105 protein-coding genes, 2 tRNA genes and 1 pseudogene (1 of these 108 cut by a window edge) are annotated in these 113,662 nt (G+C 70.5%); 59 read left to right on the forward strand and 49 right to left on the reverse strand.

Annotation, left to right across the window (positions count from 1 at the left end):
- Positions 1 to 117: 117 nt before the first annotated feature.
- The 4 genes from HHX40_RS29610 to HHX40_RS29625 all read right to left on the reverse strand — a co-directional run bounded on the left by HHX40_RS29610 (position 118) and on the right by HHX40_RS29625 (position 6,855).
- Complete coding sequence (locus HHX40_RS29610) at positions 118 to 2,454, reverse strand: PQQ-binding-like beta-propeller repeat protein (protein WP_182883217.1); 2,337 nt, start codon at positions 2,452 to 2,454, stop codon at positions 118 to 120.
- On the reverse strand, positions 2,448 to 3,248 hold the full coding sequence (locus HHX40_RS29615) for a hypothetical protein (RefSeq protein WP_182883218.1): 801 nt from the start codon (positions 3,246 to 3,248) through the stop codon (positions 2,448 to 2,450). Before HHX40_RS29615 ends, HHX40_RS29610 begins: the two co-directional genes overlap by 7 nt.
- A 5-nt stretch (positions 3,249 to 3,253) precedes the next feature.
- Positions 3,254 to 4,903: a PQQ-binding-like beta-propeller repeat protein gene (locus HHX40_RS29620; protein WP_182883219.1), complete on the reverse strand. Its 1,650-nt coding sequence runs from the start codon at positions 4,901 to 4,903 to the stop codon at positions 3,254 to 3,256.
- A gap of 197 nt (positions 4,904 to 5,100) precedes the next feature.
- On the reverse strand, positions 5,101 to 6,855 hold the full coding sequence (locus tag HHX40_RS29625) for a glycoside hydrolase family 15 protein (protein ID WP_182883220.1): 1,755 nt from the start codon (positions 6,853 to 6,855) through the stop codon (positions 5,101 to 5,103).
- A 184-nt stretch (positions 6,856 to 7,039) separates the two neighbouring features.
- Between HHX40_RS29625 and HHX40_RS29630 the strand changes: the two genes are divergently transcribed.
- The 11 genes from HHX40_RS29630 (at position 7,040) to HHX40_RS29680 (ending at position 18,419) form a co-directional block, all read left to right on the forward strand.
- A complete protein-coding gene (locus HHX40_RS29630; RefSeq protein WP_182883221.1) occupies positions 7,040 to 7,414 on the forward strand; it encodes a DUF488 domain-containing protein in 375 nt (124 codons plus the stop codon).
- Positions 7,415 to 7,853: 439 nt separating this feature from the next.
- The gene (locus tag HHX40_RS29635; protein ID WP_182875537.1) at positions 7,854 to 8,912 is read left to right on the forward strand and encodes a ketoacyl-ACP synthase III family protein; all 1,059 of its coding nucleotides are present in this window, start codon (positions 7,854 to 7,856) and stop codon (positions 8,910 to 8,912) included.
- A complete protein-coding gene (locus HHX40_RS29640) occupies positions 8,912 to 9,904 on the forward strand; it encodes a 3-oxoacyl-ACP synthase III family protein (protein ID WP_182883222.1) in 993 nt (330 codons plus the stop codon). The genes HHX40_RS29635 and HHX40_RS29640 overlap by 1 nt, the downstream gene beginning before the upstream one ends.
- A gap of 53 nt (positions 9,905 to 9,957) precedes the next feature.
- Positions 9,958 to 10,845, forward strand: coding sequence for a Phenylacetic acid catabolic protein (locus HHX40_RS29645; RefSeq protein ID WP_182883223.1), 888 nt, complete (start codon positions 9,958 to 9,960; stop codon positions 10,843 to 10,845).
- Positions 10,846 to 11,949 carry a Phenylacetic acid catabolic protein gene (locus HHX40_RS29650; protein WP_182883224.1) on the forward strand — a complete coding sequence of 368 codons (1,104 nt, stop codon included), beginning with the start codon at positions 10,846 to 10,848 and terminating at the stop codon, positions 11,947 to 11,949.
- Positions 11,946 to 12,431, forward strand: a complete 486-nt coding sequence (locus HHX40_RS29655) for an iron-sulfur cluster assembly protein (RefSeq protein WP_182883225.1) — start codon at positions 11,946 to 11,948, stop codon at positions 12,429 to 12,431. Before HHX40_RS29650 ends, HHX40_RS29655 begins: the two co-directional genes overlap by 4 nt.
- Positions 12,428 to 13,168, forward strand: coding sequence for an SDR family NAD(P)-dependent oxidoreductase (locus tag HHX40_RS29660; RefSeq protein WP_111701112.1), 741 nt, complete (start codon positions 12,428 to 12,430; stop codon positions 13,166 to 13,168). Before HHX40_RS29655 ends, HHX40_RS29660 begins: the two co-directional genes overlap by 4 nt.
- On the forward strand, positions 13,165 to 13,965 hold the full coding sequence (locus HHX40_RS29665; protein WP_182883226.1) for an enoyl-CoA hydratase/isomerase family protein: 801 nt from the start codon (positions 13,165 to 13,167) through the stop codon (positions 13,963 to 13,965). The genes HHX40_RS29660 and HHX40_RS29665 overlap by 4 nt, the downstream gene beginning before the upstream one ends.
- Positions 13,966 to 13,970: 5 nt before the next feature.
- Positions 13,971 to 15,674 (forward strand): AMP-binding protein, encoded by a 1,704-nt coding sequence (locus HHX40_RS29670; protein ID WP_182883227.1) that lies wholly within the window; start codon positions 13,971 to 13,973, stop codon positions 15,672 to 15,674.
- A gap of 152 nt (positions 15,675 to 15,826) precedes the next feature.
- The gene (locus HHX40_RS29675) at positions 15,827 to 17,125 is read left to right on the forward strand and encodes an MFS transporter (RefSeq protein ID WP_182883228.1); all 1,299 of its coding nucleotides are present in this window, start codon (positions 15,827 to 15,829) and stop codon (positions 17,123 to 17,125) included.
- Positions 17,126 to 17,186: 61 nt separating this feature from the next.
- Positions 17,187 to 18,419: a cytochrome P450 family protein gene (locus HHX40_RS29680; protein ID WP_111701115.1), complete on the forward strand. Its 1,233-nt coding sequence runs from the start codon at positions 17,187 to 17,189 to the stop codon at positions 18,417 to 18,419.
- 468 nt (positions 18,420 to 18,887) lie between these two features.
- Here HHX40_RS29680 and HHX40_RS29685 read toward each other — a convergent pair whose 3' ends face one another.
- From HHX40_RS29685 to HHX40_RS29730, 10 genes are all read right to left on the reverse strand, one after another.
- On the reverse strand, positions 18,888 to 20,192 hold the full coding sequence (locus HHX40_RS29685; protein WP_182883229.1) for a flavin-containing monooxygenase: 1,305 nt from the start codon (positions 20,190 to 20,192) through the stop codon (positions 18,888 to 18,890).
- A gap of 25 nt (positions 20,193 to 20,217) precedes the next feature.
- Positions 20,218 to 21,207 (reverse strand): zinc-binding dehydrogenase, encoded by a 990-nt coding sequence (locus HHX40_RS29690; RefSeq protein WP_220499743.1) that lies wholly within the window; start codon positions 21,205 to 21,207, stop codon positions 20,218 to 20,220.
- 18 nt (positions 21,208 to 21,225) lie between these two features.
- Entirely contained in the window at positions 21,226 to 22,719 is a 1,494-nt protein-coding gene (locus HHX40_RS29695) for an aldehyde dehydrogenase family protein (protein WP_220499744.1), read from the reverse strand.
- On the reverse strand, positions 22,716 to 24,248 hold the full coding sequence (locus HHX40_RS29700) for a GMC family oxidoreductase (RefSeq protein ID WP_182883231.1): 1,533 nt from the start codon (positions 24,246 to 24,248) through the stop codon (positions 22,716 to 22,718). Before HHX40_RS29700 ends, HHX40_RS29695 begins: the two co-directional genes overlap by 4 nt.
- Before the next feature lie 24 nt (positions 24,249 to 24,272).
- Positions 24,273 to 25,481, reverse strand: a complete 1,209-nt coding sequence (locus HHX40_RS29705) for an MFS transporter (protein WP_208868463.1) — start codon at positions 25,479 to 25,481, stop codon at positions 24,273 to 24,275.
- The gene (locus HHX40_RS29710) at positions 25,478 to 26,716 is read right to left on the reverse strand and encodes a cytochrome P450 (RefSeq protein ID WP_182883232.1); all 1,239 of its coding nucleotides are present in this window, start codon (positions 26,714 to 26,716) and stop codon (positions 25,478 to 25,480) included. The genes HHX40_RS29705 and HHX40_RS29710 overlap by 4 nt, the downstream gene beginning before the upstream one ends.
- Positions 26,717 to 26,834: 118 nt before the next feature.
- A complete protein-coding gene (locus HHX40_RS29715) occupies positions 26,835 to 28,184 on the reverse strand; it encodes an aspartate kinase (protein WP_182883233.1) in 1,350 nt (449 codons plus the stop codon).
- Between the two features lie 41 nt (positions 28,185 to 28,225).
- Positions 28,226 to 29,338, reverse strand: coding sequence for a 3-dehydroquinate synthase II family protein (locus tag HHX40_RS29720; protein WP_182883234.1), 1,113 nt, complete (start codon positions 29,336 to 29,338; stop codon positions 28,226 to 28,228).
- Between the two features lie 45 nt (positions 29,339 to 29,383).
- Entirely contained in the window at positions 29,384 to 30,235 is an 852-nt protein-coding gene (locus HHX40_RS29725; RefSeq protein WP_310738343.1) for a 2-amino-3,7-dideoxy-D-threo-hept-6-ulosonate synthase, read from the reverse strand.
- Positions 30,236 to 30,250: 15 nt separating this feature from the next.
- Entirely contained in the window at positions 30,251 to 31,264 is a 1,014-nt protein-coding gene (locus tag HHX40_RS29730) for a ParB and winged helix-turn-helix domain-containing protein (protein ID WP_167521553.1), read from the reverse strand.
- A 257-nt stretch (positions 31,265 to 31,521) separates the two neighbouring features.
- Here HHX40_RS29730 and car point away from each other — a divergent pair, with 257 nt between their 5' ends.
- The gene (car, locus tag HHX40_RS29735; protein ID WP_220499745.1) at positions 31,522 to 34,983 is read left to right on the forward strand and encodes a carboxylic acid reductase; all 3,462 of its coding nucleotides are present in this window, start codon (positions 31,522 to 31,524) and stop codon (positions 34,981 to 34,983) included.
- Here the strand turns inward: car and HHX40_RS29740 are convergent.
- A complete protein-coding gene (locus tag HHX40_RS29740) occupies positions 34,980 to 35,642 on the reverse strand; it encodes an HAD family hydrolase (protein ID WP_220499746.1) in 663 nt (220 codons plus the stop codon). The two genes, car and HHX40_RS29740, sit on opposite strands and share 4 nt — an antisense overlap.
- 65 nt (positions 35,643 to 35,707) lie before the next feature.
- Here HHX40_RS29740 and HHX40_RS29745 point away from each other — a divergent pair, with 65 nt between their 5' ends.
- Entirely contained in the window at positions 35,708 to 36,295 is a 588-nt protein-coding gene (locus tag HHX40_RS29745) for a TetR/AcrR family transcriptional regulator (protein ID WP_182875551.1), read from the forward strand.
- Here the strand turns inward: HHX40_RS29745 and HHX40_RS29750 are convergent, their stop codons facing one another.
- Entirely contained in the window at positions 36,296 to 37,402 is a 1,107-nt protein-coding gene (locus HHX40_RS29750; protein WP_182883235.1) for an acyl-CoA dehydrogenase family protein, read from the reverse strand.
- Positions 37,399 to 38,448 carry a ScbA/BarX family gamma-butyrolactone biosynthesis protein gene (locus tag HHX40_RS29755; protein ID WP_182883236.1) on the reverse strand — a complete coding sequence of 350 codons (1,050 nt, stop codon included), beginning with the start codon at positions 38,446 to 38,448 and terminating at the stop codon, positions 37,399 to 37,401. Before HHX40_RS29755 ends, HHX40_RS29750 begins: the two co-directional genes overlap by 4 nt.
- 205 nt (positions 38,449 to 38,653) lie before the next feature.
- On the opposite strand from HHX40_RS29755, the gene HHX40_RS29760 reads away from it, so the two are divergent.
- Together HHX40_RS29760 and HHX40_RS29765 are read left to right on the forward strand one after the other, a co-directional pair.
- Positions 38,654 to 39,304: a ScbR family autoregulator-binding transcription factor gene (locus HHX40_RS29760; protein WP_165900710.1), complete on the forward strand. Its 651-nt coding sequence runs from the start codon at positions 38,654 to 38,656 to the stop codon at positions 39,302 to 39,304.
- A 36-nt stretch (positions 39,305 to 39,340) separates the two neighbouring features.
- Complete coding sequence (locus HHX40_RS29765; protein ID WP_182883237.1) at positions 39,341 to 40,354, forward strand: aldo/keto reductase; 1,014 nt, start codon at positions 39,341 to 39,343, stop codon at positions 40,352 to 40,354.
- Positions 40,355 to 40,395: 41 nt separating this feature from the next.
- Here HHX40_RS29765 and HHX40_RS29770 read toward each other — a convergent pair whose 3' ends face one another.
- Positions 40,396 to 43,197, reverse strand: a complete 2,802-nt coding sequence (locus HHX40_RS29770) for a helix-turn-helix transcriptional regulator (RefSeq protein WP_182883238.1) — start codon at positions 43,195 to 43,197, stop codon at positions 40,396 to 40,398.
- Positions 43,198 to 43,532: 335 nt separating this feature from the next.
- On the opposite strand from HHX40_RS29770, the pseudogene HHX40_RS37280 reads away from it, so the two are divergent.
- A pseudogene (locus tag HHX40_RS37280) lies at positions 43,533 to 43,697 on the forward strand (GntR family transcriptional regulator); the annotation flags it as partial.
- Between the two features lie 1,287 nt (positions 43,698 to 44,984).
- On the opposite strand, the gene HHX40_RS29775 reads toward HHX40_RS37280, so the two are convergent.
- Positions 44,985 to 47,837 carry an ATP-binding protein gene (locus HHX40_RS29775; RefSeq protein WP_182883239.1) on the reverse strand — a complete coding sequence of 951 codons (2,853 nt, stop codon included), beginning with the start codon at positions 47,835 to 47,837 and terminating at the stop codon, positions 44,985 to 44,987.
- Between the two features lie 265 nt (positions 47,838 to 48,102).
- Here HHX40_RS29775 and HHX40_RS29780 point away from each other — a divergent pair, with 265 nt between their 5' ends.
- Positions 48,103 to 48,930, forward strand: a complete 828-nt coding sequence (locus tag HHX40_RS29780) for a hypothetical protein (RefSeq protein WP_182883240.1) — start codon at positions 48,103 to 48,105, stop codon at positions 48,928 to 48,930.
- Positions 48,931 to 48,988: 58 nt separating this feature from the next.
- Here HHX40_RS29780 and HHX40_RS29785 read toward each other — a convergent pair whose 3' ends face one another.
- The 11 genes from HHX40_RS29785 to HHX40_RS29835 all read right to left on the reverse strand — a co-directional run bounded on the left by HHX40_RS29785 (position 48,989) and on the right by HHX40_RS29835 (position 59,613).
- Positions 48,989 to 49,594, reverse strand: a complete 606-nt coding sequence (locus HHX40_RS29785; protein ID WP_111701440.1) for a response regulator transcription factor — start codon at positions 49,592 to 49,594, stop codon at positions 48,989 to 48,991.
- Entirely contained in the window at positions 49,591 to 50,694 is a 1,104-nt protein-coding gene (locus tag HHX40_RS29790; RefSeq protein WP_182883241.1) for a sensor histidine kinase, read from the reverse strand. The genes HHX40_RS29785 and HHX40_RS29790 overlap by 4 nt, the downstream gene beginning before the upstream one ends.
- Positions 50,695 to 50,704: 10 nt before the next feature.
- The gene (locus HHX40_RS29795) at positions 50,705 to 51,463 is read right to left on the reverse strand and encodes an ABC transporter permease (RefSeq protein WP_182875560.1); all 759 of its coding nucleotides are present in this window, start codon (positions 51,461 to 51,463) and stop codon (positions 50,705 to 50,707) included.
- Complete coding sequence (locus tag HHX40_RS29800; RefSeq protein ID WP_182883242.1) at positions 51,460 to 52,221, reverse strand: ABC transporter permease; 762 nt, start codon at positions 52,219 to 52,221, stop codon at positions 51,460 to 51,462. Before HHX40_RS29800 ends, HHX40_RS29795 begins: the two co-directional genes overlap by 4 nt.
- On the reverse strand, positions 52,205 to 53,131 hold the full coding sequence (locus tag HHX40_RS29805; RefSeq protein ID WP_182883243.1) for an ABC transporter ATP-binding protein: 927 nt from the start codon (positions 53,129 to 53,131) through the stop codon (positions 52,205 to 52,207). The genes HHX40_RS29800 and HHX40_RS29805 overlap by 17 nt, the downstream gene beginning before the upstream one ends.
- A 167-nt stretch (positions 53,132 to 53,298) precedes the next feature.
- Positions 53,299 to 54,774, reverse strand: coding sequence for an aldehyde dehydrogenase (locus tag HHX40_RS29810; protein ID WP_182883244.1), 1,476 nt, complete (start codon positions 54,772 to 54,774; stop codon positions 53,299 to 53,301).
- A gap of 105 nt (positions 54,775 to 54,879) precedes the next feature.
- Positions 54,880 to 56,370, reverse strand: coding sequence for a xylulokinase (locus HHX40_RS29815; RefSeq protein ID WP_182883245.1), 1,491 nt, complete (start codon positions 56,368 to 56,370; stop codon positions 54,880 to 54,882).
- Positions 56,367 to 57,077 carry a class II aldolase/adducin family protein gene (locus HHX40_RS29820; RefSeq protein ID WP_182883246.1) on the reverse strand — a complete coding sequence of 237 codons (711 nt, stop codon included), beginning with the start codon at positions 57,075 to 57,077 and terminating at the stop codon, positions 56,367 to 56,369. The genes HHX40_RS29815 and HHX40_RS29820 overlap by 4 nt, the downstream gene beginning before the upstream one ends.
- Positions 57,078 to 57,185: 108 nt before the next feature.
- Positions 57,186 to 57,416 (reverse strand): hypothetical protein, encoded by a 231-nt coding sequence (locus HHX40_RS29825; protein ID WP_182883247.1) that lies wholly within the window; start codon positions 57,414 to 57,416, stop codon positions 57,186 to 57,188.
- A complete protein-coding gene (locus tag HHX40_RS29830) occupies positions 57,413 to 58,204 on the reverse strand; it encodes an FAD-dependent oxidoreductase (RefSeq protein WP_182883248.1) in 792 nt (263 codons plus the stop codon). Before HHX40_RS29830 ends, HHX40_RS29825 begins: the two co-directional genes overlap by 4 nt.
- Complete coding sequence (locus HHX40_RS29835) at positions 58,201 to 59,613, reverse strand: NAD(P)/FAD-dependent oxidoreductase (protein ID WP_182883249.1); 1,413 nt, start codon at positions 59,611 to 59,613, stop codon at positions 58,201 to 58,203. The genes HHX40_RS29830 and HHX40_RS29835 overlap by 4 nt, the downstream gene beginning before the upstream one ends.
- Before the next feature lie 320 nt (positions 59,614 to 59,933).
- Between HHX40_RS29835 and HHX40_RS29840 the strand changes: the two genes are divergently transcribed.
- From HHX40_RS29840 to HHX40_RS29850, 3 genes are all read left to right on the forward strand, one after another.
- A complete protein-coding gene (locus HHX40_RS29840; RefSeq protein WP_182883250.1) occupies positions 59,934 to 61,493 on the forward strand; it encodes an APC family permease in 1,560 nt (519 codons plus the stop codon).
- 125 nt (positions 61,494 to 61,618) lie between these two features.
- Entirely contained in the window at positions 61,619 to 62,218 is a 600-nt protein-coding gene (locus HHX40_RS29845; protein WP_182883251.1) for a sugar O-acetyltransferase, read from the forward strand.
- Positions 62,219 to 62,312: 94 nt separating this feature from the next.
- Positions 62,313 to 63,140, forward strand: a complete 828-nt coding sequence (locus HHX40_RS29850) for a DeoR/GlpR family DNA-binding transcription regulator (protein ID WP_259404039.1) — start codon at positions 62,313 to 62,315, stop codon at positions 63,138 to 63,140.
- Positions 63,141 to 63,361: 221 nt separating this feature from the next.
- Here HHX40_RS29850 and HHX40_RS29855 read toward each other — a convergent pair whose 3' ends face one another.
- Together HHX40_RS29855 and HHX40_RS29860 are read right to left on the reverse strand one after the other, a co-directional pair.
- Positions 63,362 to 63,925, reverse strand: coding sequence for a dihydrofolate reductase family protein (locus HHX40_RS29855; RefSeq protein ID WP_182883253.1), 564 nt, complete (start codon positions 63,923 to 63,925; stop codon positions 63,362 to 63,364).
- Between the two features lie 88 nt (positions 63,926 to 64,013).
- Positions 64,014 to 64,532 (reverse strand): cysteine dioxygenase family protein, encoded by a 519-nt coding sequence (locus tag HHX40_RS29860; protein ID WP_182883254.1) that lies wholly within the window; start codon positions 64,530 to 64,532, stop codon positions 64,014 to 64,016.
- 137 nt (positions 64,533 to 64,669) lie between these two features.
- On the opposite strand from HHX40_RS29860, the gene HHX40_RS29865 reads away from it, so the two are divergent.
- Both HHX40_RS29865 and HHX40_RS29870 read left to right on the forward strand, forming a co-directional pair.
- Positions 64,670 to 66,073, forward strand: coding sequence for a PLP-dependent aminotransferase family protein (locus tag HHX40_RS29865; protein ID WP_182883255.1), 1,404 nt, complete (start codon positions 64,670 to 64,672; stop codon positions 66,071 to 66,073).
- A 21-nt stretch (positions 66,074 to 66,094) separates the two neighbouring features.
- Complete coding sequence (locus HHX40_RS29870) at positions 66,095 to 66,394, forward strand: DUF2637 domain-containing protein (RefSeq protein WP_182883256.1); 300 nt, start codon at positions 66,095 to 66,097, stop codon at positions 66,392 to 66,394.
- Positions 66,395 to 66,402: 8 nt separating this feature from the next.
- Here the strand turns inward: HHX40_RS29870 and HHX40_RS29875 are convergent, their stop codons facing one another.
- Positions 66,403 to 67,470, reverse strand: a complete 1,068-nt coding sequence (locus tag HHX40_RS29875) for a hypothetical protein (RefSeq protein ID WP_182883257.1) — start codon at positions 67,468 to 67,470, stop codon at positions 66,403 to 66,405.
- A 173-nt stretch (positions 67,471 to 67,643) separates the two neighbouring features.
- On the opposite strand from HHX40_RS29875, the gene HHX40_RS29880 reads away from it, so the two are divergent.
- Complete coding sequence (locus HHX40_RS29880; protein WP_182883258.1) at positions 67,644 to 68,597, forward strand: hypothetical protein; 954 nt, start codon at positions 67,644 to 67,646, stop codon at positions 68,595 to 68,597.
- Positions 68,598 to 68,770: 173 nt separating this feature from the next.
- Positions 68,771 to 68,929 (forward strand): hypothetical protein, encoded by a 159-nt coding sequence (locus HHX40_RS29885; protein WP_182883259.1) that lies wholly within the window; start codon positions 68,771 to 68,773, stop codon positions 68,927 to 68,929.
- A gap of 48 nt (positions 68,930 to 68,977) precedes the next feature.
- On the opposite strand, the gene HHX40_RS29890 is transcribed toward HHX40_RS29885, so the two are convergent.
- From HHX40_RS29890 to HHX40_RS29905, 4 genes are all read right to left on the reverse strand, one after another.
- Entirely contained in the window at positions 68,978 to 69,595 is a 618-nt protein-coding gene (locus HHX40_RS29890; protein WP_182883260.1) for a hypothetical protein, read from the reverse strand.
- A gap of 871 nt (positions 69,596 to 70,466) precedes the next feature.
- On the reverse strand, positions 70,467 to 71,042 hold the full coding sequence (locus tag HHX40_RS29895; RefSeq protein ID WP_182883261.1) for an isochorismatase family cysteine hydrolase: 576 nt from the start codon (positions 71,040 to 71,042) through the stop codon (positions 70,467 to 70,469).
- A gap of 5 nt (positions 71,043 to 71,047) precedes the next feature.
- Positions 71,048 to 72,217: a hypothetical protein gene (locus HHX40_RS29900; protein WP_182883262.1), complete on the reverse strand. Its 1,170-nt coding sequence runs from the start codon at positions 72,215 to 72,217 to the stop codon at positions 71,048 to 71,050.
- Between the two features lie 92 nt (positions 72,218 to 72,309).
- Complete coding sequence (locus tag HHX40_RS29905; RefSeq protein ID WP_182883263.1) at positions 72,310 to 72,651, reverse strand: helix-turn-helix domain-containing protein; 342 nt, start codon at positions 72,649 to 72,651, stop codon at positions 72,310 to 72,312.
- Between the two features lie 153 nt (positions 72,652 to 72,804).
- On the opposite strand from HHX40_RS29905, the gene HHX40_RS29910 reads away from it, so the two are divergent.
- From HHX40_RS29910 to HHX40_RS29975, 14 genes are all read left to right on the forward strand, one after another.
- Positions 72,805 to 72,972 (forward strand): hypothetical protein, encoded by a 168-nt coding sequence (locus tag HHX40_RS29910; protein WP_182883264.1) that lies wholly within the window; start codon positions 72,805 to 72,807, stop codon positions 72,970 to 72,972.
- Between the two features lie 239 nt (positions 72,973 to 73,211).
- The gene (locus HHX40_RS29915) at positions 73,212 to 73,538 is read left to right on the forward strand and encodes a WhiB family transcriptional regulator (RefSeq protein ID WP_310738344.1); all 327 of its coding nucleotides are present in this window, start codon (positions 73,212 to 73,214) and stop codon (positions 73,536 to 73,538) included.
- Positions 73,538 to 74,224 carry an NUDIX domain-containing protein gene (locus HHX40_RS29920; protein ID WP_182883265.1) on the forward strand — a complete coding sequence of 229 codons (687 nt, stop codon included), beginning with the start codon at positions 73,538 to 73,540 and terminating at the stop codon, positions 74,222 to 74,224. The genes HHX40_RS29915 and HHX40_RS29920 overlap by 1 nt, the downstream gene beginning before the upstream one ends.
- Positions 74,225 to 74,405: 181 nt before the next feature.
- Positions 74,406 to 74,867 carry a transcriptional regulator gene (locus HHX40_RS29925; RefSeq protein ID WP_182883266.1) on the forward strand — a complete coding sequence of 154 codons (462 nt, stop codon included), beginning with the start codon at positions 74,406 to 74,408 and terminating at the stop codon, positions 74,865 to 74,867.
- 21 nt (positions 74,868 to 74,888) lie between these two features.
- Entirely contained in the window at positions 74,889 to 75,398 is a 510-nt protein-coding gene (locus HHX40_RS29930; protein ID WP_182883267.1) for a hypothetical protein, read from the forward strand.
- Positions 75,395 to 75,790, forward strand: coding sequence for an RRQRL motif-containing zinc-binding protein (locus tag HHX40_RS29935; protein ID WP_182883268.1), 396 nt, complete (start codon positions 75,395 to 75,397; stop codon positions 75,788 to 75,790). The genes HHX40_RS29930 and HHX40_RS29935 overlap by 4 nt, the downstream gene beginning before the upstream one ends.
- The gene (locus HHX40_RS29940) at positions 75,790 to 76,773 is read left to right on the forward strand and encodes a hypothetical protein (RefSeq protein ID WP_182883269.1); all 984 of its coding nucleotides are present in this window, start codon (positions 75,790 to 75,792) and stop codon (positions 76,771 to 76,773) included. The genes HHX40_RS29935 and HHX40_RS29940 overlap by 1 nt, the downstream gene beginning before the upstream one ends.
- Positions 76,774 to 76,894: 121 nt before the next feature.
- Positions 76,895 to 79,105 (forward strand): FtsK/SpoIIIE domain-containing protein, encoded by a 2,211-nt coding sequence (locus HHX40_RS29945; RefSeq protein WP_182883270.1) that lies wholly within the window; start codon positions 76,895 to 76,897, stop codon positions 79,103 to 79,105.
- Between the two features lie 142 nt (positions 79,106 to 79,247).
- Positions 79,248 to 79,466 (forward strand): hypothetical protein, encoded by a 219-nt coding sequence (locus HHX40_RS29950; protein WP_182883271.1) that lies wholly within the window; start codon positions 79,248 to 79,250, stop codon positions 79,464 to 79,466.
- Entirely contained in the window at positions 79,463 to 80,377 is a 915-nt protein-coding gene (locus HHX40_RS29955; protein WP_182883272.1) for a bifunctional DNA primase/polymerase, read from the forward strand. The genes HHX40_RS29950 and HHX40_RS29955 overlap by 4 nt, the downstream gene beginning before the upstream one ends.
- A 20-nt stretch (positions 80,378 to 80,397) precedes the next feature.
- Positions 80,398 to 81,576 carry a DUF3631 domain-containing protein gene (locus HHX40_RS29960; RefSeq protein WP_182883273.1) on the forward strand — a complete coding sequence of 393 codons (1,179 nt, stop codon included), beginning with the start codon at positions 80,398 to 80,400 and terminating at the stop codon, positions 81,574 to 81,576.
- Positions 81,577 to 81,703: 127 nt separating this feature from the next.
- Positions 81,704 to 81,898 (forward strand): helix-turn-helix transcriptional regulator, encoded by a 195-nt coding sequence (locus HHX40_RS29965; RefSeq protein ID WP_182883274.1) that lies wholly within the window; start codon positions 81,704 to 81,706, stop codon positions 81,896 to 81,898.
- Positions 81,898 to 83,304, forward strand: coding sequence for a tyrosine-type recombinase/integrase (locus HHX40_RS29970; protein ID WP_182883275.1), 1,407 nt, complete (start codon positions 81,898 to 81,900; stop codon positions 83,302 to 83,304). Before HHX40_RS29965 ends, HHX40_RS29970 begins: the two co-directional genes overlap by 1 nt.
- Positions 83,305 to 83,377: 73 nt before the next feature.
- Entirely contained in the window at positions 83,378 to 84,127 is a 750-nt protein-coding gene (locus HHX40_RS29975; RefSeq protein ID WP_182883276.1) for a hypothetical protein, read from the forward strand.
- Positions 84,128 to 84,289: 162 nt separating this feature from the next.
- Here HHX40_RS29975 and HHX40_RS29980 read toward each other — a convergent pair.
- Positions 84,290 to 84,362 (reverse strand) — tRNA-Arg (locus HHX40_RS29980).
- A 157-nt stretch (positions 84,363 to 84,519) separates the two neighbouring features.
- On the opposite strand from HHX40_RS29980, the gene HHX40_RS29985 reads away from it, so the two are divergent.
- A complete protein-coding gene (locus HHX40_RS29985) occupies positions 84,520 to 85,023 on the forward strand; it encodes a hypothetical protein (protein ID WP_182883277.1) in 504 nt (167 codons plus the stop codon).
- Positions 85,024 to 85,160: 137 nt separating this feature from the next.
- Positions 85,161 to 86,273 (forward strand): D-alanyl-D-alanine carboxypeptidase family protein, encoded by a 1,113-nt coding sequence (locus tag HHX40_RS29990; RefSeq protein WP_182883278.1) that lies wholly within the window; start codon positions 85,161 to 85,163, stop codon positions 86,271 to 86,273.
- Positions 86,274 to 86,286: 13 nt separating this feature from the next.
- Here HHX40_RS29990 and cpaB read toward each other — a convergent pair whose 3' ends face one another.
- From cpaB to HHX40_RS30015, 5 genes are all read right to left on the reverse strand, one after another.
- Positions 86,287 to 86,880 (reverse strand): Flp pilus assembly protein CpaB, encoded by a 594-nt coding sequence (gene cpaB / locus HHX40_RS29995; protein WP_310738345.1) that lies wholly within the window; start codon positions 86,878 to 86,880, stop codon positions 86,287 to 86,289.
- Positions 86,881 to 86,893: 13 nt separating this feature from the next.
- The gene (locus HHX40_RS30000) at positions 86,894 to 87,697 is read right to left on the reverse strand and encodes an S-methyl-5'-thioadenosine phosphorylase (RefSeq protein ID WP_182875567.1); all 804 of its coding nucleotides are present in this window, start codon (positions 87,695 to 87,697) and stop codon (positions 86,894 to 86,896) included.
- A gap of 92 nt (positions 87,698 to 87,789) precedes the next feature.
- On the reverse strand, positions 87,790 to 88,131 hold the full coding sequence (locus HHX40_RS30005; RefSeq protein ID WP_138461836.1) for an FmdB family zinc ribbon protein: 342 nt from the start codon (positions 88,129 to 88,131) through the stop codon (positions 87,790 to 87,792).
- 128 nt (positions 88,132 to 88,259) lie between these two features.
- Positions 88,260 to 89,765, reverse strand: a complete 1,506-nt coding sequence (locus HHX40_RS30010; RefSeq protein WP_310738346.1) for a potassium/proton antiporter — start codon at positions 89,763 to 89,765, stop codon at positions 88,260 to 88,262.
- Positions 89,766 to 89,796: 31 nt separating this feature from the next.
- Positions 89,797 to 90,372 (reverse strand): 5-formyltetrahydrofolate cyclo-ligase, encoded by a 576-nt coding sequence (locus HHX40_RS30015; RefSeq protein WP_111701426.1) that lies wholly within the window; start codon positions 90,370 to 90,372, stop codon positions 89,797 to 89,799.
- Between the two features lie 24 nt (positions 90,373 to 90,396).
- On the opposite strand from HHX40_RS30015, the gene galU reads away from it, so the two are divergent.
- The 10 genes from galU to HHX40_RS30065 all read left to right on the forward strand — a co-directional run bounded on the left by galU (position 90,397) and on the right by HHX40_RS30065 (position 98,424).
- On the forward strand, positions 90,397 to 91,302 hold the full coding sequence (galU, locus tag HHX40_RS30020; RefSeq protein WP_111701425.1) for a UTP--glucose-1-phosphate uridylyltransferase GalU: 906 nt from the start codon (positions 90,397 to 90,399) through the stop codon (positions 91,300 to 91,302).
- A gap of 5 nt (positions 91,303 to 91,307) precedes the next feature.
- Positions 91,308 to 92,492, forward strand: a complete 1,185-nt coding sequence (glp, locus tag HHX40_RS30025; RefSeq protein WP_182883280.1) for a gephyrin-like molybdotransferase Glp — start codon at positions 91,308 to 91,310, stop codon at positions 92,490 to 92,492.
- Positions 92,489 to 93,016 carry a cyclic pyranopterin monophosphate synthase MoaC gene (moaC, locus tag HHX40_RS30030; RefSeq protein WP_310738347.1) on the forward strand — a complete coding sequence of 176 codons (528 nt, stop codon included), beginning with the start codon at positions 92,489 to 92,491 and terminating at the stop codon, positions 93,014 to 93,016. The genes glp and moaC overlap by 4 nt, the downstream gene beginning before the upstream one ends.
- Positions 92,979 to 93,500 (forward strand): MogA/MoaB family molybdenum cofactor biosynthesis protein, encoded by a 522-nt coding sequence (locus tag HHX40_RS30035; RefSeq protein WP_182883373.1) that lies wholly within the window; start codon positions 92,979 to 92,981, stop codon positions 93,498 to 93,500. The genes moaC and HHX40_RS30035 overlap by 38 nt, the downstream gene beginning before the upstream one ends.
- Positions 93,501 to 93,561: 61 nt before the next feature.
- Positions 93,562 to 94,203, forward strand: coding sequence for a GNAT family N-acetyltransferase (locus HHX40_RS30040; protein ID WP_111701422.1), 642 nt, complete (start codon positions 93,562 to 93,564; stop codon positions 94,201 to 94,203).
- A 112-nt stretch (positions 94,204 to 94,315) separates the two neighbouring features.
- On the forward strand, positions 94,316 to 94,894 hold the full coding sequence (locus HHX40_RS30045) for a hypothetical protein (RefSeq protein ID WP_182883281.1): 579 nt from the start codon (positions 94,316 to 94,318) through the stop codon (positions 94,892 to 94,894).
- Between the two features lie 20 nt (positions 94,895 to 94,914).
- Entirely contained in the window at positions 94,915 to 95,481 is a 567-nt protein-coding gene (locus tag HHX40_RS30050; RefSeq protein ID WP_182883282.1) for a hypothetical protein, read from the forward strand.
- 350 nt (positions 95,482 to 95,831) lie between these two features.
- On the forward strand, positions 95,832 to 96,539 hold the full coding sequence (locus HHX40_RS30055) for a hypothetical protein (RefSeq protein ID WP_182883283.1): 708 nt from the start codon (positions 95,832 to 95,834) through the stop codon (positions 96,537 to 96,539).
- A 50-nt stretch (positions 96,540 to 96,589) separates the two neighbouring features.
- Positions 96,590 to 96,663, forward strand: a tRNA-Ala gene (locus HHX40_RS30060).
- 309 nt (positions 96,664 to 96,972) lie between these two features.
- Positions 96,973 to 98,424 (forward strand): alpha/beta hydrolase family protein, encoded by a 1,452-nt coding sequence (locus tag HHX40_RS30065; protein ID WP_220499747.1) that lies wholly within the window; start codon positions 96,973 to 96,975, stop codon positions 98,422 to 98,424.
- Between the two features lie 176 nt (positions 98,425 to 98,600).
- Here the strand turns inward: HHX40_RS30065 and HHX40_RS30070 are convergent, their stop codons facing one another.
- The 3 genes from HHX40_RS30070 to HHX40_RS30080 all read right to left on the reverse strand — a co-directional run bounded on the left by HHX40_RS30070 (position 98,601) and on the right by HHX40_RS30080 (position 100,582).
- Positions 98,601 to 99,170: a ferritin-like domain-containing protein gene (locus HHX40_RS30070; protein ID WP_182883284.1), complete on the reverse strand. Its 570-nt coding sequence runs from the start codon at positions 99,168 to 99,170 to the stop codon at positions 98,601 to 98,603.
- A gap of 15 nt (positions 99,171 to 99,185) precedes the next feature.
- Complete coding sequence (locus tag HHX40_RS30075; RefSeq protein WP_182883285.1) at positions 99,186 to 99,839, reverse strand: MIP/aquaporin family protein; 654 nt, start codon at positions 99,837 to 99,839, stop codon at positions 99,186 to 99,188.
- Between the two features lie 200 nt (positions 99,840 to 100,039).
- A complete protein-coding gene (locus HHX40_RS30080) occupies positions 100,040 to 100,582 on the reverse strand; it encodes a hypothetical protein (protein ID WP_182883286.1) in 543 nt (180 codons plus the stop codon).
- Positions 100,583 to 100,749: 167 nt separating this feature from the next.
- On the opposite strand from HHX40_RS30080, the gene HHX40_RS30085 reads away from it, so the two are divergent.
- The 3 genes from HHX40_RS30085 to HHX40_RS30095 all read left to right on the forward strand — a co-directional run bounded on the left by HHX40_RS30085 (position 100,750) and on the right by HHX40_RS30095 (position 102,717).
- Entirely contained in the window at positions 100,750 to 101,334 is a 585-nt protein-coding gene (locus HHX40_RS30085; protein WP_220499748.1) for a TetR/AcrR family transcriptional regulator, read from the forward strand.
- The gene (locus HHX40_RS30090) at positions 101,331 to 101,705 is read left to right on the forward strand and encodes a VOC family protein (RefSeq protein WP_182883287.1); all 375 of its coding nucleotides are present in this window, start codon (positions 101,331 to 101,333) and stop codon (positions 101,703 to 101,705) included. The genes HHX40_RS30085 and HHX40_RS30090 overlap by 4 nt, the downstream gene beginning before the upstream one ends.
- A 160-nt stretch (positions 101,706 to 101,865) precedes the next feature.
- Positions 101,866 to 102,717, forward strand: a complete 852-nt coding sequence (locus HHX40_RS30095) for a cellulose-binding domain-containing protein (RefSeq protein ID WP_182883288.1) — start codon at positions 101,866 to 101,868, stop codon at positions 102,715 to 102,717.
- Positions 102,718 to 102,773: 56 nt separating this feature from the next.
- Here the strand turns inward: HHX40_RS30095 and HHX40_RS30100 are convergent, their stop codons facing one another.
- The gene (locus tag HHX40_RS30100) at positions 102,774 to 104,135 is read right to left on the reverse strand and encodes a hypothetical protein (protein ID WP_182883289.1); all 1,362 of its coding nucleotides are present in this window, start codon (positions 104,133 to 104,135) and stop codon (positions 102,774 to 102,776) included.
- Between the two features lie 102 nt (positions 104,136 to 104,237).
- Positions 104,238 to 105,743 (reverse strand): dolichyl-phosphate-mannose--protein mannosyltransferase, encoded by a 1,506-nt coding sequence (locus tag HHX40_RS30105; protein WP_259404057.1) that lies wholly within the window; start codon positions 105,741 to 105,743, stop codon positions 104,238 to 104,240.
- Positions 105,744 to 105,989: 246 nt separating this feature from the next.
- Here HHX40_RS30105 and rsmI point away from each other — a divergent pair, with 246 nt between their 5' ends.
- Entirely contained in the window at positions 105,990 to 106,817 is an 828-nt protein-coding gene (gene rsmI, locus HHX40_RS30110; protein WP_111701407.1) for a 16S rRNA (cytidine(1402)-2'-O)-methyltransferase, read from the forward strand.
- On the opposite strand, the gene HHX40_RS30115 is transcribed toward rsmI, so the two are convergent.
- Entirely contained in the window at positions 106,787 to 108,283 is a 1,497-nt protein-coding gene (locus tag HHX40_RS30115) for a hypothetical protein (protein WP_182883291.1), read from the reverse strand. The genes rsmI and HHX40_RS30115 overlap by 31 nt on opposite strands.
- A gap of 293 nt (positions 108,284 to 108,576) precedes the next feature.
- Here HHX40_RS30115 and HHX40_RS30120 point away from each other — a divergent pair, with 293 nt between their 5' ends.
- The 5 genes from HHX40_RS30120 to HHX40_RS30140 all read left to right on the forward strand — a co-directional run.
- Positions 108,577 to 109,806 carry a glycosyltransferase family 2 protein gene (locus HHX40_RS30120; protein WP_310738349.1) on the forward strand — a complete coding sequence of 410 codons (1,230 nt, stop codon included), beginning with the start codon at positions 108,577 to 108,579 and terminating at the stop codon, positions 109,804 to 109,806.
- A 112-nt stretch (positions 109,807 to 109,918) separates the two neighbouring features.
- Positions 109,919 to 111,505, forward strand: coding sequence for a methionine--tRNA ligase (gene metG, locus HHX40_RS30125; RefSeq protein ID WP_111701405.1), 1,587 nt, complete (start codon positions 109,919 to 109,921; stop codon positions 111,503 to 111,505).
- 2 nt (positions 111,506 to 111,507) lie between these two features.
- Positions 111,508 to 112,365, forward strand: coding sequence for a TatD family hydrolase (locus tag HHX40_RS30130; protein WP_182883292.1), 858 nt, complete (start codon positions 111,508 to 111,510; stop codon positions 112,363 to 112,365).
- A 50-nt stretch (positions 112,366 to 112,415) separates the two neighbouring features.
- Positions 112,416 to 113,288 (forward strand): 16S rRNA (adenine(1518)-N(6)/adenine(1519)-N(6))-dimethyltransferase RsmA, encoded by an 873-nt coding sequence (gene rsmA / locus HHX40_RS30135; protein WP_182883293.1) that lies wholly within the window; start codon positions 112,416 to 112,418, stop codon positions 113,286 to 113,288.
- Between the two features lie 183 nt (positions 113,289 to 113,471).
- Positions 113,472 to 113,662: the 5' portion of a M36 family metallopeptidase gene (locus HHX40_RS30140; RefSeq protein ID WP_182883294.1), read on the forward strand. 853 nt of this gene lie beyond the right edge of the window; the window shows 191 of its 1,044 coding nt (coding positions 1-191); the start codon lies at positions 113,472 to 113,474; its stop codon lies beyond the right edge, outside the window.

The following is a 113,662-nucleotide window of genomic DNA, read 5'->3' on the forward strand; positions in this document are numbered from 1 at the left end:
CCGACGCTTCATCCTCTTTCCGCGCCACCGCGGCGTCCTCCAGGTCCAACGCTTCGGATGCCTGGATCACCGTACTCGTCACAGGTGTCTCCTTGATCAGGAGTTACACCGTTGTTCTTACAGTCCCCACCAGCCGACCACGTGTGGCGCGTCGTACGGGATGCGGGCGACCGACGCGCCGTCGGAGACATTCCAGATACAGATCTCGGCTTCGTTCCCGGGGCACCATGTGCTGAACCTGCGTCCGGAGGGGGAGTCGGCTCCCATTCCGTCGACGTTGGGTGTTCCCTTGCCGAGCAACCTTCTGATCGGGCGGCCGTCGGGGGAGTAGAGGTCGATCCTCTTGTCCGTCGAAGACGCCACCATCGTGCCCTTCCCCAGCCAGGTGTAGTGGGCGTCGGGATCGTCGATGGTGACGCTATGGGCCTTCAGACTCGCCACGTCGATGACCGTGAACCCAAGACTGCGCTCCTGGGATCCGTGTGACTCCCGGATCGTCATGAGGATCTTGCGTCCATCGGGCGACCAACTCGGCCACGACAGGCCGCGTGGGGCACGGACGGTCGAGACGAGACTCCCGGCGCCGGAGGCCAGATCGGTGATCCTCGTGGTGTCGCGACCGCTTGAGGGGAAAGACGCGCTCGCCGTGACCGCTGAACGTCCGTCAGGGGAGATGGCGCTGTCGCCGGAGATCTCTTTGGTCGAGGTCCCGTCCGGCGCGGTGCGCATCCGGATGAGCCCATCTTGGGGCACGTAGCCGATCAGGCGTACTGGATCATCTTGGTCCTCGTACACGACGATGCCCGACTTCGAAAGCCAGGCCGGCCGCAGACCTGGACTGGACGGCACCTGCTGCGCAGCGTTCTCCCGGTCTCCGTGGGAGCGGAGGTGGTCCGCGGCTCGACGCGCCAAGGCGAGCAGATCCACTGCGCCGGGGGCACCAGCCTGCTCCATGCTGAAAACGACGTTCCCGGCACGCACGACAACGGCCTTCGGATAGCCGGGAAAGACGATCGCCTGATCGCCCACCCCTCGCACCTGATAGTCGCTGTCGTCGACCTGCACGCTCGTCATGTACGCCTGCGCCTGTCGCTGGTCCGGAGCCACACGGGCGACGCGCGTGCGCACGATCTCGCCCTGATGCCCGGCATAGTCACAGGCATGGGGTGATGGCACAGTGACGTCGCCGATGTGCCTGTTCCTGGGAATCGCGGTGAGGTGCGCCTCAGGAAGCAGGGCGCAGGCGTCCGGCCATGCGGCCGGGCTCACCCCGGACAGTTCCGGCGGACCATCGCCCCCGGGGCTCCTCCTCAGCAGCGTCAGACGCCTGACCGGAGCCTGACCGGGGCGGGAGCGAGTCTGCGCGAGATAGAAGTCGCCACCGGCACCGGCGATCGTCCTGCCCCAGACCGGCACGGCGAGGGTCTCTCCCCGTCCGGTCTTCGGATCCACTTCATGCAGGAGATAGGTGATCTCGTCACGCATCAGCATGCCGTAGACGGAGCGGCCGTCGGTGAGCAGGCCTTGGTACCAGGACGGAAAGGATGGGGAATGACGCGCCAACCGCCAGTAGGAACGCGCCGTACGAACATCGACGGCCTCCAGCACAGCGTCGGGCCCCGCCTGATATGCCACCACCGCGCGGTCACCGACCCGCACGACGGGACAGGCCGGCCAGCACCCGCTCCGTGCGGCGATCTTGTGCCCTGCGGTGTCCAGCAGCACGACGGCGTGGTCGACGACGAGACCGATCAGGTCGTCGGCCAAGGACACATCCACATTCGATGCTCTCGTGACGAGGAGTGACCACACGTCCCGCCCCGTCGCTCCGTCCAGCATGCTGAGGCGATCGCGTCCAGGGCAGCTCCCGCTCAGAACGGGCTGTCCGTTCTCCATGCCGACGGAGTCGGTCTGGCAGTCCCTCACGCCGCGTCTCCAGACGGTATGGCCGTCGCGCAGGTCGAGGCCCACGAGCTCCTTACCGGACTCAGTGGCGGCGACGGCCACCCGATCCCGCTTGACGTCCCCTCGGTCTCCCTTCCACGCGCCTGCCATCCGCAGTCCGTCGCGCCGCCAGAGCTCGCGGCCCGTGTACACGCCGATCGCGATCAACGATGTGATGTCCTCGGTGGCTCCCGGACGGCTGTACTCGGCGACGAGGACGTCCCCGAGGCTCATCCAGTTGCCGACGACCAGGTCGTCGCGCGCGTAGCGCCATACCTGCGCACCGCTGAGCATGTCGACCGCGGTGAACCCGAGCCGGGTCGACAGGGCGAGACGCCCGCGCCACCTCGCTCCGACGGAGTCCGAGTCGGAGGGAAGCGGGATATCCACATGCCACACCTCGGCCAACCGGTTCCCGGTGGGAGCGCTCGCCGGTGAGGTGCTACCCGTCGGAAGCAGCAGCACGCTCAGGGCGGCCAGAAGGGCCAGCCGCGATGCGCGAATCAGCACGATTTGTTCCTTGAAGCCCGGTAGCTGTTGGTCAACCCCGGTTCGGTATAGCTGACCTTGTACTTCTTCGCCGGGCCGGTCACGCGGAAGGCATCGCCATTCGACTGCTTGGCGTAGCTCTCCTGCAGTTCGGAATTGTCGCCGTAGTCGTAAATGATTTCGACGTCGTACTCATAGGAGTGGTTGTGCGCCAGAGTGGACAACTGCACGGTCACCCGGTCGTTCGCGGCCAGCTCGATGCTCTTTCCGAGGAACGTTCCAGACCGGTTCTTCGTGCCGTACCCGGGGCGCAGGTGATCGAGATCGGCCTTGATGTCGTACGTTCCGGCGTCGCCCGCGGTCGGCACCTGAATGCAGGTGCCCTTGAAGACAGGCCCGGCGCTCAGAATGCGCGGCCGGACGTCGATGATCCGTACGCTTCGGTTGCGCAGGCCCTGAATCACCACGGTGATGTACTGATAACCGACCTGTGCGCCCTTGTGCCGTCGCACCAGATCATCCCATTGTTCCCGGGTCGCGCCCCGGAGCAGTAGAAACCGGTCCGAGCCCTTCAGTAAGGCGTCCTCGAACGCGCCGACATCGCCCTCCCAGGGGCGTGACGACGCGACCGCTCGTATGGGCTCTTCCTCTCTCCAGTCCTTCACTCCGTCTTCCGCCTGCAGATAGATATTGTTGACCACCACCGCGACCACTCCGGCGACCGCCGCCCCAAAAGTGGTGAGTGCCCAGATCAACGGCTTGGCGAACCATCGTGGCTTTTTCTCCGCCGGTGCGTCCGGCTCCTGCGTGGCCATGCCGGTCACCCCATCTCCCGCAACTTCTTCGCCAACCGGCGCCCAAGCCCGGAGACGTACTCCGCATGGCCTGGAACGTCGAGTCGCACTAGGACCGCACCGACCCTGAGATAGAGACGGTCGCTCGTCTGACTGTCCCTCACCGCTTCATCTCCGATTTTCTCCAGTGGAGGGCCCTCATCGTCGTGGAATGCCAGCAGGTCCCGGTGGGCCGCGTGCTTCGACGGAAAAATCCACAACACCGTGACGGCGATGAGCGGGTCGCTGCTCCGTGCCGGCTCCAGGTCACAGGCGGCAGGCGTTGTCAGTCCAAGCTCCGCGGGAGCGGCGACCGGTCGCGGGATGTAGCGGGCCCCGGGAATCACGGCTCCAATCTCCTCGGGCCCCAGCAGCGCGCAGGCGTCGGGCCACTGTGAGGCGGCCACGCCATCTCTGTAGAGCAGACCCGGGTCGGTGGAACTGACAGCATCGGTTCGATAAGCGCCCAGGGTGTAAGAGTCGTTTCTGTAGTCGGCACTGACGATCAGGAGCACGCCGCCGCCGCCCGTCACCAGCCAGGGCGTGTCGCCAGGGGCGGGACCGACGGTCAGCAGGCCGGCGTCGGGGCGAGCCCATCGGATGATCTCGACGGGTGTATCGGAGAACGTCTCCCGCACATAGATCTGCCCTTCCACCTCCACCAACTGACTGTCGGCACTGATCTTCATCGACCGTCGTGCCAGCGACTGCCTGCTGATCAAGTCAAGGCGTAGTTCATCGTCCAGAGCGCCTGGCCGGGTCACCGCGACGGCGTCGGCGCCAATCGTCACACCGCAGCCACATTCATCGTCCTGAGGATCCGGTGGATAGGCCAGGAGTTGGTGACCGGTGGCGTCGTACACGCTGATCCCGGCGGTTCCGTGGAGCGCGACCAGGCCGTCATGCACCTCGATTCCAATTCTTTTCGCCGGTGGCTGTGCTCTCTCCCAGAGTTGCCTGCCATCGGTCGTGGCGACGGCCCGCAGTCGTACTTCGCGGCCGCAGCGGACGACTACAGCGGCGATGCCGCCTTCCGCCGCACCCGAACCGAAGGAACAGTTCGGCGGTGACGAGATCCGCCACGCCGGCGCCCCATCGGCATCGCCAAGAGCCCACAACTCGCGGTGTCTCTGTCCGGCTACGACGATGCGCCCGTGTCCGGCGCCGAGAACCGTGGCATGAACCTGCTCGACAGAGCCGAGACGCATGGTCCACAGAAGCGCCCCGGTCTGAGGATTGACAATGACGGCCCTTCCTCCCGTCTTCTTTCCATCGGGCTCCGGGGCCACGAGCAAGAGATTTCTCGTCGGCAGAAGACGATAGGACCAGTCGACAAGCAGATCGGTCTGCGTGCGCCACCTGAGCCGTCCGCTGTACCAATCCCAGCCTTCGAGTACATTACCGGTTACTGTTACCACCGTATGGCCCGCGAGATGCGCTTCCGAGACCTCGCTCTCCGATGTCGTCTGCCAGACCGGACGGAGGAGGCCGGGGCGGATCGGTGTGAAGGCCGACTGATGTTCGGGCGTGAGATTAGGCTCGGACGCCGACACGAGACCGCAAAGAAGAACAACGAGAAGCGTCATAATGCCGACTCGTATGGCCATGCCCACCCTGCCTGATTGCTGTACGGCCATTGTTCACGATTCGAATATTCCCGCCACCGTTGTTACCGAAGTGGGATGCGAGCAGGGATGGCCGGTCGTGCGATCGGTATTCTCTTGCGAGGACATGGCCTTATACGGCTTATCTGCACGACCAAATCCGGTACCGGCGTCGCCGATTGTTCTGTAGACGTCTGCCGAGCACTGGCTGGTCAACGTTCCGGGCGGTGTCAGCAGAGCGCGAGGGCCGTGTGGATCAGGTGGAGGTGGGTGAACGCCTGAGGGAAGTTGCCGAGATGGCGCCCCTGGACGGGGTCGTACTCCTCGGGGAGCAGGCCCACGTCGTTGGTGAGGGCCAGCAACCGCTCGAACAGGTCCACGGCCTCGTCCTTGCGGCCGACGAGGTCGAGCGCTTCGGCCAGCCAGAAGCTGCAGGCGAGGAAGGCGCCCTCGGCTCCGGGCAGGCCGTCGATCTCGTTGCCCTCGGAGACCGGATAACGCAGCACGAAGCAGTCGGTCATCAGCTCACGTTCGATCGCGTCGATCGTGCCGACGACCCGGGGGTCCTCGGCGGGCAGGAAGCCGACGATCGGGATGAGGAGCAGCGCCGCGTCGAGTTCGCGAGACCCGTACGACTGGGTGAACGTGCCGCGTCCGGGATCGAAGCCCCTATCGCAGACCTCGGCGTGGATCCGGTCTCGCATGGCCCGCCAGCGCCTGAGGGGACCGGTGTGGCCCAGCTCCTCGATCGCCCGGACCTGCCGGTCGGCCGCCACCCACGCCATGACCTTGGAATGGACGAAGTGCCGCCGCGGGCCGCGGACCTCCCACAGGCCCTCGTCGGGCTGGGTCCAGCAGCGCTCCAGGAAGTCCATCAACCGGCAGACGATGGTCCAGGCGTAGTCGTGCGGCGGCATCCCCAGCTTGCGGGCCCGGTAGAAGCAGTTGAGGACCTCGCCGTAGACGTCGAGCTGAAGCTGGCCGGCCGCGCCGTTGCCGATCCGCACCGGCCGGGAGCCCTCGAACCCGGGAAGCCAGTCGAGCGTCTGCTCCGGCAGGCGCCGTTCGCCCGCCACGCCGTACATGATCTGGAGGTCCTCCGGGCGGCCCGCGATGGCGCGGAGCAGCCAGTCGAGCCAGGCGCCGGCCTCGGTGACGTATCCGGACTCGGTCAGGGCGTCGAGTGTCATCGCGGCGTCGCGCAGCCAGCAGAATCGGTAGTCCCAGTTGCGCACCCCGCCGAGATGCTCGGGCAGTGACGTGGTGGGAGCCGCCACGACGCCGCCGGTCGGGCTGTAGGTGAGCGCCTTGAGCGTGATGAGGGAGCGGATCACGGTGGCGCGGCAGCGGCCCGGGAGCCAGCAGCGGGAGGCCCACTCCTTCCAGAACCGGCTGGTCTCGACGAACTGCTCGCCGGGATCGATGATGCCGGGTTCCGGCTGGTGCGAGGGGTGCCACGTGAACACGAACGACCGGCGTTGCCCCGCGGCGATCGTGAAGACGCCGGTGTGCCGGCCGCCGCTGCCCTTCAGGTGGACGGGAGTGTCGATCCAGACGGAGTCGGGCCCGCCGATGGCGTGGAGGCGGCCGCCCAGGCGGCGGGCCCAGGGGACGATGCTGCCGTAGTCGAACCGGATGCTGATCTCCGTGGTCATGTGCACCGTCCCGGACACGCCCTCCACGATCCGGACCAGGGCGGGGTTGGCGTGCCGGGGAGGCATGAAGTCGATGACCTTGACGGTCCCCGTGGAGGTCTCCCACACGGTCTCGAGGATCAGCGTGTCGCCGGCGTACGCGCGCCGCGTCGCCATCTCGTGCCCGGTGGGGGCCAGCCGCCAGAACCCGTTGGACTCGTCACCGAGGAGCTTGGCGAAGCATGCGGGGGAGTCGAACCGGGGAAGGCAGAGCCAGTCGATCGATCCGTCGCGACCGACGAGAGCGGCCGACTGCGTGTCCCCGATGAGGGCGTAGTCCTCGATCCGCATGTGGACCACGCTACTCGCCGGGTGGCGCGTCACCCTCCGGGCGTGTCCTCGTCCTCGTGCGAGGGCCTGTGCCACCGGACGTCATGTCTTCGTGAACAGTGCGGGTCCGCGGCCCGGTTGCACGACGATCCCGTCGCGACGTCAACTGACTCATATGGGTGCCGGCCGGCCGGGGAGCACTGCCATGACCAAGGACATCACCTACCGCAGGATCTACGAGGAGTCCTCACCCGAGGACGGCAGAAGGGTGCTCGTCGACCGCGTCTGGCCTCGGGGGATGCGCAAGGCGGACGCGCATCTCGACGAGTGGCTGCGTGACGTCGCCCCCTCCGCCGAACTGCGCCGCTGGTACGGCCACGAGCCCGGCCGCTTCGCCGAGTTCCGCCGGCGCTACCTCGCCGAGCTGCGCGAGCCCGAACGGCGGCAGGCCGTGGACCATCTGCGGGACCTCGCCGGCCACGACAGGCTGACGCTGCTGACCGCCACCCGCGACGTCGAACACAGCCAGGCCGCCGTGCTCGCCGAGTGGCTGACCGACCCCGGGAGCTCCAGGGCCTGACGCGATCGCCCGGGAGCACGGCGTACCGGACCGGTGCCCGTGCCCTGTTAACCGCCACGACGCAAAAAATACCATCCGACAGGTATTTCGTGGCTGAGACGGCATGGCTCCTCCTTGTGCAAGTGAGGATGTCCCCCAGTTACACACTTCCGAGGCCAGTGGGGCATGTCAGGCCAGCGTAGGCCGCCTGCCGCTCCCGGGTGACGCCGTTCGCAAAGTTACATACCTACGCGAAGGTATGCGATAGTGAGCGAGAAACCACCGGTGACTCAGGGCACCAGTGTCAGCTCCCAAGTGGTGAACGACCGCGCACACCGCGCTCCGTCAGGCACGGCGCGCCCACATCCCCCGGCCAGACGAACCGCCGGCCAGCCCCCGGCGTCCGCCTGCCCGAAAACCCCCGATCACCCCACGGATCCCGAGCTTTCGAAGGAACCTGATGAAATTCGGAAACAATCTGCGGATCAAGACCGCCACCTCGTGGCTCCCGCCGGACCACGAGACCGTCGAGGACGCCGTCACGGCGGGCAAGCTGGCCGCCTCGGACGTCGAGCGGCTCGGACTCACCCAGCTGCCGGTCTCGGCCCAGTGGTCCGGCCCCGAGATGGCGGTGGCCGCCGCCCGCGACGCGATCAGCCGGGCGGGCTGGAGCCCGTCCAAGGTGGGCCTCGTGCTGCACACCTGGATCTACCACCAGGGACACGACATGTGGTCGCCACCGCACTATGTGGCGAACGAGCTGGGCACTCCCGACGCTCTGTCGTACGCCGTCCAGCAGGGCTGCAACGGCGGCGCGATGGCCCTCCAGGTGGCCGCGATGCACCTGGCCGCCGACCCCGGGCTCGGCGCCGCGCTCATCACCACCGGAGACCGCTTCCTGCCGCCCGGTTTCGACCGCTGGGCCTGCGACTACGGCTTGGGCTTCGGTGACGCGGGGTCCGCGGTGCTGCTGCACCACGGCGACGCGGGACCCGACGACTACGCGCTCGTGTCCATGGCCACCGAGACCGCCGCCGAACTCGAGCTGATGCTCCGGCACGGCGACGACTTCAGCCCCACGCCCTTGTGGCACAACGAGTACATCGACCTGCGCCGTCCGAAGAAGTCCTATATGGCGGTGCACGGCAAGGAGAAGTTCACCGAGATCGCCAGCCGGTCGATCCGCAAGGTGATCGTGGACAGCGTGCACGACGCGGGGCTGCGGCTCGACGATCCCCGGATCAAGTACATCGCGCTGCCGAGGCTCGGAACGGGCCTGCTGGACGGCATCTACATGCCGGTGCTGGACGAGGTGCTGAAGGCCGAGGCGCTGTGGTTCGGCGCGGTGACCGGCCACATGGGCTGCGGGGACTTCCTCGCGAACCTGGCCGACCTGCGGGACCAGATGCCGCTCGAGCCGGGCGACTTCGCGCTGGTGATCAGCGGCGGGGCGGCCTGGACCTGGGCCTGCGCCGTGGTGCAGGTGCCGGAGGAGCGGATACCGGAAGGGGACGTCTGATGGCTCTGGGGCTCCTCGGCCTGGGCGGTCATGTTCCGCCGGTGGTCGTCGCCAACGCGCAGGTCGCCGAGTGGGCCGGCGTGGACGAGAACTGGATCGTCGAGCGGACCGGCATTCTGGAACGCAGGTACCGCGAGCCGGGCACCGCCACCTCCGACCTCGCGTTGAACGCCGCCCGTGAGGCGCTGGCCGTACGGCCCGGGGCGGCGGATCGGCTCGGGCTGATCATCGTGGGCACTTCGACGCCCGACCAGCCGCAGCCCTCCACCGGAGCGATTCTGCAGGACAAGCTCGGGCTGTCCGGTTTCCCGGCGTTCGACGTCAACGCGGTGTGCTCCGGCTTCCTCTACGCACTGGCGGTCGCCGACTCGATGATGTCGGCGCGGCTGTCCGGGCAGGGCGGCGAGTACGCCCTGGTGGTCGGCGCGGACGTCTACTCCTCGCTGATGGACCCCGCCGACCGGCGCACCGTCAGCCTGTTCGGCGACGGGGCCGGGGCGGTGCTGCTCGGTTCCGTGCCCGAGGGGTACGGCGTCCTGGACTGGCGGCTGGTCACCCACGGCGAGTACCGCGATCTGGTCGAGGTGGCCGCCGGCGGCACCCGCCGGCCGCTGGACGCTCAGGCCCGGGAGGCGGGGGAGCACCTGTTCCGGATGAAGGGCCGTCCTGTACGCGAGTACGCGATGCGCACCCTTCCCAAGGTGATCGGCGAGGCGCTCGACTCGGCCGGGCTGCGGCTGGAGGACGTGGACCGACTCATCCTGCACCAGGCCAACACCCGCATGGTCGAGGAGTGCTACCGCGAGCTGGGCGTCGACCCCTCCCGGGTACCGCTCACCGCACCGCGGTTCGGCAACACCGCCGCGGCCTCCATCCCGCTCACCCTCCGCACGGAGCACGAACGCCGTCCCTTCCGGCGCGGCGAGCTCCTGGTGCTGGCCGGTGTGGGCGGCGGCATGACCGCTGGAGCCGTCGTCGTCCGCTGGTACTGAGCCCGCCGGACCTCCGCCGGAAACCGGGCAAGCGCTGCGAAAAGGAGAGAGATATGCCGATGGCGACCGCGGCGGGGCACCGCTGCTACGAGCTGTGGGATCCGATGCCCGACGAGGTGCGGGAGGGCGCCAGGCGGTTCGCCGCCGTACAGGCGCTCAACGAGCTGGTGGGCGTGCTGCAGTACGTCGAGTGGCTGGACCGCGCCCCCAGCCACACCAGGCGGCAGATGCTCATGGCCAAGATCCAGGACGAGGTCGGTCACGGGCACGTGGTCGCACGCGTCGCCGAGGACCTGGGCATGCCGCGTGAGCGGATCCTCCTCGACTACCTGGAGGGTCGTACGCGGATCCACAACATCTTCCATTACTCCTTCGCGACCTGGGAGGAGGTCGGCCCCGGGCTGCTCCTGACGAACTCGGCCGCGATCACGCAGTTCCAGTCCCTGGCGAAGGGCGTGTACCTGCCGTACGCCCGGGCGCTGCGCAAGGTCGAGCGCGAGGAGTCCTTCCACTACCAGCACGCCCTGGACCTGACCCACGAGATCCTGACGCACGGTGACGCCGAGCAGCGCCGCCGGGTGCAGGAGGGGTTCGAGCTGTGGCTGCCGCGGATCCTGGCCTACCTCGGGCCGCCCGACACCGACACCCTGCACACCAACCGGATGTGGCAGGTCGGCCTCAAGCCGGACGGCAACGACGAGGTACGCCAGGCCTGGCTTAACAAGATCATCCCGGTGGTCCGGAAGCTCGGTCTGCACGTGGACCCATCGTTGGTCCGTCAGGCGCCCTCGGGCCAGTGGGAGTTCGAGATGCCCGACTGGGCCCAGGTGAAGAAGGTCATCGCGAACGGCGGGCCGTCGTCGCAGCGGCGGCTGGACTGGGTGCGCAGCGCCCTGGAGCGCAACGCGCCGTACCGGCGCGCGCTGCAGGGGGTGGCGTGAATGCCGCACATCCCGACCGACTCCGACGTCTACGAGGTGTTCGCGCAGAGCGGCCACGGCACGGCTCTCAACCATGTCGGCTCCATCGTCTCGCCGCGCCCGGACGCCGCCTGGCACCTGGCCAAGGAGACCTACGGGCGCCGCGACGACCTCGTCAAACTCTGGGTGGTCCGCCGCACCGACATGATCGTCTCCAGCGCGGGCGACCGCGACCTGCTCGCCGCCAAAACCCGGATGCCGTACCGCCAGCCCGGCTTCCCCACCGCACGCCGCCGCGACCGCTCCGCCGCCCCACCTGCCGCCGCCGCCCCGCCGGAACGCCGCGACAGCGGTCTGACCGAGCGCCGCGACGACGCACGCGAGCCCGGGCTCACCGACCTGTGGCTGGCGCTCGCCGACGACCTGTTCGTCCTGGGCAACCGGCTGGGCGAACGCATCGTCGACTACATCGACCTGGAGGAGGCGCTGGCGGTCGGCTCCATCGGGCAGGAGGCGCTGGCGCACGCCGGGACGATCCTGGTGCTGTGCGGCTTCGACCAGCCTGCTGTGGATGCCCGGTTCTTCGACCGGGCGCAGGCGCAGTGGCAGGTGTCGCGCGTCGTCGAGCGGCTCACCGACTGGCCGTCCCTGGTGGCCGGCGGCCTTGTGATCGCCGCGGCCGTCACCGTACTCGCCGAGCAGACCGCGGAGGCCGAGCCCGGCGCGGAGTGGCTGCCCGCGATCAGCGCCATTCGCGATGAGCAACTGGTCCACCTGGACCACTGGCGGCGGTGGGCGCGGGCGCTGGCCGCCTGGCCCGAGACCCGGACGGAGTTCGCGCGTGCCTACGCCGAAGTGACCGAGCGCGCCGGCGACATGTTCGGTGCCCGGCCGCAGTCGCAGGGACAGGGAGCTCCGGCGGCCGCGCCGCCCGCCGGTCCGGCTCTGGCCGTGACACTGCACGAGCGTCTCGCCGCGCTGGTCGGCGACAACGGCGGACCCGGATCGCGCCTGCCGGACGGCCCGCGGACGCGGACCTGGGGCGTGGGCGGGAGCGCACTGGCCGACTCCCTTTCCCGTGGTCGCGCGATCCGTGACCACTACGCCCCGGGGGTGTTCAGTTGAACGCCGACCAGCTCGCCGACGTGGTCGCCGGCGTGAGCGATCCGGAGATCGACGTGGGCCTGCGCGACCTCGGAGTGCTGCGCTCGGTGTCGCTGACCGACGGCCGGATCCGCGTCCACCTGACCCCCACCCGGCTCAGCTGTCCCGCCGTCGGTGAGATCGCCCGGCGGGTGCGGGCCGCGCTCGCCGAGGCGGCACCGGGGCACGGGATCGAGGTCGTGTGGGAGCGCGGCGCGTGGCAGCCCGCGGCGGTGACCGTCGCCGGCCGGGACGCGCTGCGCAGGGGCGGCTATCGCGTGGCGGGCACCGCTCCCAGGTGCCCCTACTGCGACAGCGAGGACGTCGAGCAGGCCGGCCGCTTCGGCGGAGCGGTGTGCAAGGTCCCCTACGACTGCCGCGGCTGCGGCTCGACCTTCGATGTGATCGGCACGGCCGGCTGCAACGCCATGCTCCCCACCCCCGTGAGAGGAGGGTCACGATGAGACTCAGCGGAAAGACCGCCGTGATAACCGGGGGCTCCCGGGGCCTCGGCCGGGCGATCGCGGAACGCTACCTGCAGGAGGGCGCGCGGGTGGTCTGCGCCGCCCGCAACCCCTATGACATCAAGGAGGTCCTCGACCTCGCACCCGGCCGCTGCGCCTACGTCCCCGTGGACGTCACCAGCGACGAGTCTGTCGCCGCGCTGATGGACGAGACCGTCGAACGCTTCGGCGGCATCGACATCCTGGTGGCCAACGCCGGCGTGAGCCGGGACGGGCGGGTGGACCGGCTGCCGGTGGCCGACTGGCAGGACATGGTGACCACCAACCTGACCGGGGTCTTCCTCTGCACCAGGGCCGCCGTCCCCCACCTGGAGCGCAGCGGCGCCGGCCGGATCGTCAACGTCTCGTCCAGCATGGCGACCCGGGTCGCGATCGGCGCCGCCGGATACTGCGCCACCAAAGCCGCGGTGGAGATGTTCACCAGGGTCAGCGCGATCGAGCTCGCCCCACGCGGCATCCTCGTCAACTCCCTGGCCCCGGGAATCCTCGACGAGGGGATGGGCCAGCAGCTCACCGGCAACGACCGGATCTGGTCGCGCTACAAGACCAGGCTGGCGCTCGGCCGGCCCGGCCACGCGGACGAAGCCGCCGACGCGGCGGTCTTCCTGGCCGGACCCGAGTCCTGCTACGTCAACGGCCACGTGCTGGAAGTGAACGGAGGCCTGCTGTGGTCATGACGTTGACTCCCGAGGTCGAGCACCCCGCCGTGCGGCTGGACGTCGACGGCGCGGTGGGCGTCATCCGTCTCGACCGGCCGCCGCTCAACGTGCTCGACCGTGCGGCGCAGGCCGCGTTGCGCCTCGCCGCCGAGCGGGCCGCGACCGACGAGCGGGTCCGCGCGGTGGTCGTGTACGGCGGGCCCACGGTCTTCTCGGCGGGCGCCGACATCAAGGAGATGGCCGCGATGACGCACGCCGAGATGGTCGGGCACGCGGCGGTGCTCCAGGCGGCCTTCGACGCGGTCGCCGCCATCCCCAAACCGGTGGTGGCCGCGATCAACGGGCCCGCTCTCGGCGGCGGCTGCGAGCTGGCCCTGACCGCCGACGCGCGCATCTGCGGCAGCGAGGCGCGGCTCGGGCTCCCCGAAGTCCTGCTCGGCGTCATCCCTGGAGCGGGCGGCACCCAGCGGCTGCCCCGGCTGATCGGTCCGGCGAGGGCCAAGGAGCTGATCTTCAGCGGGCGCCAGGTGGGCGCGAAGGAGGCGCTGGAGATCGGCCTGGTGGACCAGGTCGTGCCGACCGACCAGGTACTGGACAGCGCACTGCGCTGGGCGCGGCGCTTCGAGACGGGCCCGGCGCTGGCCCTCCACGCGGCGAAGACCGCCATAGACGCGGGCCTGGCGACCGATCTGGCCGCCGGGCTCGCCATCGAACGGTCGGTGTTCGCCGGACTGTTCGGCACCCAGGACCGTACGAGCGGCATGCAGGGGTTCATCACCGAAGGCCCTGGCCGCGCACGCTTCACCGGGAGGTAGTCACCATGAATCCAGCGACCGTCGAGTTCCAACGCGCCCGCGACCACCTGCTGTCCTCCTACGGGGACCTGCCGCGCGCCCGGGCCTTCCCCAGGCCCGAGGTGGGACAGGATTTCAGCTGGGTCGCGGACTGGTTCGATGTGATCGCCCAGGGGAACGACGCCATCGCGCTGCGCGTGGTCGACCTCGACCAGCGGGGAGAGGTCGTCGCCGACACCGCGCTGAGTTTCGCCGAGCTGGCCGAGCGCTCCCAGCGGGTCGCCCGGTGGCTGCGGGCGGCCGGCGTACGGCGGGGTGACCGCATGCTGCTGATGCTCCCCAACCGGGTGGAACTGTGGGAGTGCCTGCTGGCCGCGTTCCGTCTGGGCTGCGCCGTGATCCCCGCGTCCGTCCAGCTCACGCCCGACGACCTGGCCGACCGGCTGGAACGCGGTGGCGTGGGGCACGTCGTCGCCGAGGCCGGTCTCACCCCCAAGCTGGCACGTCTGAGCGGCGGACGCACGTGCATCGCCGTCGGCGGGCCGGTGCCGGGCTGGCTGGGCTACCAGGGGGCCTATGCCGCCGAGCCGCTCCGGGAGGCGGTGCGGACCCGGCCCGAGGAGCCGTCGCTCATCTACTTCACCTCGGGTTCGACCAACCGTCCCAAGCTGGTCGGGCACACGAGCGTGAGCTATCCGATCGGCCACCTGTCCACCATGTACTGGATCGGCATCCGGCCGGGCGACGTGCACCTCAACATCTCCTCGCCCGGGTGGGGAAAGCACGCCTGGAGCAACCTGTTCGCCCCCTGGAACGCGCAGGCGACGGTCATGGTCGTGAACCAGCCGAGGTTCGCCGCGCGTCCGCTGCTCGAAATGATGTCGCGCTACGCCGTGACCACCTTCTGCGCGCCGCCCACCGTCTGGCGAAGCCTGCTCCAGGAGGACCTCACGCAGTGGCCGATCTCGCTGCGCGAGGCGGTGGCCGCCGGGGAACCGCTGAACGGGGAGGTGGTGCGCCGCGTCCGCGAGGCGTGGGGGGTGACGGTACGGGACGGCTACGGGCAGACCGAGACCACCGCCCAGATCGGGACTCCGCCGGGCATGGAGAGCGTCGACGGGGCGCTGGGCTGGGCGCTGCCGGGCTACGAGGTGGCGCTGCTGGACCCGACCACCGGCGTTCCCATCCCGGACGGCCCCGGAGAGGGCGAGATCTGCCTGCCGCTGGCCAGCCGCCCGCTCGGCCTGATGAGCGGATATCTGGGCAACTCCGAGGCGACCGCATACTGCACGCGCGGCGGCTACTACCACACCGGCGACATCGCCACCCGGGACGCCGACGGCCTCTTCCGCTACACCGGGCGGGGCGACGACCTCTTCAAGGCGTCCGACTACCGGATCTCCCCCTTCGAGCTGGAGAGCGTGCTGCTGCGGCATCCGGCCGTCGCCGACGCCGCCGTGGTGCCCTCACCCGAACCGCTGCGACTGGCCGTGCCCAAGGCGTACGTGGCGCTCGCCGCCGGCTACCGGCCGGAGGCCGAGACCGCACAGCTCATCCTCGCCCACGCCCGCGACCAGCTCGCGCCCTACAAGCGGATCCGCCGCATCGAGTTCGCCGAACTGCCCAAGACCGTCACCGGCAAGATCCAGCGCACCGAGCTGCGGCGGCGGGAGGAACAGCGGAGTTCGCGGTCGGCGCAGGAGTGGTGGGAGGAGGACTTCCAGAACTAGGTCGTGTCTGACGCTCCCAGCCCCCCGCGACGTGAGCGGGCTGTGCGACGGGCGCGCGTTCCCCCGCACAGCTCGCCCGCCCGGGCCGACTACTCCCCGGAGACGAAATGAATGCCGTCATCATAAGCAGGGGTCAACGCAGACGAGCCGTGTTGAGCAGCCTCATCGGGAACAGCATCGAATGCTATGAGTTCCTCGTCTACGGCACGTTCTCGACGCTCTACTTCAACAAACTGTTCTTCCCTTCGTTCGACCCCGCCACCGGCACCCTGCTGTCCCTGTCGACGTTCGCGGTCGCCTTCGCGGGACGGCCGCTCGGTGCCTTCGTGTTCGGGCACTTCGGAGATCGGATCGGACGCAAGGCGACGCTGGTCACCACGCTTGTCATGATGGGCGGCGCGACGGTCCTGATCGGCCTGCTGCCCACCTACGCCACCATCGGCGTCGCCGCCCCGATATTGCTGAGCGTCCTCCGGTTCATCCAGGGATGCTCCCTCGGCGGAGAGTCGAGCGGCGGGTTCCTGATGGCGCTGGAGAGCGCTCAGCCGAACAGGCGGGGCTTCCTCACCGCCGTCGTCGGCACCGGCAACGCCTGGGGACTGCTGCTGGCCAACGGCGCGCTCCTCCTCGTCACCGCGTTGCCGGACCGGCAGGTGCTGTCATGGGGATGGCGACTGCCGTTCATCTTCAGCGCCGTGCTCGTGGGTGTCGCCCTTCACGTCCGGACGCGGCTCGCGGAAACCCCCGAGTTCGAGCGGTCGAAGGCCGAGGGCGCCGTCAGGAACCGGCCGGCGATCGACGTTCTGTCACGGTACGGTCTGATCACTCTGGGCGCGTCGCTGTCGATGCTTCCCATGTTCCTGGTGTTCTACCTCGGGTCGGTGTTCTCGCTCAAATACGGCGCGGCCATCGGTGCGGGCCGGCCCGTCATGCTGGTGCTGCTCGTCGCGTCGTGCGTCTTCCTGATCGTCGCCATGCCGTTCTTCGGCTGGCTCAGTGATCTCTTCAACCGCAAGGCGGTCTTCGTCGGCGGCGTCGTCGCCATGACGGTGGCGCCGTTCGCCTGGTTCCCCTTGCTGGACACCAGGTCCTTCCCTCTGATGGCTCTCGGTTTCCTGCTGCTGTTCACCGGGTTCGCCGCGAGCTACGGCGTGCAGGGGGCGTTCTGCGCCCGGCTGTTCCCCACGGTCGTGCGGTATTCCGGCATGTCCATCAGCTACAACGTGGGCGGGCTGCTCGGCGGCGCCGTCAGCCCGATCATCGCCGCGGCGCTGCTCGACAGGTTCCACAGCTGGACGCCGATCGCCGTCTACATGGCAGCCGCCGGCGTGATCGCTCTGGCCGCTTCGGCGTTCCTGCGGGAACGCTCCGGCAGCACGGCCGTACGGCGTGCCGCCGTACCACCACCTGCGACCGCCACGTCCCCCGGCCTCACGACCGCCAGAAGCTGATTCCACGCCTCAGGCGGAACCGGTGGAGGTCTCCGTGCAATCTCCAGCGAGGGAGTACCGCATGTCGTCCTTGTCCGCTCCCAGATGTCCCGTTCTCGATCCCACAGGCGCTTCGGTGCACGCCGAGGCCGCCGCGTTACGCGCCGAAGGGCCGGCGGTGCTGGTGGAGCTTCCCGGCCCCGTCCGCGCCTGGGCGATCACCCGGCACAGCGTCATCCAGGCGCTCACGAACGACCCGCGCGTCTCGCGCGACTCCCGCCGGCACTGGCCCGGCTTGGCCGACGTGCCCGAGGGCTGGTCGCTCGCCGCGCTCACCATGCAGGAGAGCTTCTTCAACTTCTACGGAGAGGAGCACCGCAGGTCCCGGCGCCGCGTCGCCCCCTCGTTCTCGCCGCGGCAGGTCGAACGGATGCGCCCGCGGGTCCAGGCGACCGCGGACCGCCTGGTCAAGGCGCTGGCCGCGCTGCCCCCCGGGGCCACCGCCGACGTGCGCCACGCCCTGGCGCTGCCGCTGACCATCACCGTCATCTGCGACCTGTTCGGCGTCCCCGAACACATGCGCGCGGGGATCGGCAGCGGAATCGACGGGGCGCTGAACTCCTCGCTCGACGCGGAAGAGGCGGTGGCCGCCCACACCGCGCTGTACGACCGGCTCGGCGAGCTGCTGCGGTACAAGAGGGAGCATCCAGCCGACGATCTGACCAGCGACCTGCTCCTGCCGGCCGAGCCCGGCGCGGAGCCGATGTCCGAGGCCGAGCTGCTCGGCACCCTCTTCCTCATGATCGGCGCGGGTCACGAGACCACCGTCAACCTCATCACCAGCGCCGTCCAGGCACTGCTCACCCATCCCGAGTACCTCACCCGGATCCACGAGGGCGCCATCGGCTGGCAGGACGTCATCGAGGAGACGCTGCGCATCGAGGGGCCGGTCATGCACATGCCCATGCGCTCCGCGCTGGAGGACATCGACCTCGGTGAGGGCGTCGTCATCCGCAAGGGCGACGCGATCACCATCGGCTTCGCCGCCGCCGGCCGCGACCCGGAGCTTCACCCGCACTGCCCGGAACGCTTCGACCCCACACGGGACGGCAAGGAACACCTCGCGTTCGGCCACGGCCCCCACTTCTGCCTCGGCGCGCACCTCGCCCGCCTGGAAGCGGAGGTCGCCCTGACCACGCTGTTCAACGAGCTGCCCGATCTCACCCTCGCCCACCCCGGAGAGCAGCCCGCCCGCCTGACCTCGTTCATGATCAACGGCCCCGTGGGCCTGGAGGTCGTCCCCCACCCCGCGTGACCGCACGGACTCCGGCCGCCGGAGGCGCACCGCGCCTCCGGCGGCACAGTCATGCCGTCGGCCGGCCGGTCCGAGGACGTCCCCGGCCTCACCGCCGGCCCACCGCCTGGGAAGCCCGGCCTCGTGCCCGGCAGTGCGCCGAAGCCGTGGGGAAGCGGGGCCGGCGCAGTGGCACCCGCGCAGTGGCAGAGGCACGCGACCCGGTCCCGGATGGGGAGACCTGTCGGCGTCGGCGCGGTCCGTACGGAGAGCTCGGCGGACCAGCGCTGGGAGGCCGGGGGTTTCCTGCCGGGGACGAGAGGCGTCAGCGGGAGCGTGGGGCGTCGGTGGGAACGCGAGGCTTCGGGCAGGGAGCGCGGGGTGTCGGCGGGAGCATGGGGCGGGAACGCGAGGCTTGGGCGGGAACGCGAACGAGGCGGCGATCTGGTCGATCGCCGCCTCGTTCACCCTCGTCGCTCTGCCGATACGTCAGGTCCACAGCCCGCCGATCGCCATGGGCGAGCGGTGGCGCAGGGTGTTGTCCATCTGGATGTGCCGGGCGACGCGCTCGGCCTGGTTGCGTGTGGCGGCGATGAGAAGCGGCATCACCGACCCGGCCTCGGGCAGGCCCGCGTAGTACAGGCCCGGCAGGGTGCCCATCCCCCTGCGGTGCACCGGCAGGCCGTCCTGGTCGAGCGCCTCGGCGGGCAGGATTCCGTAGTCGGGCACGAAGCCCGTCGCCCAGATGATCGTCGTGATGCCGCCCGCGACCAGGTCCAGCGTGCCGCCGTAGTCCTTGATGAGCGAGGGGTCGTACTCGGGGGAGGGATCCGCCGCGGGAACGACCAGCCCGCGCTGCTCGATCGCCGCGTCGATGGCCTTCAGCAGCTCGCTCTCCTTGTGGGCGGCCGCCTGCGCCACGGCGCGGACGTTGTCCTCCAGCACCAGCACACCGCCCTGCGCGCCGCGGACGGAGCCGACGAGCGTGACGCCCTTCGCCGCCAGGATCGGCAGGCTCAGGTCCTGGCCGCCGTCCTTCCCGCTGAGCACCGACACGCCGGGCAGTACGGGGGAGTCACCGCGTCCACCCGACGCGGTCTCGAGGTTGCCCTCGGGCAGCAGCAGCTGCAGCCAGTCGAGGATCTGCGCGCCACGGTAACGCCGGGGCGCGGTCTTGTGTCCTCCGACCGCGAGGTACACGTCCCGGCCGGCGTCGCGGAGGTCGTCCGCGATCTGCTGGCCGCTGTTCCCCGCGCCCACGACGAGAACCGCGCCGCTCGGCAGGGACTCCGGGTTGCGGTAGTAACGCGCGTGCAGCTGGGTGACCGAGAGGTCCACGCCCGCGGCCACCTCCGGCACACGTGGCGAGGAGTACCCGCCCAGCGCCGCGACGACGTTGCGGGCCTCGACGACGTCGCCGTCGTCCAGGCGGACGCGGAAGCGCGCGCCCTCGTGGAGCGCCTCGTCGATCGGGAACTCGACCATCCGGACACTTGTGTGCTCGCGGACCTGAATGCCCATCGCGGCCACGTAGCTCCGGAGACGTCCGGCCACCTCGCGGGCCGGCATGTACCCTTCGGGATCGTCCCCGTCGTACGGCCAGTCGGGAAAGGCGACCGTCCTGTTCGGCGTGTTGACGCGCAGGCTGTCCCAGCGCTCGTTGGCCCACGCCTGGCCGATCTCGCCGCGCTCGATCACCAACGCCTGGTAGCCCAGCCGGGAGAGCGCGCCCGCGACCGAGCATCCCTGCTGACCGCCGCCTATCACTACTGTCTCGGCGAACTCCGTTCCCATCCGTCCATTCCTCTCCGCAGCGAAATCAGAACTTGGTCCCGGGCAGCACGACGACCTTCCCGGTCGCCTGGTCGTTCTCCATGTGCCGGTGCGCCTCGACGATGTCGTCGAGGGCGAAGACCCGGTCGACGTTGGGCCGGTAGACGCCGGCCTCGACCTCGCCGACGACCCGTTGCAACACCGGCGCACCGGCGGCGCCCTTGAGGCTGTCGCTGTGGAAGGCCGTGAGTCTGGTACCCGGCGGGATCATCGCGATCGGTTCGAACTCCCTGATCAGCCAGCCGCTGAGCGAGCCGGCCACGCACACCGTCCCGCCGCGGCGCACCAGTTTCAGTGAGTCCGGCACCGTGGCCGTTCCGATCAGGTCCAGGACGTAGTCCGGGCCCTCGGGCCAGACCCTGTGCACGACGTCCGCCAGTGATCCTCCGTCGTCCAGGAGCACGTGGTCGACGCCGACCGCTCTCAAGGCGTCCATCTTCTCCGTACGCCGGGTCGTGGCCGCGGTGCGGAGACCGTGGGCGGAGGCGATCGAGGCCGCCGCCATGCCGACCGACGAGGTCCCGCCGCGGATCAGCAGGCGGCCGGGCGCGCCGGGCACGACGCCCAGCGCGTCCAGCGAGCCCTGCGCGGTCAGGTACGTCTCCGGCAGCGCGGCCAGCACGTCCCAGGGCAACGTGGTGGAGATCGGCATGAGCAGCGAGTTCGGCAGCAGCGCGTACTCCGCGTATCCGCCGTCGAACTCACGGCCCATCTCGCCCATCACGGCCGCGACGGTCTGGCCGACCGGCAGCGCGTCGTCGGTCGAGTCGGCCACCGTTCCCACACACTCGATCCCGAGCACCCGCGGGAACTTCACGTTCGGCGAATGCCCCTGACGGGTCCTCAGCTCGGATCGGTTGAGACCCGCGCCCTCCACGCGGACCAGGCTCCAGCCGTCGCGGACCGGAGGCATCGGCAGTTCGCGGATCTCGAGTACCTCCGGGCCACCCGCCCGGACACAGACCGCTGCGCGCATCGTCGTGCTCATTTCGGTTCAGCCTTCGGTGAGGACCTCGAGCGACGGCGCCCAGCGCGGGATCTCACCGCGGCCGGAGGGCAGTCGCAGACTGCGAGCGTAGCTGTACTCCTGCAGCGTCTCGATGGCGTGCTCGCGGCCGTATCCGCTGGCGCCCACGCCGCCGAACGGGGTGCCGGTGAACGAGCGGTTGTAGTGGTTGACGAACACGATGCCCACGCGCAGCTCCCGGCTGAACCGCATGGCGCGCTCGGTTTCGCGGGTGAACACGCCGGCGACCAGGCCGAACTCGGTGCCGTTGGCGATGCGGACCGCCTCGGCCTCGTCCCGGAACGGGATCACGCAGACGACGGGGCCGAAGATCTCCTCCGTGGCGATGCGCATGTCCGGGGTGACGCCGGTGAACAACGTGGGCGGGACGTAGTAGCCGTCCGCCAGCTCCGGGTCGGCGGGCAGCGCCGCCTGGGCGGCGATCGTGGCGCCTTCGCGGACGCCGAGGTCGATGTAGTCCAGCACGCGCTGCCGCTGCTCCGGGGTCACGAGCGGTCCGACGTGCGTGCCGGCGTCCGCGCCGTCGCCGACCTTCAGCCGGTTCACGGCGGCCGCGAGCCGGCGGACGACCTCCTCGTAGCGGTCGACGTGGACCAGCACGCGCGAGGCGGCGGTGCAGGCCTCGCCCTGGTTGAAGTAACCGCCTTCCACCGCCCACGGCACGGCCGAGTCGAGGTCCGCGTCTTCGAAGATCACCAGGGCGTTCTTGCCGCCGAGCTCCAGCAGAGTCGGCGTCAGGTTCTCCGCGGCGGTCCGGATCACGGCCTGGCCCGTGGTGGGCGCGCCGGTGAAGGAGACCTTGCCCACGAGCTTGTGTCCGGCGAGCCGCGCCCCGACCGCACCGGTGCCGGGCACGATGTGCACGATGTCGTCCGGGAGGATGGACTGGGCGATCTCGGCGACCCGCATCACCGACAGCGGCGCCTGCTCCGGCGGCTTGATGACCACGGCGTTGCCGGCCGCGAGCGCGGGGGCGATCTTGCCGGCGGTGTGCAGCGGGGGCCAGTTGAACGGGATGATGGCGCCGATGACGCCGAAGGGCTCGCGCAGCGTGATGTCGATCATGCTGCCCGAGTCGCGCGCCTGGCTCGGGATCGCCTCGCAGAGGCCGGCGAACATCTCGAAGATGGTGGGCGCGCCTTCGAGGTCGAAGTTCCGCGCCTGGGTGAAGGGCTTGCCGTTGTCGCTGGACTCCAGCGCGGCGATCTCGTCGGCGTTCTCGCGGATCGCCTGGGCGACCTTCCACAGCCACTTGCCGCGCTCGCGCGGGGTGCGGGCCTTCCACGCGAAGTGCGCCTCGTACGCGGCGCGGACCGCCTGGTCCACCTGCTCCGCGCCCGCGCCCTGGATGACGGCCAGCGGCCTGCCGGTCGCCGGATTGTGCACCGTGAAGCGGTCCGCCTCGTCCTGCGAGGACCAGCGCGTTCGCACGATCTGAGCGGTTTCGAACGTCGTAGTCACGACAGCCTCTCTTTCAGCACCGAGGCGATCCGCTCGGCGATCACGATGGTCGGAACGTTGGTGGCCACGCGCGGCATCGCCGGGAACACCGAGGCGTCCGCGACGGTGAGTCCCTCGACGCCGTAGACGGCGCCGTCGGTGTCGACGACGGCGTCCGGATCACGGTGCGGACCCATCCGCATCGTGGAACTTCCGTGGTTGTAGTGCGCCGGCGCGCGCCGGACCGCGTCCGCGAGCTCCTCGTCGCTCACGCCCGGACCCGGCACCCGCTCGTCCACCAGCAGGTCGGCGAGCGGCTGGGTGCGCGCGATCCTGCGGGCGATGCGCACGGCGTCGGCGACCCGTTCGGCGTCGTCGGCGACCGTGTAGAGCCCGAGATCGATGATCGGCGCGTCCTCCGGGTCGCGTGAGGCGAGCCGCACGGTGCCCCGCGAACGGGGCTGGACGCAGGAGACGAAGAAGACCATGTCCCAGCCGGTCGGGTGGTTCTCGACCGGAGGAACGATCATGGCGGGCAGGCTCCGGGTCGGCACCGCCGCCGAAGGCAGGATCTGCACGTCGTAGTCCGGCTCGCCCGGTCCCGCGGCGACGCTGAGCACGCTGCCGAACATCTGCCGCGCGCCGTCCCGCGGCGGCTTCGCGACGTGGATGTTCCAGAAGGCGGGGTGTTCGGTGAGGTTGCGCCCCACACCTGGGAGGTCGGCCAGCACGTCGATGCCGTGCGCCGCGAGCTCGGCGCGGTCTCCGACGCCGGAACGCATGGCGATGAGCGGGGTGCTGTAGGCGCCGGCGCTGAGCACGACGTGCCTGGCGTCGATCTCCTCTCCGGAGGCGAGCCGGACCCCGCAGGCCCGGTCGCCCCGGAAGAGCACCCGGTCGACCGGCGCGTCGCCGCGCACCCGCAGGTTCGGCCGCTGGCGGACCGGGTTGAGGTAACCGACGGCCGTGCTCAGCCGCAGGCCGTCGGCCGCGCTGAGCGGAGTGTGCGCGAAGCCCGGCGCGCCCGGCGCGTTGAAGTCGCCGACCGTCGGATATCCGAGCCGTGCGCTCGCCTCTCCCATCGCCGCGACGTGCGGGCCCAGGTCCGCCGCCGTGCTCAGTGTGATGCGGTACGGCCCGCCGAGGCCGTGGAACTTCTCCTCGCCGTACGGGTAGTGCTCCATCTTCTTGTAGAAGGGGAGCATCTCCGGGTAGCCCCATTCGGGCCCGGCCAGGTCCGCCCACGCGTCGTGATCGGACGGCCGGGCGCGCATCGCCACGCAGACGTTGACGGAGGAGGATCCGCCGATGATCCGGCCGCGGGGGACCGGCACCTCGTTGCCGAACTCGTCCGGGACCGATCGATAACCCCAGTCGTAGGAGTACGGCGCGTAGTGGGCGTCGGCGACCTCCGCCGGCAGTTCCTCGACGGTCGCGAAATCGGGTCCGGCCTCCAGGAGCAGGACGGACAGCCGTGGATCCGCGCTCAGCCGGTTGGCGAGGACGCAGCCGGCGGATCCGCCGCCGATGACGATGACGTCGTAGGTCATGATCACTCCTCCGTCGACGCGGTCCTACACGTACCGGGGGCGGCCGACGACGAACCCGAGGACCAGGTCGACGGCGAAGACCACGGTGAGCATGACCATCGGGACGGCCCAGCCGCCCGTGGAGCCGTGCAGCACGCCGAACAGGAACGGGCCGCCGATGGCGATCAGGTAGCCGAAGCCCTGCGACATGGCCGAGATCCCGGCGGTCTCGGCCGCGGTGCGGGTGCGCAGCGCGAACAGGCCCAGCGCGATCGGGAACACGCCCATGCCCGCCCCCCACAGGAGCGACCACAGCCACGGCACCGACGTCGGCGAGACGAGCATGCCGATCGTGCCAACGATCTCCAGGCCCACGAGCCCGGCGATCCACCAGGACTGGCTGCGGCTGCGCATCGCGGCCGGCACGACCACCATCGTGACGGGCAGGGCGGCCGCGACCAGCAGGGCGAGCAGCAGACCCGACTCCTGCTTGCTGATGCCCGCGCCGGTGAACACGTTCGCGGCCCAGCCCATCAGGACGTAGGAGCCCGCCGCCTGCAGCCCGAAGAACCCGGTGATCAGCCACGCGAGCGGGCTGCGCAGCAGCAGCGTGCGCTCCGCCGGCGCGGCCGGGCTCGCGCCGAGCAGGCCGGTGCGGCGCGTTCCGGCGATCCAGACCAGCAGCGCGCCGATGGACAGCAGCGACCACGCGGCCAGGGTGACCCGCCACCCGCCGATCTGTTCCTGCAGCCAGGGGGTCGCCGCGGCGCCCACCCCGCCGCCGACCATCAGGGCCACGGTGTAGACCGTGGTCATCAGCGGGATCCGCTGGGGGAACGCCTGCTTGACCACGACCGGGATGAGCACGTTGCCGATGGCGATGCCGGACGCCGCGACGAACGTGCCGGCCAGCATCACCCACGGGCCGCCCACGACCCGCAGCAGCAGTCCGGCGGTGAGCACGACCAGACCGGCGCCGACCGCCCGGGCCAGGCCGAGCTTGCGGGCCGCCAGCGGTGCCGCCGCGGCGGCGATGCCGAAGCAGAGGGTGGGTACGGCGGTCAGCACGCTCGCCCAGAGCAGGGAGGCGCCGAGCGACCGGCGTACCTCGTCGAGCAGCGGGCCGACGGTGGTGATGGCGGGACGCAGGTTCGCCGCCGCCAGGGCGACGCCCACCATCAGTAGCGGCGTCCCGACCATGGCGGCGTTCCTCTCGACCGCCACCGGCGCGACTTCTTGTTCCTGCGTAGTCACAGTGTTGCCTCCTTCACTCGCGATACGTCCCATTGCAGGTGGAGCTCGTCGAATCCACGCGCGATGACCAGCCGTTCCCGGCTGCGCGAGTTCGCGGGCCCCAGACGCAGTCCGGGCAGGCGGTCGAACAGCAGTGGAATGGCGATCTGCAGCTGGAGCCGGGCCAGCCCGGCGCCGAGGCAGGTGTGGATGCCGCGGCCGAAGGCCAGCATGTTGCGGCCGGCCCTCGGCCTGATGTCGAACATGTCCGGGTCGGCGAGCACACGCTCGTCCCGGTTCGCGGCGCCGAAGTGCACCATCACGCGGTCGCCGGGCCGCAGCCGGCGGCCGGCGAGCTCGGTCTCCGCCGTGACGGTGCGGAAGAGGCCCTGGACCGGAGACTCGAACCGCAGGATCTCCTCGACCATCGCCGCGGGTGTCACCTCGCCCTCGCGCAACGCCGCGAGCTGAGCCGGATTCTCCAGCAGGCTCACCAGGCCGTTGCCGATGGAGCGGGTGACCGTGACGTGCCCCGCGATGATCAGGTTCATCACGATGCGCATGAGCTCGACGTTGTCGAGGCCGTTCTCGCCGTGGTCGGCCGCGAGCGACGCGATGAGCCCGTCGCCGGCCCGCCCCGGGTCCAGCAGCATCCCCATCACGTAGTTCTGCATGGCGATGACGTCGCGGGCGCAGGCGGCCCGCTCCGCCACGTCGCCGCCGCCGACGGACAGCTTCAGCCAGCTGTGGCTCCACTGCCGCAGCAGCGGCACGTCGCCGGCCGGGACGCCGAGGATCCGCGCCATGACGGACAGCGGCAGCGGCCACGCGTAGTTCTCGATGATGTCGGTGGAACCGGCGGCGGCGAACCGTCCGATCAGCTCCTCGCCGGTCGCCCTGATGAAGGGTTCGAGCTCGGCCACCCGCCGCGGCGTGAAGACCCGGTTCACCGCCACGCGCAGCCGGGTGTGCTCCTCACCGTCGCTCTCGGTGAGATTGGGCGTCAGCGACCAGCCTTCGGCCAGGATCTGCTTGACCTCGTCGGCCTCCGGCCCCGCGGTCGCCTTCACCGCGCTCTCGGATGAGTACGTCTCCGGATCGTGGGCCACGCGTACGACGTCTTCATGCCGCGTGACGACGAAGACATCCAGATTCTCGTCATGGAATACAGGGCATCGATCGCGCATCTGCGTGTACGTCGGATACGGGTCGGCCAGTTGGCTGTCAGATGTGGGGTCGAATGTCGGCATAGTCATCGGGGTCGCTCCGCTTGGTGGCTTCTCGTCCGGCGGGCACTGCTCGTCCGGGCACTGCTCGTCCGGGGTGCTGGGCCGGCCGGTGGGGGGACCGGCCGGCCCAGTCGCGGGGTGCGGTTCAGTCGGCCGCGGCCAGCGCGGGCACGTGGGCACTCAGCTGTCTGCGATCGGTGGCCCACAGGGGGGTGCTGTGCATCTCGGGCACCGCGGGTTCGTGGACAAAGGTGTCGTGCACGCTCTGGGTCGCCTCGGCCAGGCCGCTCTCCCCGGTCAGCACGCTGAGCCTGTTGGACGTGACGAGCAGATCGGTGCGCGCGGCGCCGACCGACCGCAGTGCTTCGAGCAGTCGCAGCGGCGAGCCGGGCAGCTGGCCTATTCCGAGGCCGACGACCGAGAGCCGGGCCAGGTTGGAGGTCCAGTGCACCTCGTCCAGGCGGCTGCCCCGGTAGGCCTCGGCCAGCAGCCCGCGCGCCTCCTCCACGCTCTCCGCGGGCAGGGTGATCGCGAGGTCGCCGGCGTCCTCCGTTCCGAGACTGCCGTAGCGGCGCAGTTCGACCTCGATCTCGCGTTCGGCGAGTCCGCGCAGGATCCGCACCGCGTGGTCCGCGGTGATCTGGCGCAGCACGCAGCGCACGAGACCGGTCTTGGTGGCCACCCCCGCGATCGCGGGGACCTCGCCGAGCGCGGCCGGCGTCCAGGAGTCGCCGGACACCGCCATCGCGGCGGTGCGGCGGCGATATCCGACCCAGGTCTCCGGGCCGCAGGCGGTGTGGTTGGACCGCACCTTCAGGTCGACGCCGTGGGTCCGCGCGTAGTCCACGGAGTCCGCGGCGAGCACCTTGGCTCCGCTCACCGCGAGCTCGGCCATCTCCTCGTAGAGCAGGGCGGTGTGGCGCCGGGCGCCGTCGACCTTCCTGGGGTCGGCGGTGTAGACCCCCGCGACATCGGTGACGATCTCGCAGTGGTCCGCGCCGAGCGCCGCCGCCAGCGCCACGCCGGTGGTGTCCGAGCCGCCGCGGCCCAGGGTGGTGCAGGGCCCTCCGGCACCCGCCTCACCCTGGAAGCCCGCGACGACGGGGATCGCTCCCTTGCGGAGATCCTCCTTGAGCCTCCGCGGATCCACCTGCTGGATCGTCGCCCGGCCGTGGCGGTCGTCCGTACGGATTCCCGCCTGGGCGCCGCTGAACGACCTGCTGGGTGCGCCCTGGCGGTTCAGCGCCATCGACAGCAGCGCGGCGGACACGGCCTCGCCCGTGCTGAGCAGGGCGTCGAGCTGGGCGGGATCCGGCCGGTCGGACACCGAGGAGGCCAGTTGCAGCAGCCTGTCGGTGGTGCCGCCCATGGCGGACACGACCGCGACGACCTCGTGCCCGTCCGCCCGCGCCGCGAGGATCTGCCGTGCCGCCTCGAAGACCTTCTCGGGCGTGGCGACCGAGGTTCCGCCGTACTTTTGCACAATGAGCGCCATCTCACGCACTCTCTTCCTTCGGAGCGGAGCCGGCTCGGGCCTTACTGCTCGTGCAGGAACTCACGGATCGCGTATCCGACGTGCCGCTGGTCGGTCATGGTGTGCCCGAGGATGTGGTCGCCGGGGCGCAGCTCGGTGAAGTTGTGGACGCTGCCGCCGGCGCCGAGGGCGCGCACGTGCCAGTCGTCCTGGCCGACCATGTTCACGACGTCGCCGGACGCGGTGCGGGCCTCGATCTGCAGCATCGGGCGGGTCTCCATCTTGATCCGGCACACGATCACCCGGCGCACGCCGCCGTTGGTGTTGACGGCCAGGATCTCCGAGCCGCAGCGCAGCTCGGACAGGTAGCGGGTGCGGTTGCCGGGCGTCAGGGTGTAGGAGCTGAGGGCGGCCGCGTTCACCCGGAAGGGGCGGGTCGGCATGTACGGCAGCGGGTGGGTCTCGCTGCTGACCAGCATCAGGCCGGTCGAGTACGAGCCGACCAGGATGCCCTCGTTGGGCTGCATGTGGGAGCAGGTGTCCACGCACACCCGGTCACCGAGCCCCAGGTGCGTGAGCTTGACGATCTCCAGCGGCTCCAGCTCCAGCGTCTCGGCCTCGCCCTGGCACACGCGCACCAGCTCGGAGGCGTCGCCGACCCGCCGCGGGGCGAGCAGCACCGCGTCGGAGCCGCGCTCCAGGACGCCGATGGTGACCATCGCGTCCTCGACGTCCTCGACCACGGTGACGATCGAGCCCTTGGCCTTGTCGGCGGCCGCCAGCAGGATCTCCAGCGGGATCTTGCTCGGGTCCTGGCGGAACTCGACCAGGGTCAGCTCCGCCTCGTTCGCGATCCTGCAGGCGAGCTGCAGCGTCTCCTCACCCAGCACCTTGACCAGGACGCCGGTGCGCAGGCCGGGCCGGACGCCCTCGAACTTCTCGGCGATGCTGTGGTCGGCGATCAGGATGTCGACCACGCCGACGAGCTGGTCGATCAGGGTCGTGGGGGTCTCGCCGGTGACGACGGCGGCCTTCTCCAGGGTCGGCGGGACCTTCGCGGCGAGCTCGGGGTCGTCCAGCACGACGGCGCCGATGCCGAGATGTGTGCTCTCTTCGATGACGGCGGTGGCGAGTTCGGAGGAGAGGCCGCGGAGGTCGATCCACGCTGTTTTCATGTTCGCACCTTCGGTCGTTAGTCGGTCGTGAGCGGGTGGTGCCTGTCAGGCCACTGTCGCGCCGGCCAGGGCCAGGTCCAGGGGAGTCAGGGTCTTGCGGGAGCCGAGTCCGGCGTGGACTCGCTGGGCGACCGACCGGGCCAGCTTCCCGGGGTCGGTGGCGCGGAATATGTTGCGGCCGACCGCGACTCCGAGCACGCCGGACTCCATCACGCGGTCGATCAGGGTGAGGAAGGCGTCGGTGTCGCCGACCACGCCGCCGCCGGCGGTCACCACCGGGATCGGGCTCGCCTCCACGACCTCGCGCATCGTGACGGGCGAGCCGGTGAACGGGAGCTTCACGATGTCGGCGCCGAGGTCCGCCGCGACGTTAGCCGCGTGCGCCAGCAACGTGGGATCGGCCGGGTCCGCGATGCGGGGGCCGCGCGGGTAGATCATCGCGAGCAGCGGGACGCCCCAGCGTGCGCACTGGTCGGCGACCAGGCCGAAGTCGGCCAGCTGCTCGGCCTCGTTGCTCGACCCGAGGTTGATGTGCACGCTGACACCGTCCGCGCCCAGCGCCACGGCCTCGGCCACGGCGCCCACCAGGGTCTTCGCGTCAGCGTCCGGCGCGTGCCTGGTGCTGCCGCTCAGGTGCACGATCAGGGCCAGCCGCCCGAGCAGCTCGGTGGGAAGGAAACGGACCCGGCCCTTGTGGACGACGATCCCGTCCACGCCGTTCGCGGCCATCGCCGTGACCAGCCCGGTGAAATCGGCGGCGGACGACACCGGCCCGTCCGCCAGTGAATGATCGAGCGGAACCAGGAACGCCGTCCCGGAAGCCGAGTGCAGAATCCGCTGGGTCCGTAGGTTCTTTCCAGACCAACCGTACGCTTCTGCCATCTCTTGACACCCCATTTCCAGTTCGGGAATTCATTTGGAGCCGGCGGCCGCGCACCGTCGCTCTGCCAGGCGTTTCGCGAGTTCCTGCCAGGCCTGCCCGCTCGCCTCCGCGAGTTCCGCGACGAATTCGACGCAGTGGTCCGGCAGGTCGCCGACGAGGCGTTCCCGCGTCCGCGCGTCCATCTCGGCCACCGCCAGAACGCTCAGCAGCAGCCGGCCGGACTCGTTGAACCGCAGCGACGGGTCGGAGCGGAGCGCGCGCAGCATCGCGCCCGTCCGGTCCGGCCCGGCGGGCCGCGGAGTGGCGCCCCGAGCGCGTCGTGGATCGGGGTTCTGCTTGGGCGACGCGGCTCGCTGCTCCGCGGCCCGCTGTTCCGGGATCAGCGCCGTGGCCTGCTCGTTCAGTTGCATCCGCACGGCCCGTACGGTGCCCGGGGACACCCCGGCCGCCGCGCTCACGGTGCGCAGCGAGGAGGTGGGATCGCGCAGCAGGATCTCCCTGGCGCGCTCGCGCCCGGAGGCCGCGCTGACCGGGCGCACCCGGCCGTCCCGGCCGATCCTGACCTCGGCCACCGGCGCTCCGCACTGGCCGCGCAGCGCGCCGACGGTCTTGGGCGAGAGCCCCACGACCTCGGCCACCGCCCGGTTCGACCAGCCCGGGTGCTCGCGGAGGATGCGCAGCACGGCCGATTTCCGGTCGGCCAGCGAGAGCGGCAGCCCGTGCCGCACGTTCAGCCGCACCGCCAGCACGAAGGCGCCGGCGTCGTCGCCGTCGAAGTAGCGGGCTCGGATCGCCCGCTCTCCGCGCAACTGCGCGGCGCGCACCCGGTGCATCCCGTCGATCACCCGGTTGGTGCCCCGCTGCACGACGATCGGCGGCAACTCGGCCTCCGGCTCCAGCTCCGCGAGAGCCAGCGCGTGATCGGCGTCCTCTCCCGCGGATCGGGGTGAGCCCCTCAGGACGAGCTCGGCGATCGAGATCCACTCGACGTCGGAGCCGATGTCCGTCTCCCGCTCGCAATTGATCGCATCCCCGCTTACCACGTGACTCACCCCTCGTCATCAGCGGGCCTGGCGTGTCCTTGAGAGCACTCTGTCGCAAAATCATACCTTACACAAGGTATTTTTTTATAAATGGCCTTTCACCTGCGATTACACGCAATGACTGCTCATGATCATACCTTTACTACGGTATGTTTCTGACTGTGCAAGCGAGGATCGTCCCCGGTTGCACAAGGCCGCCAGGAGCTGCGCCGGCCGCCCGCACGTACAAGAGGTCTCGGTCGTCTGAAGGGGTAACCATGGGGAACGACCTGCGAGCTGACACCACCCGCGCCCGACTCGAGGCGAACCGGAACCGGCGCGTCGAGATGCTGCGGGCCGAGCCGGAGCTCGCGGACCGGATGCCGCTGCGCGAAGTCTTCGAGAGCGCCGCGGAGCCCGGACTGCGGCTTGCCGAGATCGTCAAGCGCACCTTGACGGGATACGGCGACCGGCCCGCGCTCGCCGAACGCGCCAAGGAGTTCGTCTCCGTGGCCGGACGCACCGAGCTGCGGCGACTGCCCAGGTTCGACACCGTCTCCTACGGCGAGCTGTGGTCCCGGCTGAGCGCCGTCGCCGCCGACTGGTACCACCACGGCGAGCACCCGCTGCGCGCCGGGGACTTCGTGGCGATCCTGGGCTTCGCCGGCGTCGACTACACCACCGTGGACCTGGCGTGCGGTCAGGTCGGCGCGGTCGCCGTGCCGCTGCACAACACCGCCACGGTCGCCCACATCCGCCACCTGGTCGGCGAGGCCGCTCCGCGCGTCTTCGCCACGAGCGCGGAGCGGCTGGGCACCGTGCTCGAAGCGCTGGCCGGGGAGACGTCCGTCGTCCGGCTGATCGTGTTCGACCACTGTCCCCAGCTCGCCGAGCACCGGGAGAGCGTGGCGGACGCGCGCCGGCTGCTGGCCGAGACCGGCTCGCCGATTTCGCTGGAGCTGCTGTCGCGCGTCATCGAGCGCGGGAGTGCGCTGCCGCCCGCGCCGGACCTGCCGCCGGTCGACGACGCGGGAGAGGTGCTGTCCTCACTGATCTACACCTCCGGCAGCACGGGCACTCCGAAGGGCGTCATCTTCCCGGAGTCGACCGTCTCTCTGATGTGGCGGCCGCCCGAGCAGCGTCACCCGATGATCACAGCCAACTTCCTGCCGCAGAGCCATCTCGTCGCCAGGCGGCTCGTGATCAAGACGCTCGCACTGGGCGGCACCGCGTACTTCGTGGCCGACAGCAATCTCTCGACGCTGCTGGAGGACCTCGCGCTGATCCGGCCGACGGAGTTCGCCATGGTGCCGCGCGTCTGCGAGCTGCTCCACCAGAGCTATCTGAGCCTGCTGGACCAGTGGAACGCCGAGGAGCTGCGGCGGCATTTCCGGGACGTTGTTCTCGGCGGCCGTGTCATCCACACCCCCTGCGGCTCCGCCCCGCTCGCGCCGGAGCTGGCCGCTTTCGTCGAGTCCTGCCTGGACGTTCCGTTCTTCGACAGCTACGGCACCACCGAGACCGGGCTCGTCATGCTGGACCACCGCGTGCAGCGGGCGTTCGTGCTCGACTACAAGCTCGTCGACGTGCCCGAACTCGGGTACTACACCACCGACACGCCGTATCCGCGGGGCGAGCTGCTGGTCAGGACCAAGCTGATCACCCCCGGCTACTACCGGCGCCCGGACGTCACCGCGGAGGCCTTCGACGACGACGGCTACTACCGCACCGGCGACATCATGGCCGAGGTCGAGCCCGACCGGCTGTACTACCTCGACCGGCGCAAGAACGTGCTCAAGCTGTCCCAGGGAGAGTTCGTGGCGCTGGCGAAACTGGAGGCGGTCTATGTCGCCAGTCCGCTGCTGCAGCAGATCTTCCTGTACGGCAACAGCTCCCGCCCGTACCTGCTCGCCGTGGTGGTGCCGACCGCCGAGGCGCTCGACCAGGCGTCCGACGAGGCGGCGCTGAAGGCGGCGATCCACGAGTCGCTGCAGCACATCGCGAAGCGTGCCGACCTCAAGCCGTACGAGATCCCGCGCGATCTGCTCGTCGAGACGGTGCCGTTCAGCCAGGAGAACGGACTGCTGTCCGACTCGACCAAGCAACTGCGTCCGCGGTTGAAGGAGCACTACGGCGAACGGCTGGAGCGGCGTTACGCCGAGCTGGCCGAGGAGCAGATCGACGGCCTGCGCGGTCTGCGGCACGACGAGAACCGCCCGGTCGTGGAGACGGTCGGCCGTGCCGTGCGGGCGCTGCTCGGGGCGTCCGCCGGCGAGCCGGGCCCGGGGACGCGCTTCACCGACATGGGTGGAGACTCACTGACCGCGCTGTCGCTCTCGAACCTGCTCAAGGAGATCTTCGGCACCGAGGTCCCGGTCGGGACGCTGCTCGGCCCGGCCAACAGCCTTGGCGAGATCGCCGGCCAGATCGAGCGGCTACGTGATCCGTCGGCGCAGCGGGCCACGTTCGCCGGTGTGCACGGCGACCAGGCCACCGCGGCGCGGGCCGGGGACCTCGTGCTCGCCAGGTTCATCGACGAGGCGACGCTGACCGCGGCCACGGCCCTTCCCCAGCCGACCGGCGCTCCGACCACGGTGCTGCTCACCGGAGCCAACGGCTATCTCGGCCGTTTCCTGTGCCTGGAGCTGCTGCAGTCGCTGGCCAGCGGCGGCGGCACACTGATCTGTCTCGTGCGCGGCGCCGACGACGCGGCCGCTCGCACGCGGCTGGAGGACTCGCTGGACAGCGGGGACGTCGAGCTCAAGCGCCGGTTCGCCGAGCTGGCCGGCGCCGGCGCGTTGCAGGTGCTGGCCGGCGACGTCGGCGCGCCGAACCTGGGCCTGTCCGAGCGGACCTGGCAGCGCCTGGCCGCGACGGTGGACGCCGTCGTGCACGCGGCCGCGCTGGTGAACCACGTGCTGCCGTACCGCCAGCTGTTCGGCCCCAACGTCGCCGGCACGGCCGAGGTCGTCCGGCTGGCCGTCACCACCCGGCTGAAGCCGGTCGGCTTCCTGTCCTCCGTGGCAGTCGCGTCGCACGGAACCGGCATGGACGAGGGCGCCGACATCCGCGTGGCCAGTCCCGTGCGGCCGATCGACGAGAGCCACGCCAACGGCTACGCCACCAGCAAGTGGGCGGGCGAGGTGCTGCTCCGCGAGGCGCACGACCTGTGCGGGCTGCCGGTGACCGTGTTCCGTTCGGGCATGATCCTGGCGCACGGCCGTCACACCGGGCAGCTGAACGTGCCGGACGCGTTCACCCGTCTGGTGCTGAGCCTGATCGCCACCGGAATCGCGCCCGGGTCGTTCTATCGCGGCGGTGACGCGAGCCGGGCCCACTACGACGGCCTGCCCGGGGACTTCGTCGCCGCCTCGGTGGCCGCCCTGGGAAGCGGCGCGGCCGGATATCGCACGTTCAACGTGGTCAACCCGCACGACGACGGAATCTCACTGGACACCGTCGTCGACTGGCTGGCCGATTCCGGGATCGCGATCCGCCGCGTCGGGGACTACCAGGAGTGGCGCGAGCGGTTCGAGGCCGCGCTGCGAGAGCTGCCGGACAAGCAGCGACAGCACTCGCTCCTCCCGCTGATGCGCGCCTGGCGGGAGCCCGCGACGCCCCGGGCCGGGTCGGCGTTTCCCGCCGAACGGTTCCAGGAAGCCGTGGGGGACATTCCGCACCTGTCCCGGGCGCTGATCGAGAAGTACGTGTCGGATCTACGGCACCTGAGCCTCCTCTAGGCGGGCAGCACGGGCCAGCCGTGGCGTCTCGCCCACGAGGCCAGCACCGGGTCGTCGCCGACGACCCTCGGACTGCCGACGAACGTCAGCAGGTCCAGGTCGCTGGAGTGGTCGCCGTACGCGAAGCAGACGGCGGGGCTGACTCCGAGACTCCGGAGCAGCTCCGCGGCGGCCTCGGACTTGGCGGGGCCGATCATCGATCTGGCCACCTCGCCGGTCAGCAGTCCGTCGCCACCGACGACGAGCTCCGTGCACAGCACCTCGTCGCCACCCACGTCCGCGGCCAGCGGTTCGAGCACCGCCCGGCACGAGCCGGAGACCAGCACCACCAGGTCTCCGGCCGCTCGATGTCCGGCCAGCGCCGCCGCGGTGGAGCCCACGAAGGCGTCAGGCCGCTGACGATGCCGCGCGTACCAGCGACTGCCCGCCTCCGCCAGCGTCGCGCTGGGGACGCCGGCGAAGAGCCGGTAGTAGGCGCGGTTCGCGGCCGCCCTGCCCTCCCGCTCAGCCACCGCCCCCAGCTCGGCCACGGCGCCGCGGAAGGCCGCGTCATCGCGGCCCAGCCAGTGCCGCAGGAACTCGACCATGCTCTTCCCGGCCAGCAGCGTCTCGTCCACATCGAAGAAGGCCACCCGAAGGGGAACGCTCAGGCTTTTCACAGCAAGATCCCAGTAACATACCTTCGCAAAGGTTTTTTCCTAGGATTCCCCCAAGCGAGGGCAGAGTGGCTCAGGAGCGCGCGGTTCAGACTCGGGCACTGGTGCTCGCCGCGGCGGCGGAGGAGTTCGCCGCGAACGGCTACGAGGGCACAAAGCTGCTCAACGTGGTGGAACGCACCAGTATGACGAAAGGTGCGCTGTACGGACATTTCTCCTCCAAAGAAGAGCTGGCGGCCACCCTGATCGAGGAGGCCGGGGACGAGCTGATCGCACGTGTGGAACGGCGCGCCGAGGGCACGACGGCGCTGCTGGCACTGCGGGAGACGATGCTCGATCTCACCCGGCACCTGCGCCGGGACGCGCTCGCCAGGTCCGCGTTGCGGCTCGCCGTGGAGGCCCCGCACCTGGACCGGCACGCTCACGGGCTGGTCGGGCGGATCTCCCTGTCACTGGCCCGCGCCGTGGCCCGGGCGCACGCGGAGAGCCGGGTGATGGGCAGGCATCCCCCCGACACCGTCGCCCGGCTCCTGATGTCGCTGTTCTTCGAGATCCCGCATCCCGCACCCCGTGACGACGCGGATGCCGCGCGCCGGTTCGACGACCTGTGGAAGGCCGTGTCCGGACCTCGGGACGGTGGTTCGGACACGGTCTAGTCAGCCGAGGCCGAGGAAGGCCTTCGCGTACGCGTCCGCCGCCGGGGCGAACCGCAGCGCGCCGTGGCCGGCGCCGGTGTGGACGTCCCGCCACCGCCGTTGCACCGGATCGTCCTCGGCCAGCCCGTGGCCGCCGCACGCGGCGAACAGCCGGTCGACGGCGCTGACGCAGAGCTCCGCGGCGGCCGCCGCGTCGCACCGGTTCTGCGCGACGGTCCGCGTGTCCACCATGCCCCGGTCGGCGCGGTCGGCGGCCTCCCGGAGCAGCAGGCGGGCGGCGGACGCCTCCGGCGAGGACCGGGCGAGCGCCTGCCGGGCGTCCGGATCCGGCGACAGACGCGCGGCTCGCGTGGAAACACAGTCCGCCACCGCGCCCAGGGCGGCTCCGACCAGGGGGGCGGCGAACATCACCGCCGCGACCAGCGTGTAGGGCACGTTGTGGCACCGTGCCTGCCGGGCGCTCCGGGTGCCGAGCAGTTCCGGCAGCGCGACCGTGCGGTGCTCGGGGACGAGCGTGTCGCACAGAACCACCGTGTTGGTCCCCGTCCCCCGCATACCGGCGGCCTGCCAGGTGTCCTCGACCACGAAGTCCCCGGCCGGGACGGCGAAGATCCGCACCGTCTCCCCGTCGCCGTCCGGCACCGTGCTGGCGAGCAGCACCCAGTCGGCGAAGTCCACCCCGCTGGCCCGGCCCCACTCGCCCCGAAGCAGCCAGCCACCCGGCACGGGCGTGGCCCGGCCCGACGGCGGCATGACGGACGCGGAGATCAGGGTGTCCGGGCCGGAGCCCCAGATCTCCTCCCGCGCCTGCTCGGGCAGGTAGGCGGCGATCCGTCCGTGCGCGGCGAACAGAGTCGCGCACCACGCGGTCGAGGGGCAGCTCTCGCCCACGGTGATCGCCGCCTCCACCAGTGGTGCGAAGCCTCCGGCCGCCCCACCCCACCGGCTGGGGACGAAGTGCCGGGGGAATCCCGCCTCCACCAGCGCGGCCACCGACTCCCGCCGAAGCCGGCGCGAACCGTCCACCTCGGCGGCGTACCGGGCCGCGCGGTCCACGAGTTCGGTCACGTCCAGACGGTGGTCCGGAGACACCGAGGTCAGCGTCATCGGCGGTCCTGCCCGCTGCTCGTGTCAGGGCCCAGCCTGAGCTCGACCGTGCCGGCGGCGACCTCGTCGCCGTCCTGCTCGGCGACGACGCGGACCACCATCCGGTCAGCGTCGCCACCGCCGGGCCGCGGCCTGGCGGTGATCCGGACCGGGGTGTCGAGTTCGCAGAAACTCGCGAACTCGCTCCGCAGACCGGTGACCGTGGCCCGGTGACCGGCCGGCGGGTGGGTCACGGCGAGCGCGGCCTGCCGGAACGCCTCCAGCACCACCATGCCCGGCACGTGGTCCACATGGTGGTCGACCATCTCGGCGTTGCTGTCGTCGAGCCGCAGCAGCCAGCTGTTGGCGTTTCCGTCGTCGGCCAGCAGCACGTCCTCCTTGCGCTGGCGCCCGACCTCGCCGGGCGAGAGCGGGCAACCGATGAAGGGCACGGACTCGTGCAGCGGGGGCGCCGCCTTCCGGCCGCGTATCGCCTGGTACACGCGCGGATCCACCGCCTGCGAAAGAAGGCTGCCGTGCCCGCAGACCACCCCGGCCACGCTGACCTCGACCTCCAGGCGCATGCACAGCCGGCGGCAGGTCCACTTGGCGGTGGGAGCGCAGGTGACCCGCAGGTTGACCGGGAGCCACGGCGTACGGGAGGGAGGCGTGGTGCCGTCGATTTCGAGCGTGACCGCGCCGAGGATGAACTTGTGCGTCTCGGGCACCCCGTAGAAGCGGTGCTGAATGTAGTAGCCGGCCTGCCGGAGTGCTTCTGTCGGCAGCATCGGGTCGGTCCAGCCGGAGTCGTCCTGCTGGTAGAGGCAGTGGTCGCGCGGCAGCATGGCCGCGATGATGAAACTGTCCGGCGCCTGCCGGACTCCGTCGGTGAGCAGCACGCGCTCGGCCGCGGACTTGTGGACCAGTTCGCGGGACACGAAACGCGGGCCGGGTAAGTGCGCGCCGCCGGCGGGCTCTGGCATTGCATCCCAGTCCCAGGTGAACGGGGACGACGACTGCCAGGTAGTCGGCAGGGTGACGTCTTCTGCCGATAGTTGAGCACTCATCTCTGATCCCTTCTGATCTGGACCTTGCGCGATCGCGTGCGATGGTGTCCTAGGTCACACGGAGAAAAATATACGTCCGTGAAGGTATATTTTGGAATGACTCGGAGGATTGCCGCGCGAGTTGACGAGGTGATCAGTGAACAGAGGTGAAACATACCTGGAAGGCGGTACGCTGAACGGGAGCCCCACAGAACGGATCACGCGTGTGAGTAAGATCGGCACTCCCAGAACCACCATCACGCACCGAGCGCAGCCGCGCAACGCGCCGCAGCAGGCACGGGCCGCGCAGACCCGGGCCCAGGTGCTCGCCTCGGCGGCCGAGCTGTTCGCCGACCGCGGATACCCGCACACCTCCATCGACCACATCGCCAAGCAGGTCGGCATGACCAAGGGCGCGGTGTACTTCCACTTCCGCGACAAGAAGGACATCGCCGCCGAGATCGTGCGCGAGCTGTACAACCGGTGGCGCGTTCGCATCGACGAGGCGCAGGCCATGGGCCTGCCGCCGATGGAGACGGTCGAGGCGCTGCTGAAGAACGCCGCCGACAAGTTCTTCGAGGACGACATCGTCAAGGCCGGAGCCAGGATCCAGGCCGAGCGTTCGCTGTCCGACACGACCCTGCCCGAGCCCTACGTCGAGTGGATCGCCACGCTCTCGACGCTGCTGGCGAAGGCGAGCGGCGCCGGTCAGCTCCGCGAGGGCATGGACCCCGAGTCCGCCGCGTACATGCTCGTGTCGGCGTTCTTCGGCCTGCAGCACGTCTGTGACGTCCTCAACCAGCGCGCCGATCTGCCCCGCCGCTGGGAGGAGATGAGCCGCCTGCTCTTCGCCTCCATCGCCGCCTCCCCGCAGTAGGACGACCGCCGGGAGCCCACCCAAGGAGACCTTCGCATGTCTGCTTCGATCCTCCCGGCAGTTCCCCTCGGCGCCGGCGGTCCGCCGGTCGGCGCCCAGGGCCTCGGCTGCATGGGCTTCAGCGAGTTCTACGGACCCACGGCGCCGGCCGAGGCCCGGGAGACCCTGCGGATCGCCCTCGCCCTGGGCGTCACCATGTTCGACACCGCGGACCTGTACGGAGACGGCGACAACGAGAGGTTCCTCGGTCCCTTCGTCCGCGCGCACCGCGACCGGGTCTTCCTCGCCACCAAGTTCGGCATCGTCCGGCGGGCGGGCGAGAAGTCCTGGAGCGAGGTCCGCGGCGACCGCGCGTACGTACGCCAGAGCGTCGACGCGAGCCTGAAGCGCCTCGGCATCGACGAGATCGACCTCTACTACGCGCATCGCCGCGACACGTCCGTCCCCATCGAGGAGACGGTCGGCGCCATGGCCGAGCTGGTGCGGGAGGGCAAGGTGCGCCACCTCGGCCTCTCCGAGGTGACCGGGGCCGAACTGCGCGCGGCGCACAGCGTGCACCCGATCGCGGCACTGCAGTCCGAGTGGTCGCTGTTCACCCGCGACATCGAGGCGTCCGTGGTTCCGGCGGCAGCGGAGCTCGGCGTGGCACTCGTCGCCTACTCGCCCCTCGGCCGGGGCTTCCTCACCGGAGCGTTCACCGGCGCTCAGGGGCTGAGCACCGGCGACGTCCGGCTGAAGATGCCCCGGTTCACCGGCGACCACGCCGACGCGAACGCCGCGCTCCTCGAACCGGTCCGCGACATCGCCGCGCGCCGCGAGGTCACCCCCGCGCAGGTCGCGCTCGCCTGGGTTCACCAGCGTTCCCGGGTCCACGGCCTTACGGTTCTACCCATTCCCGGCACGCGTTCTCCCGCCCGGCTCCGGCAGAACGTCGCGGCCGCGACGATGACCTTGTCGGACGGCGAGCTCGCCGCGCTGGAACCGCTGGCGGCGAAGGTGGCCGGTGCGCGTTACCCGGACATGAGCTCCACGGCCACCGCCCGCGAGTGACATCGGGCCTCTCGCTGGACTCGGGGCGGCGGCGGCGCGGTTCAGTCCGGGCGGTCGAGGTCGGTGGCGGCCAGCGCCCGGGCCATCGCGGTGCGGTTGCGGACGCCGAGCTTGCGGTAGACGCTTCCGAGGTGCGTCTCGACCGTCTTGGGCGTGACGTTCAGCTCCTGGGCGATCTGGCGGTTGGTCCGGCCTCGGGCCGCCAACCGGGCCACCCGCCACTCTCCGGGCGTCAGCCCGGCCCCGTGCGGCTCCGGCGGCCGCGTACCGGCCTCGCTCAGTGCGGTCCGCGCCCGCCGCGCGAGTTCCGCGGCTCCGCACTCCTCCGCCAGCCGGAGAGCCTCGGCCAAAGCGGCCCGGCCGGCCTGGGGGTGACGCTGCCACGTGCGGCGGCCGAAGGCGTGCAGGGCCGTGGCGAGCTCCAGCCTGGCCGGGCCCGTTCGCAGTACCCTTACCGCCTCCTCCAGCAACTCCGGCTCGGCCCGGCCTCCGGTCACCGTCGCCGCCACACGAAGCGCTCGGCCGAGGGTGCGTGGGGCGCCCCACCGGCGGGCCAGGTCGAGATCCTCGGCGGCCAGCGCCAAGGCCGCGTCGCGGGTCCCCAGGACGTGCTTGCCCAGTGCGGCGACCATCCGCCACGGATGCGAGGCCGGGTTCAACCAGCCGTCCGCGAGCAACCGGCGGCCCACCTGCTCCGCCTGCCGGACCGCCTGCTCGGCCCGCCCATGGGCGAGATCCACCCGGGCGGCCAGCAGGTCCAGCCGGCAACGCAGGGCCTTGTAGGGCGGGACTTCGGCGGACGCTCGGGCAAGCGCCTCGGCCGCGGCGGCCGGCCGCCCCTGTGCGAGGTGCGCCTCCGCCAGGATCTCTCCGCCGTAGACCGGGGCCAGCGGGACCGGCACCCTGCCGATCAGTCGTACCGCCTGCCGGATGCCGGCCTCGGCCTCGGCGAGGTGACCGCGCGACAGCAGCGCGTGCACCCTGAGGTAGCCGATCGGCGCGGCCAGGTACGACGAGCCCGCTTCCCGCGCCGCGGACCAGTCGTGGTCGAGATGCCGCAGCGCGTCGTCATGGTCGGCGTCGATCAGGACCAGGTAGGGAAGCGACGACGACGCGTCCTGGTAGGCCATGCCGGACGAGCGCAGCCGCAGCACCCGCAGTGCCGCGGAGACGGCCGCGTCCCGGTCGAGATCGATGACGGCGGTTCGGAACGCGGTGAACGCGTCGAGCTTGCACCGCACCTCGTCGCCGAGCCTCGGCGCGGCCGAAAGCACCGCCAGGTGCTGCGCACCGGTGTGCCGCAGGTCCAGCTCGGCCACCGCCGCCGCGATGATCTGCGTCCGCAGCCGGTGCTCCAGCTCCGCATGCCCGTCGCCCAGCTCGGTGAGGGCGTTCTCCAGAAGGGCGATCGCGTCGGCGTTGCGGCCGTTGAGGATCACCGCACGAGCGAGCAGCTCGGTGATCTCGGCGCGCCCGGCCGCGTCCGGGGCCAGCGCGGCCGCGCGTCGCAGATAGCCGATCGCGGCCGGCCAGTCGAGCCAGTACGCGATGCGGCCGGCCATCCGTACCAGCTCGGCGGTCGCCTGCGGGGTGGGCGGCTCCTGCAGGGCCCGCTCCAGGAACGCCAGCGCGGACCGTGACGCCCCCCGGCTGGACGCGTGGTTCGCGGCGGCCACCAGCGTGTCCACCACCCACGCGTCGCCTGAGGGCAGGGTTTCGAGCAGGTGGGTGGCGACCAGCGGTGCGGGCTGCCCGGCGGCGAGCAGCTCGGCCGCTCGCCGATGCAGGCGGCTGCGCTCCACCACGGCGATGCCGGAGTACACGGCGTGCCTGGTCAGGGCGTGCACGAACTCGGGCCGCCCGCCGCCGCGCAGGACGCCCGCGGCCACCAGTTCGTCCTGGCCCCGGGTGAGTGTCTCCGGGCCGCCCGCGAGTTCGGCGACGAGCTGCGGGTCGGCCTCCTCGCCCAGGACGGCGCATGTCTGCGCGACCCGCACGGCGTCGGGGGTGAGGTGCGCGAGCACGGCGCCCATCCACTGGCTCAGCGCCGGCCCGCCGAGCGCACGCAACGCCTCCTCGTCACCCTCGGCCGCCGTGCCGCCCGCGGCAGCGGCGGCTGCCGCCAGCTCCCGTACGAACAGCGGGTTGCCGCCGGTCAGGCGGTGGCAGGCCGCGCACAGCCGGGTGTCCGCCGCCTCGCCGTTGACGGCGCGCACCAGGCGGGCCGTGGCGGCCGGCGTCAGCGGAGCCGGCCGCAGCACCGTCACGGCCGGATCGGCGGCGAGCTCCGAGCACGGCCCCGGCGCGGCGGCCGGCCGGCCGGCCAGCACCATCGCCAGCGGCAACTCGGCCATGCCGGGGAGCATGTGCAGGAACACGCGCAGCGAGGGGTCGTCGGCCCAGTGCACGTCGTCGACGACCAGCGCCACCGGGCCGGCCTTGGCGACGTTCACCAGCAGCCGGTACAGCACGTGGAACGCCCCCGGGTCACCGGGCGCGGGCCCGTCGAGGTGCGAGTCGAGCAGCGCGAGCGCCCGGTGGGCGGGACCCCGCAGCAGCCGCACCCGCTGGGCGGTGTCGGCGCCGAGCAGCACCGGTTCGACCAGCTGACGCAGCACGCCGTAGCCGGACCGCTGCTCCAGCCGGCTGCCGCGGGCACCGAGCACCCGGCAGCCCGCCGTCCTGCCGAGGCGGCGGGCGGCGCCGGCCAGCGCGCTCTTGCCGATGCCGGCCGGGCCCTCGATCAGCACCACGCCGCCCTGTCCGCGCGCCGCCGCGGAGAACAGCTCCCGCATCCGCCCCACCTCGGCGTCGCGCTCCAGCAAGGACGGTCCGTAGTCCACCCCGGCAAGTCTGCCAGCCGGGGATGATAAGGCGATATCGGATGGATCGCCTCGGGGATTTCCCTAGGAAATGGCGTTGAATCCGCCGGCGTCCGGCGCCGAAGGCGCCCGGCCGGCATCTCTGAGCTGCGGTAACGCGCCGCCGGCGGAGACAGGGGGTGACACTGGGGGGGACCCCGATGCCCCGGGGCCGCCGGTTGGCCGATCTTCTGATGGCGGCGCCCACACGGGGCGGGCGTCCGCCGGCAGAAGGAGGGCGCATGGTCACGGCAGAGGGGCTCGCCGCTTACCTCGATATTCGTCGCGATTCGCGTGGACACCTGCCGCAGCGGCTCATGGAGCAACTGGCCGAGGCGATCCGCGCCGGCCTCCTGCCCGCCGGGACGCGGCTCCCGTCCACCCGGGCGATGGCCCTGCTGCTCGGGGTGTCCCGCGGGGTGGTGGTGTCGGCCTACGAGCTGCTGCTCGCCCGTGGCTTCGTCGAGGGACGGCCCCGCTCGGGCACGTACGTCATGGGCGAGCCCTCACCGTATCGCCGGAGCATCCCCTCGCCGCCCGTCCGGCCGGTCGTGGCGGACTTCACTCCCCGAGCCGCCGCGCCCGGCGCCTTCCCGCTGGCCGCCTGGAGGTCCGCCTGGCGCCAGGCCAGCTACCTGCCGCCGAACGGAGAGGCGGCTCCGCTGGGGTCGGCCGCCCTCCGCGAGGCCGTCGCCGAGCACCTGCACCGGACCCGCGGGCTCGGTGTCGAGGCCCGTGACGTGGTGGTGGCCGTCGGGCTGCGGCAGGCCTGCTGGTTCCTGTTCGAGGCGATCGGACAGCTGATCGGGCAGCGGGAGGCCGGAGCGGCGGCGGTGGCCGTCGAGCAGCCGGCGCCGGAGTATCCCGTGCGGGCCGCCCGGCAGGCCGGATGGACGACCCACGCGCTGCCGGTCGACACGGAGGGCGCACGGGTGGACCTGCTGGACGGGTCGGACGGGGTACGCGCCGCCGTCGTGTTCGCCGAGGGCAACCATCCGTTCGGCGCGGTGCTGTCGCAGCCCCGCCGGCGGATGCTCGCCGCGTGGGCGCGGCGGACGGGCGGATATCTGGTGGACATCTGCACGGAGCAGACCGGAGCAGGGGACAGGCCGCTTCCGTCGCTGCTCGACCTGGCGAGCGGGCGGGTGGTCCTCGCGGGGACGCTGGGCGACGGCCTCGCCCCACCGGGGTTGGCGTACCTGGTGCTGCCGCGTCCACTGGTGCCTCTGGTCGCACGGGTCGCGGGCGGTGACGACGGGCGGCTCGGCGGGACGGCGCAGGCGGCGTTCGCCCGGCTGCTCGGTGACAGGACGATCGCCCAGCACGTCAGGCGCGCGTCGCGGCTCCACGTCCGGCGGCGCGAGGAGGTACGTGCCGCGCTGGCACCCGTCGGACGACCCGCGCGGCTGGTTCTCGGCCCCCGCGGTGCCAGTGCGGCACTGCTGTTGCCCCGCCAGACCGTCGATCCCGTGGTGACCGAACTCGCGGGCCGCGGTGTGACCGTGGGCCGTCTGTCGGACCTGTACCAGGTCCGGGCCGGGGACGATCCCGACGGAATCGTCCTCGGTTTCGGCCACCTGACCGACGAGGAACTGCACCACGGCCTGCTGGCCGTCCGCACGGTGCTGGCCGGCCTGACCCGGGCACGGGCCGGCCGGGGCGCCGACGGCGTGCCCGCGCACCCGCGTCCGGCACGGCCCGCGTCCGGACGCCGCCCGCACGGCGGCGGCGGCGACACCGAGCTCACTCCCGGCGCGCCGAGGCCTCGGTCATCGGCGGGTCCGCGGCGGTCTGGCGGTCCCCGCCGCAACGCGGTCCAGCGCGTGGACCAGCTCGACCCGGCCGCCGATGCGCAGCTTGCGATAGGTGTTGGTCAGATGCAGCTCGACGGTCTTGGGAGTGACGAACAGAGTCTCGGCGATTTCGCGGTTGGACAAGCCTGTGGCTGCCAGCTCGGCGACCCGGCGCTCTGTTGAGGTCAGCGCGGTGGCGCCGGGCCCGGCCGAGGCGGTCCGGGACCCGGCCGCCCCCGACATGGCGTCCACGCGCTCGCGCAACGGGGGACAGTCGCACTGGGCCGCGAGCTCGGCGGCGTCGTCGAGCAGTTCGCGCGCCCAGCCGCGCTGACCTCGCCCGCCCGCCGCCGCGGCCAGGTCCACCAGCGCCTTGGCGTACTCCAGCCGGGCAGGCGATCCGGCGAGCACGTCGACCGCCTCGGCCAGCAGCGGGAAGCCGTCCCGTGCGCCGAGCACGACGCCGGCGACCCGCAACGCGCGGCCCAGCGGCCGGGGCGCGCCCCAGCGGCGGGCCAGGGCCACCTCGGCCAGCGCGAGCTCCGCCGCCCGGTCGCCGTGACCCAGCCGGTGCAGGGTGCGGGCCGCCTCGGTGCGCCAGGGCATGAACGCGGGGTTGTCGCCGCCGAAGCGGGCGAAGAGGCGGCCGGCGTCCAGCGCCGCGGCCACCGCCCGCTCACCGCCCACCGTAAGGCGCAGCAGCCGCGCCCGCGTGTCGGCGTAGAAGTACATGGGACCGGCAGGCGGCGGCTCCTCCGGCAGACCGGCCCAGGCCAGTGCGGACCGCGCGCCGGCCAGGTCGCCGCGCTCGGCCAGAATGTCGGCCAGGAACGGGGCGACGAAGGGCCGGCCGAGCCGTACTCCAGAACGCTCGACGGCCTCCACCGCCGTACGCGCCTCCCGCTCCGCCTCGGCGAGATTGCCGCGCCACAGTTCGTGGAGCGCCGCCAAGGCGTGCACCGGCCCGTACGCCCGGACGCTGCCGCGGCGGTACGCCTCCCGCCGGGCGTGGTCGATGCTCGTGCCGACCAGGTCGTCCTCGGCGGCCAGGAGTGCCAGCCAGCCGCACACGAGTGGGCTGTCCCCGGTGCCGAGGCGCACCAGCAGCCCGTCGGAAAGGCCGCGGCGGGCGGCCGGCGCCGCCTGTGGACGGGCCTCGAACGCGGCCCGCAGGGCGAGCACGCAGTCCAGCGCCCGCCCGCCGGCGCTCGGCGGTTCGTCGTCGCCCGCGGCCTGCCCCACCTCGTCGATCAGGTGGAGCTGACCGGGTTCCAGCACGGTCACATTGACCAGGTACGCGTCCAGATGCCGGCGCAGCCCGGCGTCGTGGGGAGGGGACGCCTCGCCCAGCGCCTGCCGCGCGTCACGCCAGGCCCGTATCGCCGCCTCCGTGTCGCCGCCGAGCAGCAACGCCTCCCCGAGCCGTAGACCGGCCACCGCCCGGGCGGCGGGCTCGACGGCCGACGCCAGGGCCTGTTCGCCGTAGCGCGCGGCGGCCTCGACGTCGCTGTGCAGCGCGACATCGGCGAGCTGGTCGACCAGGACCTGACGGTCCTCGTCGCCGGTCGCCTCGGGCAGCGCCCGCCGCAGATAGGTGTACGCGCTGTCGGGGGAGCCGCGGAACAGCGCCGTCTCCGCGGCCCGCCGCAGGTATCCGGCCGCGCCCGGCACCACGCCCGGAGGCACCTGCAGGATCTGGGCGGCGATCCGCTCCGGCTCCGCGCCCGTGGCGGCCAGGTGCAGCGCCGCCGCCCGGTGTCCCCGTATCCGGCGGGAGGTGTCCAGGTACTCGTAGGCCGACCGCTGCAACAGCTGGTGCGGGTAGCCGAACCGGCCGGCGGGCGCGCGGACCAGTACGTGGCTCCGGATCAGCCGATCGACGGCGGTCGCGGTGGCCTCGACGCCGAGGCCGGAGACGGCCGAGATCGCGGGCAGATCCGCTTCGTTGCCCAGAAGCGCGACGGCATGCGCCACATCGACGACGTCCTGCGGCATGTTTCCCAGGTGGGGCCGTATCCGGCACGGCAGGAGCACCGTGTCCAGCAGGGTGGCGTTGCCGCTCGTGGGTGCGATGCCCTGTTCGACGCAGCCTCGGGCCAGCTCGGTCAGCAGGAGCGGGTTGCCACCGCTGGAGTCGTGACAGGCGGCGACGAAGGCGTCGTCGGGCCGGGTGCCGAACATCGTCGCGAGGACGGCGGCGGTGCCGGTCGGTCCGAGCGGGCGCAGCCGTACGAACTCGGTGCTGGGCGTGCGCAGGATCTCGGCCAGCAGGTCGGGGACCGGCGCGCCGGACGTCAGCGCCAGCATCACGGTCAGCGGCAGGCCGTCCAGCCGGGGCAGCAGGTAGGCCAGCAGCCGCAGAGAGGGCGAGTCGGCGTACTGGACGTCGTCGACGACGAGAGTCAGCGGTTCCGCCGTGCACGCGTTCACGACCAGCCAGTACAACCCGTGCAGGACCGCGAGGTCGCCGACCGGCCGGATCGCCTCGACGGTGAACACCGACGCGGCCTGCGCGGCGGCGCCGGCGAACAGCGGACCCCGCCCGAGTTCGGCCTCCGCGGTCAGCATCGGCTCGAACAACTGCCGCGCGACGCCGTAGGCGAACTCGCGTTCCAGCGGCGAACCCGCGGCCCGTGCGACTGGTCGGCCGTCCTGACGCAGCCGCTCGCGCACCTCGGCCAGCAACCGCGTCTTGCCGATCCCGGGAGGACCCTCGACGACGAATATCCGCCCGCCCGTATCAGGAGTAACGGCACGCGCCGCGTCGACCAGGATGGAGACGCCCTCGTCCCGCTCCTGTAGGGGCGGGTGCGCTGATCTCGGGACCATCCTGCGTTCGTGGTAGGGCGGTGGACTGGCCGGCGAGTGCGACGCCGCCGGTTTCACCGCGGTGGCTGACCGCGATTAACTTCTCACAGCATAACAAAATGGGTGGTTATTGCGCACCAAATTACCGGATGCGGCGATTACTGGTCCATGGAATGCGACGGCGAAGTGGTCCATTACGGACACCGCACGGCGGCGATCCTGACATGGAACGCGAAGGGTGCACATCAGGCACCCAGAAGCACGCACGCAACGCAAAAGGGGCATAATGTCGACGATTTTCCGTCCCGTCCGTTTCCGTCCCACGTCGCGGAGCCTCGTGCCCGTCGGCGCGACGCTGGTCGCGGCGGTGACCGGCGCCCTGCTCACCGCCTCGCCGGCCCAGGCCGCCGATGGAGCCGGCATGTCGGCCTCGTGGAACTACTACCGGGCGGACGCGTTCCAGGTCGCCGCGACGCTGCCGGGCGTCAAGCTGACGGCATTCGGCAGCGACCAGAGCGGCTCCCGCAACCTCCACGGAACGATCGAGCACGTCGCCGACGACGGCCGGTGCTCCCGGGTGGTGATCCGGGCGATCAATGTGAGTTCCGATCTCGTCAACGAGACGACCTGCGGGAACGGCACCTACAAGACATTCAGCACCGGATCCGGCAGCTTCGACGATGGCCTTCTGGTGCTGGTCTACCGGACCATTCCCGGCACCACGAACGCCGACAAGTCACTTTTCGTCGCCATTCCGAGTTCGGCGACCGATGCCGGGGTGCGCACGACGGGCACCGGAGCGAGCTGGTCCTACTACACGGCGACGGACTACACGTACTCGCTCGTGCGTCCCGGTGTGCGGCTCACCGGCTTCGGCTCCGACGACGGCGGCAGGTCGACGCTGAACACCCTGGAGAAGACCGCGACCGGTTCCGGTTGCGCCTCTGCCAACGTCAAGGTGGGAGACGTGAACACGAGCGGGTCGACCTGCACCGGCACCGCGGCCTATTTCTCCCGCTGGAATCTCGACGGCGGCCTCACCGCGAAGGCCTGCTACAAGCCGACGAGCGCGGCCGAGGCGTGCCTGTCGACCTACCTGCCGAAGCCCGTGTGATTCCCGGCCCGGTCGGGGTCGCGGTCGCGATTGCGGTCGGGTCGGGTCGGGGCTGGGATCACAGCCAGCCCGCGTCCTCGGCGATGCGGACGGCGTCGATCTTGTTGCGGGCGCCGGTCTTGGTGATCGCGCCGGTGAGGTAGTTGCGTACGGTGCCCGCCGACAGGTGCAACCGGGCGGCGATCTCCTCGGCGGAGGCCCCTCGGGCGGCTTCGCGGAGGACCGTGGCCTCGCGTGGGGTGAGAGGGCTCTCTCCGTACTCCATCGCCGAGGCCACCAGCTCCGCGTCCAGCACCCGCAGCCCGGCCGCCGTACGCCTGATCGCGTCGGCCAGGCGGTCGCCGGGGGCGTCCTTGACCAGGAACGCCTCGATGCCCGCCGACAACGCCCGCCGCACCTGACCCGGCCGGCCCATCGCGGTCAGCACCAGGATGCGGCAGGAGGGGAGCACCTCCCGCAGCCGGGCGGCGGCGGTGATGCCGTCCAGCACGGGCAGGTCGATGTCGACGATGGCCACGTCCGGGCGCACCCGCAGCGCGGCGGGGACGATCTCGTCCCCGCGCGTCACCTCGGCCACCACCTCCAGGTCGGACTCCAGGCGCAGCAGGGCGGTGAGCGCGGCCCGGATCATGTGCATGTCCTCGGCCAGGAGGACGCGGATCACGCGGGCACCTCCATCGTCAACCGGAAGCCGCCCTCGGGCGTGTGCCCGGCCTCGACCGTGCCCCCTGTCTGCGCGGCCCGCTCCACGAGCCCGGTCAGCCCGCCACCGAAAGGCCTGGTGGTTCGCGCGTCATCAGGTGCGAGGCCGTTGTTGACGATCTCCAGGTGGGCGCGTCCCGCGCGGTTCGAGGTGGTGATGGAACAGGTGGTGGCACGGCTGTGCCGCAGGATGTTCGTGACACCCTCGCGCACGGCCCAGGCGAGCGCCTCGTCCTGCTCGCGGGACGGGGTCATCTCGGCGAGGTTGACCTGGCAGCCGATTCCGGACGACTCCAGCAGCGCCGTGGCCCGGTGCACCTCGTCGGCGAGCGTCATCCGCCGGTAGCCGCGAGCCACCTGACGCACCTCCAGCGCGGTCTCCCTCGCCACCTGGACCAGCGCGCCGACCTCGGTCTTCGCGGCGGGGAGATCGCGGTCCATGAGCCGGGCGGCCAGGTCGCCCTTCAACACGATCGCGGTGAGGCTCTGGCCCAGGCCGTCGTGCAGGTCGCGGGAGATCCGCAACCGCTCCTTCAGCACCGCCGCCTCCGCCAGGTCGGCCCGCGCCTGCTCCAGTTCGGCGGTGACCCGGACCAGCCGTACCACGACGTAGATCATGGCGCCGGTGATGACGATGGTGAGGGCGTAGAAGTACGAGCCGGTCACGTTGTGGAAGATCCCCTGGAGCCACCAGAACTCCGCCGCCGCCATCGTCGTCACCAGGACGCCGCCCCAGCGCAGCGGGAGCAGCAGGAGCACCGGCCCGGCCAGGAGCGGCGCGGTCCCGGCCGACCAGCCGGTGAACCCGAGGACCTCCGGCAGGTAGGCCGCGACCGCCTGCACCGCCAGTGTGGCGGGGAGCCATCGGGATCGGGCGCCCGTGAACGCCTGCCGTACGTGCAGGAAGTGCGGCCAGTAGAAAGCGGCCAGCAGCACGAGCAGCCGGGCGTTGACCGACGCGGAGGCCGTCGCGAGGGAGGCCACCAGGGGGATGATCGTGTAACCGACGGAGACCAGGACGATCAGCGCGATTCCGAGCCGTCGCGCGGAGGTGGAGTTCATGACCGGCCCATTATGACTTCCGGGTCTCCCAGCGGAACCACCTCCTGATCGAGAGCAGCGCGACCCCCGCCCACACCGCCAGGACCAGAGCCGGTACGGCCGCCGCCGCCAGGTCGGAGCCGAACGTGCCCGGCCCGTAGGAGGCGCGGACCGCGTCCACCACCGCGCTGGTGGGCAGGGCGGCGAAGAACGGGTGCAGCCAGGAGGGCAGCAGGTCCACGATCGAGCCCATCGCCCCGGACGCGAGGCCGGCCAGGAAGAAGAACGGCAGCGTCATGGGCGCCGCGAGCTCCCCGCGCGGGATCGCGGCCGTCCACGCCACCCCCAGCGTCGCCATCACCGCCGAACCCGCGACCGCGAACACCGCGAAGAGCACCGGATTCCTCGGCAGCGGCACATCGGCCAGGAGGTGTACGGCCACAGCTGAGACGATCATGAGGATGACCGTCTGCGTGACGGTGTTCGCGACCTCGCCGAGGAGGATCTGCCGGTCGGTGAGCCGGGTGGCGCGTAGCCGTTTGAGCAGGAGCTGGTCGCGGCGCATGGTCAGGGCGACGGTGATGTTCAGGAACGCGGTCCCCGACAGGATGAGCGCGAGCGTCCCCACGAACATCTGCGCCGCGGCCGTGACGCCGCCGGCCGTGACGTTGCGCATCAGCGTCGGCATCCCGATCGCCAGGCCCAGCGGGGTGATCACGGAGGCGGGCAGCGTGCCCTTGTCGCGCCAGAACAGCCGGGCGCTCAGCTTGTAGGTGGCCGTGAGGCTCATCGGCGTGGATCCCATCGGAAGAGGAAGCGGACGGCGACCAGGGCGAGGAGGGCCCAGACGGTCAGGTTCAGGACGGGCCCGGTCAGCGTCGCGAGCTCGCCGCCCCTGTAGGCGAGCCCGGCGATCTCGACCATCGCTCCGGTCGGCAGCAGGTCGAGTGCCCACCGGACCCAGCCGGGGAGGAGGCCGGTGACGAACGGCCCGTACGCTCCCGCCCCGAGCGCACTGGCCAGCATGAACGGGATCGTGGCGGGGGCGTTCAGGTCGGGGCGGCGGGTCACGATCGAGAAGACGACGCCGATCAGCGCCAGCACCCCGGCCACCACGACCACGCACGCCGCGAACAGCAGCGGCAGCTCGGGTGGCGGCAGGTAGGTGAAGGTGTAGAGGATCACCGAGACGAGGGCCGACAGGAGAGCGGCCTGCGTCACCATGTTGACCAGCTCGCCGCCGACGATGGCCCGCCCGCGCAGGCCCGAGGCGCGTAGCCGCTTGAGAACCAGCAGCTCCCGCCTGGCCGACAGCGTCACGGCCGTCTGGGTGGTCGCGACGATGGTCAGGAGCGTGGCGAGCATGCCGAGATGCATGCCGAGCACCACCTTCACGTCGCGGCTCCTGAGCGCGGCGGCGATCAGCAGCGGCAGGCCCGCGCCCAGGCAGACGCCGAGCACCGCGACGCCGCCCACGGCCCGGCCGTCGCGCCAGAACAGCCGCCCGCCCAGCCGCGCCACGGCCAGCACGTCACGCACGGGCGTCACGGGTGGTCGTGCTGTTCTGGGCTGTTTCGCCGTTGTGGGCCAGTTCCAGGAACAGGTCTTCCAGTGAGGCCGTACGGACCTCCAGGCCGCGCAGGCGCAGGCCGCGTTCGCTGGCCCAGCCCAGCAGCGTCTGGGCGGCCAGGTCGGGATCGGGGGCCTGGACAACGGCGAGCCTGCCCCGCATGGTCGCGGGCAGCGGCAGCTCCCCGGGCTGGATCACGGAAGGCAGCTCGAACGAGACCCGCCCCACCCGCGCGGCCAGTGTCTCGGCCATGTCGCCGCCGACGACGATCTGACCCCTGTCCATGATGGCCAGGTTCGCCGCCAGCTGCTGGGCCTCCTCCAGATAGTGGGTGGTCAGCAACACGGTCGTACCCCGGGCGGCGAGGTCGCGGACGACCTCCCAGATGTTGCGGCGGGCCTCGGGATCCATGCCGGTCGTCGGCTCGTCCAGGAACAGCACATCGGGCCGGCCCAGCAGGGCCAGCGCCAGGTCCAGGCGGCGTTTCTCACCGCCGGACAGCTGCCGCACCTTCGTCTTCGCCTTCGCCGTCAGGCCCGCCAGCTCCAGCGCCTCGCTCGCGGGGCGCGCGGCGGGGGTGAAGTCACGCCAGATCTCGACCGTCTGCCCGGCGGTCAGATCGGGGAAGAACCCGGCCTCCTGCAGCATGATGCCGACGTTGCCGCGCACCTGGGCGCGGTCCCTGATCGGGTCGAGGCCCAGCACCCTGACCGAACCGGCGTCCGGCTTCTGGAAGCCGGTGAGCAACTCGATCGTCGTGGTCTTGCCCGCGCCGTTGCGGCCGAGCAGGGCGAATACCGTGCCCGCCTCGACCTCGAACGAGATGTCGTCGACCGCCTGGAAGCCGCCGTAGCTCTTGCTGAGGTGGTTCACCTGAATCGCTGCCACGCCTCGATCCTTGGCCAGGGACGACGGCGGAAACAGTGAGCAATTCACATCTTCGCGAGCAGCGTGTCACCTGATCCTGGGATTACGTGCCGTACCGGTCAGAGGCGGATGCGGATCGAGGTGGCGGATGGTCTCGTACGCCCTCAACGGGAGCCTGCGCGCGGTGCTCAGCGGATGGTGAACCAGATCGTCTTGAGCTCGGTGTACTGCTCGAAGGCCTCGATGCCGTTGTCGCGGCCGCCGAAGCCGGACGTACGGTATCCGCCGAAAGGCGTGGTGATGTTCCCCTCGGAGTAGCCGTTGACCGCGACGGTGCCGGCCCGCACGCCCCTGGCGATGCGGATCGCGGTGTCCACATTGTGCGACCACACGGTGGCGGCAAGCCCGTAATCGGAGTCGTTGGCCAGCGAGACCGCCTCTTCGAGAGTGTCGAATCCGAGGACGGCGACCACCGGCCCGAAGATCTCCTCGCGAGCCACCGCCATGTCGGGGCGTACGTCGTCCACGACCGTGGGCGCCACGTACCAGCCGCCCGTCTCGGTCAGCAGCCGCGTGCCGCCGGTCACGATCGTCGCCCCGTCGGCCTTCGCGCCCTCGATGTGGCGTAGGACCCGCTCGAGCGCGGCCTCCTCGATGAGGGGGCCAAGCTGGGTGGACTCGTCGGTCGGATCCCCGACGACACGCGACTCCGCTTCACGGGCGAGTGCGGCGACGAACCGGTCCTTGATGGCGTGGTCGACCAGGATCCGGGAGCCGGCCGAGCAGTTCTGCCCGGAGTTCCAGAAGGCGGCGTCGGCCAGATCCGCAGCCACTTCCTCAATGCGGTCGGCGTTGTCGGCCGTGACGATCTGCGGGCTCTTGCCGCCGCACTCGAGCACGATCTCCTTGAGGTTGGAGTCGGCCGAGTAGCGCAGGAACTGCCGGCCGACCGCGGTCGACCCGGTGAACGTCACCATGTCGACGTCGGGGTGCAGGCCGAGGGCCCTGCCCGCCACGGGCCCCAGGCCGGGGACGACGTTGAACACGCCGTTCGGCAGACCGGCCTCGGTTGCCAGTTCGGCGATGCGCAGCGTCGTCAGGGACGCCAGCTCCGGTGGCTTGACGACCACCGAGTTGCCCGCGGCCAGGGCGGGAGCGATCTTCCACGCGAGCATCGCGGCAGGGAAGTTCCAAGGGAGGACCGCGCCCACGACGCCGATCGGCTCACGCACCACGAGGCCCAGGTGCTCGGGCCCGGTGGCGGACACCTTGCCGAAGACCTTGTCCACCGCCTCGGCGTAGAACCGCAGCGTCGTCACCACGTCGGGGATGTCGAACTTCCGGCACTCGCTGATCGGCTTGCCCGCGTCGGCCGACTCGATCTGTGCGAGTTCTTCAGCGTTGGCTTCGATCAGCTCGGCGAGCCGGGTCAGGACCTGCTTGCGCCGCTCGGGCGCCGCCTGGCTCCAGGTGCCGGCGTCGAACGCGGCGCGCGCGGCCGCGACGGCCTTGCCGACGTCGTCAGGCGTGCAGGACGCGACCGTGATCAGGGGCCGGCCGGTCGAGGGCGCGACGGAGACGAAGGTGCCACCGTCACCGGCGTCGACGAACGCGCCGTCGATGTACGCCTGGGTCCGCACAGTGGCGGGAAGGGAGAGTGTCACGACACTGCCTTTCTGGGGAGAAGATGACGCGAGAGGTGGGCCGGAGGACGCGGGCGACGCTGTGGCGTACACGAGGGCCCGCCGCCGCACCGGGAGGTGACCGGCTCAGGAGACCAGAAGCCTGAAACGGGGGAACACCTCAGCACGGACCTCCTCCCACTGGCGGCGCAGCTCCCGATACCGATCCGCGCCCTCCACGGCGGGCTCGACCCGGGGGGAGACCTCGACCACCTGGTCCACCCCCTGGCGCGCCGAGGAGAACGCACCGGTTCCCAGGCCGGCCAGGATCGCGGCGCCGATCGACGGCGCCTCGACCCGCAGCGCGGGGACCAGCGGCTGGTCCAGCACGTCGGCCTTGATCTGGTTCCAGTCGCTCGATCGCGCTTCGCCGTCGGAGATGGTCATGGTGTCCACCCGCAGGCCACGCTCGCGCAGCACGTCCAGCAGCGCCGGGTACTGATAGGCGATGCCCTCGAGCGTCGCTCGTACGAAATGCGGCAGCCGGTGGTGACCGGAGATGCCGTGGTAGGCGGCGCGCACCTGGTCGTCCTGGACGGGAACGGTGGCTCCCTCCACGTAGGGGAAGCACAGCAGCCCGTCGCTGCCCCGCGCGATCTCGCGGGCGCCGGCGATGAGCTCGGCGTAGTCCAGCGCTCCGCCGAAGGTCGAGCGCAGCCACCGCAGGGTGGTGCCCGAGCCGACGGCGACCATCTCGTGCAGGTACCGGTCCGGCACCACGTGCGGCATCAGCCCCACGATGCCCGTCGGGTCGAATCGCGGCCGGGAGTCCACGGCACGCCAGCTCATCGAGCTGCCGGTGCCGATCGACACGTCGCCCGGGTCGATCACACCGGACCCGAGCGCGGCCGCCGGGTCGTCACCCCCGCCGGCGACGAGCACCGTTCCGGGGAGGAGCCCGATCTCGTGTGCGGCGCCGCCCAGCTCGCCGCGCGGCTCCCACGGGGCGTAGCGCACGTCGGGCAGGATCTCGCACGGGATCCCGGCGGCGGCGCACGACTCAGGACTCCACGTCCCCGTCCGCCAGTCGTTGAGAACCGACCGGGTCGGACCCGTCGGGTCGGTCCCGACGTCGTCGATGAGCCGGTAGGCCAGGTAGTCCTTCGGCTGCAACGCGTGACGGACCCGGCGCCAGACCTCCGGCTGGTGCCGCCGGGTCCACGTCAGGTTCGCCAGCACCAGTCCGGGAATCGGCAGAGTGCCCGAACGCTCGATCAGGGCTTCGCGTCCCAGGCCGTCGTACAGCGCCGAGGTCTCCTCGGGGTCGCGGCGGTCGGTCCAGTGGATCACCGGAGCCAGCACCCGCCCGGCCTCGTCCAGGAGGACGGCGATGTCACGCTGCCCCACCAGGCACAGCGCGCTCACTTCCCGCGCGCTGACACCGGCGGACGACAAGACGTGGGGGATCGCGCGAGCCAGCGCCCGGTACCAGTCGTCGGCGTCGTTCTCCGCCCAGTCCGGGTGAGGGCGGTGCATCGGGTAGGTCTGCTCGGAGATCGCCACGACGCCCTGCTCAGGGTGCACCAGGGCCGCCTTGAGCGCGGACGACCCGACGTCCGCGCCGATGAGGTACGTCATCGCACGAGACCCGGATAGGGCTTGGGCTCGGGAGCCGGCAGCGGCTCGGGCGCACCGGGGAACTGGGCGCGCCAGTACGAGGCGATCCAGTCGACCTGCTCCTGCGGCAGCTCCTCGACGTCGACGCCCAACTGCTTGATGGTCAGGAACACCTCGCACGCGCCCTCCACGACCGAGGCGGTGTGGAACGCGTGCTCGAGGTCCGCGCCGATGGCGATGAGCCCGTGGAAGCGCATGAACGTCGCGCCGCGGTCCTCCAGCGCCTCGGCGGTGAAGTCGGCCATCTGGTCGGTCTCGGGCTGAGAGTAGGGGGAGGTGTAAACCGGGCCACCGGTGGCCTCGACCAGGCCGGTGAGGATCGGCGGGAGGGTCCAGCCCAGGTTCGCCATCGTCATGACGGCCTTGCCGTGGGTGTGCACGATCGCACCGACTTCGGGGCGGCGCCTGCAGATGAGGGTGTGCATCGGCGTCTCGGACGTCGGGGCGCGCCGGCCGTCGACGACGTTGCCGTCAAGGTCGATGACGGCGATGTCCTCCGGCTCCAGGAAGTCGTACTGGGTGGAGGTCGGTGTCACCGCGAGCAGCCCGGGCTCTCCGGGGACGCGGACGCTGATGTTGCCCGCGGTGGAGTAGACCAAGCGCTCGGCTTGGAGTTTGCGGGCGTAGGCGACGACCTTCTGACGGGTGTCGAGCCACTTGGTGCTCATCGGGTCTTCCTTCTCGTAGTCGAACCATGGGTCGGGAAATGCGGGCAGTCGGGATCGCGGACCGCCGGGGCGCGGGTCCGGGAACGCGAAACTCCGCGAGTGAGGTGATCAGCGACGGCGGAACAGGGCACGCCGGGCCTGGGCGAACGCGATCCGGATCAGAACACCCAGGACGGCAGGGCGCAGGACGAGCCGCAGCAGGCCGGGAATGTCGTCGGCGTCGATCTCCACCTTGGCGGGCCAGGCACCCATGACGCCTTCCATCCGGATGCCGCCGTCCCGCGCGCGTATGCTGCGCGGCTCGAACGGCAGCTCGCCGATCGGGGAGCTGACTTTCACGGGTTTCCTCCGTTCGTTCGGGCCCAGTGGGCGGCGATGGCGCGTCCGGCCTGCGCGCGAGGCGCGATTCCCCGGGCGTCGAGGGGCTGGACGAACGTGACATGCGGGGCCCCTTCGGCCAGCGCGCCGTCGACGTTGCGGTTCGGTAAGGGCCCGGCGGCGAGGATGACCGCGTCACACGCCAGGTCCCTGGCCCGGGTCCCCTCGACGACGCGCAGCGTGTGCACGCGGTCGCGCCCGAGGACCTCCAGTCCCGTTCCTCCCGCGACCACCTGGTCGGCCCACGTGGGCGATCCGGCGCCGACGGCGGTCACGTGGCCGCCGGCCCCGCGGATCCGCTCCGCGATGTGCGGCGCCCACGGCCCGTCGCCCACGATCACGGCGCGCTTCCACAGCCGGACGCCGGTGCTCAGCAGGTGATCGGCCACGGTCGCGGGCAGCACTCCCGCGGGCCGTTCACCGACGATGTTCAGGTCGGAAGCGGTGGCGGGGCGGAGTCCTCCCGCGTAGAACAGGTGGTCGGCCTCGACCCACCGGATCGTGCCCGGTGCGGTCAGCAGCAGACGCCGGTCGGTCCAGACGGCGGCCGCGGCCCCGAACCGGAATTCGACACCGGCGTCGGTCGCGGCGCGGACCAGCTCGCGCACCTCGGGCTCGTCCCACCCGGACTCGCCTCCGGCGACCGGGACCCGGTCGATCAGCAGTACGTCGTGTCCGCCACTTCGAGCGAGCTCGGTGGCGCAGCCCAGGCCGCTCGGGCCGGCGCCGACGACCAGCAGGCGGCTCACGACCCCACCGTCCCGCGCACGGTGTGGCGCACGGTATCCGGCCCGCACCCGGTCGCCATCGCCGTGAGGAACGAGATGCCGGCCAGGCACAACGAGCCTTGGCATCGCCCGTAGCCGGCCCCGGTGCGCTTGCGCACACCGTCGATGGACGTCGCCGGGACCGGGGCGCTCAGCGCCGCGTCGATCTCGGCGGCGCTGACATGCTCGCACGCGCAGACGACCTGCCCGTACAGCGGGTCGACCTCCGTGAGCCGCTCGGGCTCGGGCGCGGTGCGCAGGCGTGGGATTCGCGGCAGCGCGGTGTGCGCGTCGGGCCGCTCGACCGCGTCCAGGCCGGCGGCCTGGAGCAGATCGAGGGTGTACTGCGCCGCGGCCGGGGAGATGCTCACCCCTGCCGAGCGGTCGGTGACGTGCACCAGGTTCGGCACGTGCGCGTCCACACGCAGGCGGTGCGGTTCGTCGCCGGCCGGGCGGTTGGCGGCGAAGGTCTTGATCGCGTACGCCTCGGCCACGGCGGGCACCAGCCGAGCCGCCTCGGCGACGACCCGGGCGATCGTCTCGGCATCGGTGGCCCGGTCGTCCGGGTCGGTCACGTCGGTGGCCGTCGGGCCCAGCAGCGCCGAACCGTGCGTGGTCGGCACGACGTTGATGCCCTTGGTCTCGGGAAGGTGGGTGCAGAACACGATCTGGCGCAGGGCGCCGGCGAAGGCCCTGTCGACCACGACGTACTGCCCCTTGCGCGGCCAGGTCACCAGCGGCTCACCACCGGCCATCCGGGACACGGCGCCCGCGCCGACGCCCGCGGCGTTGACGACGAACCGTGCGCGGTAGCGTCCGGCATCGGTGGTCACCGTGCTGGTGCCGTCGTCCTCGTGCTCGATCGCCTCGACCCGCTCGCGCAGCCGGATCACCGCACCGTTGGCGGCGGCCAGACTGACGAACGCGGCCGTCAGGCGCATCGGGTCGATGACGCCCTCGTCCGGCAGGGACAGGCCGGCGACCGCGTCGGGGGTCACCAACGGCTCCGCCTCGCGTACCTCGCCGGCGCTGAGGATCCGCACCCGCACACCGCACGCGGCCGCCTCAGCCCTGGTGTGCTCCAGCCGCTCGGCCTCGCGCTCGCTGAGGGCCACCATCAGGCCGCCGATGCGCCGGTAGGGCACGTCCAGGCGCTCGCACAGCTCCTCCCACAAGGGGTTGGAGGCGTTGATCAGCTCGGTCTCAAGCGTGCCCGGTCCGCCGTAGTACGACACCGCCACCCCGGCGTTGCCCTTGCTCGCGTGCTCCCCGACGTCACCTTCGGCCTCGAGCAGACATACGCTTGCGCTGGTGCGCGCCAGCCGCTCGGCCACAGCTGTGCCGAGGACGCCGCCACCGACCACCACCACGTCGTAGCGCGTAGTGGTCATCGGCCTCACCTCCGTCTCGAGATCGACGCCGGGCAGCGTCATCGCCGCGGGATCTGCCACCCGCGGCCGAACCCACCACCCACGATCAAATTATGTTCGAAGCGATGGATCTGAAGTTCGTTTCGAACATTACTCACTATCGCAAAAAACAGGCAAGTGTTGACATGTGAACCAGAACGATGTTCGATGCTCCGCAATACACCGAGGCGTCAAGGGTCGGGCAGCGGGGCCTGCCCCGCCCTTGAGATCTGAGTGCCTCGGACCGTTCGGCGGCCCGCACGACCCACGCGCCGGGCCGCAAGAAGAAAGTGGGCACATCGATGCAGACGCAGCCCCATCCGGACTCACCCCAGGCCGCACCGGGCCCCGGCTCCCCATTCGCCGCCGATGGAAGCAAGACGCACTCGGGCGATCACGGGCTCAAGCCCAACTCGCTCGGCGCGCCGGCGATCGCCTTCTACATCATCGCCGCAGCCTCGCCCCTGACCGGCGTCGTCGGCCTCGTGCCGATCATGATCGGCCTCGGCAACGGCGCCGGCACCCCCGGCGCGTTCATCATCGCCGCGGGCATCCTGCTGCTGTTCGCGGTGGGCTACCTGGCCATGAGCCGACACGTGGCCAACGCCGGCGCCCTGTACGCCTACACCACCCTCGGCCTGGGCCGCGTCGTCGGCCTCGGGTCGGCCGCGGTCACCGTCTTCGCCTACAGCTGCATCCAGTTCTCCCTGTACGGCGGCTTCGGCTACTACCTGTCCTCACTGCTGCACGACGCGGCAGGCCTCGACGTGCCCTGGTGGGTGTGCGCGATCGTCGCGATGCTCGCCTGCCTCGCACTGGGACTGCAGGGCGTTCACGCCGGCGGCGTCATTCTGGGCGTGCTCATCACCCTCGAGTGCACCATGCTCCTGACCCTGGGCGCCGGGATCGTGTTCAGCCCCGACACCGCCGCCGCGAGTGAAGGCTTCAGCCTCACCCCGTTCTCCATCCCCACCGTCTTCGCCGTCGGTGTCGGGGTGTCCGTCATGCTGGCCCACACGACGTTCATCGGGTTCGAAGGATCGGCCATCTATGCGGAGGAGGCCAAGAACCCCCGGCGCACGATCCCCCGCGCCACCTACTTCGCCGTCGTCTTCATGGCCTGCGTCTACGCACTGACCTCCTACCTGGTCATCAACGCCGTCGGCGTCGACGACGCCCAGGCCGTGGCCCAGAAGGAGTCCGGCAACCTGATCTTCTTCGTCGCGGACACCGTGCTCGGGGGCTGGATCGCGCACACCTTCCAGGTCCTGATCATCACTGCCTTGTTCGCCGCGATCGTCACCTTCCACAACAACCTCTCGCGCTACCTGTACGCGCTGGGCCGCCAGGGCCTGGTCTGGAACCGTCTCGGCCACACCCGCAAGGTCCAGAAGACTCCTCACGTCGCCGCCACCGTTCAGACCGTCAGCGCCGCGGCCGTGGTCGCCGGCTTCGCCATCGCTGGCCTGGACCCCTACACGACCCTGTTCACCTGGCTTGCCGGCATCGGGACCGTCGGCATCGTCACCGCGCAGATCCTGGCCGGCGTGGCCATCTTCGTCTTCTTCCGCCGCAACGACGTCGACAAGCGACGCTGGCACACCGTCATCGCTCCGCTGCTCGCCATCGCAGGCCTCGGGAGCATCCTCGTCCTGGCGTTGTCCAGCCTCGACCTCCTGCTGGGTGCCTCCCAAACTCTCACCTGGATCCTGATCGGCCTGCTGATCTTCTTCGGCTTCCTCGGCAGTGGGTACGCACTGTGGCTACGCCGGCGCTCGCGGGAACGCTACGACCGTATGCAGGTCATGCTCACCGCGGGAGAGGCCCCATCGGCGTCGGTGGCCGACGTCCGCAACACTTGATCCTCAACGAGCAGCCCGACCCTGCGCCTGCGCGGCCTGGCTCGAAGCCGGTCGCGCAGGCACCGCGCACCACACCACCCCACATTGCGCCCGACACGAAGACCGAACGCCGCAGGAGACAACACGTGAGCCTTGAGGCACAGCGCGCCCACATCCTCACCGGGCAGATGTACAACGACCTGACCGACGAACTGGTCGCCGCCCGCCAGCGGGCCGTGCTGCTCACCAACGCCTACAACGACAGCTTCGGCGCTCCCCAGGCCCACCGTGAGGCCCTCCTGCGTGACCTGCTCGACCACGTCGGTCCCGGCGCCCACTTCGAGCCCACCTTCCGGTGCGAGTTCGGCTACAACATCAGCGTCGGCGCCAATTTCTACGCCAACTTCGACGCCGTCATGCTCGACGGCGCACGGATCACGATCGGCGATAACGTCCTGCTCGGACCGCGCGTGAGCATCTACACCTCCAACCACGCCATCGATCCCGCCGAGCGCGTCGCCGGAGCCTGCTACGCCAAGCCCGTGACGATCGGCGACGGCGTGTGGATAGGAGGCGGGGTCACCGTCAACCCCGGCGTGACCATCGGCGACGGCGCGATCGTCGGCTCCGGGGCCGTCGTGACCCGGGACATCCCCGCACGCGTCATCGCCGCCGGCAACCCCGCCCGGATCCTGCGCGAGATCACCGAGCAGGACGCCACCGGCTGGCGCCCGGACGTCCTCTAGGTGCGCTCGACAGTTCCATGGGATACGTCGAGCCCAACCTGTGCGAACGCACACCTCGGTGTTGTGTTGTGCATGAACCGAACAGGATGCGAACATGGGCGGTGTGGTGACCCAGTCCTCTTCCGCACGCGAGTCCGAGCTCAGCCCTCCCCGATTGCGCACGCGCGAACGCCGTGCGCGCGTGCTCGAGCTCCTCGACGGCAAGGAGTTCGTGAGCGTAAAGGAGCTCGCCGACGAGTTCGGCCTCACCGAGATGTCGGTGCGGCGCGACCTGAACGCCATGGTCGCCGAGGGGCTGATCACCAGGGTTCGCGGCGGCGCCGGCCGCCCCGCGCACACCCCGACCTCCCGGCAGTACGCCGAGGCCGCTCAGCGCAACGCCGAGGCCAAGTTCAAGATCGCCCGTCGAGCTGCCGCCCTCCTCGACCACGCCTCGGTGGTCTTCTTCTACTCCGGGTCCACCGTTGCCCGGGTCGCCGCGAGCCTGGACGCGTCCGCGCAGACGTCCCTGACCGTGGTCACCAACTCCCTGCCGATCATCGACGACGTCAGCGCCTGGAGCGATCCTCACCTGGTGGCCGTCGGCGGCCTGTACCTGCCCGCCTACATGGCCTTCGTCGGCCCCCAGGCACTGGCCGCGTTCGAGGGGGTCAGCGCCGACGTCGCCGTCCTCGGGTGCGACGGCCTGAGCGCCGACGGGGGCCTGACCACACCGCACCAGCTCGTGGCCGAGGTCGGCGCGACAATCGTGCGACGGGCAACCCGGAAGGTCGTGGTCGCCGACTCCAGCAAGGTCGGGCGCCGCGGCTTCACTCCCATCGCCCCTATTGAGGACATCGACGTGCTCGTGACCGACGACGGCGCCGACCCCACGGAAGTCGCCCGGTTGAGCGACACCGGCCTCGAGGTGATCGTCGTCTGACGACGTCACCACCGAGGCGCGGATGAAGGATGGATGGGGCGAACGGTTGGGGGCGCTTCCTCCTGCCCTGACCGCTGACCTGGAGCGAGAGGTCTACTCATTGCTCGCGGCGGCGAGCCGACATCAGCTTGAGGACGCCGGCCGCGAAACCCTTCCACGACCGGGGCGGATTCCACACCTACCTCCACGAACTGATCGTCATCGACCGCTGTGCTTCTGACCTACTTGGTCGCGATCGGGTGGTACCGCACATTCACTGCGGCCGAACGGTCATCGCCGTTGAGTAGCTCCAGTCGGACGGGGGCGCCCCCGGGGTTGTCGAACAGCCGGATCCCGTCGCCGAGCAGCACCGGCGCGATGTGCAGGTCGATCTCGTCGATCAGCCCGCGTTCGAGAAGCTGCCGGCCGATCGTGGCCGAGAAGACCTCGAGGTTCTTGCCACCGGCGGCCTCCAGCCCAATCCGGGCCGCCTCGGCCACATCGCAGCTCAGGAAAGTCACGCCGTTGGGACGCTGCGCGTCTTCGGGATGGTGTGTGAGGACGAACACCGGCCCCTGCCACACGCCGCCGTAGATCCCGCTGACGTGAGGGTAGGCGTCGAAGCCATCCCGGCCTCCCAGCACGGCGCCGGTCGTTTCGGCGTACTCCTCGATGAGGCCGGGGCGGAACGAGATCCCGGTCATCCAGTCCATCGCGTGGTCCGGCCCCGCCACGAACCCGTCCAGGGACATCGTGAAATGCCAGAGCACCTTGCCTTCGGCGGTCTGCCGTTCCGTGTCCGTCATCTGTCACTCCTTGATCTTGTTGATCGGCGCGGTGAACGAGGTGTCGATGCTCCGCTGGGTCCGCGGTGCACGTGATCAGGTGCTCCCGTCAGCCGGCTTCGTTCGGTTCGACGATGGGCAGGTCGTAGGTACGGCGCACGCTGTTCCCCATCCGGCCGATATCGGTGCCGTACACGTGGAGGGACACGCCGACCGTCGCGCCCGAGTTGGTCACCCGGTGGATGTCGCCCGGAGGGGCGAAGCCGCTCACCGCCCCCGCCTGGTCGGTGCGGGTCCCCGTCAACAGCAGGGCTCGGCCGCTTTCGTCGAGGCTGAACCGCTCCTCGCACTCGGTACCGGCGACGACCGCGACGACGCACCACGTCGTGTGGTCGTGCACGCTGGTCGCCTGCCCGGGCCGGGAGATGAGCGCGACGACGGAGAAGCTGCCGTCGGGCTCGAGGTGAAGTACCTGGCTTCGGTCACTCCCTCGGCGTGCCCGGGCCGGGACCTGCCACAGGACGTCGTCGGCTGAGGGGAGCTTCCCGCTCAGGCCGGCGACCACGGCGTCGACCACGGTCTGCCAGTCTGCCGGGACCCGGGTTGTGGCACGGATCCCGGCGTACATGCCTTCCAGGGGGGAGGGAGTTTCCGGACCGGTCGCGGTAGCAGGCGAAGTCGGCTGCATGGCTTGCATCAGGTGTCCTCGTGGTTGGTTGATGTGACGCTAGGCCAGGCAGGTGGACCTGTGTAAGGTCCAGTTCCATGGCAGTCGAGTGGTCCGGTTTGACCCCGGACGTCTTCATCCGGCTCGATCGCCAGAGCCCCGAGGCGCTGGGTTCGCAGTTGCAGAACGCGCTGCGAACAGCGGTCCGGGAGGGGCGTCTGCAGATCGGCGAGCGGCTGCCGTCATCGCGAAAGCTCGCGGTGGACCTTGGTGTCTCCCGCGGCCTGGTCCAGGCGACCTATGAGCAGTTGGAGGCCGAGGGTTACCTACGTGCCTTCGGCGGCTCGGCGACGCGGGTCGCGTTCAGCCCGCAGGCGACCGTCGTCACATCACCAGAGGGCACGCCTGCCGCCAGGATGGAGATCGACTTCGCGCCGGGACGCCCCGACCTGAACAGCTTCCCGGCACGCGACTGGTTGTGGGCATGCGGGGAGGCCACCCGTACGGCCTCCGCCCGTGACATGGGGTACGGCGATCCCCGGGGCTCGATCACGCTGCGAGAGGTCATCGCGTCGTACCTGCGACGGGTTCGCGGAGCGTTCGCAGGCGCGGATGACGTGGTGATCTGTAGCGGGTTCACCCAGGGCGCCGCCCTCACCCTGGCCGCACTGCGAGCCGCGGGCACCACCTCCGTCGCCGTCGAGGACCCGGGCCACCTGGACATGCCGGTCCTCGTCCGCCGGGCAGGCCTGAACCCGGTCTTCATCCCCGTCGACGACCGCGGCCTGGTCGTCGACGAGCTCGCCAGGACGAAAGCGACCGCGGTCATCGTCATGCCGGCCCACCAGACCCCGACCGGTGTGGTCCTCGCCCCCGACCGGCGGTTGGCACTGCTGCAGTGGGCTGAGCAGGTGAACGGGGTGGTGATCGAGGACGACTACGACTCGGAGTTCCGCTACGACAAGCAACCCGTCGGATCGCTCCAGGGCCTCGCGGCGGATCGAGTCGTGAGCATCGGATCGGTCAGCAAGTCTCTCGCTCCCGCGATCAGACTGGGGTGGGTGCTGGCTTCACGGCACCTGAGTGCATGGATCGCCGAGGAGAAACACCGGTGCGACCGCTGCTCGCCGACACTCGACCAGCTCGCCCTGGCTCGGCTGATCGAGTCGGGCCGGTTCGATCGCCATCTACGCCGCATGCGCGGCGTCTATGCCGCACGACGCAACACACTGGTCGAAGCGATCGGCGAGCACGCTCCCAACCTCGTGCTGACCGGCCTCGCCGCCGGCTTCCACGCCGTCGCCAAGATCCCCGAGGGAGCCGACGAGGCGGAGATCATCGATGCGGCGGCACAACGCTCGGTGGGGCTGCAGGGGCTCGGTCGATACCGATCACCGGCCCGGGACGGACCGCCGGGAATCGTGTTCGGCTTCGGCGACGTCAACGAGGACGCGATCAGACGCGGGATCGCGGCCATCGGCGACCTGCTACGGCAGGGATAACGTTGGACGACGACCGCACCCGTGAGCCTGCTGGCCGTGATCGCCGCGGTCGTGTCCCACCGGCAGATGCATGAACTGGCGTTGCGGCAGGGCGAAAGTGAGCTGGGAGCGGCCCTCATGCCGTTGGCGCTAGCGGTGTCGGGCGTAATCCTGACGGTGGTCGGAATCCTTGGCATTTTTCCGTTGGCCTTCCGATCCTCGGCGCAGGTGTGCTGGCCTTGGCCGCTGCTGCGCATTCGCAGCAAGATCGACGTTGACGCCCTGAGTCATACTCAGACGACTATCTGTGAACAGTCCGACCGCTTCCGGTCACGCCGCTGACCGCGCTACTAGAAATTTTTGCGGTTGGCGGATTCCTCGTAGGCACTCCTTAGGATCGCGAGCACCTCGTCACCGATGTCGCACTTCAGGTAGTTGTTCTGACCGATTTGACCGGGGAGTCGTTCGTCCAGGAGAGTCAGTGTGTTCGGTGCCTCGGCTTGGATGACAGTACGTTGCGGGCTGACATAGGCGCCTCCGTCATTCCAGATCGTGAACATCCCACGGCTCTGACCGGGAAGACGCGGATTGAGGATCCAGCGGCCCTTGCCCACGGTGGTGAAGAGGGTGGCCAGACCATCTGACTGCAATCGCTCTGCCCAGTCACACAGCTGGCGGAGCAGCTCGCGATGGGAAGGATCGGCGCTGTCGATGCTGTCGCGGAAGGAAGCCGATCCCGAAGTCGGCTTGGCCTCCCGCTGAATCCTCGAGGGCGAAACCGAGGCCGCCAGAGTGCGCTCCGGCTCGACCAGTTGAGGGACGAGCACCTGGCTGCCGCGCACGTCGTAGGCCATCACCGTCACCAGGTCGATATCCAGGCGATCGTTGGTGACGGTCTGCAGATACCCGGCGAGCTCGATCAAGTCGGTCGGCGCGGCGTCGAGGACCACGACGCAGCGAGCATTCCCTTTCTCGAATTCCTCAGCCATGCCGTTACGGAAGGTCTCGATGTCGAACGACCCATCTCCGACTTCCGCAGTCACGGCATCGGCGACGGTCGCGTGTCCGCGTTTGGTCACATGAGGCTGCATCAGCTCTTCGAACGCGGTCGCCGACAGCCGGAATATATAGGACGCGTATCCGAGTACCTGTGCGAAGACGGTTCTCCGATCCGAGTTGGCAGCGAGTTTCACCTCGATGACCACTGGTCGTCCGCTGTCGGCATCCACGGCCACGAGATCGGCGTAGCCATTGCCGAGCTGCACCTCCCGGCCCAGGATCACCAGTCTTGGCTGACCGGGAAGCGGCAGCATCGCGGGAGCGCGTTCGATACTGCCATGAAGCGCGTGCTCGTTCGCGTACGGCTGCGCAGGAAGAGGTACCAGCCCTTTTCCTTCGTCATGCCAAATTCCCGTCACCGATGCTCCTTACCTGCTGGTGCCACTGATGACCGCAATGGTGCAGGCATAAGCACCCTCCGGCAAGGTGCTCCTATGCCGCTGACCGCTCGGCTTGCTGGCTGCGGGAAGGTCGCACGTAGGATTGCGCGCGGACTGCTGGAGTGCGCGTTGGTGTGACATGATCCGAGGCGATGAGCAGTGGAGGGGACTCCGAGCCCGTTCTGGGTGAGGCTCGCCGGCACCACCTGGATCAGGTGAACGGTGTGCTTCGTCGCCCTGGCATGTACGGCAGGGATGAGATTGCGGAACGGCTTCTGCTGGAGGCGATGGCCGCCGTGGACGGGAGCCTGACGCGGTGGTGGGCGGAGTGCGATCGGCTACGCGACCGCGACGCGTTCACCGCGACGGGCGTCATGGGCGCCTACAGCGGCATCCTTCCCGCCGACGCCTTGAGGGATGCCACGGCCTCCGTTTATGCCGAGATCGCTCATCGTCTCGGCTGGCTGGAGCTGGATCGGGCGCTGTCAGCGGCGGAGTATGAGCAGGTGCGCGCCGACATCGGCGGATGGGTGACGCAGGACCGCGCGCTGTCCGAGGTCATTGAGACGTTCGGGCCCCCATCGCTGTGGATCGGCGGAACCAACCCGTTCTACTCCAAGACCCTTGCCTACGTCACCGCCAATCGCGACGACGACGTGATCTGCCTGCACCTGTGGAACGCCTTCGCGAACACCGCGCCCGAGGCCGATTTCCGGGGCGTCCACCCCGAACCGGTGGTGCTCGCCGTACGTCATCGGCCAGGCCCTTTTCCCGGCGCCTTCTCGTTCACGCCGGAGGGCCTGCGCCGCAGGTCCAGCGTCGGCCAGCGCGATCCGCTCAGGCCGACGGTCTGGCTCTTCCACAGTGAGCACGCCCGGCACGCCTCCGGCGTGTTCGACACGCTGGACGCCGGACTCGCCTGGGCAGCCGAGCATCAGGTGAGCGGGATCCTGGCCGAGTACCCTCACGGCGGTGCCTACGACGTCGCAGTCAGCGAAGGTCGCTTCACACCCTCGAAGGCGCACCACGGCACCGCCGGTCACGTCGCCACCTTCAGCCCGGGGTTACGTCATATCCACCTGACCGGCGGCCGTCCAGACCAATAGACGTCCGCCCACGCCGCTGACCGCGTGCCTGCCGGTTGCGAGCCGGCACATCGCGGAAGTCGTAAAACGGTGATTGCTTTGAGGACTTACTTCACTCGGGCCAGACTACGCCGATGAACTCTCGCTCCCGGCTTGGCACGCCTGCCCAGGTGTGGACGCGTACCGTGCTCCCGGTGAACGGCGCGTGGACCATGCGGGTAGCGTCGATCGCGATGCCGACATCGTGGATCGTCGCTGAACTGGCCGGGTTGGAGGCGAAGAAGATGAGATCTCACGATCCGCGCACCCTAGTCGAATACGAGATGCTCTACGCAAACACCCAGCTGGCATGACGGCCGACCAAGCCGATTCCACGGAACCCAAGGCACATAGAGCCTCCATCAATCCCGGCGCTGTTCATGTTCGGCCGGACCGAGACGCGCCGTAAGGCCCAGGACGCCTACTACGTGTGCCAGCCCGACCGTAACCATCACGGCCGGGAGGACCGTTTCCCTGGCCATCCCAAGGTCGTCCGCGTTCGCGAAGGCCTGCTTGTTGACGCAGTTCATGATCTGTTTCGACGACGCGTCTTCGGTCAACAGCGGCATGAGCTTCTCGCCGCCGACCTGCCGCAGAACAGCTGCCAGGCGGAAGAGGAGTGGGAGTCTCGGTGTCGTGCGCTCAAGAAGAGCATCACCGATATCACGCGGAAGCAGGACAGGCTGGTCGCTCAGATCGAGGACACCGACGCGGACGACGCGTTCTGCCAACGTCTGCGGGCCCGCTTCACAGAGCTGGAAGGCGAGCGCCGGACCAAGGCGCAGGAACTTGCCGATGCCGAGGCAAGTCCGCCCGCTCGTGACCACCACACCGACCTGCTCCACAAGATCCCCATGCTCCAGACGAAGCTCGCTGAACTGCCCGAAGAGCTCCAGCGTGAGCTGTTCACGGCCTTCCATCTGGAGATCCGCCATGACGCCGGCCGTTGGGTGGCGTTGATCCGAATCACTCTGGACCACGAGACGATCAAAGGAGTCGCGGCGATGGCAGAAGAACTTCCCGGAAACGAAAACAGGCGCCTGCCGGAGGCAGGCGCCTGTGCCGAAGATTTGGTGAGTGCCCCCGGCAGGATTCGAACCTGCGGCACCCGCTTTAGGAGTCAGGAGATCACGAAGTGCGTTCGCGCAGCTAGACAAGGGTGCAAAGCGTGGCGCGACCCTGTTTTGCGCACGCATTTGGCACGATCATGGATCTAGCGCTTCCGTAACGAGATCAACGATGTGGGCATGTCATGTATCGCGCCATGGTGCGAATGGCCGTCTACGGGCTTCTCAGCGCCCTCGATAGAGGCGCCGTGATCGCTCAGCCCGCGTTGGGATGCTCCCTGTCCCACCAATCGGCAGTGCTGTGCCGCCATAGGAGGGGGACAGTCCATCCCACCGCTATGGCGGGGATCACCGCACCGATCGCAAGAACGGGGCCGCCCACGGCGTATCCGCCCTCCCATCCGCTGATCAACATGTACAGGACAGTCAAGCCGAGTCCCGTCCAGGCGGCCCACCCCTTGGATCTGAGGGGAACTGCGCTGAACAGTGCCAGGGCAGTGGCGAAAGCAACGATGGTTGGGGGTTGGAGTAGCGAGGTCCAATCCACGTAGGGGTGAAGTGCGATGTAGGCCCATGGAAGCCAGACGATCAACGCTGCTGCGACGATGATTCCGAGAACTGCGCGGGAGGTGCCTGGACGTTTGGGAGGCCGTCCATACGGGTTCGTGTCGATCTCCGCGAGCTTTGCTCGACGCCATGCACGCAACTTCTCAAGCCATGAGATCCCCACGGCCTCACGTTAAGTGCCGATGTTCGCTCCGTCACTCCCGACGCGGTGACACTGTCAACGCCCAGCCCTCAACCGCGATGCGGGAGAGGGCAGGACAGAAGCTGGAATCTCTCCCACCTTGATGATCTGGTTAGGGCCGATGAAGCGGGCCGTCACGAGCACGCCGGCATCATGAGCGACCTGCCCGGCGTGACTGGCTGACGCATCCTCAATGAGCCAGGGGGTCAGGTCAAGCTCAAAGGCGTCCGCTGCCGTCTTCAGCACGCAGCTTTCCGTGGCGATCCCGCAGACGTAAATTTCGGTCCACCCGTGCTCGCGGACAAGAGCCGTCCCCTCTTTGTTGAAGAGGGTATATGTGGTCTTATCTACAACGGCGGTCGCTTTTTCTGCGTAGGGTGCAAGCTCGGGAACGATGTCGATTTCCGGTGAGGTCATAAGCTTGGACCAATTGAACAGCTTCTCGAAATTGCTGCCCGAGTAGTTCAGGTACCGGGTAAATACAATATCCCCGCCGGACCCCTGCCAGCGTCGCACCAGATCGGCGATAACGGGAACCACGTGTGCGGACTCTTCGCGGACGAAACCGTTCTGCACGTCAACGACAACGAGTACCGCTGGATTTCTGGTCAATGGTCTTACCCCTCGCTAGTCTCACGAAGAATGTCTATAGCTTGAGTGAGGTGGTCGATAAGGCCGCTCGTGTCCAGGATCGCGGTTCGCATTGAGCGGTGCTGTCCGGTCTCCTGCGGGCGGGCGTTGGTCAATCTGGACCGCACTCCCCGCAGGAACCGCCACCCGTACGGATCGGGAACATCGGGATCTTTGCCCTGTTCGATCTGCCCGTTAATGTGCTGGCAGTAGGCCCACATGGCTTGGGTGGCCAGCTCGGTGGTCACTAGCTCATCTTCGGCGAGAGCCCGGCGTGGGGGCAGCGGGCAATAGACGACTCCGGACCATGAGGCGTACCCTGCGGAGATTCCTTTGAGTCCGAACGGGATGATCTCCGAGTGGTCGAATCCTTCGGCGAATAGCGCGCGTTCGACCAGTTCGGCATGCCCTAGAGAGGATTCGTTTTCTTCGGAATCTCGCTCTAAAAGGACGCGAGGAGTGGACATGATGCGTGCCGCCGTATCGAGATCAGGCCCGGACCACATCGGCGAGTGGAGCCAATAGAGGCTTAGAACGTAGGACGCTTCAACCGGATTCCCGTTGAGCGCCGAGAGATACCCGGAAGCCCAGTCTAGATTCTGGATGTATGACCTTCGACGCCAGGTTGCCAGATTCGCGATGGCGGGAAACGTGACCTCTTCGCAGAGGTGAAGAATCGCCACACCGAACGGCCATGTGTACAGGCGGCATTCGCCATCTGCCGGAACTTCAGAGTTCATATAGGAGTCGAGCCCGCACAAGGGTTCGGTCTGCTCAACCATTCCGCGCTTCACGAGCTCCGCCGCTTGATCAGCTCCGATGTAGGCGCACACGAACTTGTGGGAGCGAAGCCCGAAGGCGTCAGCGGCCGGCGTCACTGGCTCGACGTCACCGAACAATTCGTGAGGGGTCGCATCGTAGACCAGGCAGTACAGCTCAATGTAGAGCTGGTCACGGCAGGCGGTGCGCCCCGTCTCGTGCCGGTATACCGCCTTCTCGATCGCGTCGGCATCAGGGACACTGAGGCCACGTTGCAGGCCAGCGCGCTCAAGCTCACGGGCCGCTCGAAGACGACTCCATCCCTTAGCCTTGCGCTTCGCGATAAGCACGTTGTTAGGCACGAGGCGTTTCGCTGTCTGGTTGCCCTCTACGGACATGACGCGTGTCCCTCCGTGTCCTTCCCGTCGTCTGGAATCCACGTGACGTGATCGCGAACCTAGGTGTTGTGAGGACAGTTACAGAGTCTCGGTCAATCCGAGCGAATCAGCTCCAAGCGGGTCTCAATCGCTGCGACCCGCTCGCGGAGGTCTGCGAGCTGATCGCGGAGTTCCGCAACGGCGGCCGATTCGTCGGACATGACGGCAGGCGCCCGGCCCTTGTCCGCTACCTCCTGAAGGTAGCTGTCCGGGAGGCCGAGGGCGCGGGAGATGGCCGTCAGCACAGCCGGTTGCCGGTTCTTGTCCTGTCCCTGCTGGACCTGCCGAAGCGTGGCAGTCGAGACACGGGAGAGCTCCGCAAGCCTCTTCTGCGTCAGGCCAAGCGCCAGCATGCGTTCGTTGATCACCTTCGCCACGGCGGGCCAGTCGCCCACGTGCCCCTCCGAGTCCGTACGTAGAAGCCACCTGATCGAAGCGTAACTAACCCCATGCGCTATTGACAGCGCTACTTCTAGCGCTCATAGTGGCGCTAGAAATAGCGCAGTCCTTCGGTCGGTACCGCCTGAGACACCGAAAGGAATCCACCGATGTTGCCCGTCAAGCCTCACCGCTTTCTGCCGTTCCTGCTGACGGTCTGCGCCTTGGTCTTCATCGTCCGAGAGCCCGAGAAGGCCGCCGCGGCTGCGATCAGCGCGATGCACGGCATTGGCACCATCGCCGATGCGCTCGTCACGTTCGCAAGCCGTCTCGGCTGACGCCCAGTGCAAGGAGCGGCCCCAATCCGCCAAGACCCGGGGCCGCCCCACTCCTACCCACCTGCAAGAGCAAGAAGGAGCACCACCATCATGACCCACGGGTCCTCCACCCGCCTGATCAGTGCCCGGTCTGACCGGTGCACCTCGGACTGCCGCAACGGGCAGATCTGGAACCCCGGTTCCGGCCCTTACCCCTGCCCGATCTGCCGGCCGAACACCTCTACCGGTCAGGCCGCCTGATGGGCGCCCGTACGCGTACCGCGCCCAGCGTGGTGGACGAGCTGCGCGAGGCGATGGTGCAGGCCGGTCCCGCCTGCACCATCGACGACGCCGACCTGTTCACCGGCCCCGACGTCTTCGAGCCCGAGCGGCCCGAGGTGCGTCAGCACCGGGAGAACGCGGCCAAGAAGGTGTGCCGTTCGTGCCCGGCCCGGCCCGAGTGCCTGGCCTACGCCCTGGCCCTACGCCCCAGTGAGGGCGTGTGGGGTGGCTACGCCGCCGAAGAGATCAACGCGGCTCATCTGCTTCGCCTGGACCTGCCGCCCGTCCTGGAAGAGGTGGCCTGATGACCTCGCAGAGGACCTACACGCATCCGGACGTGTTCGGTAAGGGCGTCGAAGAGGGTTGGGCCGACCCCTGCACCGACCCCCGCGAGATCGACTGGACGGCCCGTCAGGCGCGGGCGGCCATCCCGTTCCGCGTGGTCGACGGCCGCCCGCTCAACCCCTACGCCCCCACGGGCATCCGGTACGGACGCAACGAGCTTGGGCACTGGGGCGAGCAGATGGCCGCGGACGCGGTGGTGACCGCCACCGACGAATACGGCTTCCGCTGGCTCGTCATGGTCGAGCGCGGCGACGGGCACGGATGGGCGCTGCCCGGCGGCTACGTCGAGCCCGGCGAGGACCCGGCAGCAGCAGCGGTCCGCGAACTGGAGGAAGAGACCGGCCTCACGCTCCCCGGGGCGTCCTGGCAGGTCCTTCCGGCCCGGTACGTGCCCGACCCCCGCGCCAGTGACGAGGCGTGGATGGTGACCGTACCGGCCAGAGCCGACCTGCACGTCATGAGGCGCAGGGACTTCCCGGTTCCGGTCGGTGCCGACGACGCCCGCCGGGCCGCGTGGGTGTCGGCCGGCAGTTACCCCGCTGTGGTTGCCGCCCTGGCGATGGCCTACGGCGGGCACGTCTTCGCCGCTCACCGGCCGATGCTGGCCGAACTGCTCGGATCGGGCCTGCCGGAGGTGGCCCGATGAGGCGCTTTCGCTGCTCCGACTGTGGCCAGCGCTCCGCCAGCGTCATCGGTTGCCGCCGCTGCGGCACCTCGACCGGCCGCCGTCTCCAGCTCTGCCCCGTGCACGGGGCGACCTGCCGCCCGGGTTGCCGGGCATGCCGTACCCGCTTCCGCTTCCAGTCCGGCTGCTGAGGAGACGACCGATGACCTCTGCCGCTACCTTCGCTGCCGTCTTTGCCGCGCTGTACGCCGCGCACAGCTTCGGTGACCACTGGGTGCAGACCCACCACCAGGCATGTGCCAAGGGCGCCCCCGGCCAGAACGGGCGGATCGCCTGCGTCAAGCACGTGGCGACCTTGACCGTCACCAAGGCCATGTTCCTCGCCGTCATGCTTCACGCCACCGGCCTCACCTTGGAGCACGCCCCGCACTGGTGGGCCTTCACGCTGGGCCTGGCCGTGGACGCCGTCTCGCACTACTGGGCCGACCGTCGGGTCACCCTCGCCCGGCTCGCCGACCTGATCGGCAAGGGCGACTTCTACCGCATGGGCCTGCCCCGCCCCGGCCGCGGCGACGCCCCGCACCTGGGCTCCGGCGCCTACGCCCTTGACCAGTCCTGGCACGTGACGTGGCTGTTCGTCGCTGCCCTGGTCATCGCCTCCTGAACCGGAAGGAAGACCGCCATCATGACCACGCTCATGGGCAGACAGGCGATGCCGTCTGTGCCGCCTTCGCCCAGTGTGCTGCTCACCGATCCCGCTGGCCTGTTCGCCGAACTCGCCCGGCTGAACCTGCCTCACGGCACGTATGTGATCTGCGGATCGGCCGCCCTGTTCGTCCGTGGCCTGCGCGCCCGTATGGGTGACCTCGACGTTGTGGCCACCGGTCCCGCCTGGGACATCGTCACGAGCCTGGACGCGCCGCGCCCGGCCCTGTCGGGATACGGGCTGATGGTTCACCACCCCGCGGCAGCGATCGAGTTCGTGGATCGCTGGACCCCCGGCTGGCCGACCGATCACCTGATCGGCACCGCCGACATCATCGACGGCCTGCCCTTCATGCGCCTGGGTGACGTCCTGCGCTGGAAGGAGACCGCCCGCCGCCCCAAGGACTTGGCGGACATCGCCGCCGTCCACCGGCTCCGGCGGATGTGGAACGGCCAGCACCTCACCGCCTGCGAGAGGTGGGCGGTATGAGCCGCATCCGCGCCCGGTTCTGGGACCCCGCCGGTTCCCGGTACGGCATCCCCACCTGGCCCTGGCGGATGGCGCCCGCTCACCTGCTGACCCGCCGCCAGCTCACCGCCCGTGGGCTGCGGCCCGGCGGGCAAGGCGTCCAAGCGCAAATCCTCTGGGCCTCGCGCCGGCACGGCGCCCCCGGGGTGCGCGCCGCCTACCTGTACGACGTGCGGTTCGCCCTGCCCAAGCGGACCGCCACCCCCGCCCAGCGTGAGGCGCTGGCCAAGGCCAACGCCGCCCGCCGGACCTGCCCCGACTGCGGCAGGGACGCCGGTTACGTCCTGCCCCGCCACCTGGGCACCTGCCTGGACTGCGCGGACACCCCTACTGACCTGAAAGAGGTGGCCTGATGAGCCCCACCACTCCGAACCCCAATCCCGAGCCGAGCCCGGAGGAGGTCTCCCGGGGACTGGCCGAGATCGAGCAGCACCTTGCCCGCACGGCCCCGACCGCCCCCGTCCCCCGGCCCCTGGTGAGCGGGCAGGACACGGGCAGCCTGCCGGGGGAGACCCGCCGCGTGCAGCGCTTGCGTGCCGAGGTGGCCGAGGCGCACCTGTTGGCCGGTCTCCAGGACGACGACGCCCCCCTGTTGCTCGACTCGACCAAGGTCCGCAAGCGGCGCAAGGCCGCCCACGAGGCCGCCCGGCTTCACGAGCTCGACCAGGACCCCGCCATGCGCGCCTGGCAGGCCGCCCGGATGCGCCGCGCGCTGGTGACTGCCGCCCTGGTCTCGCTCACGCTCGCGCTCGCCTGGTCAACCGCGGGCGTGCAGTCCTTTGCCGCGGACGGCGCCGACCCGTGGTCACCCGCCTGGGTGTTCGCCTGGCTGGTCGAGCCGTTCATGTCCCTGGCCCTGCTGGTCGTCGTCGGCGCCCGCGCCTACCTCGGAACGCGCGGCACACCGCTCAACAACCCGAAGCTCGTCCGGATCGAGTACCTGTTCCTGGGCCTGACGCTCGGCATGAACGCATGGCCGCACCTGCCCGGTGTGGCCGACGACTTCACCATCTCCCGGCTGGTGCTGCACACCCTGGGGCCGGTCGTCGCGGTCGCCGTCGTGACCGCCCTGCCGATCATCCTGGCCGCGTTCGCCGCCCTCGACCACACCGCCAACGGGCGGCTTACCAGCCTTACGTACGGCGCAAACGCCGATGATCCAGTAAGGGAGACCGGCCCCGACGTGACGGCTCTGATCGAGCGGGCGCGGGGGCTCATGGCGACCGGAGAACTTCCGCCCCACCCCAGCGCCTACCGCCTTCAGCGCATCCTGCGCTGCGGCATGGACGACGCCCGCGCCGTCCGTGACGCACTTGCCGGCGGAGCGACCCCATGACCGCACCCGCTACCGCTCACCACACCCTGCCCCAATCGAACGGGGCGCGGCCCCAATCCGCCAAGACAACGGCCGCGCCCCGCCACCCCGCCCACAGCAACGCGTACGAGGTGACGCCATCATGACGCACAACCCCTTCGAACCCACCACGGAGCCCGCACACGAGCCGACCGACGAGCCGACCCCCCGCCCGACGCCCGGCGTGCCGGAGGGTAAGGGCGCGGACGTCGTCCACCTCGACACCCGCCGCCAGCTCACCCCGGCCACGCCCCCCGCCGACGCGGAGGAGGGTGACGGCCCGGTCTTGGACGGCACGATCGTTCAGGTGGACCGGCAGGTGAGCCACGCGGGAGAGGACTGGCTCGCGGAGCTGGCGGGCAAGGCCCGGGAGCGGCGCCCGATCGTGCCCGGCTGGCTGCGCTCCCGGTCGGAGGCGACCAGCACCCTCAAGTGGGTTAGCGCCCACTACGCCCACGTTGCCGGGTACCACGTGACCCGCGCCCCCAAGTACGCGCTCAAGCTGGCCGCCCGTTCCCCGCGCGGGGCCGCTCGCGTCGTGCGGGGCAGCGTGCGGTGGACGTTCGACCTGGAAGGGCTGCCGGTCCGCGTCGCCGCTGTGCGTAAGGCGGATGCGGAAACCTACCTTCGGCTGTCGCGTCAGCGGGATTCCCGCGTCCGGCTGCGGGTGTCGATCGCCGTTGCCGGCGCCGTCGTCCTGGGGCTGGCAAGCCTGCTGATCGCCACCGCCCCGACCCCCGCGCAGTGGGCCGCGCTCGCCTCGCTGGTCGGCCTGCTGGGCGCACTCGGCTCCCCGCCCGACCGCCCCCTGTTGGACCGCGCCGTCGTGGCCACGAAGGTGGAACGGCTCACCTCCGCCGTGGTGATCGACGCGCTGGCCGCCCTGGGCATCGCCGAGGTGAACAAGGCGATGGCCAAAGGCGGGCGCGGCATCACCTTCCCCGCCCCGATCACCCGGGATGGCCCCGGCTGGCGCGCGGATGTGGACCTGCCGCTCGGTGTCACGGTCACCGACATCATGGAACGCCGTGACCGGCTCGCCTCCGGCCTGCGCCGCCCGCTCGGGTGCGTGTGGCCCGAGTCGGCGCCCGGCCAGCACGCCGGACGGCTGGTGTTGTGGGTCGGCGACCAGGACATGAGCCAGGCCAAGGCCCCCGCTTGGCCCCTCGCGAGAACGGGCACGGCCGACCTGTTCAAGGCGATTCCGTTCGGCCACGACCAGCGGATGCGCCCGGTCACGCTGCCGCTGATGTACTCCAACGTGCTGATCGGCGCGATGCCCGGCGCGGGCAAGACCTTCGCCCTGCGGGTGCTGCTGCTGGCCGCCGCTCTCGACCCGACCGCCGAACTGCGGTTGTTCGAGCTCAAGGGGTCCGGGGACCTGTCGGTGTTCGAGACCGTGGCCCATCACTACGGGTCCGGCCCCGACGACGACACCCTGTACGCCTGCCTGGTCTCCCTGCGGGAGGTGCACAAGGACCTCGAAAAGCGCGCCAAGACCCTGTCCGGTCTGCCGCGTGACATCTGCCCGGAGAACAAGGTCACCCCGCAGTTGGCCGCCAAACGGTCCCTTGGCCTGCACCCGCTGGTCGTCGGGATCGATGAGTGCCAGGAGTTGTTCTCCCACGCCGAGTTCGGCAAGGAGGCCGGGGAGCTGTGCACGGCCATCATCAAGCGGGGCCGCGCCCTGGGCGTGATCCTGCTGCTGGCCACCCAGCGCCCCGATAAGGACAGCCTGCCCACCGGGGTATCCGCCAATGTGGGGGTGCGGTTCTGCCTGCGGGTGATGGGCCAGGTCGAAAACGACATGGTGTTGGGCACGTCCGCCTACCGCAACGGCATCCGCGCCACCACCTTCTCCCCCCGGGACAAGGGCATCGGCTACCTGGTCGGCGCCGCCGACGACCCCCAGATTGTCCGCTCCGCCTACCTCGACGGCCCCGCATCCGAGCGGATCGTGGGCCGCGCCCACGCCGCCCGCAAGGCCGCCGGCACGCTGTCCGGCCACGCCACCGGAGAGGCCCCGGCGGACAAGGCACCCGCGTTCGATCTGCTGGCCGACGTCCTGGCCGTCGTCCCCGCCGGGGAGGGCAAGGTCTGGTCCGAGGTCGTCGTCTCCCGGCTGGCCGAGCTGCGGCCCGGCATCTACGGCGAGTGGGACACCGAGACGTTGGCCACCATGCTCAAGCCGCACGGCATCGAGACCGGCCAGATCCTCCGCCGGATCGAAGGCAAGGCCGTCAACCGGCGCGGCATCGACCGCGCCCGCGTCGCCGAAGTCGTCGCGGAACGTAACCGGAACCGCCCGGCCTGACCGCCCCCGGCGGGTGCTATCGATAGCGGCTCCCCCCGCTATCGATAGCACCCCCGATAGCACCCCCACCGCTGATCTACCAGCGGCATAGCGCGATAGCGCCCACCTGCCACAACACCCGGAAACCGGCCTAGGAGCCCTCGTGACCCTCCTGCTCACCCTGCTATTGACCTGCCTGCCCATCGTCACTCTCTGCTACATCGCGTGGTGCGCGGCCAACCCCTGGGGGACCTGCCTGCGCTGCGCCCCCGGCGGCCACAACCGCACCTGCCGCGCCTGCAACGGCACCGGCATGCGCCCCCGCATCGGCTGGCAGCTCTGGACCTACCTGTCCCGCTCCCACCGCGACGGCACCCGATGACCGCCACCCGCCCAAGCGCAACCCTGCGCTATGCGCTGGCGGCTGCCGCCCGCGGCTGGCACGTCTTCCCCCTCATCCCCGGGGGGAAGGTCCCGCCCCGGGGGTTCGACCACTGGGAACGCCGCGCGACCGCCGACCCCGACCTGATCCGCCGGTGGTGGGCGCGCGCCCCGTTCAACATCGGCATCGCCTGCGGCCCCTCACGCCTGGTCGTGCTCGACCTCGACACCCCCAAGCCCGACGAGACGCCCCCGCCCGTATGGGACCTGCCCGGCGTCAACGACGGCGCGGACGCGCTCGCGCTGGTCTGCGAACGCGCCGGACAACCCTTCCCGACGCTGGAGACCTTCCACGTGCGCACCCGGCGCGGCGGAACGCACCTGTACTACGCGGCGCCGGACGGGATCGAGCTGCGCAACACCGAAGGCGACAAGGGCAACGGGCTCGGCTGGCTAATCGACACCCGCGCGCACGGCGGCTACGTCGTCGGCCCCGGAAGCTTCGTGAACCTGCCGGACGGCACCGGCACCTACGAAGTCGTCTACAACGCGCCCCCGGCCCCGCTGCCCCCCTGGCTGTCCAAGCGGCTTGTTCCCCCGCCCCCGCAGGCCGCCGAGCCGCTGCACCTGGCCCTGCCCCCCGACCGGCGCGGCGCGTTCCTGCGCGCGGCGATCACCGGCGAGGTGGACCGCGTCGCCACCGCCCCCGAAGGCAAGCGCAACCGCACGTTGTTCCTGGCCGCCATCGCCCTGGGGCAACTCGTCGCAGGCGGCGCACTCGAAGCCGAGGAGGTCAAAACCCTGCTTGGACAGGCAGGGGTGGCCGCCGGGCTCGACAAGCGCGAGACCGACCGCACCGTCACATCCGGGCTACGTCACGGGGCCAAGCGCCCCCGCACCGTCGCCGCATGACCACTCAAGGAGCCGCACCCATGAACCCGACCGCCACCCGCGGCGCCGTCCTGCTCGACTCGCTGCTTGCCGCGCTCACCCGGTACGTGATCCTGCCGACCCCCCAGGCCGCCGACGCCGTGGTGCTGTGGATCGCCGCGACCCACGCGCAACCCGCCTGGCCGCACGCCCCCCGCCTGGTCATCCGCGCCCCCGAAAAGCGCTGCGGAAAGTCCCGGCTCTTGGACGTGGTAGAGGCCACCTGCCACGACCCGTTCATCACCGTCAACTCCAGCCCGGCCGCCGTCTACCGCTCCATCACCGACGACCCCCCGACGCTGCTCGTGGACGAGGCCGACACCATCTTCGGCCCCAAAGCCGACGGCAACGAAGACCTTCGCGGGCTGCTGAACGCGGGGCATCAGCGCAACCGGCCCGCCAAGCGCTACGACGCCAACACCGGCCGCGTCGAGTCCATCCCGACCTTCGCCATGGCCGCCCTCGCGGGGATCGGCGCCATGCCCGACACCATCGAAGACCGCGCCGTCGTCATCCGCATGCGCCGCCGCGGCCCCGGCGAAACGGTTGCCCCCTACCGCCACCGCCGCGACCGCCCCGCCCTCCGCCAGCTCGCCGCCGACCTCGCCGCGTGGCTCCGCGCCGACCTCGACACCCTGGAGAAGGCCGAACCGCCCATGCCCGTGGAAGACCGCGCCGCCGACACCTGGGAACCCCTCGTGGTCGTCGCCGACCACGCCGGCACCCACTGGCCCGAGCGCGCCCGCGCCGCCGTGCTCGCCCTGACCGCCGAGGCCGACGACAACGGCCAGCCCTCCACCCGCGTCCGCCTGCTGGCCGACTGCCGCGCCGCGTTCGGCACGGACACCGCTTTGGCCACCGCTGATCTGCTGCAACGGCTCAAGGCCGATCCCGAAGCGCCTTGGGCCGATTTCGGCCCCGCCGGGCTCACGCCGATGCGGATGGCGGCGATCCTGCGCGAGTACGAGATCCGGTCGAGCAACATCCGCTTCCCCGATGGCACCCAGGCCAAGGGGTACCAGCGGGCCGACTTCATCGACGCGTGGACGCGTTACTGCCCGGCTCTCGACCCCGTCCCGGAGGCCGATGTGGTCCCGTTCGGGCGGGGTAGCCGTCCCAGCCGTCCCAGCATCATCAGTGCAGGTCAGGGCGGGACGGCTCCGATTCCTGGGACGGCTTAAGCCGTCCCACGCAAAAAGCCGTCCCAGGGCTGACCTGCGGAAATGACCCTGGGACGGCTGGGACGGCTACCCCCCTCAAACCGCGCCGAACGTCATTCCACGAGCCACCGGAAGGACTACGCCCAGCATGGCCACCGCCACCGCGAACAAGCCCCTGACCGTCGCCGAGCTGTGCGCCGAACTCGGCATCTCCCGATCCACCTTCTACGACTGGCGCGCCAAGGGCCGCGCCCCCCGCTGCCTCAAACTCCCCAACGGCGACCTACGCATACGCCGCACCGACTTCGACCGCTGGCTCAACAGCCTGGAGGACGCCCACTGATGAAGGACATCACCTACGACGTCCGCGTCTACAAGACCGAGGTCTACAAGGGCCAGAAGGCCACCACGTACTACGTGCGGTGGAAGGCCGGCAAAGTGCGGCGCAAGCCGTTTAGGAACGCGGCTCAGGCCGACACCTTCCGGGGAGAGCTCCAGTCCGCCGCACGGAAGGGCGAGGCGTTCAGCTTGCTCACGGGTGAGCCCGTGTCCTGGCAGCGTGCGGGCGTCCTGGAAATGAGCTGGTACGACTTCGCATGCAAGTTCGTGGACATGAAGTGGAAGGGGGCCGCCGCGAAGTACCGGCAGGACATTGCCCGCGCCCTCACCGCCGCAACGCCCGCCATGTACGCGACAGCGCGGAGCAAGCCGGATGACAGGGCGCTTAGGTCCGGGATGCACCGTTGGGGGTTCAACACCAGACAGCGTGACCATGCTCCCGAGGAAGCCGCCGCCGCGCTCCGTTGGCTCGCGACCAACACAAAGCCGGTCTCCGCGCTCACCGACGATGCCGGACTTGTGCGGGATCTCCTCGACGCGGCCACCTCCCTTCTGAACGGCAAACGGGCCGCCGCCAGCACCGTCCGCAAGCACCGGATGTTGCTGTCCAACGCCCTGGACTACGCGGTGGAACTCAAGCTGCTGCCAGAGAACCCGCTCAAGACCTTGAAGTGGAAGCCGCCCGTCAGCACGTATGCGGTAGACCGGCGGAGCGTGGTCAACCACACGCAGGCTCGCGCGCTGCTTGCCGCTGTGGAAGGGCAGAAGCCGAGCGGCAAGCGCCTTGTAGCCTTCTTCGGCCTCATGTACTACGCCGCTCTACGCCCGGAAGAAGTCATTAACCTGCGCAAGGACAACGTCACCCTTCCGCCCTTGATCCGGAATCCGGACACGGGCGAGCTGGAGGCGCCGGCCGACTCGTGGGGGGAACTCCACTTGGTCAAGGCCGCTCCGTACGCAGGGCGGGACTGGACGGATACCGGCGACGCTCGTGAGGAACGAGCGCTCAAGCATCGTGCCGAGGGGCAAAGCCGTACGGTGCCGCTTCCGCCGCCACTCGTCCGCATCCTGCGCGCCCACCTCGCGGAGTTCAGCGACGGCCCCGGCGGGAGACTCTTCTACGGCGTCCAGGGGGGCGAGCTGCCGTTCATCACCTACCGCCGCGCATGGAAGGCGGCCCGGAAGACGGCTCTCACAGAGAAGGAGTTCGCTTCGCCGCTGGCCGCCCGGCCGTACGACCTCCGCCATGCGTGCGTGTCCACGTGGCTCAACGCTGGGGTCGATGCTGCTCAGGTGGCTGAGTGGGCAGGCCACAGCGTGGAAGTCCTCCTTCGGATCTACGTGCAGTGCATCGAAGGGCGAGACGAGGTGAACAAGCGTCGGATCTCTGATGCCCTCGGTGATGAGTAGGCGGTAGGGGAGACGTCAGCCCAGTAGAAGAAATCCCGTGGTCCATCGGGGGTAGCGCTTCTATCTTGGGTCAATGACGTGGAATGCCAAAAAAGGGCTTGTTAGTCGATCATTTGCAGAGTGGCAGGCCGTTGATCGTGACATCCGAACCTATCTATCGTTGACGGCTCGCTGGTCTGAGCGTGGCTATCAGGAGCTTTGGAACCAAGCCGAGAGTGAACTGTCTGCGATCTTCGACCCGGATGTTCACCACGGTGACGAGCATGTTGGCTTCTTCAGTGACAAGGTCAACGACCTGTGGCCGAACGACTACGAGTGGATGCTTCACGCATCTGTCGTCAGGGATGCGGTCTCAGCGTTCGAGGTCTACCTAGAGAAGGGCATGGATGAAGCCCTGCATGCAATTGGTCTCGACTTGAGGCGGAAGGCAAATCGGCCATCACCCGAGTGGAAGACCATGGTAGTGATCCATAAGGCCTTGGGCAGCGACGTGGAGACGGATCGCGTGAAGCACATTCGCGCGCTCAGGCACATGCTCGTACATCAGAGAGGTGAACTCCGCACAGAGAAGATGCGGGATCGGTTTGCTGAGGGGCCGAGGGCTTACCCGTTGGTTCATCGGGAGACTGGCGAGCCCCTCACGTTGGAAGCCGACTTTGTCGGGGATCAGGTGCAGTTGGAGCTTGCCACAGTGGAGGCTGTTCTTGATGATCTCGCCGCAGTGGTGCGCGAGACCGACACTCGCGTGTGGCACATCGCCTGGAATGCGGACCGCGCTGAACTGGAAGCAATCAGCAGGACTCTCAAGCCGGACGCCGACTAGCCCCGACTAGCCCGGCCAGTCAGGGCCTCCATGACAGTGCGCACGTATTTGGCACGATCAACCGTGAACGATCGGTGACAGCCGTACACCACCGGACGCACGACAAAGCCCCTAACCGGCGTCCACGCTGGTCAGGGGCTAGTTGATCCTGATCGATCTAGGTGCCCCCGGCAGGATTCGAACCTGCGGCACCCGCTTTAGGAGAGCGGTGCTCTATCCCCTGAGCTACGGAGGCAAGTGTGCGGTAGTAAGCCTAGCGAAAGGTTGGGGCGCTCGCGCCTCCACCCGGGGGCGCGGTGGAGAAGTCGGTGGTCATCGATCGGACGACCTGCGGTAAAGGCATGGCAACTCGTCGCCGCTCCCACCAGGGAGGCCCCTTACCGTCGCTGGCTGTGACCGTAACACGACGCGGATCCCTGCGGCGGCGATCGATGACGCTCCTCGCGGCGATGATCGCGCCGGGGATCCTGGCTTCGGGCTTGCTCGTGGCCGACCTCGCGGGCTACGGGGAACGTACGCGGAGCGGCCTGGCAGATGAGGCCCGGCGTGTGCTCGCCGAGCCTGTCGGCGGTGTACGGAGCGCCGGGCTGGGGCTGTCTGCCGAGGCGCCACGAAGAGTAGACACCGGCCGGGCCGCGCGGACGGCAGAAACGGTGCTGGATCCGACACCGGTGCCGGAGCCGTACGGGCCGGCGCGCCGCTATGAGGGGCTGGTGCGGCTTCCCGCTGTTCCCGCGCCGGTTGTGGGGCGGGTCTGGAAGGCCGTCCCCCGGAGCGCCCCGGAGAAGGAGAAGAGGCGGCCCATCAAGGAACCCCGGGAGGAGCGCCCGCCCTGTGCTCCGGAGTGGGAGGGCACGTGGCTCTGGGATGCCTGCCGGGAGGGCGGCGGGCAGTAGGCGCATGAGCTGGAAAGGCGCAAACGCGACGTGATCGGTCGATAGCGCTTGGGCGAACCAGGGCACCGGCCCACCGGACGCTGTAGTAACGTGCGTCCCTGACCCAGGTCACGAGTTCGCAAACGGGGGAGTCGGGCGTGTCATCTCCTCGGTCGGCCGGGCTGATCGCGGTCGTCACGGCGATGACCTCGCTCACCGGTGCCTCTACGGCCGCGGCGGCATCGGCGCGTACGACCGTCGGCGCGAGTGCCCGTACGGACGCCGCCGTGCGGACGGGCGGCAAGGAGCCCACGTCCCTGACGGAGCTGCGGCGTGAGGCCCAGAAGGCCTACAAGTCGATCGAGGACGCGAACCGGGCGCTCGTGGCGCGGCAGAAGAAGTTCGCGGGCGTGGAGAAGGAGCTCGCGGGCAAGCTCACCCGCCTCCAGGAGGCAACGGCCGAGCTCAACAGGCTGCGCAAGCCGTTGTCCGACCTGGCGGCGTCGCTCTACCAGGACCCCTCGGTCGGGGGCCTCAGCCCGTTCATCGCCGGCGGGGACGGCACGGCCATCCTGCGCCGGATGAGCGACATGCAGCACCTGGTCGCCGGGCACAACACCGTCCTCAGCGAGGCGTCGAAGCTGCTCGAGGGTCAGCAGCGGCTCGCGCAGGAGGCGCAGGAGCTGCGGGCGGCCAGTCTTCTCCAGGAGGCGCAGCTCAGCGCGCAGGTCACCCTCCAGCGCAAGCGCTCCACGACTCTGGTCCGGTCGCTGACCCGGGCACTCGTCAAACTGGGCGTGAAGATCGGGCAGGGGACGGAGGGCGCGGGCGGCTGCGATCCCACCCGGATCGCCCAGGCGGAGCAGTATCCGAACGGCCTTCTCCCCAAGAACATCCTGTGCCCGCTCCCGCAGCGCGGGGAGACCCTGCGCGCGGACGCGGCGATCGCCTTCGCCGACCTCAACATCGCCTACAAGAAGCGGTTCGGCACGCCGATGTGCATCTCCGACAGCTACCGCAGCCTCGGCGAGCAGCAGGCCGTCTACTACCGGCGGCCCGGGTTCGCGGCCACGCCGGGCAAGAGCAACCACGGGCTCGGGCTCGCCGTCGACCTCTGCGGCGGCGTGCAGAGCTTCCGGTCCGCCCAGTTCAACTGGCTTGAGGCCAACGGCAAGAAGTACGGCTGGTTCCACCCCGACTGGGCCTATCACAGCCCCTTCGAGCCGTGGCACTGGGAGTACGACCCCAAGCTCGGCTCGCTGCTGCCTTAGCGACGGGGGGAACCTAGCGGGGGTGGATGGTCACCGAGAGCCTGCCCTGTGCCTGGGCCTGGGCGAGCCCGGCGGCCTGGGCGGGAGTCGTGGCCAGCACCAGCAGTCCGCCGCCGTCCGTGGAACCGGGCGGCCGGGCGATCACCCGCACTTCCTGGGCGACCGTCCGGGCCTCGAAGGGGCCCTCCTCGTAGGCCGCCAGGACGTCGATCACATCTCCTGGTGACAGCAGGCGGGCGGCGCCGGGGTCCGCGATCCGGACCGGCGTCGCGACCGACTCCGGTGATCCGGAGAACCGGAACAGGCCCGGGCCGAGGAGGCGCGCGTCGGTGAGCGGCTCACCCCGGCGCAGCGGGCCCGCGACCACCCTGCCGGTCACCGGAGAGCCGGCCGCGTACGCCCCGGCGGGTACGGCGTCGGGCGGCAGCCGTACGACCATGACGTCGGAGGCGGCGAGCCTGCCTCCGGCGAGGTCGCGGGCGGCGGCGAGGACCTCCACGCCCCGCGGCGCCCGTACGGCCGACAGTGCGCACGCCGCCGCGAACCCGGCGAGGATCGCGGCGACCGCGCGGCGCCGGCGCACGGGAAGCCGTTTCAGGGCGCGCACGACGACCTGACCATCAGGGGAGATCGATCGGGAGCTTGATGCCGTCGAGGGCGTTGCCGCAGGGGCAGGTTCGGTCCTCCGGCAGGGCCTCGACCACCTGGGAGACCAGCGTGCGCATCCGCTCCACGTTGGCCGCGAAGAAGGCCAGCACCTCGTCGTGGGTGACCCCCTCGCCCGCCTCGACACCGGCGTCGTGGTCGGTGACGAGGGAGAGCGTCGTGTAGCAGAGAGCCAGCTCACGGGCGAGGACGGCCTCGGGGTGCCCGGTCATGCCGATGATCGACCAGCCCGCGCCCGCGTACCACTGCGACTCGGCGCGGGTGGAGAAGCGGGGGCCCTGGATCACGACCAGCGTGCCGCCGTCGACCGTGTCCCAGCCTGCCTCGCGTGCCGTGGCCGTCGCGGCGGCCCGGCCGGAGGGGCAGTAGGGGTCGGCGAATGACACGTGGACGGCGCCCGCGTCGAAGAAGGTCTGCTCGCGTCCCTGGGTGCGGTCCACGATCTGGTCGGGGATCACGAGGGCGCCCGGGCCGATCTCGGGGCGCAGGGACCCGACCGCGCTGGGCGCGAGGATCTGCCGGACGCCGAGGGACCGCAGGGCCCACATGTTCGCCCGGAAGGGGATGCGGTGCGGAGGGTACGTGTGGCCGCGGCCGTGCCGCGGGATGAACGCGACGGATCTGCCGCCGATGCGGCCCACGGAGATCGAGTCACTGGGCGGGCCGTACGGCGTCGTCACGTCGACCTCGTGGGCGTCCTCCAGCAGGGAGTAGAGCCCGGATCCGCCGATGACCCCGATGTCTGCGCGATTGACCATGGGGCCGACCCTAGCGAACGGCGCCGTGCCTCCGGCGCGGCCCGGCGGCCCCTGTGGACAACATCAGACCCCTGTGGACGACCTCGGTAACCTCAGGCGGCGGCGGTCGATCCCGACGAGGAGGTGCTCGTCGACGTGCTGGTCGAGGCGGTCTCCTTCTTCCCGGAATCACCGGAGCCGTTGGAGCTCCCCGAACCGGCGGAGTCGGCGGACTTCGACGGCGTCGTCGTGGTCGACGTGGTCGTCGACGAGCTCGACGAACGGCTGTCGGTCCGGTAGAAGCCGGAGCCCTTGAACACGATGCCGACGGCGGAGAACACCTTGCGCAGCTTGCCCTGGCAGGCCGGGCACTCCGTGAGCGGGTCGTCAGAGAACTTCTGAACGGCCTCCAGCTGCTCCCCGCAAGCGGTACAGGCGTACTGGTAGGTGGGCACTCGCTCCTCCTGAGACTGGCACTCGACCGGGTCGACTGCTAATGGTAGTCAGTCAAGAAGCGCAAACGCCACTCCAGCCCGGTTTATTGCCCCCCGATGTCCCATCCGCCCACGACCCCTACAGCAGGTCAGCCGCCGCGTTCGCCGTACCAGCCGGCCAGCTTGCCCTTGCGGCTGACCGCGCGCAGGCGGCGCTCGACCGTCTCCCGCTGCGCGGCCGTGGTGACGACGAGAAGCTGATCGCCCACCAGAAGCTGGGTCGTCGGCCCGGGCACGAACGACCGCCCGTTCCGTACGACGAGGGTGACCATGGTGTCGGTCGGCAACCGCAGCTCGAAGATCTCCACGCCGTGCATGAGCGACCCGCGCGGGATGCGGACCTGCAGCAGGTCGGCCTTCAGCTCCTCCAGCGGCGCGGCCTCCACGTCGAGGTCGCGCGCCTCGCCCTCGGCGGCCAGGCCGAGCACCCGCGCGAGGTACGGCAGCGTCGGCCCCTGTAGGAGCGTGAACACGATGACGATGACGAAGACGTCGTTGAACAGGCCCTTCGCCCCCGGCACCCCCGCGCTCCAGGGGATCGTGGCGAGCACGATCGGCACCGCGCCGCGCAGCCCGGCCCACGACAGGAAGATCTGTTCGCGCCACGGCATCGAGCCGAGGCGCAGCAGCCACACGACCGCGCTGGACACCAGGACCGACGCGGGCCGGGCGACCAGGACCAGCAGCACCCCCGACACCAGGGCGGGCACGATCACGACGGGCAGTTCCGCGGGGTCGGCCAGGATGCCGAGCATCACGAACAGCCCGATCTGGGCGAGCCACGCCGCGCCCTCCGCGAAGCCGCGGGTCGCGGCGCGGTGGGGGAGGCGGGCGTTGCCGAGGATCAGCGTCGCCACGTACACGGCGAGGAAGCCGCTGCCGTGCAGGAGCGCCGCCCCGCTGTAGGCGACGAACGCCAGCGCCAGCACCGCGATCGGGTAGAGGCCGGAGGCGGGCAGGGCCACCCGGCGCAGCGCGTACGCCCCGGCGGGGCCGATCGCGAGGCCCACGGTCGCGCCGATGGCGAGTTCTGCGGTGGTCTCCAGCAGGGTAACCGGCAGCGAGGGCGTCAGCGTCGTGCCCACGCTCAGCGTCATCACGAGGATGACGGCGGGCGCGTCGTTGAAGCCCGACTCGGCCTCCAGGATCCCGGCGAGCCGGGGTGGCAGCGGCAGCCGCCGCAGCACCGAGAACACGGCCGCCGCGTCGGTGGAGGCCAGTACGGCGCCGAGCAGGAACGCCGACCGCCAGTCCAGGCCGAGCAGGGGCGCGACGGTCGCGGCGAGCACGGCGACGCTGACCGCGATGCCCACCGTGGCGAGCACGAGCGCGCTCGGCACGGCGTCGCGTACGTGACTCCAGTTGGTGGTCAGGCCGCCTTCGGCGAGGATCACCGCGAGCGCGATCAGGCCGAGTTCCTGGGCGAGGTGCGCGTTGTCGAAGTGGATGCCGCCGAGGCCGCGCTCGCCGAGCAGCAGGCCGAGGCAGAGGTAGATGAGCAGGGTGGGCAGGCCGGTGCGGTGCGCGATCCGTACGGACGCGATGGCCGCGATGACGACGGCGGCGGACAGCAGCAGCCAGACGTTCAGACCCACCGCTCCCTTCGCCGCGACTGCGCCAATCTTGTCACATCTGCACCAACCGGACGATTCCGCTCGGGAGGGCAGCGAACCGTACATGCTGATCGTGCGGCTCCGCGGGGACGCCCTCGATGAGCTCGCCCTCGTGCAGCAGCGCCACCGTCGGCACGTTCGGCCCGACGCGGGTCAGCGCCCGGTCGTAGAAGCCGCCGCCCCGGCCGAGCCGTACGCCGGTCACCCGGTCGACGGCGAGGGCGGGGACGAGGACCAGCGCGGCCGTCCTGATCGCGTCCACCCCGCGCCGGACGTCGACCGGCTCCATCACCCCGTACGGCCCCGGGGCGAGCGAGTCCGGGCCGTCGTACACCGCCCAGTCGAGCTCGCCGTCGGGCCGCTGCACCGGCAGGATCACGGTCGCGCCATGCTTCCACATGGCCAGGATCAGCCCGTGCGTGGACGGCTCGGCCCCGATCGACCAGTAGCAGGCGACGAGCCCGGCCATCTGCACCCACGGCTGGTCGAGGAGCGTCTCACGGACCGCGGCAGAGGACGCGCGCAGCGTGCGTTCGTCGAGCTCCGACCGGTCGCGGAGGATACGGCGACGCAGGTTCAGCTTGTCCACAGCCCGCTCCGTTAGTGTTCAACCATGGCTGACTTCGATCCCGTGACCAAAGCCGTTGTGCCCGCCGCGGGTCTGGGCACCCGCTTCCTTCCCGCGACGAAGGCGACCCCCAAGGAGATGCTGCCCATCGTCGACAAACCGGCCATCCAGTATGTGGTGGAGGAGGCCGTCTCCGCCGGGCTGCTCGATGTCCTGATGGTGACCGGCCGCAACAAGCGTTCGATCGAGGATCACTTCGACGTAGCGTACGAGCTTGAGGACGCGCTGCGCGCCAAGGGCGACGAGGAGCGGCTCAACCAGGTGAAGGAGCCGGTGGACCTCGCCACCATGCACTACGTGCGGCAGGGTGAGCCGAAGGGCCTCGGCCACGCCGTCCTGTGCGCCAAGCAGCACGTCGGCGACGAGCCGTTCGCCTGCCTGCTCGGCGACGACCTCATCGACCCCCGCGACCCGCTGCTCAGGCGCATGATCGAGGTGCGCGCGACGTACGGAGGCAGCGTCGTCGCGCTGATGGAGGTGCCGCGCGAGCACGTCTCCCTGTACGGCGCCGCCGCCATCGAGCCGACCGACGAGGACGACGTCGTCCGCGTCACCGACCTCGTGGAGAAGCCCCCGGCCGACGAGGCCCCCTCGAACTGGGCGATCATCGGCCGGTACGTGATCGACCCGGCCGTGTTCGAGGTGCTGGAGCGGACCCCGCCGGGGCGCGGCGGCGAGATCCAGCTCACCGACGCGCTGCGCACGCTGGCCGCGACGGCCCCCGGCGAGGGTGGGCCGGTGCACGGCGTGCTGTTCCGGGGCCGCCGCTACGACACCGGCAACAAGCTGGAATATCTCCAGACCGTGGTGCAGTTCGCCGCGAACCGGGGCGATCTCGCGCCCGAGTTCCTGCCCTGGCTCCGGCAGTTCCTCGACACGATCGAGTCCTGAGCGACATGAAGCCCGTCGACCGCCATCTCGCCGACATCCTCGCGGTGGTGCGCCCGCTCGCCCCGCTGGAGGTCGAGATCGACGCCGCCCTCGGTGCCGTGCTGGCCGAGGACGTCGCCTCACCCGTGCCGCTGCCGCCGTTCGACAACTCGGCGATGGACGGCTACGCCGTACGGGCCGAGGACGTCGCCGGGGCGCCCGTCACGCTGCCCGTGATCGGGGACGTGGCGGCGGGCGACGGCGGGCTGAACGCCGTCGGGCCCGGCCTGGTCGCCCGCGTCATGACCGGCGCGCCGATCCCGGCCGGGGCCGACGCCGTCGTCCCGGTCGAGTGGACGGACGGCGGCACCGCCCGTGTACGGATCGACAGGCCGGCCCCGCCGGGCAACGCGATCCGGCGGGCGGGAGAGGACGTCCTCGCGGGGGAGACGGTGCTCCACGAGGGTGCCCGGATCGGCGCCGCCCAGGTCGGGATCCTCGCCGGAGCCGGCCGGCGACGGGTGCGGGTGCGGCCCCGGCCGAGGGTCGTCGTGCTGTCCACGGGTGCCGAGCTCGCCGAGCCCGGCACCCCGCTGGGCGCGGGCCAGATCTGGGAGTCCAACAGCTTCATGCTGACGGCCGCCGTACGGGAGGCCGGAGCGGAGGCGTTCCGGGCCGGTTCGGTCTCCGACGACCCCAAGGAGTTCCTGGACGTCCTGGACGCCCAGCTCCTGCGGGCCGACGCCGTGATCACCAGCGGCGGCGTCTCGATGGGGGCGTACGAGCCGGTCAAGGAGGCCCTCTCCCCGCTGGGCACGGTGGCCTTCGAGAAGGTCGCGATGCAGCCGGGGATGCCGCAGGGCTTCGGCGTCGTCGGGCCCGACCGTGTGCCGATCTTCACGCTGCCCGGCAACCCCGTGTCGTCGTTCGTGTCGTTCGTGCTCTTCGTGAGGCCGGCCCTGCGGGCCATGCAGGGGCTCCCGGTGGGACCGCCGGAGGCCGTACGGGCCACCGTGACGGCGCCGCTGCGGTCGCCCGCCGGGAAGCGGTCCTACCTGCGGGCCGTGCTGACCGGGCGGACCGTCGCGCCGGTCACCGGCCAGGGTTCGCACCAGCTCGCGGCACTGGCCGCGGCGAACGCGCTGATCGTGGTTCCGGAGGACGCGACCTCGCTGCCCGAGGGCGCCGAGGTGGAGGTGATCCCGCTGTGAAGCTGACCCACGTCGACGAGACCGGCGCCGCCCGGATGGTCGACGTCTCAGAGAAGGACGTGACCGCCCGTACGGCCGTCGCGACCGGCCGCGTCCTGCTGTCGCCGGAGGCGGTGGCGGTGCTGCGGGCGGGGGACGTGCCCAAGGGCGACGCGCTGGGGGTGGCGCGCATCGCCGGGATCATGGGGGCCAAGCGCACCCCCGACCTGGTGCCGCTCTGCCACCCGATCGCCCTGACCGGCGTAAAGGTCGACCTGTCCGTGGTGGACGAGGGCGTGGAGATCACCGCCCGGGTCCGTACGGCCGACCGCACGGGCGTCGAGATGGAGGCCCTCACGGCCGTCACCGTCGCGGCGCTCGCCCTGGTCGACATGATCAAGGCGGTGGACCCGGCGGCGGTGATCACCGGCGTCCGGGTGGAGGAGAAGACGGGCGGCAAGACGGGCCACTGGGACCGCGAGGCCGGCGACGACCGTGACGCCCGCGATGTTCCCGGCGCTCACGGCGCTCGCGATCGGAGGTGAGGGCGGCGTGCGCGCGCTGGTGGTGACCGTCTCCAACCGGGCGTCCGCGGGCGTGTACGAGGACCGTTCCGGGCCGCTGCTGGCCTCCCTCCTCAAGGAGGCGGGCTGCGACCGGGTGGACGGCCCGCGGGTGGTCCCGGACGGCGAGCCCGTCGAGGCGGCGCTGCGCGAGGGAGTCGGCGAGGGGTACGACGTGATCGTGACCACCGGCGGCACCGGCGTCACCCCCCTGGACCTCACGCCCGAGATGACCCGCCGCGTCCTGGACCGGGAGATCCCCGGCATAGCCGAGGCCGTACGGCAGGTGAACCGCGAGAAGGTGCCGACGTCGATCCTGTCCCGCGGCCTCGCCGGGCAGGCGGGCCGGACGCTGGTGGTCAACCTCCCGGGGTCGTCCGGCGGCGTACGGGACGGCATGGCCGTGCTGGCCCCGATCCTGGCCCATGTGGTGGACCAGATGCGCGGCGGCGACCATGTTCGCTGAGCGCTCGATGCCGGGCGCCCCCACGTGGCGCGTTGACCGTTCTCCGGTGGATGATTGACGGATGGATCGACTTCGCGGCTGGCCGGTGTCCCTGACCGAGGGGCCCGTGGGGCTGCGGCCGCTGCGCCTGCGTGACGTCCGTGACTGGCGCGACACCCGGCTGCGCAACGCCGAGTGGCTCCGCCCGTGGGAGCCGAGCAACCCGGAGACCCCGCTGTTCCGCACCGGTCTCGGGCCGTACGTCTCGATGGTCGGCACGCTGCGCCGCGAGGCCCGCCAGGGGATGGCCATGCCCTGGGTCGTCACGTACGAAGGGAGGTTCGCCGGGCAGCTCACCGTGGGGGCGATCGTGTGGGGATCGGCCCGTTCCGCCCAGGTGGGCTACTGGGTGGACGGCCGGCTGGCCGGGCGGGGCATCATCCCGACCGCGCTCGCCATGGCCGTGGACCACTGCTTCTTCACCACCGGTTTACACCGTCTGGAGGCCAACATCCGGCCGGAGAACCAGGCCAGCCGCCGGGTCGTGGAGAAGCTCGGCTTCCGCGAGGAGGGCATCCGCCGGCGTCAGCTGCACATCGACGGCGCCTGGCGCGACCACATCTGCTACGCGTTGACCGTGGAGGACGTGCCCCGCGGGCTGCTCGTGCAGTGGCGCCGCACGATGAACTCGGCCGCCCGCCGCAGCGAGCCCAGCCCCGGTTAGGCGTCGGCGGATGTGCCTCGCCGCCGTCGCAACCGAGACACAAGTGGATCACCAGTGGGCCCCGTGATGCTTCGTGGCCGTAAGCGAAACCGCATCACGGGGAGACATCCGTATGAGGAAAAAGGCGTTATCCACCGCGGCGGCCGCTCTGACCGCTCTGGCCGCCTCGGCGGCCATGAGCGCGGCGGCTCCCGCACCCGCGTCCGCCGCGGTCGTGACGATCGAGATCGTGCCCGCCCGCACCGAGACCGTGCGGGAGTGGATCGACCCGTTCACCTGCCCGACGAACATGGTGCTCACCGGGCGCTCGCACTACGGCGACGAGAACGATGCCACCACCTACACCTGCAGCTTCGTCCTCATCAACGGTGAGCAGGCCCGGGTGTACCTCGGCGACTGGACCTCCCGCCAGAAGGAGAGCAGGTCCGACTACAGCGCTCCCGACCACCAGGCCGTCGCCGGCAGGTGGCACGAAGGCGACGAGAACGGCTACACGAGGTACCGCACCGCCACCATGTACTGGCAGGGGCGGCAGGTGCTGCTGGCCAACGGGGACATCAGCGGTGCGTTCCGGGAGAGCAGCCACAACTGGCAGGCCGAGGGGAAGACGGTCATGACCGGCCGTAAGCACAGCGGGGACGAGAACGGCAACACCTGGTACCGCTTCGCCACCGTGACCGTCGCGGGCTGACAAGAGAGGCACCGAATACCATGAGAACGTTCGGCAAGGCCCTGTCCGTCGTCGCGGCGGCCGCCGCCCTGTCCGCCACCGCCATGGCCGCTCCCGCCTCGGCGGCGGTGACGATCAAGGTGGAACAGATCTCCAGCCAGACCGTGCGGGAGTGGTGGGGCGTCCAGGTCACCTGCCCCCCGAACCAGGTGCTCACCGGCCGCTCGCACTACGGTGACGAGAACGCCTACACCACCTACTACTGCAGCCGGATTCTGATCAACGGCGAGCAGGTCGAGGTGCACACCGGAGACTGGACATCCCCCCAGCGGGAGAGCAGGTCCGACTACAGCGCCCCGAACGACCAGGTGGTCGTCGGCAGATGGCACGAGGACGACGAGAACGGCGACACGAGGTATCGCAGCGCCGCGCTGTACTGGCAGGGGCGGCAGGTCAGGCTGATCGACGGGGACGTGAGCGGTCAGTACACCGAGAGCAGCCACACCTGGCAGGCGCGGGCCGGCAGGGTCATGACCGGTCGTACGCACTTCGGGGACGAGAACGGCAAGACCACGTACCGGTCCGCCACCGTGTACTTCGAGGGCTGATCTCCTCCGGCGCATAGGCCCGCGTACCGTCAGTGCCCTGGTGCGGCTGAGGCACTGATCGTCCGGGCCGGGACGGTCGGCCGGGAACGCCGCGGGGCCACCGCGACCCGGTCGGCCGGGCCAGGAATCCGCGTGGTCCGTCGGGACCACGCGGCTTCCGCGGGATCGAATTACATGAACAGCTTTGACGATCTCGCGACACACCGGACCGAATGCTCGTCATTCATCGACACGCGGTCCTACGGTGCGTGACGTGAACACCTCTCAGACGACACGAGCGCAGGGACGTGTTCACCATGCCCCCGGACCCGCCCGTACGGCGTTCCGGAGGCTGATCCGGAGGTGGGCGCGTGGGTAGCGCCGTGCTCTACCTCGCCATCGTCGTCATGTGGCTCAGCGTCCTGCTGCCCATGTGGCTGCGCCGCGACCGGCACACCGACGACGACCTTTTCGAGGACCCGGCGGCGGAGGCGACCACGCTGTCCGAGCGGCCCGCCGTCTCGGCCGACCCCGACCCCGAGGACGGTTCCGCTCCGGGCGTCGAGGACGGCGCCGAGGAGAACGACGCCGACACGGTCGTCACCCCGCCTGCAAGGGTCACCTCGACCGCCTCGGCATCCGCGGCTCCGGCCGGCTCCGCGGACCAGGCCACCGCGGACCAGGTGGCGGCCGAAAGGCACGCGCGGGCCCGCAGGATGGCCGCCCACCGCCGGGCCCGGATCCTCGCGCGGCGCCGCAGGCGCCTTTTGTGGAGCGTTCTGCTCGTCCTGGCCTCCGTGGTCACCGCGGCCGTCCGGGTGATGCCCTGGTGGGCGGTCGCGCCCTCCGGCGTGCTCCTCGTCGGCTACCTCGCCGTGCTGCGCGTGGCCGTACGCGCGGACCGGGAGCAGCGGGAGAAGGCCGCGCGGGCGCGGGCGGCGTACCTGCGCAGGCAGCGGGAGCGCCGCCGCGCCCTGGCCGCCCTGACCCGCGAGGCAGAGATCATCAAATTCGAGGCGCGCAAGCGTTCGCAGGTCTTCGACCAGTACGCCGACGGGCGGCGCGCGGCCGGAGACTGATCCGGTGGCGCGAACACCCCGCGGAGTTTGCTAATCTAGTCGAGGTCGTTGGGGCTATAGCGCAGTCCGGTAGCGCACTTCGTTCGCATCGAAGGGGTCTGGGGTTCAAATCCCCATAGCTCCACAACGATTTTGCAGGTGAGAAGGGGTCTCGGAGGTTCCTCCGGGGCCCCTTTTCCGATCTCGGGGTCGTCGGTCATGATCGTGGTGACCGGCTCGGCGACGTTCCTCAGCACCACCTCGCGCGCATGTGCCTGCCGAAGGGCTCGCTTCGGGATCGAGTGAACCGTTTGCAGGCTACCTTCGTGGTCGCCCCAGATCGATGTGATCAGACTCCGGGATCACTGTCGGCGCGATGATGCGACTGCGGTCGCGCGAAAGCAGGGACTCCAGGGGGACGCGCGAGCGGCCTGCGTGATCAACGATTGGCCGCGTGATCGAGACCATCGCGGGGATCGGCATGCCACCCCTGGAGATCCTGCTTCTGCTGGGCGTCGTCAGCCTGCTGTGGTCGCGGTGGTGCCCGCCCTCAGCCCGGCGGCCGGTCGCGCTCGCCGCGGCGGCGGTCGTCGCCCTGTCCGGGATCGTACTGACCGTGCGCGGGTTGCGCTGGCAGATGGCGCCCGCGCTCGCCGGTGTCCTGGTCGCGCTCGCGTTCGCCGTGCCAGTAATCGCCGGACGCCCGGCGCGGCGGGTGAGCCGGTGGCTCACCCTGCCGGGAGTCGTGGTCTGCCTCGGCCTGGTTTGTGCGAGCGCGGCCGCCGCCTGGGCGGTGCCCGTGCCCGTGTTCCCCGTGCCGTCCGGTCCGTACGCGGTGGGCACAGCGGTGACGCAGTGGACCGACGCCTCTCGCCCGGAGCCCGCGACCGATGAGCCCGGCGACCACCGCACGGTCGTGGTCCAGTTGTGGTATCCCGCGCCCAAGGGCACGGCCGGTTCCCGTGCCCGGTATCTCGGCCGCACCGAGCGGGAGGCGCGTATGGTCGCGGACGGCCTGACCGGCTACCTCGGCGTGCCCGCCTTCCTGCTCGATGACGCGGTCCGTGCCCGCACCGGCGCCGTGTACGACGCGCCTGCGGCGGCCGGGCGGTTCCCGATCGTGCTGTTCTCTCCCGGGCTGGGAGGCGTGCGCACCCAGAACACCGCGTGGGCGGAGGAACTGGCCGGCCGCGGCTACGTCGTCGCGGCCCTCGACCACCCGTACGACTCCGCCGCCGTCGTGCTCGACGATGGACGGACCATCCGCACGCGGGTCGTGGCCACCGGCGACGACGAGGAGGACAGACGGCTCGCGACCGGCTGGACGGCGGTCAGGGCCGCCGATCTCAGCTTCGTCCTCACCCAGCTCGGCCGCCTCGACAAGGGCGAGATCCGCGGCCCGCTGACCGGACGGCTCGACACCGCGCGTGCGGCGGCGACCGGGCACTCCATCGGCGGAGGCGCCGCTCTGCGGGCCGCCCGTCAGGACTCCCGGTTCGCGGCGGTGATCGACCTGGACGGCTACCCGTACGATCCCGCGCCCCGGCCCTACCATCAGCCGGTGCTCGCGGTCACCCATCCCGTCGACCCGGCCGACAACCCGACGTACATCCCTCGTCTCACCCGGATCCTCACGCTGAGCACGTCGGCGAGCTATCGGATCACGGTCCCCGGTGCGGCGCACCTCACCTTCGCCGACGCGCCGCTCTACCTGCCGCCGGTGCCGTCCGTTGTCGGTTCCCTGGGCCGCACCGGGGGCCTGTCCGTCACCACGGCGGCCACCAGGACCTTCCTCGACGCCACCCTGCGTGACAAACCCGGCGACCTGGCCACGCTCCTGCGCCCGTACGGCGACCTCACCGTCCACTGGCCCGCGCCGAAGGACGACACGGGGGACCGTGACTGATGCGCTGTCCGCCGACGTTCAGCAGGGTCGAGGAAGTAGGCCGCGCACCTGCGGGCCGAAGGCTTACTGGCCCCGCTCATAATGCTCGATCAGGCCGAGGCGGCGGAGGAGATCGCGTCGTGTCCGTGCGACCGCGATCCGACTCCCGCGACGGGTGCAGTGCCGGCGTCATGAGGTCACGCCGTTGGTTCGGTCCTCTCGGAAGCGATGGGCAGACGGGAGAGGAAGGGGGAGCGGCCGCGGAAGCCGGGGCGGAAGCGCGCAGGCGGTCCTGTGCTGAGGAACTCTTCCAGCCACGCCATGTGTTCGACCTTCTCGTTGCGGATCGCCTGGGCCAGCACGAAGGTGCGTTGATCTCTGCCTTCGGTGAGGTCGCACAGGCCGCCGTAGGGGTGGACGGCGCGTCGTACGTCTTCGATGAGTGTCGTGACCGGATCCTGCGCGTCGCCGGGGATTTCCCACGGCGACGCATGCCCGCTTCCCAGGAACTGCCGGATGTCCTCGGGAAGCGTTCCGTCCAGTTCGTAGATGCGGTTGACGAGTGCGTCGAAGTGGCGGCGATCCTCGTCGCGGATGTCCTTGAGGATCTGGCGTAGTTCCTCATCGGCGAAACCGAGCGGATAAGCGGTCAGGATTGTGTAGCGGTAGACGGCGCTCAGCTCCGCTGTGGCGGCGGAGGTGAGCCGGTCGATCAGTCCATTCACATCGACGCCTGCCTGCTCGACGACTTCGCGCGCGCTGATCATGTCGGCTCCAGGCGGTCAGGTTGCGGAGAGTTCCAGCGGGGCGCGTTCCTTCGGGTTGAGCGCGAGGAAGGCGACCCCGGCCAGGGCGCCGCCGACCAGGTCGGCCAGGAGCCAGATCCAGATCTTGGACCAGGCGAGAAGCCCCATGGAGGCGGCACCGACGGCGACGGCCGGGTTGAAGGCGCCCCCGGAAATGCCGCCGACCGCGAATGCGCCGGCCGTCACGGTGAATCCGATGGCCAGGCCGTAAAAGCTGTTGCCAGGGTGGTCCCTGCTGGTGGCCGCGTTCAGCACCACGTACGCGAGCGCGAACGTGAACAGCGCCTCGGCCAGCAGCGCGACCCCCAGCTCACGCCCAGAGGGCGACAGGGTCGGCACGCTGCGAGGATTGACGATGTAGGTAGCCGTAAGCGCGGCGAGAACACCGCCGGCCAGCTGGGCGATCCAGTAGGGAACGGCGTCCGCCAGATTGATCCGGCCACGGAGGAGCACGGCCAAGGTCACCGCGGGGTTGTAGTGGGCGCCGGAGACATGTCCTCCGGCGTACACCATGACCGTCAGGATCGCGCCGATGGCCACGGGCGCCAAAGGCGCCTTCGTCAAGACCGTGGCACCTACCGTGAGAACCAGGAAATACGTTCCGATGAATTCCGTGATGTAGCTGCGCATGGACTGTCCTCTCTACGTGTGAACCGAGACCGGTCACGCAACCGCGGGCAGCGCATGCAGATAGTTCCATGATCCGCGGCCCAGGAGATTGCGGGCTTCTTACGGGCCCTTACGGCCCCTTACGGCTCGCCGAACCAGAAATGAGGACTCTTGTCAGGTGCTCGGCATACGCACACGGCCGCGCCGGTCGGCCAGAGCGGTCAGGAGGAGGCGGCTATCAGGCCGACCACGATCAGCACCAGGGACAGGGCGGCGACCCCCGATCCGGCGATCACGGCGGCCCTGCGGCCCCGTCTGACCTTGAAGACGTACAGCAGGACGTAGGGCAGGAAGGCCAGCGCCGCGAGACCGGTGGCGGGAAGCGCCATGGCCCGCAGGACGCCCTTCGTGCCGGACGGCAGCGCCCTGTCACCCTCGGGGGTGAGCTGGGCCCGCGTCACGTCCCCCGCCTCCGAGTCGGGCGAGGCGGCCACCGCGACCGCGTCTCCACCGCCGTCGGGGACGAACCTGCCCTTGCAGTCGTACCGTCCCTGGCCGAGGGAGACGCAGGAGACGACGGTGAGGGTGCCGGGGGTGCCGATCTTTCCGGTCGCGAGCCGGAAGTCCGGCACCGCCGCCACGAACGGCAGCACGCCGAGCGCGAGCCAGCAGATCAGGAGGATGCCCATCCCGATCTTGCCCGGCATCCGGCGACCCGGGGTCACGGTCGTGGTGAGTCCCTCGAAAGCCTCGGTCAGGTCCATGACGCCAGCATGGCGTCGCGCACTTGGGACTCACCTGGAACAGGCTTGCCAGGCCGAGACGACCCGGTATGAGCGGCGAGCCGAAAAACAATTGACGGAGTGAGTGCTCACTCCGCACTATTGATCGCATGACAGAGACGACGACACCACGCCGGAGAGCGCCGGCGATGAGCACGGAGCAACGCAGAGAGATGATCGTGGCCGCGGCGCTTCCCCTGGTCGCCGACCACGGCGCCGCGGTCACCACCAGCCAGATCGCCCGCGCGGCCGGCATCGGGGAGGGCACGATCTTCCGGGTCTTCACCGACAAGGACGAACTCCTCGACGCGTGTCTCGTCGAGGCGATGAACCCCGGCCACGTGCTGCGCGAACTGGCCTCGATCTCCCTCGACGAACCGCTGGCCGATCGGCTGACGCAGGCGGCGGAGGCGCTGCGCGCCCACCTGGGCCGCATGGGGACCGTGATCGGCGCCCTGCACGGCACCGGGCACCGCCGCGAGCGAGGCTCCGGAGAGCGGCAGGCCCCCGGCGGCAGGGATGCGTCGATGAAGGCGACCCACGAGGCGATCGTCGAGCTGATCGAGCCCGACCGGGCGTCGCTGCGCCTGGAGCCCGGAAAGGTGGCATCGGTCTTCCTGGGGATGCTCTTCACCCGGCCCCTTCCCGCGTCCGGCGACCTGGGCTCGTCTCCCGGGGAACTCGTCGACATCCTGCTGCACGGCATTCTCGGGTCCCCTGGGAGCGGGGCATGACCATCACGTTGAACCACACCATCGTCCCCGCCGTGGACAACCGCGAGGCGGCCCGCTTCTTCGCCTCGATCATGGGCCTGGAGGAGATGCCGCCCGCCGGCCGCGACGGCCACTTCGCGCCCGTACGGGTGAACGACTCGCTGACCCTGGACTTCATGACCGTGGACGACCCCGTCGGCATGCATCTGGCCTTCGACGTGGACCCGGCCACGTTCGACCGGATCCTGGCCCGGCTGCGGGAGGCCCGGGTGCCCTACGGCAGTGATCCGGCCCATCCCGGCAACGGCCGGATCGACCACCCGCTGTGCCCGCGCGGGCTGTTCTTCGTCGATTCGGCGCGCAACCTCTACGAGGTCATGTCCCCCGCCTGACCGCGGCCGGTGATCCGGACGGGGGACTCCGGATGAAAGTTGCAGGGCCGCGCGCCGTTCGTCCCGCGCGTACGGCCCCACGCGCCCGCGTTTCATTGACCACGAGTCCACTTTCGCGGACGATCCGGGGCAAGGGGGCCGGCCGACACGAGGAGTGGGAATGACACGGAGCAGAACGGGGACGGGCGCCTGGATCACGGCGGCCCTGCTGGCGGGGGCCGCGATCGTCGCGCCCGCGGCGGCCCGCGCGACCGCCGGGACCACGGTGGCCTACACGACGTTTCCGCCGAGCCCGTCGCCGACGGCGAGTCCCACTGCCTGCCCGGCGATTCAGCCTCCGTCGGAGCAGAACACGCCGCCGACCGCCCCGGGAGCACCGACGGACGTCCAGGTCTTCATGACGCAGGTCCTCCTGCGCTGGGCGCCCGCCACCGACGCGGACGGCATCGCCTGCTACCAGGTCCGCGAGGTGTGGAACGGCGCCGAAAGGGTCGTGGGCACCTTCGCGGGCACGGTCACCTCGGGCTCCGTCTACCTGCCGTGGCCGCCCTACGGGGTCCCGTCCCAGGTCCACCAGCTGTACGTCGTGGCGGTGGACACGAAGGGGGCGGTCAGCCCGCCGTCCGGCTCGGTCTCCGTGACGATCTACAACGACATCGTCACCCCGCCCTCGCCCTCGGTCTCACCGGCCGTGGTCACCTGCCGGGTGGCGGTCAGCTCCTCCGACTGGTGGAGCGGGATGAGCACAAGCATCACGATCACCAACGCGACCGAGACGCCCGTGAGCGGATGGCGCCTCAAGTTCATCTTCCCCGACCCCGGGCAGAAGCTGACCACGGGCTGGTCGGCCACCTGGTCGCAGGCCGGCTCCGAGGTGACGGCGGCGAACCTCGACTGGAACAAGACCATCGCGCCGGGCAAGTCCGTGACCATCGGCTTCCTCGGCAGCCACACCGGCTCGAACCCGTCGCCGACGAGGTACACCCTCAACGGCGCCTCCTGCGCCTCCTGACCGCCACGGTTCCCGCCGTCCCCGGCACAGAGGGACGGCGGGAACCCGGGCGAGACTCAGCCGAGGCCGGCGTACTGGCGGGGGCGCAGCGCCTGCGCGCGCAGCGCGGTCAGCGCGGCGCGGCGGCCCGTGCCGGTGAGCCGCCAGACGTACGCGTCCCGGGCGGGCCCGGACACCCGCGCCGGGGCGGTCGGCCCCGAGCCGCCCGAAGCGCCGTCCGAGAGGCCGAGGGCGTCGAGACGGTGCCGGAGCCGGGCCAGCGGATGGGAGAGGTCGACGCCGGTGACACGTCCGCCGTCGGCCGAACGCCAGCCCTCGCCGTTGACCACCTCGGCGACCCGGTCGCGCAGGTCGCCGTCCGGTACGGCGTCGCCGTCCACCAGGATCATCAACGCGGACTCGCGGATGGAGATCTCGAAGTCGTGTTCGCCGGGGGCGGGGACGAGCAGGGTGGCCGCGGCGGCCTCCCACAGGGCGGCGGGATCGTCCAGGAGGTTCCGGCCGGTGGTCGTGAGCACCAGCCTCCTCCCACTGCGCCGCAGCGCCCCGAGGTCGTGGACGGCGATCCGCCTGAGCTCGGTCACGGCGGGCACGTCGGCCTCGCCGCGCACCGCCCGCGACTCCACTCCCGGCCTCATAGGAGCGGCCCAGCCGAAGCGGCCCGCCGCCTCCGCCGCCACGGCCCGCCCGACGTTGAGCCGTTCGGTCAGGCGGACGCCGGTGCGGGCCAGGTCGAGCAGCCAGCGCAGCGGCTCCAGGTGGGGCTCGGCCGGCGCCTCGATGGGCGCGTGCAGCCGTACCTCGAAGGGCTGGGCGAGCTCGCGGCGGGCGGTGCCGCGCCCGAGCACCCAGCGGTTCAGCCGTTCGCCGTGCACCCGGTGCAGCCAGCAGTCGCCGCCCAGCTCGGCCCGGGGGGCGGTGAGCCAGCGGCGGGTCAGCTCCTCGCGGTCCACCGGATCGCCGGCGACGATGGCCAGCTCCAGCGCGGCGGCGCAGGCGACGTGGGCCCCGAGCTCCTCCGGGCCCATGATCGAGCTCCAGGACAGCTCGGGGACGTCCGGGGGCAGCACCCCCGTCGACTCCAGCTCACGGTGGTAGGCCGAGGTCCCGGCCTCCTCGCCCTCCCTGACGTACGTGAGCAGGATCCGGGCGGTGGCGGGGGAGTCGCACAGGGCGGCGTACCGCTCCATCCCGGCGAGCCGGAGCAGCTTGCCGAGCGCGCGTGCGATGGTCGCCTGGTCGCCCGGGACCTTGATCGGCAACGTGTACCAGAGGAACTCGCACACGTCGAACTGGCTGATCGTCTCCAGCGCCTCGCCGCCGGCGAGCCATTCCACCGCGACGCGGGCGGGCTCGGCGATGTCCGGTTCGGAGCGCTCCAGTTGGACCAGGAGCGCGGCGACGTCAGGTGCGGGCATGACCCGCAGTCTGCCGTATCGACCCCATCGTTGACGACGACCCGGTAACACTGACGACCACCCCCTCTGGGCGCAACGGTATGGCCCAACCATACGGGGGTGTCAGATCCAGGAGTCGAACAGCATCCTCGCGTGCCAGGAGTCGTACGGGATGACCTCGGCCGCGATGACCGGATAGAGCCAGCCGAAGTTCACCAACGACAGGAGGACGAACGCGCCGACGACGGCGGTGCCGATCACCCGGCGGTTCGGCCGGGCCGGGTCGGCCCGCCCCATGATGAGCCCGCAGCCCAGCACGATCGCAAGGATCATGAACGGCACCATCGGCATCGCGTAGAACGCGAACATCGTCCGGTTGTCGGAGATGGAGAAGTAGAACCACGGCAGCCATCCGGCGGCGTAGCCGAGCAGCACCGAGCCCGCGCGCCAGTCCCGGGTCGCGACGTACCAGGCGATCATGCCGATCAGCGCGAGGAGCCCGGCGAACCAGATGATCGGCGTGCCGGTGCCGAGGATCGAGTAGGAGCAGCTGGGCGCGCCGCACGTGGTGGGCGACTCGTAGAAGAACGCCACCGGGCGCAGCAGCATCGGCCACTGCCAGGGTCTCGACTGGTACGGGTGGGTCTGGGCGAGACCCGTGTGGAAACTGAGCACCTGGTGCTGGTAGTCGAACCACGACCGGAGCGAGTCGATGACGAAGTAGGCGGGGCCGTTGGCGGTGGCCTGCTCCCAGTTGCGCCCGTAGCCCTTGTCGGTGACGAACCACCCCGTGAACGAGACGAGGTAGACGAGGGCCGGGACGACGGCCATCCAGGCCGCCGCGAGCGGCAGGTCGCGCACGATGACGCCGCGGAAGGGGCGCGGCACCCCGGTGGTCCGCCGCGCGCCCAGGTCCCACAGCAGCACCATGACCGCGAACGCGGCGATGTAGAAGGCCGCAGTCCACTTGGTGGCGAGGGCCGCGCCCAGGCAGAGCCCGGCGCCGAGGAGCCAGGGCCGCAGGCCCGTCCGCGGGCCGTCGTCCGGCGAACCCGCCTCGTGCCAGGAGACCAGCCGGGAGCGGAACCAGTCGCGGTCGGCGACCAGGCAGGCGAACCCGGCGACCACCCAGAACATCAGGAAGATGTCCAGCAGGGCCGTACGGGACAGCACGAAGTGGAGGGCGTCGAGGGAGAGCAGCAGGCCGGCCACGCAGCCGAGGAGCGTCGAACGGGTCATCCTGCGGGCCGTGCGGGCGAGGATCAGGATCGACAGCGAGCCGAGCAGCGCGGCGGCGAACCGCCAGCCGTACGGGTTCGGGCCGAAGAAGACCTCGCCGAGGCCGATCATCCACTTGCCGAGGGGCGGATGCACCACGTACGAGGCGCACTCGCCGACGGTCGGGCACTGCTTGAAGATGTGGTCGTTCCCGGCGAGCAGGAGCTTGTCCGCGCCGTCCACGAACTGCCGCTCGGCGCCGTATCTGACCGTCGCCCAGGAGTCCTTGGCGTAGTAGGTCTCGTCGAAGACGACCGCGTGGGGCGTACCCAGCCGGAAGAAGCGCAGGAACGCGCCGAACAGGGCGATCACGATGGGGCCGACCCAGCCCCACATGACGCTGCCGGGCATGGGCGGCACCAGCCGGTCGCGAAGGGACACCGCGGGAGCTTCGCCCTCAGGTTCCTCTTCCGGCTGCTCGAACGCCTTGTGGGAATAGTCGGTCACGGCCACCCCGACAGATTACTGGTGAGTCCCCGCGGAGGACACGATTCGCGCTGGGATCGGGGCCTGCGAGCCTCTTACCGTGAATGTTTCACACCCTGGGCGGACGAGGGACGTCGCGGGGCCGCCGCGCGCCGGTCATAGGGTGGACGGGTGCTCGTTCTCGCCGCGGCGCCCATCGGCCAGCCCAAAGACGCCTCCCCCCGGCTCCGCGAGGTGCTCGCGACGGCCGACGTGATCGCGGCGGAGGACACCCGCCGGCTGCGGCGGCTCACGGCCGACCTGGAGGTGACCCCGGCGGGCCGGGTGGTGTCCTACTACGACGCGAACGAGAGCGCGCGGGCCGCCGAACTGCTGGAGGCGCTGCGCGAGGGGCGCACCGTCGTCGTGATCACCGATGCGGGGATGCCCGGGGTGTCCGACCCCGGCTACCGGCTGACCCGCCTCGCGGTCGAGGCCGGCCTGCCGGTGACGGCGCTGCCCGGCCCGTCGGCGGTGACGACGGCACTCGCCGTGTCCGGGCTGCCGAGCGACCGGTTCTGCTTCGAGGGCTTCCCGCCGCGCAAGCCGGGGGAGCGGGCCCGGCGGCTCGCCTCGCTGGCCGCCGAGGAGCGCACGATGGTCTTCTTCGAGGCGCCGCACCGCCTGCGGGCGACCCTGGAGGCGATGGCGGAGGCCTTCGGCCCCGGACGGCCCGCCGCCGTCTGCCGCGAGCTGACCAAGACGTACGAGGAGGTGCGGCGCGGCGGCCTGGGCGAGCTGGCCGGATGGGCGGCCGGCGAGGTCAGGGGAGAGATCACGCTCGTCGTGGCCGGACGGACGGCCGAGGAGGCCGCGCCCGGCATCGACGAGCTGGTCGAGGAGGTGGCCCGGCGCGAGACCGCGGGAGTCCCCCGCAAGCAGGCCATCGTCGAGGTGGCCAAGGCCGCGGGCGTCTCCAGGCGCGACCTCTACAACGCCGTCCACACCTCCTCCCCCTGACCGCTCTCTCCCTGGCCGCTCCGCCGCTCCGCCCGCGCTCCGGCCCGGCGCCGTACGAGGTCACGCACGGTTATGGCGGCGGCGAGGCAGGCGAGCGGGACGGCGGGCAGCAGGTAGCGGTAGTCGAACTCGGCGGTCGCCGCCGGCGCCAGGATCAGGCCGGCCGACGCCAGCCAGGGCAGCAGCACGGGCCCGCCGAGCTCGCGCCAGCGCCGCACCACGCCGTACAGGCCGAACAGCAGCAGCAGCCCCAGCACGAGGCCCGGCAGCCGGACGACCTTCTGGTAGGCGATCATGAAGTTCGACCAGGGCGAGACGATTCGCGTCGCGGCCGGCCCGTTCTCGTACGCCTCGGCGTCCTTGTCGGTGGTGCTGTGGTAGGAGCTCCACTTGGGCAGCTTGCGCGTGTACTCGTTGGAGAACTCGTACTGCTTGTAGGTCTTGGCATCCGGGAAGCGCGGGCGGCCCCAGTGGAAGGCGCGGAAGAAGTCCTTGGCCACCGCCGCGAGGTAGTCGCCGGGCTGCGACAGGATCGCCTTCTTGGCGAACGCGCTCGCGTTCGCGTTGATCTCCGGGGTGAACTTCATGCCCGAGCCGAACACGTGGAGCTGGTTCTGGTCGTCCCACCACAGGTACGCCTGGGAGTAAGGACCGCGTTTGTCCGGCGGCGTGTTGATGCACAGCAGAGCCAGTTCCAGCTCACGCCGCTCGTCGATGTCCATCTTGTGGCAGTCGGCGAACAGCGACGTCCGCATGTAGAGGATGACCCCGTCGCTGTTGGTCATCGCGAACTGCCCGTTCACCGCCTTGAACCAGCCCATGTACGCCAGGACGGGCAGCGCGCAGGCGACGACCATGGCGGCGATCGGCCGCCACCCGGCCCGCTTGATCACCAGGTACGCGACGACGAGCGCGAGGATCGGCAGGCCGATGCTCCGGGTCAGCGCCGTCACCGCGAGCAGCAGCCCGACGGCGGTCCCGCCGCGCCAGGTCATCCTTTCCCGCCACAGCACGAGCGTCACCACGCCCACCACGAGCAGGATGAACATGCCGTCCGACATGACCAGCTGTTCGAGCTGGATCTGGTAGGCGTCGAACAGCACCGGGGCCGCCGCGAGCGTGGCGCCCCAGCCCGGCATCCCGAATCTCCTGGTCAGCAGCGCGTAGATCAGGACCGCCGCGGCCAGTCCCATCAGGTGCTGGGTCAGGATGACAAGCGAGAAGCTGTGGAACGGCCTGAGCAGGAGCAGCCAGAAGCTGTATCCGTCCGGGCGGATCGGGTGCGGCCGGGGGCGCAGCGCCACCGACACGTAGTCGTAGGAGTCGTTGAACCACATCGCCGGGCCGAAGCCGAGCATCGTGACGATCCGCAGCACGAAGCCCACACCGAGGGTGACCGCGAAGACCCGGTGCCGGCGCAGCAGGGCGGCCGCGCGGCCCCATCGGCCGAGCGGGACCGCGTCCACCGAGGGAGGATCCGCGATCGCGACCATCAACGTCGCGCGGGGGCGACCGGCTGCCTGAGCAGGCGGGCGGGTCCCCGCTTCCTCCCCTCGGATCTCGTCGGTGATGTCTTCCGATTTCCGGTGCCGGGCCCGTCCTCTGCGTCGCCGTCCGGGCGGTGACGCGGGCCGCCCGCCGCTCCGGCGGTGGGTGGAGTCACGGTTACAGAATGCCAGCCGTTTCGCCGACTTGACTCGGACGCTACCGGGAAGCAGGCATCATTGGTGTCCTGCCGTCATATGCAAGGAGTTGCGACGTGGAACTTACCGTTGTCATGCCATGCCTCAATGAGGCCGAGACCGTTGAGATCTGTGTCCGCAAGGCTCTCACCTGCATGCGGGAGAACGGTGTCGACGGCGAGGTGGTCATCGCCGACAACGGCAGTACGGACGGCTCGCAACAGCTGGCCCGCGACGCGGGTGCCCGTGTGGTCCACGTCGACGCGAAGGGCTACGGCAACGCCCTGATCGGCGGCATCCGCGCCGCCCGCGGCAGGTACGTCATCATGGGCGACGCCGACGACTCCTACGACTTCACCAACCTGATGCCCTTCGTGGAGCAGCTCCGGGACGGCGCCGAGCTGGTCATGGGCAACCGGTTCCGCGGCGGCATCGCGCCGGGCGCCATGCCCCCGCTCCACCGCTACCTGGGCAACCCGGTCCTGTCCTTCATCGGCCGGCTGTTCTTCCCCAGCGAGATCGGCGACTTCCACTGCGGCCTGCGGGGCTTCCGCCGCGACTCGATCCTGCGGCTCGGGCTGCAGACCGGCGGCATGGAGTTCGCCTCCGAGATGGTCGTCAAGGCGACCCTGCAGGGGCTCGACGTCCGCGAGGTGCCGACGACCCTGTCGCCCGACGGCCGCTCCCGCCCGCCGCACCTGCGCTCCTGGCGGGACGGGTGGCGCCACCTGCGCTTCCTCATGCTCTACAGCCCGCGCTGGCTGTTCTTCATCCCCGGCCTGGTGCTGATGACCCTCGGCCTCGTGGCCGGCGCCGCGCTCACGTTCGGCCAGGTGCGGATCGGCAAGCTCGCCTTCGACGTCGACACGCTGGTCGGCGCGTCCGCGATGGTGGTGATCGGCTTCCAGGCCGTGCTGTTCGCGCTGTTCACCAAGGTGTACGCGGCAGAGGAGGGCTTCCTCCCCGAGGACCGGCGGGTCAGGAAACTGGTCGACATCGTCACGCTGGAGCGGGGCCTGCTGGCCGGTGGCGCGCTCGCGGTGGCCGGTCTCGCCGGCCTGGTGGCCTCGCTGTCCCACTGGGGCGGCCGCGGCTTCGGCGAGCTGATCCCGGCCGAGTCGCTGCGTCTCGTCGTGCCGTCGGCGACCGCGTTCGTCATGAGCTTCCAGACGATCTTCGCGTCGTTGTTCATCAGCATCCTCGGCATCCGCCGCTCGCGGGAGACCCCGGCCGACATCGCCGCGTCCGCCGCGGAGGAGGCCGCCGAGGCCGTCAGCCAGGACGTCAACCGCGAGTCCGTGGCCTGATCCCGGCCTTGGTCCCGGCCTGATCCGGGGCATGATCGGGAGCTGGCGCGGACCCGTGTGCCGCCCCCGTTATCCAGGGGAGGCACCGGTCGCGGACCGATAGGATTCGCTCATGGCGGCTACAGGAACGACAGCATCCGGGGAGTCGGCGTACTACGTGACGACGCCGATCTACTACGTCAACGACGCCCCGCACCTGGGCCACGCCTACACGACCGTCGCGGGCGACGTGCTCACCCGCTGGCACCGCCAGCGCGGCGAGAAGGTGTGGTACCTCACCGGCACGGACGAGCACGGTCAGAAGGTCATGCGCACGGCCGAGGCGAACGGCGTCACACCCCAGGAGTGGTGCGACAAGCTCGTCGAGGACGCCTGGAAGCCGCTCTGGGAGCACCTCCAGATCGCCAACGACGACTTCATCCGTACGACCGAGCCGCGCCACACCGACCGCGTGCAGGAGTTCGTGCAGGACCTGTACGAGAAGGGCGAGATCTACAAGGGCGGGTACGAAGGGCCGTACTGCGTCGCGTGCGAGGAGTACAAGTCGCCCGGCGACCTGCTGGAGGGCGACCTGTGCCCGATCCACAAGCGCCCGGTGGAGTGGCTTAAGGAGGAGAACTACTTCTTCCGGCTCTCCGCGTACGGCGAGCGGCTGCTGGAGTTCTACGAGCGCAACCCCGACTTCATCCGGCCCGCCTCGGCGCGCAACGAGGTCGTGTCGTTCGTGAAGCAGGGCCTGCAGGACCTGTCGATCTCGCGGTCCACCTTCGACTGGGGCGTCCCGATCCCCTGGGACACCAAGCACGTCATCTACGTGTGGATCGACGCCCTGCTCAACTACGCCACGGCCGTCGGGTACGGCTCGGACCAGGAGAAGTTCGACGCCACCTGGCCGGCGAACATCCACCTGGTCGGCAAGGACATCCTCCGCTTCCACGCGGTGATCTGGCCCGCCATGCTGATGGCGAACGGCCTGTCGCTGCCGCGCGGGGTCTTCGCCAACGGCTGGCTGATGGTCGGCGGCGAGAAGATGAGCAAGTCCAACCTGACCGGCATCTCGCCGCGTGAGCTGACCGAGCACTTCGGCGTGGACGCCTACCGCTACTACTTCCTGCGGGCGATCCCGTTCGGCCAGGACGGCTCGTTCTCCTGGGAGGACTTCTCCGCCCGCTACACCTCCGAACTCGCCAACGACTTCGGCAACCTGGCGTCCCGGGTGGCCGCGATGGTCGGCAAGTACTTCGAAGGCACGCTTCCTGAGGCGACGGACGCCGGTCCCGCCGAGCAGGCGATCGCGGACGGCCTGGCCGCCGCGGCGGCCCAGGCGGACACCCTGATCGGCGACAACCTGGACTTCTCCGCCGGCATCGGCGCGATCTTCGAGTTCGTGAAGCAGGTCAACGGCTACCTCAGCGACCAGGCGCCCTGGAAGGTCGCCAAGGACGAGTCGCCCGAGGGGCAGGCGCGGCTCGCCACGATCCTCTACACGGCGGCCGAGTCGCTGCGCGCGATCGCGGTGCTGCTGCACCCGGTCATGCCGGGCACGAGCGCCAAGCTGTGGGCGTCCCTCGGGGCGGAACCCCACCTCGGCGCGCTCGCGGACCAGCGGATCGCCGACGTCGCCACCTGGGGCGGGCTGCCCGCCGGGGCGCAGGTCGTCAAGGGAGAGATCCTCTTCCCGAGGCTGGAGAACGCCTGACCATGTCGCGAGAGCGTCCGGCGCCACCCGAGGCGCTGCCCGCAGAGGTGTTCGACAGCCACTGCCACCTCGACATCATGGTCGGCAACCGGCAGGCGTCCTCGGGCGACCCGGTCGCGCTGGCGGCCCAGGCGGCCGGCGTGGACGTCGAGTCGATCGTGGCCGAGGCGCGAGCGGTCGGCGTGACCCGCCTGGTGACCGTCGGGTACGACCTGCCGTCCTCCCGCTGGAACGCCGCCGTGGCCGCCGGGCACCGCGACGTGTACGCCGCGGTGGCCATCCACCCCAACGAGGCGCACGCGTCCACGCCCGAGGTCCTCGCCGAGATCGAGGACCTCGCCCGGCGTCCGGACGTGCGGGCGGTGGGGGAGACCGGGCTCGACTACTACCGCGACTGGGCCTCGAAGGAGGACCAGCACGCGAGCTTCCGCGCGCACATCGAGATCGCCAAGCGGACCGGGAAGGCCCTGGTGATCCACGACCGGGACGCGCACGACGACGTGCTCGCCGTGCTCGCCGACCAGGGCGCCCCGGACGTGGTCGTCTTCCACAGCTTCTCCGGGGATGCCGAGATGGCCAAGCGGTGCGTGGACGCCGGCTACTACATGTCGTTCTCCGGCCCGGTGACGTACAAGAACGCCGGGTATCTCCGCGAGGCGGCGGCGGTGGCCCCGCCCGAGCTCGTGCTGGTCGAGACCGACGCGCCCTACCTGCCGCCGACGCCGCACCGGGGCAAGCCCAACGCGCCCTACCTGATCCCGCTCACGCTCCGCTGCCTCGCCGAGGTCAAGGGCATGGACCTCGCCGATCTCGCGGCCCGGGTCTCCGCCAACGGCGAGGCGGCGTTCGGCGCCTGGTGAGGCGCCCGCCGGTGGTCCGGGCCGGCGCGGGGATGCCCGACACTGGAGTCATGAGTCTGCTCGGGCCGGTCGAAGTGCGTGTGCTGGCGGAGAAGCTGAACCTCCGCCCGACGAAGAAGCTGGGGCAGAACTTCGTGATCGACGGCGGCACGGTCCGCCGGATCGTCCGGGTCGCCGAGGTCGCCCCGCAGGACGTGGCGATCGAGATCGGCCCCGGGCTCGGCTCGCTCACCCTGGCGCTGCTGCCGGAGGTCGCCCAGGTCGTCGCCGTGGAGATCGACCCGGTGCTGGCCGGGCAGTTGCCGCTGACGGTCGCGCAGCGGGCCCCCGAGGTGGCGGACCGGCTGACCGTGGTGCACGCCGACGCGCTCAAGGTCGGCCCCGCCGACCTCCCGGCCGAGCCGACCGTGCTGGTGGCCAACCTGCCGTACAACGTGTCGGTGCCGGTCGTGCTGCACCTGCTGCGGGTGCTGCCGTCGCTGCGGCGCGGGCTGGTGATGGTGCAGGCGGAGGTCGCCGACCGCCTGGCCGCCGCTCCGGGCTCGCGCGTCTACGGAGTGCCCTCGGTGAAGGCCGCCTGGTACGCCGACGTGCGCCGGGCCGGCCCGGTGGGCCGCAACGTCTTCTGGCCCGCGCCGAACGTCGACTCCGGCCTGGTCTCCCTCGTACGGCGCGAGCCGCCGGCGACGACGGCGACCCGCGAGGAGGTCTTCGCCGCCGTCGACGCGGCCTTCGCCCAGCGCCGCAAGACGCTGCGGGCCGCGCTCGCCTCCTGGGCCGGTACGCCCGCCGCCGCCGAGGAGGCGCTCGTCAGGGCCGGAGTCGACCCCTCGGCCCGTGGCGAGCAACTGCGCGTCGAGGACTTCGCCCGCATCGCCGAGCAGCGCGCCGCCAGATCCCCCCGCCCCGCGACCACCCCCTGACCCGCCGGGCGGCCTCTCGGCTCGACGACTGAGGCATACGCTCCGGCCTGCCCTGATCTCGCTCGGCCGAGTTGGATGAAACCGGCCGAATATGATCATTACGGACAGGCCTCGGCTCTTGTGGTGGCGAGGGGACGTGACGACGATTGCTTGGAATCGTGCGCCACACCACGGAGGATCTCCATGCCCCCCAAGCGCTTCCCCGCCCTGGCCGCCGGCCTCGCCGGCGCTCTCGCCGCCGCCGTGGCCGGTGCGGCCGTCACGCCCGTCGCCGCGCACGCCGGTGCCGGGACCGCCACGGCGACCGCGACCGTCTTCGCGCCCAACCCCGTGCAGCAGCTCGGCCTGCAGAACCTGACCGACGCCAAGGACGC

Source organism: Microbispora sp. H10949 (genome assembly GCF_014161435.1).
GTDB lineage: Bacteria > Actinomycetota > Actinomycetes > Streptosporangiales > Streptosporangiaceae > Microbispora > Microbispora triticiradicis.

What these genes read in the sequence shown, in the direction of transcription:
- HHX40_RS29615 (WP_182883218.1), bottom strand. Translation starts at nt 3,248, where the DNA reads ATGGCCACGCAGGAGCCGGACGCACCGGCGGAGAAAAAGCCACGATGG.
- HHX40_RS29620 (WP_182883219.1), bottom strand. Translation starts at nt 4,903, where the DNA reads ATGGCCGTACAGCAATCAGGCAGGGTGGGCATGGCCATACGAGTCGGC.
- HHX40_RS29625 (WP_182883220.1), bottom strand. Translation starts at nt 6,855, where the DNA reads ATGCGGATCGAGGACTACGCCCTCATCGGGGACACGCAGTCGGCCGCT.
- HHX40_RS29630 (WP_182883221.1), top strand. Translation starts at nt 7,040, where the DNA reads ATGACCAAGGACATCACCTACCGCAGGATCTACGAGGAGTCCTCACCC.
- HHX40_RS29635 (WP_182875537.1), top strand. Translation starts at nt 7,854, where the DNA reads ATGAAATTCGGAAACAATCTGCGGATCAAGACCGCCACCTCGTGGCTC.
- HHX40_RS29640 (WP_182883222.1), top strand. Translation starts at nt 8,912, where the DNA reads ATGGCTCTGGGGCTCCTCGGCCTGGGCGGTCATGTTCCGCCGGTGGTC.
- HHX40_RS29645 (WP_182883223.1), top strand. Translation starts at nt 9,958, where the DNA reads ATGCCGATGGCGACCGCGGCGGGGCACCGCTGCTACGAGCTGTGGGAT.
- HHX40_RS29650 (WP_182883224.1), top strand. Translation starts at nt 10,846, where the DNA reads ATGCCGCACATCCCGACCGACTCCGACGTCTACGAGGTGTTCGCGCAG.
- HHX40_RS29660 (WP_111701112.1), top strand. Translation starts at nt 12,428, where the DNA reads ATGAGACTCAGCGGAAAGACCGCCGTGATAACCGGGGGCTCCCGGGGC.
- HHX40_RS29665 (WP_182883226.1), top strand. Translation starts at nt 13,165, where the DNA reads ATGACGTTGACTCCCGAGGTCGAGCACCCCGCCGTGCGGCTGGACGTC.
- HHX40_RS29670 (WP_182883227.1), top strand. Translation starts at nt 13,971, where the DNA reads ATGAATCCAGCGACCGTCGAGTTCCAACGCGCCCGCGACCACCTGCTG.
- HHX40_RS29680 (WP_111701115.1), top strand. Translation starts at nt 17,187, where the DNA reads ATGTCGTCCTTGTCCGCTCCCAGATGTCCCGTTCTCGATCCCACAGGC.
- HHX40_RS29685 (WP_182883229.1), bottom strand. Translation starts at nt 20,192, where the DNA reads ATGGGAACGGAGTTCGCCGAGACAGTAGTGATAGGCGGCGGTCAGCAG.
- HHX40_RS29690 (WP_220499743.1), bottom strand. Translation starts at nt 21,207, where the DNA reads ATGCGCGCAGCGGTCTGTGTCCGGGCGGGTGGCCCGGAGGTACTCGAG.
- HHX40_RS29700 (WP_182883231.1), bottom strand. Translation starts at nt 24,248, where the DNA reads ATGACCTACGACGTCATCGTCATCGGCGGCGGATCCGCCGGCTGCGTC.
- HHX40_RS29710 (WP_182883232.1), bottom strand. Translation starts at nt 26,716, where the DNA reads ATGACTATGCCGACATTCGACCCCACATCTGACAGCCAACTGGCCGAC.
- HHX40_RS29715 (WP_182883233.1), bottom strand. Translation starts at nt 28,184, where the DNA reads ATGGCGCTCATTGTGCAAAAGTACGGCGGAACCTCGGTCGCCACGCCC.
- HHX40_RS29720 (WP_182883234.1), bottom strand. Translation starts at nt 29,338, where the DNA reads ATGAAAACAGCGTGGATCGACCTCCGCGGCCTCTCCTCCGAACTCGCC.
- HHX40_RS29725 (WP_310738343.1), bottom strand. Translation starts at nt 30,235, where the DNA reads ATGGGGTGTCAAGAGATGGCAGAAGCGTACGGTTGGTCTGGAAAGAAC.
- car (WP_220499745.1), top strand. Translation starts at nt 31,522, where the DNA reads ATGGGGAACGACCTGCGAGCTGACACCACCCGCGCCCGACTCGAGGCG.
- HHX40_RS29750 (WP_182883235.1), bottom strand. Translation starts at nt 37,402, where the DNA reads ATGACGCTGACCTCGGTGTCTCCGGACCACCGTCTGGACGTGACCGAA.
- HHX40_RS29755 (WP_182883236.1), bottom strand. Translation starts at nt 38,448, where the DNA reads ATGAGTGCTCAACTATCGGCAGAAGACGTCACCCTGCCGACTACCTGG.
- HHX40_RS29765 (WP_182883237.1), top strand. Translation starts at nt 39,341, where the DNA reads ATGTCTGCTTCGATCCTCCCGGCAGTTCCCCTCGGCGCCGGCGGTCCG.
- HHX40_RS29775 (WP_182883239.1), bottom strand. Translation starts at nt 47,837, where the DNA reads ATGGTCCCGAGATCAGCGCACCCGCCCCTACAGGAGCGGGACGAGGGC.
- HHX40_RS29780 (WP_182883240.1), top strand. Translation starts at nt 48,103, where the DNA reads ATGTCGACGATTTTCCGTCCCGTCCGTTTCCGTCCCACGTCGCGGAGC.
- HHX40_RS29790 (WP_182883241.1), bottom strand. Translation starts at nt 50,694, where the DNA reads ATGAACTCCACCTCCGCGCGACGGCTCGGAATCGCGCTGATCGTCCTG.
- HHX40_RS29795 (WP_182875560.1), bottom strand. Translation starts at nt 51,463, where the DNA reads ATGAGCCTCACGGCCACCTACAAGCTGAGCGCCCGGCTGTTCTGGCGC.
- HHX40_RS29815 (WP_182883245.1), bottom strand. Translation starts at nt 56,370, where the DNA reads ATGACGTACCTCATCGGCGCGGACGTCGGGTCGTCCGCGCTCAAGGCG.
- HHX40_RS29820 (WP_182883246.1), bottom strand. Translation starts at nt 57,077, where the DNA reads ATGAGCACCAAGTGGCTCGACACCCGTCAGAAGGTCGTCGCCTACGCC.
- HHX40_RS29835 (WP_182883249.1), bottom strand. Translation starts at nt 59,613, where the DNA reads ATGACCACTACGCGCTACGACGTGGTGGTGGTCGGTGGCGGCGTCCTC.
- HHX40_RS29840 (WP_182883250.1), top strand. Translation starts at nt 59,934, where the DNA reads ATGCAGACGCAGCCCCATCCGGACTCACCCCAGGCCGCACCGGGCCCC.
- HHX40_RS29850 (WP_259404039.1), top strand. Translation starts at nt 62,313, where the DNA reads ATGGGCGGTGTGGTGACCCAGTCCTCTTCCGCACGCGAGTCCGAGCTC.
- HHX40_RS29855 (WP_182883253.1), bottom strand. Translation starts at nt 63,925, where the DNA reads ATGACGGACACGGAACGGCAGACCGCCGAAGGCAAGGTGCTCTGGCAT.
- HHX40_RS29860 (WP_182883254.1), bottom strand. Translation starts at nt 64,532, where the DNA reads ATGTACGCCGGGATCCGTGCCACAACCCGGGTCCCGGCAGACTGGCAG.
- HHX40_RS29865 (WP_182883255.1), top strand. Translation starts at nt 64,670, where the DNA reads ATGGCAGTCGAGTGGTCCGGTTTGACCCCGGACGTCTTCATCCGGCTC.
- HHX40_RS29880 (WP_182883258.1), top strand. Translation starts at nt 67,644, where the DNA reads ATGAGCAGTGGAGGGGACTCCGAGCCCGTTCTGGGTGAGGCTCGCCGG.
- HHX40_RS29900 (WP_182883262.1), bottom strand. Translation starts at nt 72,217, where the DNA reads ATGTCCGTAGAGGGCAACCAGACAGCGAAACGCCTCGTGCCTAACAAC.
- HHX40_RS29910 (WP_182883264.1), top strand. Translation starts at nt 72,805, where the DNA reads ATGTTGCCCGTCAAGCCTCACCGCTTTCTGCCGTTCCTGCTGACGGTC.
- HHX40_RS29915 (WP_310738344.1), top strand. Translation starts at nt 73,212, where the DNA reads ATGGGCGCCCGTACGCGTACCGCGCCCAGCGTGGTGGACGAGCTGCGC.
- HHX40_RS29920 (WP_182883265.1), top strand. Translation starts at nt 73,538, where the DNA reads ATGACCTCGCAGAGGACCTACACGCATCCGGACGTGTTCGGTAAGGGC.
- HHX40_RS29925 (WP_182883266.1), top strand. Translation starts at nt 74,406, where the DNA reads ATGACCTCTGCCGCTACCTTCGCTGCCGTCTTTGCCGCGCTGTACGCC.
- HHX40_RS29930 (WP_182883267.1), top strand. Translation starts at nt 74,889, where the DNA reads ATGACCACGCTCATGGGCAGACAGGCGATGCCGTCTGTGCCGCCTTCG.
- HHX40_RS29935 (WP_182883268.1), top strand. Translation starts at nt 75,395, where the DNA reads ATGAGCCGCATCCGCGCCCGGTTCTGGGACCCCGCCGGTTCCCGGTAC.
- HHX40_RS29940 (WP_182883269.1), top strand. Translation starts at nt 75,790, where the DNA reads ATGAGCCCCACCACTCCGAACCCCAATCCCGAGCCGAGCCCGGAGGAG.
- HHX40_RS29945 (WP_182883270.1), top strand. Translation starts at nt 76,895, where the DNA reads ATGACGCACAACCCCTTCGAACCCACCACGGAGCCCGCACACGAGCCG.
- HHX40_RS29955 (WP_182883272.1), top strand. Translation starts at nt 79,463, where the DNA reads ATGACCGCCACCCGCCCAAGCGCAACCCTGCGCTATGCGCTGGCGGCT.
- HHX40_RS29960 (WP_182883273.1), top strand. Translation starts at nt 80,398, where the DNA reads ATGAACCCGACCGCCACCCGCGGCGCCGTCCTGCTCGACTCGCTGCTT.
- HHX40_RS29965 (WP_182883274.1), top strand. Translation starts at nt 81,704, where the DNA reads ATGGCCACCGCCACCGCGAACAAGCCCCTGACCGTCGCCGAGCTGTGC.
- HHX40_RS29970 (WP_182883275.1), top strand. Translation starts at nt 81,898, where the DNA reads ATGAAGGACATCACCTACGACGTCCGCGTCTACAAGACCGAGGTCTAC.
- HHX40_RS29975 (WP_182883276.1), top strand. Translation starts at nt 83,378, where the DNA reads ATGACGTGGAATGCCAAAAAAGGGCTTGTTAGTCGATCATTTGCAGAG.
- HHX40_RS30000 (WP_182875567.1), bottom strand. Translation starts at nt 87,697, where the DNA reads ATGGTCAATCGCGCAGACATCGGGGTCATCGGCGGATCCGGGCTCTAC.
- galU (WP_111701425.1), top strand. Translation starts at nt 90,397, where the DNA reads ATGGCTGACTTCGATCCCGTGACCAAAGCCGTTGTGCCCGCCGCGGGT.
- glp (WP_182883280.1), top strand. Translation starts at nt 91,308, where the DNA reads ATGAAGCCCGTCGACCGCCATCTCGCCGACATCCTCGCGGTGGTGCGC.
- HHX40_RS30035 (WP_182883373.1), top strand. Translation starts at nt 92,979, where the DNA reads ATGTTCCCGGCGCTCACGGCGCTCGCGATCGGAGGTGAGGGCGGCGTG.
- HHX40_RS30040 (WP_111701422.1), top strand. Translation starts at nt 93,562, where the DNA reads ATGGATCGACTTCGCGGCTGGCCGGTGTCCCTGACCGAGGGGCCCGTG.
- HHX40_RS30045 (WP_182883281.1), top strand. Translation starts at nt 94,316, where the DNA reads ATGAGGAAAAAGGCGTTATCCACCGCGGCGGCCGCTCTGACCGCTCTG.
- HHX40_RS30050 (WP_182883282.1), top strand. Translation starts at nt 94,915, where the DNA reads ATGAGAACGTTCGGCAAGGCCCTGTCCGTCGTCGCGGCGGCCGCCGCC.
- HHX40_RS30070 (WP_182883284.1), bottom strand. Translation starts at nt 99,170, where the DNA reads ATGATCAGCGCGCGCGAAGTCGTCGAGCAGGCAGGCGTCGATGTGAAT.
- HHX40_RS30075 (WP_182883285.1), bottom strand. Translation starts at nt 99,839, where the DNA reads ATGCGCAGCTACATCACGGAATTCATCGGAACGTATTTCCTGGTTCTC.
- HHX40_RS30080 (WP_182883286.1), bottom strand. Translation starts at nt 100,582, where the DNA reads ATGGACCTGACCGAGGCTTTCGAGGGACTCACCACGACCGTGACCCCG.
- HHX40_RS30085 (WP_220499748.1), top strand. Translation starts at nt 100,750, where the DNA reads ATGAGCACGGAGCAACGCAGAGAGATGATCGTGGCCGCGGCGCTTCCC.
- HHX40_RS30090 (WP_182883287.1), top strand. Translation starts at nt 101,331, where the DNA reads ATGACCATCACGTTGAACCACACCATCGTCCCCGCCGTGGACAACCGC.
- HHX40_RS30095 (WP_182883288.1), top strand. Translation starts at nt 101,866, where the DNA reads ATGACACGGAGCAGAACGGGGACGGGCGCCTGGATCACGGCGGCCCTG.
- HHX40_RS30100 (WP_182883289.1), bottom strand. Translation starts at nt 104,135, where the DNA reads ATGCCCGCACCTGACGTCGCCGCGCTCCTGGTCCAACTGGAGCGCTCC.
- HHX40_RS30105 (WP_259404057.1), bottom strand. Translation starts at nt 105,743, where the DNA reads ATGCCCGGCAGCGTCATGTGGGGCTGGGTCGGCCCCATCGTGATCGCC.
- metG (WP_111701405.1), top strand. Translation starts at nt 109,919, where the DNA reads ATGGCGGCTACAGGAACGACAGCATCCGGGGAGTCGGCGTACTACGTG.
- HHX40_RS30130 (WP_182883292.1), top strand. Translation starts at nt 111,508, where the DNA reads ATGTCGCGAGAGCGTCCGGCGCCACCCGAGGCGCTGCCCGCAGAGGTG.
- rsmA (WP_182883293.1), top strand. Translation starts at nt 112,416, where the DNA reads ATGAGTCTGCTCGGGCCGGTCGAAGTGCGTGTGCTGGCGGAGAAGCTG.